Source organism: Nonomuraea sp. NPDC050536 (assembly GCF_044457685.1).
Classification (GTDB): Bacteria; Actinomycetota; Actinomycetes; order Streptosporangiales; family Streptosporangiaceae; genus Nonomuraea.
In genome coordinates this window covers 279638-393244 of sequence record NZ_JBITHD010000005.1, presented here as the reverse complement: position 1 = coordinate 393244, position 113607 = coordinate 279638, and the positions used below count along the sequence as shown (strand labels likewise).

General features: G+C 70.4%; 107 protein-coding genes, 4 tRNA genes and 1 pseudogene (2 of these 112 only partly in view). 51 read left to right on the top strand and 61 right to left on the bottom strand.

Going from position 1 to position 113607, the window contains the following annotated elements:
• From ACIBHX_RS17825 to ACIBHX_RS17785, 9 genes are all read left to right on the top strand, one after another.
• On the top strand, nt 1–354 hold the final stretch of the coding sequence (locus ACIBHX_RS17825; RefSeq protein ID WP_397068179.1) for an SPFH domain-containing protein. It extends 600 nt beyond the left edge of the window; the window shows 354 of its 954 coding nt (coding positions 601–954); its start codon lies beyond the left edge, outside the window; the stop codon is at nt 352–354.
• Between the two features lie 65 nt (nt 355–419).
• A complete protein-coding gene (locus ACIBHX_RS17820) occupies nt 420–1709 on the top strand; it encodes a M14 family zinc carboxypeptidase (RefSeq protein ID WP_397068178.1) in 1290 nt (429 codons plus the stop codon).
• A gap of 2 nt (nt 1710–1711) precedes the next feature.
• Complete coding sequence (locus ACIBHX_RS17815; protein ID WP_397068177.1) at nt 1712–2860, top strand: thiolase family protein; 1149 nt, start codon at nt 1712–1714, stop codon at nt 2858–2860.
• Nucleotides 2861–3230: 370 nt separating this feature from the next.
• Nucleotides 3231–3800 carry an RNA polymerase sigma factor gene (locus ACIBHX_RS17810; RefSeq protein ID WP_397068176.1) on the top strand — a complete coding sequence of 190 codons (570 nt, stop codon included), beginning with the start codon at nt 3231–3233 and terminating at the stop codon, nt 3798–3800.
• Nucleotides 3793–4932 carry a CU044_5270 family protein gene (locus ACIBHX_RS17805; RefSeq protein WP_397068175.1) on the top strand — a complete coding sequence of 380 codons (1140 nt, stop codon included), beginning with the start codon at nt 3793–3795 and terminating at the stop codon, nt 4930–4932. Before ACIBHX_RS17810 ends, ACIBHX_RS17805 begins: the two co-directional genes overlap by 8 nt.
• Complete coding sequence (locus ACIBHX_RS17800; protein ID WP_397068174.1) at nt 4929–5759, top strand: CDP-alcohol phosphatidyltransferase family protein; 831 nt, start codon at nt 4929–4931, stop codon at nt 5757–5759. The genes ACIBHX_RS17805 and ACIBHX_RS17800 overlap by 4 nt, the downstream gene beginning before the upstream one ends.
• The gene (locus tag ACIBHX_RS17795; RefSeq protein ID WP_397068173.1) at nt 5744–6391 is read left to right on the top strand and encodes an adenylate kinase family protein; all 648 of its coding nucleotides are present in this window, start codon (nt 5744–5746) and stop codon (nt 6389–6391) included. The genes ACIBHX_RS17800 and ACIBHX_RS17795 overlap by 16 nt, the downstream gene beginning before the upstream one ends.
• 107 nt (nt 6392–6498) lie before the next feature.
• On the top strand, nt 6499–8235 hold the full coding sequence (locus ACIBHX_RS17790; RefSeq protein WP_397068172.1) for an alpha/beta hydrolase: 1737 nt from the start codon (nt 6499–6501) through the stop codon (nt 8233–8235).
• Between the two features lie 54 nt (nt 8236–8289).
• Complete coding sequence (locus tag ACIBHX_RS17785) at nt 8290–8706, top strand: hypothetical protein (RefSeq protein WP_397068171.1); 417 nt, start codon at nt 8290–8292, stop codon at nt 8704–8706.
• A gap of 359 nt (nt 8707–9065) precedes the next feature.
• Here the strand turns inward: ACIBHX_RS17785 and ACIBHX_RS17780 are convergent, their stop codons facing one another.
• From ACIBHX_RS17780 to ACIBHX_RS17765, 4 genes are all read right to left on the bottom strand, one after another.
• Entirely contained in the window at nt 9066–9401 is a 336-nt protein-coding gene (locus tag ACIBHX_RS17780) for a hypothetical protein (RefSeq protein ID WP_397068170.1), read from the bottom strand.
• 443 nt (nt 9402–9844) lie between these two features.
• On the bottom strand, nt 9845–11164 hold the full coding sequence (locus ACIBHX_RS17775; RefSeq protein WP_397068169.1) for an aromatic amino acid ammonia-lyase: 1320 nt from the start codon (nt 11162–11164) through the stop codon (nt 9845–9847).
• 7 nt (nt 11165–11171) lie between these two features.
• Nucleotides 11172–11549: a phage holin family protein gene (locus ACIBHX_RS17770; protein ID WP_397068168.1), complete on the bottom strand. Its 378-nt coding sequence runs from the start codon at nt 11547–11549 to the stop codon at nt 11172–11174.
• A gap of 20 nt (nt 11550–11569) precedes the next feature.
• Nucleotides 11570–12721, bottom strand: coding sequence for a cation:proton antiporter (locus ACIBHX_RS17765; protein WP_397068167.1), 1152 nt, complete (start codon nt 12719–12721; stop codon nt 11570–11572).
• 124 nt (nt 12722–12845) lie between these two features.
• Here ACIBHX_RS17765 and ACIBHX_RS17760 point away from each other — a divergent pair, with 124 nt between their 5' ends.
• Complete coding sequence (locus tag ACIBHX_RS17760; RefSeq protein ID WP_397068166.1) at nt 12846–13121, top strand: hypothetical protein; 276 nt, start codon at nt 12846–12848, stop codon at nt 13119–13121.
• Here ACIBHX_RS17760 and ACIBHX_RS17755 read toward each other — a convergent pair.
• Together ACIBHX_RS17755 and ACIBHX_RS17750 are read right to left on the bottom strand one after the other, a co-directional pair.
• Nucleotides 13118–13894, bottom strand: a complete 777-nt coding sequence (locus tag ACIBHX_RS17755; RefSeq protein WP_397068165.1) for an FAD:protein FMN transferase — start codon at nt 13892–13894, stop codon at nt 13118–13120. The genes ACIBHX_RS17760 and ACIBHX_RS17755 overlap by 4 nt on opposite strands.
• A gap of 51 nt (nt 13895–13945) precedes the next feature.
• Complete coding sequence (locus tag ACIBHX_RS17750; protein WP_397068164.1) at nt 13946–14632, bottom strand: hypothetical protein; 687 nt, start codon at nt 14630–14632, stop codon at nt 13946–13948.
• 94 nt (nt 14633–14726) lie between these two features.
• Here ACIBHX_RS17750 and ACIBHX_RS17745 point away from each other — a divergent pair, with 94 nt between their 5' ends.
• The 5 genes from ACIBHX_RS17745 to ACIBHX_RS17725 all read left to right on the top strand — a co-directional run bounded on the left by ACIBHX_RS17745 (nt 14727) and on the right by ACIBHX_RS17725 (nt 17976).
• Nucleotides 14727–15077, top strand: a complete 351-nt coding sequence (locus tag ACIBHX_RS17745) for an OsmC family protein (protein WP_397068163.1) — start codon at nt 14727–14729, stop codon at nt 15075–15077.
• A gap of 294 nt (nt 15078–15371) precedes the next feature.
• Nucleotides 15372–16283: a nucleoside hydrolase gene (locus tag ACIBHX_RS17740; protein ID WP_397068162.1), complete on the top strand. Its 912-nt coding sequence runs from the start codon at nt 15372–15374 to the stop codon at nt 16281–16283.
• Between the two features lie 34 nt (nt 16284–16317).
• Nucleotides 16318–16391, top strand: a tRNA-Lys gene (locus ACIBHX_RS17735).
• A 93-nt stretch (nt 16392–16484) separates the two neighbouring features.
• The gene (locus ACIBHX_RS17730; RefSeq protein WP_397068161.1) at nt 16485–16973 is read left to right on the top strand and encodes a class I SAM-dependent methyltransferase; all 489 of its coding nucleotides are present in this window, start codon (nt 16485–16487) and stop codon (nt 16971–16973) included.
• Between the two features lie 127 nt (nt 16974–17100).
• Nucleotides 17101–17976, top strand: coding sequence for an NAD(+)/NADH kinase (locus tag ACIBHX_RS17725; RefSeq protein ID WP_397068160.1), 876 nt, complete (start codon nt 17101–17103; stop codon nt 17974–17976).
• 23 nt (nt 17977–17999) lie between these two features.
• Here ACIBHX_RS17725 and ACIBHX_RS17720 read toward each other — a convergent pair whose 3' ends face one another.
• Nucleotides 18000–18992, bottom strand: a complete 993-nt coding sequence (locus tag ACIBHX_RS17720; protein WP_397068159.1) for a LacI family DNA-binding transcriptional regulator — start codon at nt 18990–18992, stop codon at nt 18000–18002.
• Between the two features lie 181 nt (nt 18993–19173).
• Between ACIBHX_RS17720 and ACIBHX_RS17715 the strand changes: the two genes are divergently transcribed.
• A complete protein-coding gene (locus ACIBHX_RS17715) occupies nt 19174–20040 on the top strand; it encodes an amidohydrolase family protein (protein ID WP_397068158.1) in 867 nt (288 codons plus the stop codon).
• A complete protein-coding gene (locus ACIBHX_RS17710; RefSeq protein ID WP_397068157.1) occupies nt 20037–20549 on the top strand; it encodes a cysteine dioxygenase in 513 nt (170 codons plus the stop codon). Before ACIBHX_RS17715 ends, ACIBHX_RS17710 begins: the two co-directional genes overlap by 4 nt.
• On the opposite strand, the gene ACIBHX_RS17705 is transcribed toward ACIBHX_RS17710, so the two are convergent.
• On the bottom strand, nt 20521–21183 hold the full coding sequence (locus ACIBHX_RS17705) for a hypothetical protein (RefSeq protein ID WP_397068156.1): 663 nt from the start codon (nt 21181–21183) through the stop codon (nt 20521–20523). The genes ACIBHX_RS17710 and ACIBHX_RS17705 overlap by 29 nt on opposite strands.
• Complete coding sequence (locus tag ACIBHX_RS17700) at nt 21164–22333, bottom strand: CynX/NimT family MFS transporter (protein ID WP_397068155.1); 1170 nt, start codon at nt 22331–22333, stop codon at nt 21164–21166. Before ACIBHX_RS17700 ends, ACIBHX_RS17705 begins: the two co-directional genes overlap by 20 nt.
• A gap of 69 nt (nt 22334–22402) precedes the next feature.
• Between ACIBHX_RS17700 and ACIBHX_RS17695 the strand changes: the two genes are divergently transcribed.
• A complete protein-coding gene (locus ACIBHX_RS17695) occupies nt 22403–23383 on the top strand; it encodes a LacI family DNA-binding transcriptional regulator (RefSeq protein ID WP_397068154.1) in 981 nt (326 codons plus the stop codon).
• Here the strand turns inward: ACIBHX_RS17695 and ACIBHX_RS17690 are convergent.
• Complete coding sequence (locus ACIBHX_RS17690) at nt 23349–24542, bottom strand: MFS transporter (RefSeq protein WP_397068153.1); 1194 nt, start codon at nt 24540–24542, stop codon at nt 23349–23351. The two genes, ACIBHX_RS17695 and ACIBHX_RS17690, sit on opposite strands and share 35 nt — an antisense overlap.
• Before the next feature lie 59 nt (nt 24543–24601).
• On the opposite strand from ACIBHX_RS17690, the gene ACIBHX_RS17685 reads away from it, so the two are divergent.
• Together ACIBHX_RS17685 and ACIBHX_RS17680 are read left to right on the top strand one after the other, a co-directional pair.
• On the top strand, nt 24602–25579 hold the full coding sequence (locus ACIBHX_RS17685) for an ArsR family transcriptional regulator (RefSeq protein WP_397068152.1): 978 nt from the start codon (nt 24602–24604) through the stop codon (nt 25577–25579).
• 399 nt (nt 25580–25978) lie between these two features.
• Nucleotides 25979–26929, top strand: coding sequence for a sugar-binding transcriptional regulator (locus ACIBHX_RS17680; RefSeq protein WP_397068151.1), 951 nt, complete (start codon nt 25979–25981; stop codon nt 26927–26929).
• A 126-nt stretch (nt 26930–27055) separates the two neighbouring features.
• Here the strand turns inward: ACIBHX_RS17680 and sigJ are convergent, their stop codons facing one another.
• The gene (gene sigJ / locus ACIBHX_RS17675) at nt 27056–27904 is read right to left on the bottom strand and encodes an RNA polymerase sigma factor SigJ (protein WP_397068150.1); all 849 of its coding nucleotides are present in this window, start codon (nt 27902–27904) and stop codon (nt 27056–27058) included.
• A gap of 194 nt (nt 27905–28098) precedes the next feature.
• Between sigJ and ACIBHX_RS17670 the strand changes: the two genes are divergently transcribed.
• The 7 genes from ACIBHX_RS17670 to ACIBHX_RS17640 all read left to right on the top strand — a co-directional run bounded on the left by ACIBHX_RS17670 (nt 28099) and on the right by ACIBHX_RS17640 (nt 35708).
• Nucleotides 28099–29166, top strand: a complete 1068-nt coding sequence (locus ACIBHX_RS17670) for a sugar ABC transporter substrate-binding protein (protein WP_397068149.1) — start codon at nt 28099–28101, stop codon at nt 29164–29166.
• Nucleotides 29166–29939, top strand: coding sequence for an ATP-binding cassette domain-containing protein (locus ACIBHX_RS17665; protein ID WP_397068148.1), 774 nt, complete (start codon nt 29166–29168; stop codon nt 29937–29939). The genes ACIBHX_RS17670 and ACIBHX_RS17665 overlap by 1 nt, the downstream gene beginning before the upstream one ends.
• Entirely contained in the window at nt 29936–31159 is a 1224-nt protein-coding gene (locus ACIBHX_RS17660) for a sugar ABC transporter permease (RefSeq protein ID WP_397068147.1), read from the top strand. The genes ACIBHX_RS17665 and ACIBHX_RS17660 overlap by 4 nt, the downstream gene beginning before the upstream one ends.
• Nucleotides 31159–32604 carry an FGGY family carbohydrate kinase gene (locus ACIBHX_RS17655; RefSeq protein ID WP_397068146.1) on the top strand — a complete coding sequence of 482 codons (1446 nt, stop codon included), beginning with the start codon at nt 31159–31161 and terminating at the stop codon, nt 32602–32604. The genes ACIBHX_RS17660 and ACIBHX_RS17655 overlap by 1 nt, the downstream gene beginning before the upstream one ends.
• Nucleotides 32605–32671: 67 nt before the next feature.
• Complete coding sequence (locus ACIBHX_RS17650) at nt 32672–34096, top strand: FGGY-family carbohydrate kinase (protein WP_397068145.1); 1425 nt, start codon at nt 32672–32674, stop codon at nt 34094–34096.
• A complete protein-coding gene (locus tag ACIBHX_RS17645; protein ID WP_397068144.1) occupies nt 34093–34701 on the top strand; it encodes a histidine phosphatase family protein in 609 nt (202 codons plus the stop codon). The genes ACIBHX_RS17650 and ACIBHX_RS17645 overlap by 4 nt, the downstream gene beginning before the upstream one ends.
• Nucleotides 34698–35708, top strand: coding sequence for a 2-hydroxyacid dehydrogenase (locus tag ACIBHX_RS17640; RefSeq protein WP_397068143.1), 1011 nt, complete (start codon nt 34698–34700; stop codon nt 35706–35708). The genes ACIBHX_RS17645 and ACIBHX_RS17640 overlap by 4 nt, the downstream gene beginning before the upstream one ends.
• Here the strand turns inward: ACIBHX_RS17640 and ACIBHX_RS17635 are convergent.
• From ACIBHX_RS17635 to ACIBHX_RS17615, 5 genes are all read right to left on the bottom strand, one after another.
• A complete protein-coding gene (locus ACIBHX_RS17635) occupies nt 35698–36552 on the bottom strand; it encodes a carbohydrate ABC transporter permease (protein ID WP_397068142.1) in 855 nt (284 codons plus the stop codon). The genes ACIBHX_RS17640 and ACIBHX_RS17635 overlap by 11 nt on opposite strands.
• Nucleotides 36553–36616: 64 nt before the next feature.
• Entirely contained in the window at nt 36617–37498 is an 882-nt protein-coding gene (locus ACIBHX_RS17630) for a carbohydrate ABC transporter permease (RefSeq protein ID WP_397068141.1), read from the bottom strand.
• Between the two features lie 65 nt (nt 37499–37563).
• Nucleotides 37564–38862: an ABC transporter substrate-binding protein gene (locus ACIBHX_RS17625; protein ID WP_397068140.1), complete on the bottom strand. Its 1299-nt coding sequence runs from the start codon at nt 38860–38862 to the stop codon at nt 37564–37566.
• Between the two features lie 115 nt (nt 38863–38977).
• Entirely contained in the window at nt 38978–39760 is a 783-nt protein-coding gene (locus ACIBHX_RS17620; RefSeq protein WP_397068139.1) for an AMP-binding protein, read from the bottom strand.
• A 438-nt stretch (nt 39761–40198) separates the two neighbouring features.
• Nucleotides 40199–41485, bottom strand: a complete 1287-nt coding sequence (locus tag ACIBHX_RS17615) for a LuxR C-terminal-related transcriptional regulator (RefSeq protein ID WP_397068138.1) — start codon at nt 41483–41485, stop codon at nt 40199–40201.
• A 150-nt stretch (nt 41486–41635) separates the two neighbouring features.
• On the opposite strand from ACIBHX_RS17615, the gene ACIBHX_RS17610 reads away from it, so the two are divergent.
• On the top strand, nt 41636–43498 hold the full coding sequence (locus ACIBHX_RS17610) for an ABC transporter ATP-binding protein (protein ID WP_397068137.1): 1863 nt from the start codon (nt 41636–41638) through the stop codon (nt 43496–43498).
• Nucleotides 43499–43777: 279 nt separating this feature from the next.
• On the opposite strand, the gene ACIBHX_RS17605 is transcribed toward ACIBHX_RS17610, so the two are convergent.
• The 4 genes from ACIBHX_RS17605 to ACIBHX_RS17590 all read right to left on the bottom strand — a co-directional run bounded on the left by ACIBHX_RS17605 (nt 43778) and on the right by ACIBHX_RS17590 (nt 47295).
• Nucleotides 43778–45205 carry a peptidoglycan D,D-transpeptidase FtsI family protein gene (locus tag ACIBHX_RS17605; RefSeq protein WP_397068136.1) on the bottom strand — a complete coding sequence of 476 codons (1428 nt, stop codon included), beginning with the start codon at nt 45203–45205 and terminating at the stop codon, nt 43778–43780.
• Between the two features lie 35 nt (nt 45206–45240).
• On the bottom strand, nt 45241–45600 hold the full coding sequence (locus ACIBHX_RS17600; RefSeq protein ID WP_397068135.1) for a MerR family transcriptional regulator: 360 nt from the start codon (nt 45598–45600) through the stop codon (nt 45241–45243).
• Between the two features lie 150 nt (nt 45601–45750).
• Nucleotides 45751–46389, bottom strand: coding sequence for a TetR/AcrR family transcriptional regulator (locus tag ACIBHX_RS17595; protein ID WP_397068134.1), 639 nt, complete (start codon nt 46387–46389; stop codon nt 45751–45753).
• Between the two features lie 9 nt (nt 46390–46398).
• Nucleotides 46399–47295, bottom strand: coding sequence for a coiled-coil domain-containing protein (locus ACIBHX_RS17590; RefSeq protein WP_397068133.1), 897 nt, complete (start codon nt 47293–47295; stop codon nt 46399–46401).
• A gap of 199 nt (nt 47296–47494) precedes the next feature.
• Here ACIBHX_RS17590 and ACIBHX_RS17585 point away from each other — a divergent pair, with 199 nt between their 5' ends.
• Entirely contained in the window at nt 47495–50509 is a 3015-nt protein-coding gene (locus ACIBHX_RS17585; RefSeq protein ID WP_397068132.1) for a M14 family zinc carboxypeptidase, read from the top strand.
• Between the two features lie 123 nt (nt 50510–50632).
• Nucleotides 50633–52066 carry an aldehyde dehydrogenase gene (locus ACIBHX_RS17580; RefSeq protein WP_397068131.1) on the top strand — a complete coding sequence of 478 codons (1434 nt, stop codon included), beginning with the start codon at nt 50633–50635 and terminating at the stop codon, nt 52064–52066.
• Nucleotides 52067–52261: 195 nt separating this feature from the next.
• Here the strand turns inward: ACIBHX_RS17580 and ACIBHX_RS17575 are convergent, their stop codons facing one another.
• The 4 genes from ACIBHX_RS17575 to ACIBHX_RS17560 all read right to left on the bottom strand — a co-directional run bounded on the left by ACIBHX_RS17575 (nt 52262) and on the right by ACIBHX_RS17560 (nt 56664).
• Nucleotides 52262–53020 (bottom strand): alpha/beta hydrolase, encoded by a 759-nt coding sequence (locus tag ACIBHX_RS17575; RefSeq protein ID WP_397068130.1) that lies wholly within the window; start codon nt 53018–53020, stop codon nt 52262–52264.
• An 11-nt stretch (nt 53021–53031) separates the two neighbouring features.
• Nucleotides 53032–53388 carry an AMP-binding protein gene (locus ACIBHX_RS17570; RefSeq protein WP_397068129.1) on the bottom strand — a complete coding sequence of 119 codons (357 nt, stop codon included), beginning with the start codon at nt 53386–53388 and terminating at the stop codon, nt 53032–53034.
• A gap of 56 nt (nt 53389–53444) precedes the next feature.
• Nucleotides 53445–55850 (bottom strand): LuxR C-terminal-related transcriptional regulator, encoded by a 2406-nt coding sequence (locus ACIBHX_RS17565; protein WP_397068128.1) that lies wholly within the window; start codon nt 55848–55850, stop codon nt 53445–53447.
• A 79-nt stretch (nt 55851–55929) separates the two neighbouring features.
• Nucleotides 55930–56664, bottom strand: coding sequence for an AMP-binding protein (locus tag ACIBHX_RS17560; protein WP_397068127.1), 735 nt, complete (start codon nt 56662–56664; stop codon nt 55930–55932).
• A 121-nt stretch (nt 56665–56785) separates the two neighbouring features.
• Between ACIBHX_RS17560 and ACIBHX_RS17555 the strand changes: the two genes are divergently transcribed.
• From ACIBHX_RS17555 to ACIBHX_RS17540, 4 genes are all read left to right on the top strand, one after another.
• Entirely contained in the window at nt 56786–57328 is a 543-nt protein-coding gene (locus tag ACIBHX_RS17555; protein ID WP_397068126.1) for a TetR/AcrR family transcriptional regulator, read from the top strand.
• A gap of 58 nt (nt 57329–57386) precedes the next feature.
• Nucleotides 57387–59237 (top strand): translational GTPase TypA, encoded by a 1851-nt coding sequence (gene typA / locus ACIBHX_RS17550; protein ID WP_397068125.1) that lies wholly within the window; start codon nt 57387–57389, stop codon nt 59235–59237.
• Between the two features lie 65 nt (nt 59238–59302).
• Nucleotides 59303–61813 carry a hypothetical protein gene (locus ACIBHX_RS17545; protein WP_397068124.1) on the top strand — a complete coding sequence of 837 codons (2511 nt, stop codon included), beginning with the start codon at nt 59303–59305 and terminating at the stop codon, nt 61811–61813.
• Nucleotides 61814–61987: 174 nt separating this feature from the next.
• The gene (locus tag ACIBHX_RS17540) at nt 61988–63622 is read left to right on the top strand and encodes a DUF2079 domain-containing protein (protein WP_397068123.1); all 1635 of its coding nucleotides are present in this window, start codon (nt 61988–61990) and stop codon (nt 63620–63622) included.
• Nucleotides 63623–63914: 292 nt separating this feature from the next.
• On the opposite strand, the gene ACIBHX_RS17535 is transcribed toward ACIBHX_RS17540, so the two are convergent.
• From ACIBHX_RS17535 to ACIBHX_RS17515, 5 genes are all read right to left on the bottom strand, one after another.
• Nucleotides 63915–64565, bottom strand: coding sequence for a DUF2461 domain-containing protein (locus tag ACIBHX_RS17535; protein WP_397068122.1), 651 nt, complete (start codon nt 64563–64565; stop codon nt 63915–63917).
• A 30-nt stretch (nt 64566–64595) separates the two neighbouring features.
• Nucleotides 64596–66098 (bottom strand): helicase HerA-like domain-containing protein, encoded by a 1503-nt coding sequence (locus ACIBHX_RS17530; RefSeq protein WP_397068121.1) that lies wholly within the window; start codon nt 66096–66098, stop codon nt 64596–64598.
• Nucleotides 66085–66858 carry a polysaccharide deacetylase family protein gene (locus ACIBHX_RS17525; RefSeq protein ID WP_397068120.1) on the bottom strand — a complete coding sequence of 258 codons (774 nt, stop codon included), beginning with the start codon at nt 66856–66858 and terminating at the stop codon, nt 66085–66087. Before ACIBHX_RS17525 ends, ACIBHX_RS17530 begins: the two co-directional genes overlap by 14 nt.
• A 27-nt stretch (nt 66859–66885) precedes the next feature.
• Nucleotides 66886–67191: a hypothetical protein gene (locus ACIBHX_RS17520; RefSeq protein ID WP_397068119.1), complete on the bottom strand. Its 306-nt coding sequence runs from the start codon at nt 67189–67191 to the stop codon at nt 66886–66888.
• 120 nt (nt 67192–67311) lie between these two features.
• Nucleotides 67312–67887 (bottom strand): helix-turn-helix domain-containing protein, encoded by a 576-nt coding sequence (locus ACIBHX_RS17515; protein ID WP_397068118.1) that lies wholly within the window; start codon nt 67885–67887, stop codon nt 67312–67314.
• Between the two features lie 51 nt (nt 67888–67938).
• On the opposite strand from ACIBHX_RS17515, the gene ACIBHX_RS17510 reads away from it, so the two are divergent.
• Entirely contained in the window at nt 67939–68775 is an 837-nt protein-coding gene (locus tag ACIBHX_RS17510) for an EamA family transporter (protein WP_397068117.1), read from the top strand.
• A gap of 28 nt (nt 68776–68803) precedes the next feature.
• Nucleotides 68804–69763 (top strand): anti-sigma factor RsbA family regulatory protein, encoded by a 960-nt coding sequence (locus ACIBHX_RS17505; protein WP_397068116.1) that lies wholly within the window; start codon nt 68804–68806, stop codon nt 69761–69763.
• On the opposite strand, the gene ACIBHX_RS17500 is transcribed toward ACIBHX_RS17505, so the two are convergent.
• Nucleotides 69737–70324, bottom strand: coding sequence for a sigma-70 family RNA polymerase sigma factor (locus ACIBHX_RS17500; protein WP_397068115.1), 588 nt, complete (start codon nt 70322–70324; stop codon nt 69737–69739). The two genes, ACIBHX_RS17505 and ACIBHX_RS17500, sit on opposite strands and share 27 nt — an antisense overlap.
• A 246-nt stretch (nt 70325–70570) precedes the next feature.
• Between ACIBHX_RS17500 and ACIBHX_RS17495 the strand changes: the two genes are divergently transcribed.
• Nucleotides 70571–71644: a PLP-dependent cysteine synthase family protein gene (locus ACIBHX_RS17495; protein ID WP_397068114.1), complete on the top strand. Its 1074-nt coding sequence runs from the start codon at nt 70571–70573 to the stop codon at nt 71642–71644.
• A 554-nt stretch (nt 71645–72198) separates the two neighbouring features.
• Here the strand turns inward: ACIBHX_RS17495 and ACIBHX_RS17490 are convergent.
• A complete protein-coding gene (locus ACIBHX_RS17490; protein WP_397068113.1) occupies nt 72199–73161 on the bottom strand; it encodes an ABC transporter substrate-binding protein in 963 nt (320 codons plus the stop codon).
• Nucleotides 73162–73258: 97 nt separating this feature from the next.
• Here ACIBHX_RS17490 and ACIBHX_RS17485 point away from each other — a divergent pair, with 97 nt between their 5' ends.
• The 3 genes from ACIBHX_RS17485 to ACIBHX_RS17475 are packed head-to-tail and all read left to right on the top strand — an operon-like array spanning nt 73259 to nt 76145.
• The gene (locus ACIBHX_RS17485) at nt 73259–74287 is read left to right on the top strand and encodes a FecCD family ABC transporter permease (protein ID WP_397068112.1); all 1029 of its coding nucleotides are present in this window, start codon (nt 73259–73261) and stop codon (nt 74285–74287) included.
• Complete coding sequence (locus ACIBHX_RS17480) at nt 74284–75360, top strand: FecCD family ABC transporter permease (RefSeq protein WP_397068111.1); 1077 nt, start codon at nt 74284–74286, stop codon at nt 75358–75360. The genes ACIBHX_RS17485 and ACIBHX_RS17480 overlap by 4 nt, the downstream gene beginning before the upstream one ends.
• The gene (locus tag ACIBHX_RS17475) at nt 75357–76145 is read left to right on the top strand and encodes an ABC transporter ATP-binding protein (RefSeq protein ID WP_397068110.1); all 789 of its coding nucleotides are present in this window, start codon (nt 75357–75359) and stop codon (nt 76143–76145) included. Before ACIBHX_RS17480 ends, ACIBHX_RS17475 begins: the two co-directional genes overlap by 4 nt.
• Here ACIBHX_RS17475 and ACIBHX_RS17470 read toward each other — a convergent pair.
• From ACIBHX_RS17470 to ACIBHX_RS17445, 6 genes are all read right to left on the bottom strand, one after another.
• Nucleotides 76142–77797 (bottom strand): tetratricopeptide repeat protein, encoded by a 1656-nt coding sequence (locus tag ACIBHX_RS17470; protein WP_397068109.1) that lies wholly within the window; start codon nt 77795–77797, stop codon nt 76142–76144. The genes ACIBHX_RS17475 and ACIBHX_RS17470 overlap by 4 nt on opposite strands.
• A gap of 316 nt (nt 77798–78113) precedes the next feature.
• A complete protein-coding gene (gene ftsY, locus ACIBHX_RS17465) occupies nt 78114–79274 on the bottom strand; it encodes a signal recognition particle-docking protein FtsY (protein ID WP_397068108.1) in 1161 nt (386 codons plus the stop codon).
• Nucleotides 79275–79345: 71 nt separating this feature from the next.
• Complete coding sequence (locus ACIBHX_RS17460) at nt 79346–83101, bottom strand: AAA family ATPase (protein ID WP_397068107.1); 3756 nt, start codon at nt 83099–83101, stop codon at nt 79346–79348.
• Nucleotides 83102–83307: 206 nt separating this feature from the next.
• Complete coding sequence (locus ACIBHX_RS17455; RefSeq protein ID WP_049556952.1) at nt 83308–83502, bottom strand: hypothetical protein; 195 nt, start codon at nt 83500–83502, stop codon at nt 83308–83310.
• Nucleotides 83503–83691: 189 nt separating this feature from the next.
• Nucleotides 83692–83979 carry an acylphosphatase gene (locus ACIBHX_RS17450; protein WP_397068106.1) on the bottom strand — a complete coding sequence of 96 codons (288 nt, stop codon included), beginning with the start codon at nt 83977–83979 and terminating at the stop codon, nt 83692–83694.
• Nucleotides 83980–84006: 27 nt separating this feature from the next.
• The gene (locus ACIBHX_RS17445; RefSeq protein WP_397068105.1) at nt 84007–84915 is read right to left on the bottom strand and encodes a LysR family transcriptional regulator; all 909 of its coding nucleotides are present in this window, start codon (nt 84913–84915) and stop codon (nt 84007–84009) included.
• Nucleotides 84916–85006: 91 nt separating this feature from the next.
• Here ACIBHX_RS17445 and ACIBHX_RS17440 point away from each other — a divergent pair, with 91 nt between their 5' ends.
• The gene (locus ACIBHX_RS17440) at nt 85007–86155 is read left to right on the top strand and encodes an MFS transporter (RefSeq protein WP_397068104.1); all 1149 of its coding nucleotides are present in this window, start codon (nt 85007–85009) and stop codon (nt 86153–86155) included.
• Here the strand turns inward: ACIBHX_RS17440 and mutM are convergent.
• The 8 genes from mutM to ACIBHX_RS17400 form a co-directional block, all read right to left on the bottom strand.
• Nucleotides 86103–86945 carry a bifunctional DNA-formamidopyrimidine glycosylase/DNA-(apurinic or apyrimidinic site) lyase gene (gene mutM / locus ACIBHX_RS17435; protein WP_397068103.1) on the bottom strand — a complete coding sequence of 281 codons (843 nt, stop codon included), beginning with the start codon at nt 86943–86945 and terminating at the stop codon, nt 86103–86105. The two genes, ACIBHX_RS17440 and mutM, sit on opposite strands and share 53 nt — an antisense overlap.
• 1 nt (nt 86946) lies before the next feature.
• On the bottom strand, nt 86947–87660 hold the full coding sequence (gene rnc, locus ACIBHX_RS17430) for a ribonuclease III (RefSeq protein ID WP_397068335.1): 714 nt from the start codon (nt 87658–87660) through the stop codon (nt 86947–86949).
• Nucleotides 87661–87926: 266 nt separating this feature from the next.
• Nucleotides 87927–88106, bottom strand: coding sequence for a 50S ribosomal protein L32 (gene rpmF / locus ACIBHX_RS17425; protein ID WP_033409409.1), 180 nt, complete (start codon nt 88104–88106; stop codon nt 87927–87929).
• A gap of 1 nt (nt 88107) precedes the next feature.
• On the bottom strand, nt 88108–88659 hold the full coding sequence (locus ACIBHX_RS17420) for a YceD family protein (RefSeq protein ID WP_397068102.1): 552 nt from the start codon (nt 88657–88659) through the stop codon (nt 88108–88110).
• 70 nt (nt 88660–88729) lie between these two features.
• Nucleotides 88730–89206: a pantetheine-phosphate adenylyltransferase gene (gene coaD / locus ACIBHX_RS17415; RefSeq protein WP_397068101.1), complete on the bottom strand. Its 477-nt coding sequence runs from the start codon at nt 89204–89206 to the stop codon at nt 88730–88732.
• A 15-nt stretch (nt 89207–89221) separates the two neighbouring features.
• A complete protein-coding gene (rsmD, locus tag ACIBHX_RS17410) occupies nt 89222–89788 on the bottom strand; it encodes a 16S rRNA (guanine(966)-N(2))-methyltransferase RsmD (RefSeq protein WP_397068100.1) in 567 nt (188 codons plus the stop codon).
• 498 nt (nt 89789–90286) lie between these two features.
• The gene (gene recG / locus ACIBHX_RS17405) at nt 90287–92506 is read right to left on the bottom strand and encodes an ATP-dependent DNA helicase RecG (RefSeq protein WP_397068099.1); all 2220 of its coding nucleotides are present in this window, start codon (nt 92504–92506) and stop codon (nt 90287–90289) included.
• 34 nt (nt 92507–92540) lie between these two features.
• Complete coding sequence (locus tag ACIBHX_RS17400; protein ID WP_397068098.1) at nt 92541–94085, bottom strand: DAK2 domain-containing protein; 1545 nt, start codon at nt 94083–94085, stop codon at nt 92541–92543.
• Between the two features lie 179 nt (nt 94086–94264).
• On the opposite strand from ACIBHX_RS17400, the gene rpmB reads away from it, so the two are divergent.
• On the top strand, nt 94265–94450 hold the full coding sequence (rpmB, locus tag ACIBHX_RS17395) for a 50S ribosomal protein L28 (protein WP_049556934.1): 186 nt from the start codon (nt 94265–94267) through the stop codon (nt 94448–94450).
• Between the two features lie 73 nt (nt 94451–94523).
• Here rpmB and thiD read toward each other — a convergent pair whose 3' ends face one another.
• From thiD to ACIBHX_RS17380, 3 genes are all read right to left on the bottom strand, one after another.
• Complete coding sequence (thiD, locus tag ACIBHX_RS17390; RefSeq protein ID WP_397068097.1) at nt 94524–95321, bottom strand: bifunctional hydroxymethylpyrimidine kinase/phosphomethylpyrimidine kinase; 798 nt, start codon at nt 95319–95321, stop codon at nt 94524–94526.
• Between the two features lie 12 nt (nt 95322–95333).
• Nucleotides 95334–96878 (bottom strand): hypothetical protein, encoded by a 1545-nt coding sequence (locus ACIBHX_RS17385; RefSeq protein WP_397068096.1) that lies wholly within the window; start codon nt 96876–96878, stop codon nt 95334–95336.
• A gap of 159 nt (nt 96879–97037) precedes the next feature.
• Nucleotides 97038–98009: a thiamine-phosphate kinase gene (locus ACIBHX_RS17380; protein ID WP_397068334.1), complete on the bottom strand. Its 972-nt coding sequence runs from the start codon at nt 98007–98009 to the stop codon at nt 97038–97040.
• 139 nt (nt 98010–98148) lie between these two features.
• Between ACIBHX_RS17380 and ACIBHX_RS17375 the strand changes: the two genes are divergently transcribed.
• On the top strand, nt 98149–98382 hold the full coding sequence (locus tag ACIBHX_RS17375) for an Lrp/AsnC family transcriptional regulator (RefSeq protein WP_214323317.1): 234 nt from the start codon (nt 98149–98151) through the stop codon (nt 98380–98382).
• An 8-nt stretch (nt 98383–98390) separates the two neighbouring features.
• A complete protein-coding gene (locus tag ACIBHX_RS17370) occupies nt 98391–98822 on the top strand; it encodes a DUF3515 domain-containing protein (RefSeq protein WP_397068095.1) in 432 nt (143 codons plus the stop codon).
• Here the strand turns inward: ACIBHX_RS17370 and ACIBHX_RS17365 are convergent.
• The 4 genes from ACIBHX_RS17365 to ACIBHX_RS17350 form a co-directional block, all read right to left on the bottom strand.
• Entirely contained in the window at nt 98805–99899 is a 1095-nt protein-coding gene (locus ACIBHX_RS17365; protein ID WP_397068094.1) for a D-alanine--D-alanine ligase family protein, read from the bottom strand. The genes ACIBHX_RS17370 and ACIBHX_RS17365 overlap by 18 nt on opposite strands.
• On the bottom strand, nt 99896–100885 hold the full coding sequence (locus ACIBHX_RS17360) for a trans-sulfuration enzyme family protein (protein ID WP_397068093.1): 990 nt from the start codon (nt 100883–100885) through the stop codon (nt 99896–99898). Before ACIBHX_RS17360 ends, ACIBHX_RS17365 begins: the two co-directional genes overlap by 4 nt.
• Nucleotides 100882–101892, bottom strand: coding sequence for an NAD(P)H-dependent glycerol-3-phosphate dehydrogenase (locus tag ACIBHX_RS17355; protein ID WP_397068092.1), 1011 nt, complete (start codon nt 101890–101892; stop codon nt 100882–100884). The genes ACIBHX_RS17360 and ACIBHX_RS17355 overlap by 4 nt, the downstream gene beginning before the upstream one ends.
• 87 nt (nt 101893–101979) lie before the next feature.
• Nucleotides 101980–102690 (bottom strand): lysophospholipid acyltransferase family protein, encoded by a 711-nt coding sequence (locus tag ACIBHX_RS17350; protein WP_397068091.1) that lies wholly within the window; start codon nt 102688–102690, stop codon nt 101980–101982.
• A 79-nt stretch (nt 102691–102769) separates the two neighbouring features.
• On the opposite strand from ACIBHX_RS17350, the gene cofC reads away from it, so the two are divergent.
• Nucleotides 102770–103393: a 2-phospho-L-lactate guanylyltransferase gene (cofC, locus tag ACIBHX_RS17345; RefSeq protein WP_397068090.1), complete on the top strand. Its 624-nt coding sequence runs from the start codon at nt 102770–102772 to the stop codon at nt 103391–103393.
• Between the two features lie 27 nt (nt 103394–103420).
• Complete coding sequence (locus tag ACIBHX_RS17340; RefSeq protein ID WP_397068089.1) at nt 103421–103624, top strand: hypothetical protein; 204 nt, start codon at nt 103421–103423, stop codon at nt 103622–103624.
• Between the two features lie 78 nt (nt 103625–103702).
• Here ACIBHX_RS17340 and ACIBHX_RS17335 read toward each other — a convergent pair whose 3' ends face one another.
• The 4 genes from ACIBHX_RS17335 to leuC form a co-directional block, all read right to left on the bottom strand.
• On the bottom strand, nt 103703–104002 hold the full coding sequence (locus ACIBHX_RS17335; RefSeq protein WP_214323325.1) for an HU family DNA-binding protein: 300 nt from the start codon (nt 104000–104002) through the stop codon (nt 103703–103705).
• Nucleotides 104003–104100: 98 nt separating this feature from the next.
• Entirely contained in the window at nt 104101–104331 is a 231-nt protein-coding gene (locus tag ACIBHX_RS17330) for a hypothetical protein (protein WP_397068088.1), read from the bottom strand.
• Nucleotides 104310–104897 carry a 3-isopropylmalate dehydratase small subunit gene (leuD, locus tag ACIBHX_RS17325; RefSeq protein ID WP_397068087.1) on the bottom strand — a complete coding sequence of 196 codons (588 nt, stop codon included), beginning with the start codon at nt 104895–104897 and terminating at the stop codon, nt 104310–104312. The genes ACIBHX_RS17330 and leuD overlap by 22 nt, the downstream gene beginning before the upstream one ends.
• Before the next feature lie 12 nt (nt 104898–104909).
• On the bottom strand, nt 104910–106298 hold the full coding sequence (gene leuC, locus ACIBHX_RS17320; RefSeq protein WP_397068086.1) for a 3-isopropylmalate dehydratase large subunit: 1389 nt from the start codon (nt 106296–106298) through the stop codon (nt 104910–104912).
• A gap of 156 nt (nt 106299–106454) precedes the next feature.
• Here leuC and ACIBHX_RS17315 point away from each other — a divergent pair, with 156 nt between their 5' ends.
• From ACIBHX_RS17315 to ACIBHX_RS17305, 3 genes are all read left to right on the top strand, one after another.
• Complete coding sequence (locus tag ACIBHX_RS17315; RefSeq protein WP_397068085.1) at nt 106455–107171, top strand: IclR family transcriptional regulator; 717 nt, start codon at nt 106455–106457, stop codon at nt 107169–107171.
• 566 nt (nt 107172–107737) lie between these two features.
• The gene (locus ACIBHX_RS17310) at nt 107738–109459 is read left to right on the top strand and encodes a hypothetical protein (RefSeq protein ID WP_397068084.1); all 1722 of its coding nucleotides are present in this window, start codon (nt 107738–107740) and stop codon (nt 109457–109459) included.
• Between the two features lie 755 nt (nt 109460–110214).
• Entirely contained in the window at nt 110215–111042 is an 828-nt protein-coding gene (locus tag ACIBHX_RS17305; protein ID WP_397068083.1) for a TIGR03560 family F420-dependent LLM class oxidoreductase, read from the top strand.
• 220 nt (nt 111043–111262) lie between these two features.
• Here ACIBHX_RS17305 and ACIBHX_RS17300 read toward each other — a convergent pair.
• The 4 genes and pseudogenes from ACIBHX_RS17300 to ACIBHX_RS17285 all read right to left on the bottom strand — a co-directional run bounded on the left by ACIBHX_RS17300 (nt 111263) and on the right by ACIBHX_RS17285 (nt 112296).
• Nucleotides 111263–111335: transfer RNA gene (locus ACIBHX_RS17300), tRNA-Glu, on the bottom strand.
• Between the two features lie 18 nt (nt 111336–111353).
• A tRNA-Glu gene (locus ACIBHX_RS17295) sits at nt 111354–111429 on the bottom strand.
• A gap of 87 nt (nt 111430–111516) precedes the next feature.
• A pseudogene (locus ACIBHX_RS17290) lies at nt 111517–111672 on the bottom strand (LuxR C-terminal-related transcriptional regulator); the annotation flags it as partial.
• A 111-nt stretch (nt 111673–111783) separates the two neighbouring features.
• Nucleotides 111784–112296 (bottom strand): sensor histidine kinase, encoded by a 513-nt coding sequence (locus tag ACIBHX_RS17285; protein WP_397068082.1) that lies wholly within the window; start codon nt 112294–112296, stop codon nt 111784–111786.
• 39 nt (nt 112297–112335) lie between these two features.
• Between ACIBHX_RS17285 and ACIBHX_RS17280 the strand changes: the two genes are divergently transcribed.
• Nucleotides 112336–112962 (top strand): alpha/beta fold hydrolase, encoded by a 627-nt coding sequence (locus ACIBHX_RS17280; protein WP_397068081.1) that lies wholly within the window; start codon nt 112336–112338, stop codon nt 112960–112962.
• A 7-nt stretch (nt 112963–112969) separates the two neighbouring features.
• Here ACIBHX_RS17280 and ACIBHX_RS17275 read toward each other — a convergent pair.
• Nucleotides 112970–113041: transfer RNA gene (locus ACIBHX_RS17275), tRNA-Gln, on the bottom strand.
• Nucleotides 113042–113195: 154 nt separating this feature from the next.
• Here ACIBHX_RS17275 and ACIBHX_RS17270 point away from each other — a divergent pair.
• A protein-coding gene (locus tag ACIBHX_RS17270) for a M3 family metallopeptidase (RefSeq protein ID WP_397068080.1) crosses the window boundary here: on the top strand, nt 113196–113607 show its 5' portion. 1628 nt of this gene lie beyond the right edge of the window; only the first 412 of its 2040 coding nucleotides appear in the window; the start codon lies at nt 113196–113198; its stop codon lies off the right edge, out of view.

Below are 113607 nucleotides of genomic sequence, written 5' to 3'. Positions count from 1 at the left end.
CTGGCCGACGCCTCGGCCATCATGTCCGAGACCCCGGGCGCGCTCCAGCTGCGGTTGCTGCAGACCGTGGTCGAGGTGGCCGCCGAGAAGACCTCCACGCTCGTCATGCCGCTGCCCGTCGAGCTGCTTCGCTTCTTCGAGAGGGCCACCGGGCCCGCCGAAGCGCGCTCGGGGACGGCGTCGGCCGAGCGGGCCGAGCGGCCCGCCGAGACTCCTGCGGAGCTGCCCGCCGAGCAGCCTGCGGAGCAGCCCGCCGTACCCAGGCAACCCTCGCCCGAGGGCCTCGCCGATCGGCCGGCCGTACCCGAAATCTCAGCACCCGAGGAGAGTGGTCTGGACAGCAGGCTTTCCTGAATTTAGCTTCGTGGCATCGGGCGCCATTGGCCGCTGGCGCCCCGGCCGCGAGGGAGCTCTCGGACGTGATTCCGACCGTCGATGTCGTGGCCGCGAAGCTGCGCGAGATCTGCGTTCTCTATCCGGATCTGTGCAGGACGAGCCGCGTCGGTTACTCCCGGCTCGGCGAGCCGCTCGACATGCTCTCGATCGGCGACGGCCGCGAGCACGCGCTGGTCATCGGCGGACCGCACGCCAACGAGCCGGTCGGTTTCCTGACCGTGCTGCGCCTGGCCAGGCTGCTGTGCGAGGGCGAGAGGCACGGCTTCACCTGGCACCTGATCGGCTGCGTCGACCCTGACGGCGCCCGGCTCAACGAGGGCTGGTACGCCGGGCCGTTCACGGTCGCGCACCACCACCGCCACTTCTACCGGCCCGCGCTGGCCGACCAGCCGGAGTGGACGTTCCCTGTCAGCACCGGGGCCAAGCACTTCGACAGGCCGCTGCCGGAGACCAGGGCGCTCATGCGCGTCATCGACGACCTGCGGCCCGCGTTCCTGTTCTCGCTGCACAACGCCGACTTCGGCGGCGCCTACTTCCAGATCAGCCGCCGCCTGCCCGGCCTGGCCGACGAGCTGGCCACGCTCGCGGTGAGCCACGGGGTGCCGCTCGACCTGGCCCCCATCGACACGATCGGCTACGAGGTCGCCGGGCCGGGCGTCACGCTGTTGCCGTCCGCCGACTGGACCGACTTCGCCGACTCCTGCGACGGCAAGCCGACCTACGGCGCCTCCAGCTGGCAGTACGCCGACCGGCACGGCACGTTCACGCTGATCGCCGAGGTGCCGCTGTGGACCTCGCCCGGCTGCGACGACCGCGCCCCCGCCGGGGTGTCCGAGCGGCGGCTGCTGGAGGAGGCCACGGTACGGCTGCGCCACGAGATCGCCCCGATCGCCCGGCTGCGCGAGGCGACGGGGCCCGCGTTCACCTCGCCGTTCCACGCCGCGGTCGACGACACGCTGGACGTGTGCGACCGGCTGATCGCCGCCATGAAGCGCGCCGCCCGCCAGGCCACCGCCACCCGCTCCGTCTCCCGTGCCGAGGCGGGCGGCATCCGCGACACGGTCCGCCGCCTGTCCCTGCGTACGGCCGGCATGTTCGTCCGCCTGCTGGACGAGGAACCCTCGGCCGAACCGGCGCTGCACATGGAGGCCAGGGCCGTACTCCACCGGCTGTCGGCCGCCGCGCAGACCGAGGTGGTCACCCCCGACGACCCGCTGACCAGGATCGTGGAGATCCAGACCAGGGCCGCCCTCATCACCGCCACCCACCTGCGGAGGGCTGTACGGCGGGCCGCGCGACCCATACGGTCGTGACCGTGAACACCGTGTATGTCGTCGACGCCGTCCGCACCCCCTTCGGCCGCTACGGCGGGATCCTGGCCGGGGTCCGCCCCGACGACCTGGCCGCCCACGTCGTCAAGGAGCTGCTGACCAGGACCCCCGCCGCCGTGGACGAGGTGGTCCTCGGCAACGCCAACGGCGCCGGCGAGGACAACCGCAACGTCGCCCGGATGGCGGCGCTGCTGGCGGGCCTGCCCGTGTCCGTGCCCGGCGTGACGGTCAACCGGCTGTGCGGCTCCGGCATGGAGGCCGTCATCCAGGCCTACCGGGCGATCGCGCTCGGCGACGCCTCGGTGGTCGTGGCGGGCGGCGTGGAGTCCATGAGCCGGGCGCCCTGGGTGCTGCCCAAGCCGGAGCGCGCCTTCCCCGCGGGCAACCAGGAGCTGGTGTCCACCACGCTCGGCTGGCGGCTGGTGAACCCGCACATGCCCGCCGAGTGGACGGTCGCGCTGGGCGAGGGCGCCGAGCTGATCGCCGACCGGCACGGCGTGACCCGGGAGGAGCAGGACGCCTTCGCGCTGGCCAGCCACGAGAAGGCGGCCAAGGCCGACTTCGGCGCCGAGATCGTGCCGATCGGCGAGGCCGTCAGGGACGAGGGCATCCGCACCGACTCCTCGCTGGAGGCGCTGGCCAGGCTCAAGCCGGTCTTCCGTAAGGAGGGCACGGTCACCGCGGGCAACTCCTCGCCGCTCAACGACGGCGCGGCGGCGCTGCTGCTGGCCGACGAGGCCGGCCTGGCGGCGATCGGACGCGAGCCGCTGGCCCGCATCACCGCCTCCGGCGTGAGCGCGCTCGAGCCGCAGTACTTCGGGCTCGGCCCGGTCGAGGCGATCAGGAAGGCGCTGGCCCGCGCCGACAAGGACTTCGGCGAGCTGTCCGTCGTGGAGCTGAACGAGGCCTTCGCCGCCCAGGTGCTCGGCTGCCTGGCCGAGCTGCCCGAGCTGGATCCCGCGCTGGTCAACCCGCGCGGCGGCGCGATCGCGATCGGCCACCCGCTCGGCGCCTCCGGCGCCCGCGTCACCGGAGCCGTCGCCCACCAGCTGGCCGCCGCCGGATCGGGCACCGGCGTGGCCGCCCTGTGCATCGGCGTCGGCCAGGGCCTGGCGGTCGTACTGGAGCGCTAGGTGTACTGACCGTGGACCGAACGCCTCCCTCGCCACCGCGGCCGCCGGATTGATCCGGCCCATCACCGTCAGCGCCGCCAGCGGCACGATCACGGCGGCCGCGAGGTAGAAGGCGGCGTCGTGCACGAAGTTGAGCGTCCTGATGGCCTCCTGCAGGCCGCGAAACTCACCGACCGCAGTGGCCAAGCGCTGGTGGCCGGCCGTCATGAAGTCGCGCACCGCGGCTTCGGCCGCGACCGCCGACAGGCGCGAGGCGGTCGTCAGAAGAAAAGTGTGAAAAAGCGTGAAGAGGATCGGCGGGATCGGCGGAATAGAGGTGTAACCCCGACGAAGGGACCGCATGCGTATGGTCGCGCCCCCAGAGGTGCCCGTGGCAACCGATGACGCCACGATCATCGTGCGGTCGGCGCACCATCCGGAATCGTTCGCCGTCCTCTACGACCGGTACTTCGGCGAGATCCACCGCTATATAGCCGCCCGTCTCGGCACGCAGATCGCCGACGACCTGGCCGCCGAGACGTTCCTGGTGGCGTTCAGGAAGCGGCATGCCTTCGACCCGGAGCGCGGCGCCGTGCGGCCCTGGCTGTACGGCATCGCCACCAACCTGCTCGCCCAGCATCGCAGGAGCGAGACCCGCAGGCTGGAGGCGTTACAGCGAGCCCCGGGAGAGGCGGCGCAGGACGGGCACGAGGAGCGGGTCACCACCAAGGTGGCCGCCGCGAACGTACAGGGGCCGCTCGCGGCCGCGCTCAAACGCCTGTCCGACGGTGACCGCGACGTGCTGCTGCTCGTGGCGCTGGCCGACCTCAGCTACGAGGAGGTGGCCCAGACGCTCGGCATCCCGTTCGGGACGGTCGGCTCGCGGCTCAACCGGGTGCGCAAGAAGCTGCGCAGGGCCCTGGGCAGCGTCAACCCGATGATCGGAGGGCTCGATGGATGAGCTGGAGGCCGTGCGCGAGCTCCTCTCCGAACCCGCGCCCACCGCCGAGACCGTCGCGTCGGGCCGTGCCCGGCTCCAGGCACTGCTCGCCGTACCAGCCATGCCCGCCGTACAGCCTGAGCGCAGGCGTTATCGGGCCTCGCGCGTTGTATGGCCCGGGCGGTGGTGGAGGCCGGTGCGGAACGGGCTGATCGGGGCGGCCGCGGCGATCGCGGTGGCGCTGGCGGTGGCCGTGCCGTCGAACTCGCTGCGCATCTCGCCCGATGCAGGCGAGGAGCTGCCGAGCGCCCGGCAGGTGCTGCTGACCGCGGCGAGCGCGATGGCCAAAGCGCCGTCCGACGGGGCGTACTGGCGGACAGGCGTGGTGACCGGCCAGCTGTTCCTGTCTCCCGACCGCCGCTACGTGATCGAGCGCAGGTCGGAGCGGGAGATCTGGCTCAGAAGGTACGGCGGGCGGGATCGCTGGACCGGCCGCTACCTGGGCGCCCACCCGGCCTCGGCCAGGGACGAGCAGGCCTGGCGGGAGGCGGGCGCGCCCGGCAGGTGGCGTTACCCGGCGGACGTGGCGGGGCTCGGCCGCATCTCGCCGCAGGCGCTGGTGCAGGCGGCGCCGGGCGTCCAGCAGGGCGGGATCCACCGGGTCGGCTGGCGCAACGCCGACGGGATCCTGACCAAGCGGCTGGCCACCTGGAAGGCGCTCGGCTCGATCCCCGCGGACCCGGCCAGGCTGCGCGCCTTCCTGGTGGGCGCCATCGCCCGCGAGAACGGCGCCTACGTCGGGCGTGAGATGGAGGCGGAGCTGCGCGAGACCTGCCTGGAGCTGATCACGGCGCTGCCCGTTCCGCCCGAGGTGCGGGCCGCCGCCTACGAGATCCTCGCCTCGATCCCCGGTATGCGGGCCGAGGGGCGGGTGACCGATCCGCTCGGCCGTACCGGGCAGGCGCTCGGCTACCAGGTCGTCAAGGAGGGGCGGCTCACCGACGAGCGGCTCGTCATCGACCCGGGCAGCGGGCTGCCGCTGGCCCAGCAGACCAGCGACACCAGCCGGACCGCCGACGGCCGCGACGTCGAGGTCGGCTACTTCACCGCCTACCAGCAGATCGGCTGGACCGACGAGGAGCCCACGCCATGAGAGTCACCCTTGACCAGGTTCGCGCGCAGACCTACAAGGCGCGGGACGCCTGGTGGACCGTGTTCCTCGTCGACCCGCTGGCGGGGCGGCTGGTGCGGCTCCTGGCCAGGACGCCGGTGACGCCCAACCAGATCACCTGGGTCGCCTTCCTGTTGGGTCTGGGTTCCGCCGGATGCTTCCTGGGCGCCGACCGGCCGTGGCTGGTGGCGGGGGCGGTGCTCTACCACCTGAGCTTCGTGCTGGACTGCGTGGACGGCAAGATCGCCCGGCTCAAGGGCACGGGGACCGTGCTGGGCGGCTGGCTCGACTACGTCTTCGACCGGGTCCGGGTGCTGGCCTGCGCGCTGGCGCTCACCTGGGGGCAGTTCAGCAGGACCGGGCAGGAGTTCTACCTGGTGCTCGGCGTGCTGGTCGTCTTCCTCGACATGCTGCGGTACGTCGACGCGCTGCAGGTGGCGAAGGTAAGGCGGGAGATGCGGCGGCGGCTGGACGAGGCGGCGGGCGAGCCGCAGGAGCCGGCCGATCTCCAGCAGCACTTCCGCGCCCACTTCGGCTGGTACATCCTGGTCCGCGACTGGCTGCGCGACCACCGGGTGCGGGCGCACCTGGTCAGCGGGATCGAGTTCCAGATGGCGGTGTTCATCGTGGGGCCGCTGACCGGATGGATCGTTTCTGTGACCTTGGCCGCCGGGCTGCTCCTGCTGGTGTTCGAGCTGGCCATCATGGTCAAGCTGTGGATGTCGACACGCGATCTCGCGCGGGAGCTGGCCAAGTTCCCCGGCCTGCCGTACAACTCAGAACGGGGGGAGCGATGCGCAAATACGTGATCATGGGCGTTCAGGGCAGCGGGAAGGGCACGCAGTGCGGGCTGCTGGCGGCCGACCTCGACCTGGTGCAGATCAGCGTCGGCGACATCTTCCGCTGGCACGTCAAGAACCACACCAAGCTGGGCGCGCAGGTCAAGCGGATCGTGGCGGCGGGCGAGCTCGTCGGGGACGACCTGGTGGAGAACGTCGTGCGTGACCGGTTGCAGCAGCACGACTGGAACTACGGCTTCGTCATCGACGGGTTCCCGCGTAACAGGAAGCAGGCGGAGTTCTTCCTGGAGAGCTACGACATCGACGGCGTCATCCACCTGGACCTGCCGGACGAGGAGGTGTGGCGGCGCGTCCTGGCCCGGCGTTTGTGCTCGCGTTGCGGGATGGACTACAACCTCATCGCCCATCGGCCCTCCGTGGAGGGGCGGTGCGACGTGTGCGGGGGCGAGCTGGTCAGCCGCGCGGACGACACTCCGGACGCGCTGGCCACCCGGCTGCGCGAATACCACGGCAAGATCGACCCGGTCCTGGAGCTGTTCCGCGGCAAGGAATTCGTCACCTCGGTGGACGCCCGCGCCGACAAGATCACCGTCCAGCAGACCATCCGGACCCGGCTCGGCCTGCCTGCCTACGTCCCCTAGTCTTTCGTACTTCCGTAGTCGGCCTGCCGTACCTACTCACGACATTTCCGGGCAAGCCGACGATCACCGGGCCGCGTCTGCCGAGGCCTGCCATCCTTGGCCGGGTCATGGCGGAGTACACAGCGGCCCAAGCCGCGTTCGGGCAGGTCACGGCGCTCGCCGCCGGCCATCACACCGACCTCGACCAGGCGGTACGCCTCATGCAGGCGCACACCTGGGTCGGCGGCGGCGCCCCCGCCTTCGCCGCCGATCTCGCCGCCCACCGCACGGCCCTGCAGTCCGCCCTCACCGACGCCCTGCGCTCCCTCGCCGACCTGGTCGTACGGCACGGCGGCCCACCACCCGCGTTCCCCATCCTGACCACGTCGGTCGCCACCCTGGCCCCCACCCCCGGCAGTTACCAGGGCATCGACCCGCACGCCATGACGGCCCTGATCTCCACCCTCGACCACGCCGCCCACACCCTGCCCGCCGCCGGCGCCCGCCTGTCGGCCGACCTGTCCGCGCAGGGCCTGTCACCCCAACCTGGCCAGACGCTCGGCCGCATCGCCCACTGGACCTCGACCGCCGGCACGGACCTCCGCCGCCGCCTGACCCGCATCCAGCGAACGGTCCCCTGGTCCACTCTGCCCGCCTCCCTGGCGGCCTACGACCTCTTCGCCTCGAGCGCCCCCGCCTCGACCCTGCTCACGGGCGTGGCAGCAGGCGACCCCACCGCGGTCCAAGCCCTCCTGGCCGTCCAGGAACAGGGCAAGGACCCCACCCTCGCGTCCCGCATCAACGCCTGGTGGCACTCCCTCTCCCCCGCCCTCCAGCGATCCCTCGAAGCCGTGGCCGCCTTCGGCCTCCTCAACGGCCTCCCCGCCACGGTCCGCGACCAGGCCAACCGCCGCTGGCTGTCCACCGAGAAAACCCGCCTGACCCAGGAACTCTCCTCCACCGACGTCCGCGACAACCCCGCACTCCTAGGCGCCTGGGAACGCACCTCCAACCAACTCCGCCGCCTGACCCTCATCGAACAAGCCCTCCACCCCATCCCCGGTTACCCGCCTTCGATGCTCCTGTCCTTCAACCCAACAGGCCAGGGCCGCCTAATCCTCTCCTGGGGCAACCCCGACACCGCCGACACAACCATCACCTCGGTATCCGGCCTGACGTCCCAGCTGGACTCGGTCCACGGCGACCTGGAACGCTCCCGATCCCTGTGGCAGCAGGCCACCAAGACCAGCGGCGACCACACGGTCGCCTCGATCACCTGGTACGGCTACGACGCCCCCCAACTGGACCCCGGCTTCCTGGACCCCGGCAGATCCGTGGCCTCCTCATCGGCCGCCACCAAAGGCGGCGCGGCCCTGGCCGCCTTCCAGGACGGCCTCCACGCAGCCCACGCGCCCTCGAGTACGGCTCGCGCCGTCATCGTCGGCCACAGCTACGGCTCCCTCACCACCGGCCACGCGGCCACCCTCCGCCCAGGCAAACTGGCGGACGACCTCATCCTCATCGGCAGCCCCGGCGTGGACGTCCACCACGCCTCAGACCTTGGCCTGAATCCCAAACACGTCTGGGTAGGCGAAGCCGGCGGCGACCCGGTAGCCGCCCTCGGCCGCTTCGCCGCCGACCCCGGCCACAATTCCTTCGGCGCCACCCACTTCCCCGTAGGCCGAGAATTCTGGACCTCCGCCCACAGCAGCTACTGGGACCCGGATTCGGTTTCGCTTCGGAACATGGGCCGAATCATTAATGGCCAGTACAACAAGCTCACCCGACCCGATCCTCTCAATACCCGACCGCAGTTGCTCTTGCCTGAGCTAGATCCTCATCTGGCTCAGAAATCAGAGAGGTGACGCTGCATGATTCGTGCTGCCCTAGCTATCCTCTTCGTCCTATCAGGATGTGCTATGACCGATCGCACTATGACAGAATCTCAAGCTCTGGCCCGAGTGGAGAAGCTCATCCATGAAACCGCCGCGGTTATTGTCCCCAAGCCGCGCCTCGAACTCATGCCACACACAGTTGCCCCCCATCCGTGTCTCCACGACGACAAGTCGCAGGACCAGATTGTGGTCAACCGAGCATACTGGCTGCGAGACATCCCGAAGAGCGACATCATGAACGTCTCCCGCCAGGTGCGCGCTTATTGGGAGTCTCAGGGCCATCGCATTACTGCATCCGGGCGGGAGGGAAATCCGGACCTTAGCGGCGTTTCCCAAGCTGACGGCTTTACCTTGGCCCTCACCTGGTCTGCAGGCGACACCCTCTACCTCGCCGCCACTTCCGCGTGCGTCTGGCCCAAGGGAACACCAGAAGCCAAATAGAGGAACCACATCAGGAAGGATGTTAAGTCTTTTCTTGGATGCCGAGTTTTGGCTGGCATCTGATTCGCAAGTGTTTGCTGGAATTAATTACGTCCAAAATACAGAAGATCGGCACCGACTTTCTGGGCCATCGGGATGCACAGTAGGCCTTGGCTGGTCGAGGACTGACGAGTAGTTTCCGTCGATTGTCCAGGAGTCGGACTTGTGGGTGAAGTGGTCGGCCTCCTTGAGGAACTCCTCTGGGGGTGACCGGTTGGGCGTGTGGAAGATGGAGTTGAGTTCCAGGCAGGGCGCGCGGGCGGCCGGGGTTGACTTTTCTGGACCTGATACTCCGAGTACGGGCACTTGCCTCATGTTGATCAGGGTAGGGGGGCGGCGAGGTGTCCGATTGCGCGGAGGAAGGCGGGGATGTCGGTCAGGGAGGGGGCGATGGCTTCGTAGGTTTGGACTCGGGTGTTGAAGGTGGTGCTCAGGGTTTCCAGGCGAGCTTGCTGGTCGGTCAGGGAGGAGACTGTGATGGAGCTCCAGTAGCCCAGGTCCATGCCAACCGTCAGGTCGATCAGGAGTTCGTCTTGTTCAAGCAGTTCGTCCAGCTGCGGCGGGTGTTGTGACCGTAACGACGCGAGCAGGCGTTCCTTGCGGAGGGGGCCGGGGGCGATGGCGAACAGGTTGATCGAGGAGGAGGCGTTCGACAAGGCCCGTTGGAGGCGGACGAGGTCGGCGAAGGAGTCGACGTCGAAGAGGCCGGCCTGACGGGCGTGCTCGCGAGCCCACGGCGTCGGCGGTGTGGGGACGCCAACGCGGGCGGGAGTGAATCCCTTGACGCTGTCGGCCGGGGCGAGCTGCTCGGCGTCGATGGAGTACTCCCAGTCGACGAACGAGAATGGCGTGCCGAGAGCACGGGCGGCGGCGTCGCGATGCCAGATGGGGATGGCATAGCGGGCGAAACCACGGCTCAGCTCCCAGACGAGCCCCTGGTAGACGGCGAGTTCCTCGCGTTCGCAGTTGTTGATTGCGAACTCGGTAGAGGGGGTCCGCTGCTCCGACGGCCAGTCGCGGGGGGAGTCCTGCCCACTGCCCCGCGGGCGGAATCACGCCCCAGACGCGAAGGCATCGAGGCGCTCGAAGTGGATGGGGTTCACTTGGTCTCTGCCAGAGTACGGCGGGCCTGGTCGAGGGCCTCGTCGAGGGGGTGGTCGGGGTCGGGGGCGCGGCTGAGGGCTCGGGTGGCGGCCACGCGTTCGCAGGCGAGGACGATTTCGAGGGGTTCGAGGGCCCGCAGGCAGTAGCGGGCGGCCTGGGTGGCGAAGGAGGCGTGGTCCTCCGTACCGCGGGAGATGACCGCCGTGCCCGTCGTGACCGGTGTCGCCAGGTGGCGTAGCTCGGCGAGGGCGTCCTGGGCGACGTACTCGAGGATCATGGCGCCCGACTCGCCGGGATGGGCGGCCAGGAAGGGGAGCTGTCCGGTGATGTGCGGATCCATGAGGGTGGCCAGCCGGGCGGTACTGAGCTGGGCGGCGTGGGCGACGGCCGCCCGGAGGGCGTCGAGGGCGAGCGCCACGGGCGCGCCGTGGAAGTTGCCGTTGTGCCAGGCCAGGTTCTCGGCGATGAGCGGGTTCTCCAGCGCCCCGTTCATGTCGATCTCGACGGACCGCTCCGCCCGCTCGAGCACGTCTAATGCGGCGCCGTGCACCTGGGCGAAGGCGCGGTAGCCGTACGGATCCTGCACGCGCGCCGCCGGCTCGCCGTTCAGCAGCTCGCGCAGCCGCGCGGCGACCAGGGCCTGCCCCGGGTGCGGGCGGGCTTCCTGTACGGCTGCCGCCACCGGCTCCGCGGACGCGTCGACCGCCGCGAAGGACTGGGCGGCGACGTCGACAGCGGCCGTGAGCAGGCGGCGGATGCGGTGGCAAGCGAGTGCGGCGTCGGAAAGCGTTAGCGCCCCAGAGCTCATGAACGGCAGGGCGTCACGGGAGTCCAGCGCGTAGCGCGGCGGATCTCCAGAAGGGCCCCGCCAGGAGACCTCACCAAGAAGGCACAAAGCAGTCGTAGCCAGGGCAGTAAGGTCACCCGTGCCGATAGCCCCATAAGTCCGGATCGGGGGTGTGAAACCGTTGTTGATCGCGGACTCCAGGGCCGGCAGCACCCCAGGAGAGACCCCGGACCCGCCGACCAGAAGCTGGTTGAGCCGCACGACCAGCATCCCGCGGGCCCGGAACGGCTCCACCAGATCCCCGGCCCCACCGGCATGGCTGCGCAGAAGTCCGAACCCGCCGTCCGAGACGGACACGTCCTTGTTGGCCCCCACCCCGGTGCTCTGTCCGTACACAGGCCCGGTCAGCTCCCGCGCCGCCCGCCAAGCGGCCCGGGCCCGATCCAGAGAGGCGATCGTGACCCGGGCCTTGCCGTACGCGACCTCATGGACCTGCGCGCAGGTCAGGCCGGCACCGTCGAGCTTCATCTGAAGGTCAGTCGTTGTCGGGGATGAACAGGCCCAGCAGCCAGCTGACCACACTGATGATGATCGAGCCGAGGACGGCCGAGGGCCAGAAGTTGGCGACATGGAAGGGGATGTCCAGCTGGCCGGCGATCCAGCTGGTCAGCAGCAGCATCGCCGCATTGATCACGAGGAGGAACAGGCCGAGGGTCAGCACGATGATCGCGCACCCCAGGGCCTTGACGATCGGCTTCACGATCGCGTTGACCACGCCGAAGATCAGGGCCACGAGCAGCAGCACGCCCCAGTACTTGGACGTCGAACCGGTGCTCACGGTGATGCCGGGTACCAACTGGATGGCCGCCCAGAGGGCGACCGCGGCCGCCAGGGTTCTGATGATGAATCTCACGCTGGTTGATCCTCCCATTACTAATCGGCACTTCGGTAGAGGCGGAGCGCGACAAGCGGATAGATCATCACGGAGAAGACGCCGGCGGTGACCATCGCGGCGGCTTCTGCAGGGGCGAGCACGCCCTTCTGCACGCCCACGGAGGTGATGACCACCACCAGCGGCAGCGCGGCCGAGGCGAACAGCGCCAGCGCGCTGGGCTCGCCGCGGCGCAGGTCCGGGTCGCGGCGGTGCAGCAACAGCGTGGGCGCGCCGCGGACGACCAGGAACAGCACGAGGAAGACGGGGATCAGCAGCAGGCTGCGCGGGCTGGAGAGCATCGCGGTGATGTCCAGCTTGACGCCGCTGACCACGAAGAAGAACGGGACGAACAGCCCGAACGCGATCGCGTCCAGCTTGATCCCGACGATCCGCTCCTCCACCCGCGGGCCCGACTTCAGCGCCAGCCGTACCACGATCCCCGCGGAGAAGGCGCCGAGCAGCACGTCCAGGCGGAACACGTCGGCGATCCAGACCATCGCGATCAGGATGAGCATCACGATCCTGATGGCCAGCTGCCCGCTGGTGTCCATGGTGGCGGTGACGAGGTGGGCCAGGATCGGGTGGCGCGGCCGCGCGGCCATCACCGCCGCCCCCACCGCGATCAGCGCGAAGACCACCATCAGCACGAGCGTGTGCCATTTGGCGCCCTCGGTGGTGATCAGCGCCAGCATGACGATCGGCCCGAACTCGCCCAGCGACCCGATCGCCAGCACCCGCCCGCCGAACGGCCGCTCCAGCGCCCCCGCGTCGCGCACCATCGGCAGGATCGTGCCCAGCGCGGTGGTCGTCACCACGAGCCCGACCAGCTGCGCCGCCAGGGTGAACCCGGCGAGGGCCAGCCCGAACAGCATCCCGGCCGCCAGCGAGACCAGCCAGCCGATCGTCGCGAGCCTGATCGGCCTGCCCTTGATCCGGTCGAACTCGATCTCGTAACCGGCCATGAACAACAGCATCGACAGGCCGAAGTTCGACACCAGGCTCACCGAGGCGTCGACCACGACCCAGCCCAGGACGACCGGCCCGACCACCACGCCGAGCAGGATCTCCAGCACCACGCTCGGCATCCTGATCAGGCGCCGTATCAGGTGCGCCAGGATGGGCGCCGCGACCGAGACCAACGCGATGATCATGATGCTGAACATGAACGCTATGTGCCCGGCGATCACCATCCGTAGTCGAGCGTGATCGCTCGACTAGTGTTGGCGTTATCGATGCCGCATTGGGGGGAAGGTCTCCGCAGGGGGAGGGAGCGAGATGGACGCCAATGGTCTGGAGTCGTTGCCGGCCAACGAGCTGCACGATCGCGCCGTACGCTACGCCGTGCGCCACGGCGACTTCGGGTTCCTGTGGAACCTGCTGAAGGTGATCCCCGCCGCGGAGGCCGTCAGCGGAAACGATGACGAAACCGCCAACGACCTCAGCCGGGTATCCGCGCTCCTCAGTGACGCGATCGCGGCAGGCGAGGGCGAGCTCGGCGAGGCGCTCAAACCCGTCTATATCGACTATCTGACCAAGCACCCGGACGCCTAGCCCGCCAGCCTGGCCTCCGTCCCGCTGTACTCCGCCAGCCCCGGCGTGCTGAACTCCTGCCCGTCCCTGCCGACGATCAAGGTCTGGTACGGCTCGGCCACGGCGAGCTCGGTGGCGAAGCGCCTGGCCAGGATGGGCCCCATGGCGTACATGGCGGTGGCGTAGGCGTCGGCCACGCCGAGGTCGGGCCCGAGCACCGTGACCTGGCCCTGCCAGGTCTGCGGCGCACCGGTCCGCGGGTCGACGATCCTGGCGCCGCCCGAGGTGGCGACACCCAGGCAGTTGGCGTAGACGATCTTTCGTACGACGTCGGTGCGCGGGTCGCGGATGCCGACGCGCCAGCGCTTGCCGGGCGCCGCCGATCCGCGGACGCGGATGTCTCCCGCGGCGTTGACCTGGTGGTCGACCGCCCCGGCGTTGGTCAGCGCGCGCGAGAGCCGCTCCAGCGCCCAGCCCTTGATGTAACCGGACGGGTCGAGCACGCCGTTGATGCGCGCGTCGAACCAGCCGTCCGTGGCCTCGCTGAGGGTCTCGCAGCGGTGCAGCACCTCGATCAGCTCGGGGATCTGGCGAATGGTCTGACCGCGGTTGAGCCGCCAGATCTGGCTTTCCTCCTTGACCGGGCTGAAGGTGTCATCGACCCACCGCAACCAGGCGAAGGCGTCGTCGAGCAGGGGCGCCAGCTCCCTGCTCGGCAGGGCCGTGCGAATGTCCACGCTGACCGGCATGCCCATGACCATCTCCACACGGGCGCTTCCGGGGAATGTCGTCACCTTGCCTCCTTACTCCGCAGCCAACCGTCCCACGGAAGGCGTAATGCCGGGCTAAACGCTTTTCTTACGTTTGACCCGCTGTACGGCGAGCCGCCTCAGCGACCCGCGCACGTACCTGGTGAACGAGCGGGGACCCGCGATCATCACCTCGCGCTGCGCGATGTCGGGTATCTCACGTTCCAGCCCAGAGGCGCTGACGAGCTCCTTTGCCCGCGGGTCGTGCTCGTCGCCGAGGACGAGCCGCACGCCGTACCTCTCCTCGAGCTCCCGGAGCTCAGGGGTGGCGCGTTCGGCGCGGTAGATGGCCCTGGTGTCGCCGTCGCGCAGCAGGCGGCGGACGCGCTCGGGAGCGATGCCCGCGGCGATCAGCACCGTGCCCCTGGCCGGTTGGGGGGCCTTGTGGCTCCAGACGGCCATCACGGCGGCCGTGCCGTACAGGAGCAGGGAGCCGGTGCGGCTCAGGCTCGTCACGTACGCCGTGGAGGCGAACTGGTGGGCGAGTACCAGGCCGCCCGCCAGATAGCCGGCCAGCCGCAGCCGCTGCCGGTTGTGCTCTGACAGATAGTGGTCGACCGTCCAGACGGTCACGACGCCGAGCGCGACGAGCAGCGCGGTGACCGCATACGCGGACGGCTTCCACGGGTCTCCGAAGCCCGGCCTGACCGCCCCGAACTCGGCTACCACGACTCCCGCCCAGAAGATGACGGGCCATTGCTTGGGTGTTGCCTCGCCAGCCATGTCTTCGACGATGCGGGCAGAAGATGAGATCTGTCTGAGTAAGGTCTAAGACATGGCTAACGTGCGAGTTGAGCGTACTGATGACGGTGGTTTCGTGGCGACGAACGCCAGGGGCGCCGAGGTGCGGATGGGCGGCGGCGACGAGGACGGGGTGTTCACCCCGGTCGAGCTGCTGCTGGCCGCGATCGGGGGCTGCAACATCGTGACCGTGGAGCCGCTGACGGCCAAGCGCGGACAGCAGCTGATCCGGCTCGCGATGACCGTCGAGGCGGAGAAGGTCGAGCCCAACAAGCTCGGGCCGGTCACGGTGACCTACGATGTCGAGGTGCCCTCGGAGAAGGCCGACGAGGTCTACCGGGCGGTCGCCACGCGCGTCCACGAGAAGTACTGCACTGTCTCGCGCTCGCTCCAGGAGGGAACTGACGTCCGCTTGGAGCTTCCCTAGCCCGATTAGGCGGACATTCGACCTGGTTATGACGCGTCCGTTACATTCGCCTCGCTAGTGTCGAAGCAGGTCAAGAGTCCTGCGACTGACTAGCAGACTTTTACCGATGCGGACGCGGAGGGGGACCGTCGTCTGCAGCGCGGGACCGCCGATGTTTTTGGGGGAAAGCATCGGCCTGGACCGCCATAGATCGGGGCCGGACAGGTTTGGGGGAACTGTCCGGCCCCGATTTCATGCCCGGGATCCCTCCGCCCCGGCTTGTGGGCCGGACATGTCCCGATATCCTCTGAAACCGTGACAAAGGTCCTTATCGACTGCGATCCGGGCATCGACGATGCCCTGGCGCTCGCCCTGGCCGCCTCCCGCCTGGAGATCGTCGGCATCACCACCGTCGGCGGCAACGTCGACCTCTCCCTGACGACCGCCAACGCGCTCGCCCTCCGGGAGTTCCTTGACCTCGGTGACGTGCCCATCACGCCCGGCGCCGCCGGCGCCCTGCTGCGCAAGACGGTCAGGGCTCCGCACGTCCACGGCGACACCGGGCTCGGCGACGTCGTCCTGCCGCCCGCCGTACGGCCGGCCGCGCAGGGGCACGCGGCGGACTTCATCATCGAGACGCTGGCCGCCTCCCCCGGCGAGATCACGCTGATCGCCATCGGACCGCTGACGAACGTGGCGCTGGCCGTACTCCGTGAGCCTCGCATCGTGGAGTGGGCACGGAAGCTGATCATCATGGGTGGCTCCTACACGCGTGGCAACCACAACCCCGCGGCGGAGTTCAACATGCTCGCCGACCCGGAGGCGGCCTCGATCGTCTTCGAGGCGGGCTGGCAGGTCCACATGATGGGCCTGGACGTCACGCTCACTGCCCTGGTGACGAGTGACGTGCTTGACCGCATGCGCGGCCTTGGCCGCCTGTCCGACCTCGTGGTGCCGGCCGCCCAGTACTACGGCGTCATCAGTGCCGACGGCGGCCCCGCGATCCACGACGCCGTCGCCGTGGCCTACGCCCTCGACCCCACGCTCGTGACCTGCGTCCCCGCCCAGGTCAACGTGGAGACGATGGGCAGGTACACCGCCGGCATGACGGTCACGGACTTCAAGGTGTCGCAGGGGAACGCCCAGGTGGCAACCGTTCTGGACGTCAAGCGCTTCTGGGACCTCGTCACCGGGGCCTACGAGGAGCTGGCGCGACGGCTTGGGTGATGTGCCGGAGGTGCTACAGTTACTGCTGTCGCAAGCGCCGCTAGCTCAGTTGGTTAGAGCAGCTGACTCTTAATCAGCGGGTCCGGGGTTCGAGTCCCTGGCGGCGCACAGCATAGAAACCCCAGCTCGGATATATCCGGGCTGGGGTTTTCTATTTGACATCCGACCTTATCCGCCCTGCCTTGCGGCCATGATCGCATTGTGGTGCTCGCCCTCGGAAAGATCGACGCCATCCCGAGCGAGGCGGAGATCATCGGGGTGGACCTGGTGGATTTCTTCGCTGGACCGCCGTGCCCGCCGCGACTGCGGTTGATCACGGCGTCGGTGACCGCGTGGGTGCCCGAGGGCGCGTTTGACCTGATCACGAGCGTGCATGGCCTGCACTATGTGGGTGACAAGCTGGGCGTAATCGCCGGCGCGGCCGGGCGGTTGACCGAGGACGGGCTGTTCGTGGCCAACTTCGACGCGCGCAGTGTCCGTCGAGAGGACGGCGCCCCGGCAGGAGCGTCGTTGACGCGGGCGTTGCGAGTTGCCGGGCTCGACTATGACGCACGCGCCAAACGGATCAGGTCGTACGGCAGGCGAGAGGTTCGCCTGCCGTACAGCTATGTGGGAGCCGATGACGGGTCGGGTCCGAACTACACCGGACAGCCCGCCGTCGACTCCCACTACGAGCGTTGCTCGTGCTGAATCCTCCGGGGACGGGGCCTCAGCGGAGGCGGATGGGCGGCAGGTCGGCCTCGTAGGTCATGGCGTGGACCTTTTCTTCGTCTGGTGGCGAGCTGCGGGTGCCGCCGGGTCACCATAGGCTGGGAGCATGGGCATGGTGGCGACGGTGGGGCTGGTTTTGCATCCTCAACGCGATTCGAAGAAGGCCATCGACGCCGTCGTGGGCTGGGCCGCCGGCAAGGGGGCCGCGGTGCTCGGGCTGCCCGACGAGGTGGGCCGCATCGACTGCAGCGCCGTGGCCGTTGATGCGCACACCCTGGTCGAGCGGGCCGACCTGCTGGTGAGCCTGGGCGGCGACGGCACGATGCTGCGCACCATGCGGCTCATCGCCCGGCGCCCGACCCCGGTGCTCGGGGTCAACCTGGGGCGGCTGGGGTTCCTCGCCGAGATCGACGTGGCGGAACTGCCCGGCACGCTGTCGGCCATCGACGAGCACCGCTACACCATCGAGCCGCGCATGGCCGTCGAGACCGATCTGGAGGGCGCCGCCGGTGTGCTGGCGTTCAATGACATCGCGCTGGTGCGCATTCCCGGCGAGGGCATGGCCGACATCACCGTCACCGCAGCCGGCCAGCCGTTCGTCCGTTACTCGGCGGACGCGGTGATCGTGGCCACCTCGACCGGCTCCACCGCCTACAGCTTCTCGGCCGGCGGGCCGGTGGTCTCGCCGCGGGTCGAGGCCGTGCTGGTGGTGCCGGCCGCGGCGCACTCGGTGTTCAACCGGGCGCTGGTCCTGCCGGCCGACGAGGAGGTCGCCCTGGAGCTGCTGCCGACGAGCGGCCGGCTGGCGGTCGAGGTCGACGGCGCGGTCATGGGACATCTGTGCCCGGGCGATCGGGTCACGGTCAGGGCGATCGCAGGCGCCGCCAAGGTGGTACGGCTGGGCACCACGTTCTACGAGCGCGCCAGGCGCAAGCTCCGCATCGACGGCAGCCTCGAAATCAGCACCCCGTGGGACGAATAGCCGGACGGGCATCGCGAGACCGCTCAGGCCGGGCGGGGGGCTACTGACGCGCGGAGCCGCAGGGTGGGTTGCTGAACGACGCGGCGGCGGCGGGTGGCGCCGTCGGCGGCGGCCGAGACGAGGCGCACCGCCGCCCGGACGATGCCGTCGATGTCCCAGTCGACCGTCGTGAGGCCGGGCGTGAGGAGCCCTGACATGGGGTGGTCGTCGTAGCCCATGACCGAGACGTCACCGGGGATCGACAGGTCGAGGTCGTGGGCCGCGGCGTAGACGCCGTACGCGATCGAGTCGGCGAAGCAGAAGATGGCGCTGGCCCGCCGCTCGGACAGCACGTCGCGGGCCACCGCCGTGGCGCCGGCCAGGTCGTGGGGGGCCGTGGCGACCTCGATGTCCAGGCCGAGCCGCTCGCCCTCCGCTATGACGTAGACGTCTGCGGGCCTGTCGGGCGTGCTGGCCCTGGTGGGCGTGAGCAGGGCGACGTGGCGGTGGCCGTGCGCCTGCAGGTGCTCGAGTGCGAGCGTGACCCCGCGGCGGTTGTCGAAGACGACCTCGCCGGCCGTGCCCGTGATCGAGTCGCCGATGGACACGACGGGGACCGACTCGCACAGGCCTGGCCAGAACTCGGCGGCCGGGTCGATGGGCTGCACGATCATGCCGTCGACCCGCTGGTCGCGCAGTTGCTGGGCGAGGGAGCGCTCGCGGGCGGGGTCGCCGACGGCGTCCAGGATCAGCGCGTAGCGGTCCTTGTCGAAAAGGCCCCTGCTGATGCCCACGGCCAGTGACTGCTGCCACAGGTCTTCCAGCGAGCCGCAGAGGAGACCGATCATGCCTGTGCGGCCGGAGGCCAGGGCACGGGCGATGGGATCGGCCTCGTAGCCCAGCTCGGCGGCCGCGGCACGCACCCGCTCCTTGGTCTCCTCGGAAACCTGCAGGCCGCGCAGCGCGTATGAGACAGCAGCCGGGGACAGGCCGGTGGCCTGGGCGACTTCCCGGATCGTCGCTCTCTTGCGAGGCATCCTGCCAGCTTATTGTGTACGACCGACAGAAGCCCGCAAGCGATTGACAAACCTCAAGTGAAGCGGTTCACTGAACCGTATCACTGAATCGCTTCACTTGAGTTGGACTGAAACGATTCAGGCGAGTCGCTTCGCAGGATAGGCTGTTTACCTATAAAGTCAGTAGGAAATAGAGGGAGGTGTGGCCTTGATTATCGACGTGCACCAGCACCTGTGGACGCCCGAGTTCGTCGACGCGCTGCGCCGCCGCACGTCCCCGCCCTACCTCGACGACTGGACGCTCCACCTCGACGGCGAGCCCCCCTACGAGGTGAATCCCGCCGACCACGCGGACAGGGACACCACGGGCCTGGAGCTGGCGCTGGTCTCGCTGTCCAGCCCGCTCGGCATCGAGTTCTTGCCTCCCGAACAGGCCTGGCCGCTCATCGACGCCTACCACGAGGGCGCGCTGAAGCTCCCTGAGCCGTACGGCGCCTGGGCGGCCACCTGCCACAGCCTGCCGGACCCCGGCCGCCTCGCCGAGGACCTGGACCGCGGTTTCGCCGGCCTCCAGATCCCCGCCACCGCCATCCACCAGAGCGAACTCTTCGAGGTCCTGGTAAATCGGGACAAGCCGTTGTTCGTGCATCCGGGGGCCGCGGACCACGAGCGGTCCAGGCCCGGCTGGTGGCCCGCCGTGGTCCCCTACGTCCAGCAGATGCACCAGGCGTGGTACCACTTCCAGGCCGAGATCAGGCCCAGGTTCCCCGAGCTGAGGGTCTGCTTCGCCCTGCTGGCTGGCCTGGCCCCGCTGCACTCCGAGCGCCTGATCACCCGCGGCGGCGACTCCCGCGGCCTGGTCGACCCCGGCTGCTTCGTGGAGACCTCCTCCTACGGCCCGCGCGCGATCGACGCGATCGTCCGCGAGCTCGGCATCGACGTCGTCGTCAACGGCTCCGATGCCCCCTACGCCACGGCCCCCGATCCCGGACTCGGCGAGGCGGCGGGCCACGCCGTCCGGGTGACCAACCCCCGTCGTCTACTCGGCAGAAAGGAGATCCGTCCGTGAGCCAACAGATCCAGGCCAGGCTCCCCGAACGCACCCTCGACAGGCGTGAGCTGTGTCGGCTGGTCGACGAGCTGGCGGCCAACCCCGCCGAGTGGCAGGAGAAGGTCGACTTTCCCGAGGACGGGGGAAGGCACTACGCCTCGCTCTACCGTGACGCCTACGTCGACATCTGGCTGCTGTGCTGGCGGCCGGAGGACGACACAGGCTGGCACGACCACGACATCTCCTCCGGCGCGGTGCACGTGGTCCAGGGCGCGCTGCTGGAGTGCAACCCCCGCATCGGCGGCCAGCACCTGGAGACGGTGGTGACCGAGGGGCAGTCGTTCCACTTCGGCCCCGACCACATCCACCGGCTGAACGGCGCCGTGGACAACAGCGTGTCGATCCACGCCTACTCGCCGCCGCTGTGGCGGCTGGGCCAGTACTCCATCGAGGACACCGGCGTGATGCGCCGCGTCTCGGTGAGCTACGCCGACGAGCTCAGGCCGATGGACGAGGCCGTGGCCTGAGCACGCAGCAGCTTCCGCAGGGCTCGACGTCTGGCAGCGCGATCCACAGGCAGCAGGTCCTGCGGAAGTACTCCTCACCGAAGGGCTCGACCAGCCCGTCCACCGGCTCGCCGATCTCCCGCAGCAGCGCCATGTAGTCGCCGCGGACGATCTGCGTGAGCGGGTGCGCGAACGCCTCGGCGGTCGAGCCCCACAGGGTCCGCTCCCCCACCCTGTACTGGCTGCTGATGACCTTCACCAGCGGCTCTTCGGACTCGAGCAGCGCCTCCCCGATGTCCCGGGAGGTCCCCCACGCCAGCGAGGTGGCCGCCACCGTCACCCCGGCTCCCGACACCTTGAAGTACGTGTCCCGAAATTTCGGGATCGGGACGCGGCCGTCCAGAGCCCACCCCAGCGCCATGGGCAGGACGTGCCAGTAGGTGTAGGTCTTCCAGAACAGCGCCGCGCCCACGTGCGCCGGCGCGCCCCACCGCGCCGCGGTCTCGTCCACCAACTCCCCCAGCAGCGTGTACGGCTCCCGCACCAGCGAGCCCGCCGGGGTCCACCCGTCCGTGGACGTGATCACGAGCTCCGGTTCGACCCCGATGACCCCGCCCCGCGAGGCGGCCAGCCGTTCAAGCACTTCCGTCAGCACGCTGTCCCCTCCCCGCGAGCCATCCGACGGCCAGCTGCACCATCAGGATGCCGAGCCCGGTGAGCAGCGGCACGGTCCACCCCCCGGACACCTGCCGTAGCGCGCCGAAGAGCACGGGACCGAGCGCGGCCAGCACGTACCCGACGGACTGTGCCACCGCCGACAGCGCGGTCACCGCCGCAGGATCCGGCGCCCGCAGCGTGATCAGCAGCAGCGCCAGGCCGAACGCCGCCCCCTGCCCCGCGCCCAGCACGATCATCCATAGCCAGGGCACGGACGCGGGCGCGAGCAGCAGACCGAGGTATCCGGCCACGGTGAGCCCGACCGCCGCCGCGACGTAGCCGGACTGCGAGCGCCGCCGCCCGGCCAGCACCGGCACCACGAACGTGGCCACCACCTGCACCAGGGTCGTCAGGCTCAGCAGGTAACCCGCCTGGTCGGCAGGCAGCCCCGCCTCCAGGAAGATCGTCGGCAGCCAGGCCAGGATGACGTAGAACGTCAGCGACTGCAGGCCCATGAGCCCGGTCACGTACCAGGTGACACGGTTGCGCAGCACCATGCCGAACGGCCGGGGACCGTTCTGCCCGCCCGCCTGCTTGCCCAGGGTCTGCGGGAGCCAGACCAGCGCGGCCACCACCGCCGGCAACGCCATCAGGGCGGTGACGCCACGCCAGCCGTACCCGGTGACACGCTCAAGCGGGATCATCAGGGCGGAGGCCGCCGCCGCTCCGGTCGCGGCGCAGGCGCTGTAGAGGCCGGTGTACAGGCTGACCTGGCTGGGGAAGTGCTGCTTGACCAGGCCGGGCATGGAAACGTTCATCACCGCGATGGCCGTGGCGGCCACGGCGGACCCGCCGTACAGCGCGAAGGCGCCGTCCAGAGCGCGCAGCAGGATGCCGAGCGCGAGCACCAGCAGGCCCGCCAGGAGCGTGCGGTCCAGGCCGATCCGGCGGGCCAGGAGAGGGGCGAGCGGGCCGAACACGCCCAGGCATACGATCATCACCGTGGTGATCGCACCGCCGCCGGCCGGGGTCAGGCCGACGTCCCGCATGATCTCGTCGAGCAGCGGGGAGACGCCCGCGATGGCCGGGCGGAGGTTCAGCGCGGCGAGCACGAACCCGGCGACGAGCAGTACGGATCTCAGTGACATAGCCGTCCCACTCTCCCATATGGCGCTGACAACGTTGTCTACGAGCCCAGCTTGGGAAATGATCCAGGCGTGAGACCCACGATGAAGGATGTCGCCTCGGCCGCCGGGGTGGCGCTCAAGACCGTCTCGCGCGTCGTAAACGGCGAGCCGGGCGTCAATCCCACCACCGCCGAACGCGTGCGCGAGGCCATCGAGCAGCTCGGCTACAGCCGCAACGAGAGCGCCAGGGTGCTGCGCAAGGGCAGGACTGCGACGATCGGCCTGGTCATCGAGGACGTGGCCGACCCGTTCTACGCCGGGCTGAGCAGGGCCGTGGAGGACGTCGCGATCGAGCACGGCTGCCTGCTGCTCAGCGGCTCCTCCGGCGAGGAGCCCTCGCGGGAGCGGGAGCTGGTGCGCACGTTCTGCGCGCGCCGGGTGGACGGCCTCATCGTGGTGCCCGCCGGCGACGACCACTCCTACCTGCGGCCCGAGCTGGAGGCGGGGACGCCGGCGGTGTTCGTGGACCGGCCCCCGGGACCCGGGATCGAGGTCGACACGGTGCTGAGCGACAACGCGGGCGGCGCCGGGCAGGCGGTCGCCCACCTGAGGAACAGCGGCCACCGGCGCATCGCGTTCCTGGGCGACCACCCCGCCATCTTCACCGCGGCCGAGCGGCTGCGCGGCTACCGGGCGGCGCTCGGCGAGCTGTTCGACGAGCGGCTGGTGGCGATGCGGGCTCCGGATCTGGACACCGTACGGGCCGATCTGGAGGGCATGTTCGCGCTGGAGGATCCGCCGACGGCGCTGTTCACCGGCAACGGGCGGCTCACGGTGACCGTGCTGCGCGCGATCAGAGGGCGGCCGACGGCGCTGGTCGGATTCGACGACTTCGAGCTGGCCGACCTGCTCGACCCCGGTATCACCGTGGTGGCGCAGGATCCGGCCGGGCTGGGCAGGGTGGCGGCGGAGCTGCTGTTCCGCAGGCTGTCGGGCGACAGCGGGCCCGCCGAGCACGTCCAGCTGCCCGTCGAGCTCATCGCGCGAGGCTCTGGCGAGCTTCCGGCCTGAGGACCGGTCCCAGGGCCAGCGCCACCAGGATCCCGGCGACACCGGCCGCCACGATCGCCGGGCCGGGCCCGATCGTCTGGCCGAGCACGCCGATCAGCACGGCGCCGACGGCCTGGCCGCTCATCAGCCCGGCCGACAGCAGCCCGAACGCCTGGCCACGCACCTCCTCCGGCACGGCGTCCACGAAGCGGCGCTGGATCCCGAGCTGGTAGGACAGCCCGGCGGCGGCCGCCGCGGCCAGCACCGCGGCCCATGCGATACCCGGCGCGGCCGCGAAGCCGAGCAGCGGTATCCCGATCAGCGCCGCCAGCGGCCAGGACAGCCGTTCCCGCCACGGCGGCGTGGCGAAGCGGCCCACGGAGAACTCCCCCACGGCCATCCCGCCCGCCGCCGCCGCGAGCACCACGCCCGCCTGCCCCTGCCCGTCCAGGTACGGCACGACCATCGACTCGGCCCCCGCCAGGCACATCGACGGCAGCCACCCGGCCAGCAGCAGCCCGCGCACCCGCCGGTCGGTCAGCAGCCTGCCGTTCACCCGCAGCGTCGTCCGCACTGCTCCCCGCTCCCCTGAACCTCGGGCCTCCTTGTACGGCAGACCGAAGCGGAGCACGAGCGCGGCCACGGCCGAAAGCGCGGCGGTGATCACCAGCGCCCCGCGCGGCCCGGTGATGGCCAGGAACGTGCCGCCCACGGCCAGCCCGGCGACCTGAGAGCCGGCCGAGGCGACCCCGAGCAGCGACCGCCCGAGCACGAACGCGTCGCCGGGCAGCACGTCCGGCAGCATCGCGCTGCGCACCGCGCCGAACACCGGCGAGAACAACCCGGAGACCAGGACGAGACCGAGCATGGCCAGGACCGGCGTCCCCTTGTAGGCCAGCAGCAGGCACACCACCACGCGCACCAGCTCGCCCGCCACCATCACACCCCGCGGCGGCAGCCGGTCGGCTAGCGACAGCAGGAACATGCCGCCGACGATGTAGGGCAGCCAACCTGCCATGTAGGCGGCCGCCGACAGGCCTGGCGAGCCTGTCTGGGCGTACACCAGCACCGACAGGGCCAGCATCTTGATCGAGTCGCCCACGACCAGCAGCGCGAAACTGCCGAACAGCACCCTGAACTCCCGGACGGCGAAGACCTCGCCGAAGCTTGTGCGTGTCACGCCGACGATGGTCGGCCCCGCTCTTCTTGGGCGGCTAATTCTTCGGATATAACCGAAACGTGCTGAGGATCGAGGTGACCCCACAGGACGTCGTCGCCAGCCGGTTCGCCATCTCGCCGCTGATCGAGACCATGCACGCCCAGTGGGTGCTCGACGGGCGGGTCGGTCCCGGGGTCCACCGTGCCTGGGTGGAGCGCTGGCGGGAGCCGTACGGCAGGCTTCTCGAGCAGCATCCGGCGCTGCGGGCGGTGCTGACGATCACCGGGAACCAGGGTCCCGCCAACGTCGACTTCATCGCGCCGCCGCCTGCCGGGCTGAGCGTGCCGTTCGAGCGGGAGCTGGCCGCGATGCGGGCCACGCCGCCCGCGCAGGCCTACGGCGAGATCGCCAAGGTGCTGGCCGAGCTGCGGCCGGTGCCGGGCTGGATCAGGGACCTGCTGCTCGGGCCCGACGCGGTGCGGCTGCTCGCCGACGCCTACGAGGCGCTCTGGACGGAGATCGTCGCCGCCGAGTGGCCGCGCTTCAACGCGATCCTGGAGCGGGAGGTCGTCCACAGGGCCGGGCAGCTGGCCACCTACGGCTGGGGGGTCGCGCTCGACGACCTGCATCCGCGGGTGCGGTGGGATCCCGAGGGGTTCGTCGAGTGCCAGATGCGGAGCCTGGCCGACCGCACCCACCGGCTGGGCGGGCGCGGGCTGCTCTTCCTGCCTTCGGCGTTCTGCCACAGCATCGGCACCTACCTGGAGGACGCCTGGCCATACGCACTGGTCTATCCCGCGCGCGGCGTCGCGGCCGAGATCCCCGCAGCCGCCGCGGGGCTGGCCACGCTGATCGGGCGCACGCGGGCGCGCATCCTCACCGAGCTGGCGGCGCCCGCCACGACGACGCACCTGGCGGGGCTGCTCGGCCTCAGCCTCGGCACCACCGGCGGTCACCTGGCCGCGCTGCGCAACGCCGGCCTGATCACCGGCTCCCGCTCGTCCCGCCACGTGCTCTACACCCGCACGCCGCTGGGGGATGCTCTTGTTGATTCTTGATTCTCTGGTACGGCGGGCCGCCCTCCGTACTTCGCTTGTTGGTTCTTGATTCTCTGGTACGGCGGGCCGCCGCCACCGGCCGCCCACCGTGCTTCGGCTGAGGACCCGTGACCGGCGCCTCTGGCGAGTCGGGGATCCTTGCTCGCCGTCACGGCGCTTCGTTGTGCGGGCACCACGGTCTCGGGTTGCCCGCCGTACAGCGACCTCCGCCGACCCGGCGCCCGGAAGCCCTCCGGCACCCGGATGTCCGGAAGGAGCTGAACGTGGGGATGGGTTGGGGTTCCGGATGGGTCGCGTTGGAAGCGTGGAGTGCCTAGCCTTTCCCTCGGAGCCACGAGGGTATAGTCGTTGCGCATCCGTTCTGCACAAGTGTTCACGGGACCCAGGGGGGCGCGCGCCATGACCGACGCCATGCAGGAGGCCCGGTTCCCGCAGGAGCTGATGTACGCGGCCGCCTCCCAGTACTACCTGGAGGACGCCACCCAGGCCGACATCGCCCAGCGCCTGGGCGTCAGCCGCGCGACCGTGAGCCGCCTGCTGACCGAGGCGCGCAGGCAGGGCATCGTCGAGATCCGGGTGCACCGCCCGGCCACCCTGGAGGAGGGCCCGCTGGCCGCCCAGGTGGCCGACGCCCTCCGGATCCAGCGCGTCTACCTGGTGCCGAAGGTCAGCGGCCCGGCACTCGGACCGTGGCTGGCCCCCGGGCTGGCCAGGGCGCTGGCCGCGGTGGGCCTGGAGGCGGGCGACGTGGTGCTGGTCTCCTCCGGCAGCACCGTCTACGAGTGCGCCCGCGAGGGCCTCGGCCGCTTCCCCGGCGTCACGATCGCGCCGGCCGTGGGCGGGCAGGAGGAGCCGCAGCCCTGGTTCCAGACGAACGAGACCACCCGCATCCTTGCCGAGCGCCTCGGCGGCGTCCCCAGCTACCTCTACGCGCCCGCCCTGCCGGGACCTGAGCTGTTCAACTCGCTGCAGCACGAGCCCTCGGTCCGCCGCGTCATGGACCTGTGGGCGCACGCCAAGTGCGCCATCGTCGGCGTCGGCTCGGCCCCGCTGATGCGCCAGGTGGTGCCCGCCTTCGTGCCCCGCGAGGCGACCAGCCTGAGGCAGGCGGTCGGCGACGTCTGCTCCCGCTTCTACGACCGCAACGGCGACCCGGTCGAGTACCCGGGCAGCGAACGCCTGGTGGCCACAGGCCTGGAGGAACTGCGCCGCATCCCCGCCTCCATCGCCATAGCGGTGGGCGGCGAGAAGATCACCTCCATCATCGCCGCCGCCAAGGGCGGCTACTTCAACCAACTGGTGACCGACACCCCCACCGCCGAATCCCTCCTGGCCACCGCCCGCACCTGATCTTCGTCGGTGGAGGCGGCCCAGGAGATACACGTGACCACCCCCCGCCGGTGGGGCCGCTCCGGGAGGGGTGGTGTGGCGTATTCGTCGGGCGCGCCGGGGTGGATGGCTTGCCGTAGGGAAGGGTCAGCTCAGGGCGGCGAGGCGGGACGGGTCGGCGAGGATGTTGATTTCGGCGATCTTCCCGTTGACGACCGTGAGGTCCATGACGGCGACCAGCAGGCCGTCCACGAGGGTGGCCATGCCGGGGTTGCCGTTGATGAGGGCCGGCTGGGCGAGGTGCGCGATGCGCTGGAAGGAGAGCGCCTGACCGGCGACCGCGGCGGCGCCGCTGATGAGCTTGGACAGCGGCGAGGCGCCGGCGTCCGCGCGGAGCACGACGTCCGGGTCCAGCAGTGCGACCAGCGCCTCGAAGTCCCCGCCCTGTGAGGCGGCGACGAAGGCCGACACGATCTCGCGCTTACGGTTGGCGTCCGGGTCCGCGACCGGGCCCGAGCCCTGCACGCGGCGGCGGGCGCGGCTGGCCAGCTGCCTGGTCGCGGCGGCCGACTTGCCGAGGATGGCGGCGATGTCCTCGAACGGCACCGCGAACATGTCGTGCAGCACGAAGGCGAGCCGCTCGGCGGGCGCCAGCGTCTCCAGCACGACCATGAGCGCGAGCCCGACCGAGTCGGCCATGACGACCTCCTGCTCGGGGTCGACCGTCACGATCGGGTCGGGCACGTGCGTGTCCACCGGTTCCTCGCGGCGCGACTCGCGCGAGCGGAGCATGTCGAGGCCGATGCGGGCCACGACCGTGGTGAGCCAGCCGGCTAGGTTCTGCACGTCGCTGGTGTCCGAGCGGCTCAGCCGGATCCACGCCTCCTGGACGGCGTCCTCCGCCTCGCTGACCGAGCCGAGCATCCGGTAGGCCACGGACCGCAGGTGGGCCCGGTGTTCCTCGAAGCGTTCGGCCAGGAGCTCGCTGTCGTCCATCACTCGCACTCTCACATCTCTCTTGACGCCCCGAACCGGGCGGATGTGACACTACCAAGCATCCGCGCAGGTAAACGGCCTGTGAACATTCGTGCTGGACAAATATTCCGACCCCGCGCTAGCGTGAGGCGGACCACAGGGGTCAGGCCCTTGTGAACTCGGGGGAGCAAGACGCCGAGCGAGAGGGAAGACCCGTGAACAAAGCTCAGATCGCCGCAGTGGCAGTACTCACAGCTTCAGCGCTGGCCGCGTGCGGCTCGGGGTCCTCCGGAGGCACCGGCGGCACCGGAGGCGGCGCCGAGAACGCCAAGGTGGCCTTCCTGATGCCGGACCTCGCCTCGACCAGGTACGAGCTGGCCGACAAGCCGCTTTTCGAGGCCAAGATGAAGCAGCTCTGCCCGAGCTGCTCGGTGATCTACCAGAACGCCGACTCCGATGCCGCCAAGCAGCAGCAGCAGGCCAACTCGGCGCTCGCGCAGGGCGTCAAGGCGATCGTGATCGACCCGGTCGACTCCGCGGCGGCGGCCACCATCGTCAAGTCGGCCCAGTCGCAGAAGGTCCCGGTCATCGCCTACGACCGGCCGATCCCGGCCACGCCCGCCGACTACTACATCTCCTTCGACAACGAGAAGATCGGCTCGATGATCGCCCAGTCGCTCGTCGACCACCTCAAGCAGGAGAACACCAAGGGCGGCATCCTCCAGGTCAACGGCTCGCCCACGGACGCCGCCGCCGGCCTGATCAAGAAGGGCATCCACAGCGCGGTCGACCCGAGCGGCTTCAAGCTGCTCGCCGAATACGACACCCCCGACTGGAAGCCGGAGAAGGCCCAGGAGTGGGTCAGCGGCCAGATCACCCAGTTCAAGGACCAGATCGTGGGCGTGGTCGCGGCCAACGACGGCACCGGCGGCGGCTCGATCTCCGCGTTCAAGGCGGCCGGGGTCAAGGTCCCGCCGATCACGGGCAACGACGCCGAGCTGGCCGCCGCCCAGCGGATCATCGCCGGCGACCAGTACAACACGATCTCCAAGCCGCTCAAGATCGTGGCCGAGGCCTCGGCCGACGTGGCCTACCAGTTCATGCAGGGCAAGAAGCCCGAGGGCAAGACCACGCTGTACAACACCCCCTCGCAGTTGTTCGTGCCGACCGTGGTGACCAAGGAGAACATCAAGCAGGTGCTCTTCGACAGCGGCATCATGAAGGCCTCGGACGCCTGCACCGGCGCGTACGCCAAGGGGTGCGAGGAGCTGGGTATCAAGTAATGTCCCCCACCCTGTCCCTGCGCGGGATCAGCAAGACCTTCGGCGCGGTGGCCGCGCTGACCGACATCGACCTCGACGTCGAGGCCGGGCAGGTCGTGGCCGTCGTGGGCGACAACGGCGCCGGCAAGTCGACGCTGGTGAAGATCCTGTCGGGGGTGCATCCGGCCGACGCGGGCACGATCACCTTCGAGTCGCGCGAGGTCGACATCCCGGCGCCCGCGGCCGCGCACAAGCTCGGCATCGCCACCGTCTTCCAGGACTTGGCGCTGTGCGAGAACCTCAACGTCATCCAGAACCTGTTCCTCGGCCAGGAGGTCCGGCCGCTGCGGCTGAACGACGTGGCCATGGAGACCCGCTCGTGGGAGCTGCTCCGCCAGCTCTCGGCGAAGATCCCCAGCGTGCGGGTGCCGGTGGCCTCGCTCTCCGGCGGCCAGCGGCAGACCGTGGCGATCGCCAGGTCGCTGCTGGGCGACCCGAAGGTCATCATCCTCGACGAACCCACGGCTGCGCTGGGCGTCGCCCAGACGGCCGAGGTGCTCAACCTGGTCGAGCGGCTGCGGGAGAACGGCCTGGGCGTCATCATGATCAGCCACAACATGGCCGACGTGCAGGCGGTGGCCGACAAGGTCGCGGTGCTCAGGCTCGGCCGCAACAACGGGCTGTTCGACGTCGGGGACGTCTCCACCGAGGACATCATCGCCGCCATCACGGGCGCGACGGACAACGTCGTCGCCCAGCGCGCGGCCCGCCGTACAGAAGGACTGCCCTCGTGACTCTGACAACGGACAGGCAGGACGAGCGCCTGCAGGGAGGGATCGGCGGCGCGGTCGCCGACGTGCTGGAGCGGGCCAGGGGCGGCGACCTCGGGGTGATCCCGGTGGTGGTCGGGCTGGTGGTCATCTGGACCGTGCTGCAGATACTGAACCCGATCTTCCTGTCCAGCGCGAACCTGGTGAACCTGCTGCTGGACTCGGCCGCGATCGGCATCGTGGCGCTGGGCATCGTGTGCGTGCTGCTGGTGGGCCAGATCGACCTGTCGGTCGGGTCGGTCAGCGGGCTTTCCGGCGCGGTGCTGGCCGTGCTGTTCGTCGGCAAGGGCCTGCCGGTGTGGGTGGCGATCCTGGCCTCGGTCGTGATGGGCGCGGTGATCGGATGGATCTACGCGCAGCTGTTCAACCGGTTCGGGGTGCCGAGCTTCGTCATCACGCTGGCCGGGCTGCTGGCCTTCCTGGGGCTGCAGATCTACGTGCTCGGCACCAAGGGCGCGATCAACCTGCCGTTCGACTCGGGGCTGGTGAACTTCGCGCAGCTCGACTTCGTGCCGCCGTGGCTGTCGTACGCGCTGGTGGTGATCGCCTCGGTCTGGCTGTTCGTGACCGGCTACCTGCACGCCAGGGAGCGACGGCGGGCGGACCTGTCGGCGCGCAGCGTGTCGACGCTGGTCATCAGGAGCGTGGCGCTGCTGGTCGTGCTCGGGTTCGTGGTCTGGTATCTGAACCAGACGCGCGGCGTGGGCTGGCTGTTCGTGCTGTTCCTGGCGATGGTGCTGGCCATGCACTACTTCCTGTCGCGCACCAAGTGGGGCAGGGCCGTCTACGCCATCGGCGGCAACGTCGAGGCCGCCAGGCGCGCGGGCATCAACGTCAAGGGCGTCTTCACCTCGGTCTTCGTGCTGTGCTCCACGTTCGCCGCCGTGGGCGGCATCCTGGTGGCGGCCCGGCTGGCGGCGGCCAACCAGAGCAACGGCACCGGCGACTTCAACCTCAACGCGATCGCGGCGGCCGTCATCGGCGGCACTTCGCTGTTCGGCGGGCGGGGCACGGCCTTCGGCGCGCTGCTCGGCATGATCGTGATCCAGTCGATCTCCAGCGGGCTGACGCTCCTGAGCCTGGACTCCTCCATCCGCTACGTGGTCACCGGCATCGTGCTGCTGCTCGCGGTGGTCGTCGACTCGGTCGCGCGCAAGTCGCGGACCTCGCACGGACGGGCCTGATGGGCTTCATCTGCGTCGACGCCGGCACCACGGTGATCAAGGCGGTCGGCTACGACGACTCGGGGGCGGAGCTCGCCGTCGCCCGGCGCGAGACCGGGGTGTCCAGGCCCGCACCCGGGCACGCGGAGCAGGACATGCACGCCGTCTGGGACGCGGTCGTGCGGACCGTCCGCGAGGTCGCGCCCGCGTCGGTGGACTTCGTCGCGGTCACGGCCCAGGGCGACGGGGTCTGGCTGGTGGACGCGTACGGCGAGCCGACCGGACCCGCGATCCTGTGGAACGACGGCCGGGCAGCCGCGCTCATCGATCCCGACAAATCTGACCTGGCCTTCCGGATCAGCGGATCGGCCAGCGCGTCGGGGCTCCCGCACGCGATCCTGGCCTGGCTGAAGCAGCACGACCCCGACCGGCTCGACCGTTCCGCCACCGCCCTGACCTGCGGCGGGTGGATCTTCTCCCGGCTCACCGGCGTCGTCGCGAGCGACGAGTCCGACGGCTCCGCCCCGTTCATGGATCTGCTCGCCCGCCGCTACTCCCCCGACCTGCTCGCCCTGTTCGGCCTGGAGTGGGCGGAACGCCTGCTGCCGCCCCTGCGCGACGACTCCCGGCGGGTGGCGGAACTCACCAGCGACGCGCTCGGCCTGCCTCTGGGCACGCCGGTGGTGATGGCGCCCTACGACATCGTCTCCACCGCCATCGGCGCCGGCGCGGTGAGCGCCGGGCAGGCCTGCTCGATCCTGGGCACCACGATCTGCACCGAGACGGTCGTCGACACGCCTTCCCTGGACGGCGACCCGATCGGCATCACGATCGCCATGCCCGGCCGGTACCTGCGCGCCTTCCCCAGCTTCGCCGGGACCGAGGTGCTGCAGTGGGCCTGCCGCCTGCTGGGCGTGCCGGATCCCGCCGCGCTGACCGAGCTGGCCGCCGGGTCCGAGCCTGGTGCTGGCGGGCTGGCGTTCCTGCCGTACTTCTCCCCCGCCGGCGAGCGTGCCCCCTTCTCCGACCCGCTGGCGCGCGGCGCGTTCCTGGGCATGTCGTTCGAGCACGGCCGCGAGCACGTCGCCAGGGCGGTCCTCGAGGGTCTGACCATGGTCGTCCAGGACAGCCTGGCCGCCTCCGGCGCCCGCCCGCACGAGCTGCGCGTCTGCGGCGGCGGCGCGGCCAGCGCCGTGTGGGTGCGGCTCATCGCGGACCTGACCGGCCTGCCCGTGCTCCGCTCTGCCGACGCCGAGGTCGGCGCCAGGGGCGCCTTCCTCGTCGGCCTGCTCGCCACCGGCGCCTCCCCGTCGCTCGAGGCCGCCGCCGCGTCGTTCGTACGGCTGCGCGAGCCCGTCCAGCCGGTCCCCGGCAGGTACGGCGAGGCCTACGCGGACTTCCTGGCCCTGCGAGCCGACAACGCCCGATCCTGGCCGCGCCTGGCAGAGATGCGGAGCCGACCATGAGCGAGCGCAGCGAGCGACCAATCAGACACAGCTGTCTCACACTCATGCGACCTCCGAAGGAGGACGCATGAGTGTCTACGTGGGCATCGACCTGGGGACGCAGTCGGTGCGGGCCATGGCCGTCACGCGGACGGGCGAGGTGCTGGGATCGGCGGCCCGCCCGCTGACCAGCCACCGCGACGGGCCGAGGCACGAGCAGGACCCCGAGCAGTGGTGGTCCCAGCTGTGCGCGGCGACCGGCGAGGCACTGCGTGACGTGCCAGGGGACCGGATCGCGGGCGTGGCCGTGGACGCCACCTCTGGAACGATCCTGCTGTCCGACGACGCGGGACGGGCGCTGACGCCCGCGCTCATGTACGACGACCGGCGGGCCTCGGCCGAGCGGGTCAACGAGGTGGGCGCCGAGGTGTGGGCGCGGCTCGGATACCGGCGCATGCAGCCGAACTGGGCCTTGCCCAAGCTGCTGTGGCTGCTGCCCGATGCCCCGGCGGGAGCCCGGCCGGCCCACCAGAACGACTTCGTCAACCGGCGGCTCGTCGGCCACGCGGTGGCCACCGATCTGAGCAACGCGCTGAAGACCGGCGTCGACCTGATCGAGGAACGCTGGCCGCTGGAGGTCTTCGACGCGCTCGGCGTGCCCGCCGCGATGCTGCCGGACGTGGTCAGGCCCGGCTCGATGCTGGGGACCGTCTGCGCGCAGGCCGCCGCGGAGACCGGCATCCCCGCGGGCACGCCGGTGATCGCCGGGACCACCGACGGGTGCGCAGCCCAGCTCGGCGCCGGAGCCAACCGGGTGGGCAGCTGGAACTCGGTGCTGGGGACCACGCTGGTGCTCAAGGGCGTGACCAGGGACCTCATCCACGACCCGCTCGGCGTGGTGTACTCGCACCGGGCGCCCGACGGCGGATGGCTGCCGGGCGGCGCGTCGAGCACCGGGGCCGGGGTGCTGACCCGCGAGTTCCCCGGGAGCGACCTGGACGCGCTGAGCGCGCTCGCCGCCGCCCGCGCGGATCTCGGCGACGTGACCGTCTATCCGCTCGTGTCGCGTGGTGAGCGGTTTCCGTTCAACGCGCCGGAGGCCGAACCGTTCGCGCTCGGCACCCCCAACGACGATGTCCAGAAATATGCCGCCATCATGCGGGGCGCGGCGTTTGTCGAGCGGCTCTGCTTCGACTACCTCGACCTGCTAGGCGCCCCTGTGGACGGCGAGCTGATCCTGACCGGCGGTGGCTCGAAAAGCGCCTACGGAAACCAGCTCAGGGCCGACGTCCTGCGCCGCCCGGTGACGCTGCGGGAGAACGCCGAGCCCGCGCTCGGCATGGCCGTGCTCGCCGCGGGGAACTCCGACGGCATGGTCCGCACCCGCCGGGTCGTCGATCCGGCCGGTGCCGACCTGCGCGAGCCGTACCTGGAGTTCGTCGAAGCGCTGGAGAGGCGAGGCTGGCTGCCCGGGGCGGCGGCCGCGCACGCGAGGAAAAGGGCCGCGCGATGACCGACCTGGTCCTGGTACGCCACGGCGAGACCGTCTGGCACGCCGAGAACCGCTATGCCGGGCTCAGCGACATCGAGCTCACCCCGCGCGGCCACGCCCAGGCCGCGACGCTGGCGGAGTGGGCCGCGACCGCGGGGCTGGCCGGGGTGTGGGCCTCCACGCTCAGCCGCGCCCGCATCACCGCCGAGGCCGGCGCCAAGGCGGCCGGCGTCGAACTGCGGATCGACGCCCGGCTGTGCGAGCTGGACTTCGGCCAGGCCGACGGGCTGACCGCCGCCGAGATGAACGAGCGCTTCCCCGAGGCCCGCGCGGCCTTCGAGGCCGACCCCGCGGCGAACCCGCTGCCGGGAGGTGAGGACCCGCGCGCGGCGGCCGAGCGGTTCGTCGGCTGCCTGGAGGACATCGCCGAGAACCAGGGACGCGTGCTGGTCGTGGCGCACACCACGGTGATCCGGCTGGCGCTGTGCAGGCTCATCGGCGTGCCGCTGAGCGAGTACCGGCGGGTGTTCCCCCGGCTGGACAACGGCGCGATCACCGAGATCAGGCTGTCCGGCGAGCAGGCGGCGATCCTGCGGTTCAACTCCCCGATTGGAGTCATTCGTTGAAGATCCTCGCAGCAGGCGACCACTTCGTGCAGAACCGGTTGCTCATCGACGCGGTCCGCCGGGCGGTCCCTGGCGAGGTGGAGTTCCGCGAGCTCACGCTGCCCTGGCCGGTCGAGCCGTTCGGCCGGGTCGGCGAGGTCGACGAGGCCTCCGACGTGGAGGACGAGCTGATCGAGGCTCTGGACGGCGTGGAGGTGTGCGTCACCCAGATGGCGCCGCTGACCCAGCGGGTGCTGGACGCCAGCCCGGCGCTGCGGCTGTTCTGCGTCAGCAGGGGCGGCCCCGTGAACGCCAACCTGGAGGCCGCGGCCAAGGCGGGGGTCGCGGTCACGTTCGCGCCAGGACGCAACGCGGTGGCCACGGCCGAGCACACCCTGGCCATGCTGCTGGCCGCCACGCGCAGGATCCCGCAGACCCACGCCGACCTGGCCGGCGGCGTGTGGCGCGGCGACTACTACAGGTACGACCGGGTGGGCCCCGAGCTGGAGGGCAGCACGGTCGGCCTGGTCGGCTACGGCGCGATCGGCCGCCGGGTGGCAACCATGCTCGCGGGGTTCGGCGCCGAGGTCCTGGTCTTCGATCCCTACGTTGACGATATTTCGGGACAAGTCGGACTCGATGAGCTCCTGGCGCGCTCGCGGTTCCTCTCGCTGCACGCCCGGGCTACCCCCGAGACCACGGGAATGATCGGCGCGGCGCAGATCGCGGCCATGCCGGCCGGCTCGGTCATCGTCAACTGCGCCAGGGGCGCGCTGCTCGACTACGACGCGCTGTGCGACGCGCTGGAGTCGGGCCACCTGTTCGGCGCCGCCGTGGACGTCTTCCCCGAGGAACCCATCCCCGCCGGCTCGCGCCTGCTGTCGACGCCGAACCTGGTCATGACCCCGCACCTGGCCGGCGCCAGCAAGGAGACGGCCGTCAAGGCGGCCCGCATCGTGGCCGCCGACGTGGCCCGCTACGTCCGCGGCGAGCCGCTCGAGCACCCGGCCAACGACCTCACCCCTTGAGCGCTCCGGCCATCAGGCCGCGCATGAAGAAGCGGCCGAGCAGCAGGTAGATCAGCATCGTCGGGATCGAGGCCAGGATCGCCGCCGCCATCTGCTGGCTGTACGGCGTGGCCTGCGCGCCCGCGATGTTGTTCAACCCGACCGTCGCGGGCCAGCTCGTCGGCCCGGTGAGGAAGACGGCGAACAGGAAGTCGTTCCACATCGAGGTGAACTGCCAGATGATCACCACCGCGATCGCCGGGCCCGACACGGGCAGCACGATCGAGCGGTAGGTGCGCAGCATGCCCGCCCCGTCCACCCGGGAGGCCTCGATCAGCTCGTTGGGGATCGTCACGTAGTAGTTGCGGAAGATCAGCGTGCAGATCGGGATGCCGTACACCACGTGCGCCAGCACCAGCCCGGGGATCGCCCCGTAGATCTGCAGCCCGGTCAGGTCGCTCAGGTTCACCAGCAGCTGCACCAGCGGGATCATCACGCCCTGGTACGGGATGAACATCCCGAACAGGAACAGCGTGAACAGCACGTCCGCGCCGGGGAAGCGCCACTTCGACAGCACGTACCCGTTCATCGAACCGAGCAGGCAGGAGATCAGCGCTCCCGGCACCGCCATCAGCACGCTGTTGAGCAGGTACGGCGACAGCTTCTCCCACGCGGTCTGCCAGGCCTCCAGCGTCCACACGTGCGGCAGGTTCCACGCCTGCGACGGGTCCGCCTCGGAGAGCGGCTTGAAGCTCGTCACCAGCAGCACGTAGATCGGGATCAGGAAGATGACCACGAACACGATCAGTACGGCGAGCCGTACCCCCGTGGCCGTCCGCCTGCGCCCCGTGACAGCAGCGCTCATGCGCCCTCCTCCGTCGGGCGCACGAGCGACGACACGTGTCTCATGGTGTCCTCACTACGTTCGGTCACGGGCGCCTCTCCTTGCGCACGGACCAGATCAGGTACGGGATGACGAAGACCGCCACGCTCAGCACGATGTAGGAGGCGATCGTCGCGCCCTTGGCCGGATCGTGGGAGTCGAAGACCGCCACCCACATGAACACGGCGGGCACGTCGGTGATGATCTGCTTGCCCGACACCGCCATGATCAGGTCGAACACCTTCAGCGAGATGTGCCCCAGGATGATCAGCGCCGACAGCGTGACCGGCCGCAGCAGCGGCAGCACAACGTGCCGGTAGACGCCCCACTCGGTGCACCCGTCGACCCGGGCCGCCTCCCGCAGTTCCTCGGGCACGCCACGGAACCCGGCCAGGAACAGTGCCATGACATATCCGGACATCTGCCAGACGGCGGGGATCGCCATGGCCGCCATGCCCCAGTCGTTGTCCCTGAACCACTCCCACTGTGGCAGCCCGATCGCCGCGAACAGCCGGTTCAGGCCGACGGCCTGCTCCCCGGTGCCGGAGTTCATCAGCCACCGCCACACGATGCCGGTCGCGATGAACGAGACCGCCATCGGGAACAGGTAGATCGACCGGAACGTCGCCTCGCCCCTGACCCCCTTCTCCATCAGGAAGGCCAGGAACCAGCCGAGGACCAGCGCCCCGCCCACGAACACGATGGTGAACATGAGCGCGTGGTTGACCGACAGATGCCACCTGGGCAGGTCCCAGATGTCGACGAAGTTCTTCAGCCCGACGAACTTCCCCTCCGCCACTTCGCTGTGCTTGTCGGTCATCGCCAGCCGGAAGTTCCAGCCCAGCATGCCGTACACGAACACGGCGATCGCGATGATCGACGGCGTGACGAGGAGCAGCCCGGGCAGCCAGGTGCGTGCCCGCCTCACAAAGGTTCCCCTTCCAGGCGGGTACGGCAGGCCTGCCGTACCCGCCTCAGTACTGCGGCGCTATCTCATTGGGCGTTCGCAGTAGCGGCGTCGACGAGGCCCTTCTGCAGCGCGGCCACGTCCTTGTCCTTGATGAACAGGCCGACGGACTCGGTGATCGCGGCCAGCCACGGCTGGTTCACCGAGACGCCGTGCTGGATGGACCCGGCCAGCTTGTTGCTGCTCCAGTCCTTCAGCGCGTCGGCCAGGTAGTCCTTGTACAGGGACTGGTCGGCGTCCTTGCGGGCGGGGATCGAGCCCTTCAGGGGGTTGAAGGCGTCCTGCCCCTCCTTGCTCGCGGCGACCTTGAGCCAGGCGATGGCGCCGTCACGGTTCTTGGCGCCCTTGGGCAGGGTGAAGCTGTCGGACAACCACAGGTAGGTGCCCTCGGTGCCGGGGGCGGGCGCCCAGTCGAAGTCCGTCTTCGACGTCAGGCCCAGGCCGCCCTCCGGCGGGTTGTGGAAGTAGCCGTAGGCCCAGTCGCCCATGATGTTGAAGGCGGCCTCGCCCTTGGCCACCTGCTGCGCGGCCGGCTGCCAGTCGTCCTGCGGCGGGCCGGTGAACGACATGATCGTCTTGTAGTTGTCCAGCGCCTTGGTCACCTCGGGAGCGCCCCAGTTGGCGCCCGGCTTGAACAGCGCGTTGTAGGCGTCGGTGCCGAGCGAGCCGAGCAGCACGTTCTCCAGCAGGTGCGTGGCGGTCCACTCCGAGCCGATGGACAGCGGGATCTTGCCCTTGGCCTTGACCTTCGGCAGGTCGGCGATGAACTCCTCGATCGACTTCGGCGCCGCCGCGATTCCCGCGTCCTTCAGCACCTTCGGGTTGAACCACAGCACGTTGGAGCGGTGGATGTTCACCGGCACCGAGTAGACCTTGCCCTCGACGCTGATCTGGTCGACGAGCTGGCTGGGGAAGACGTCCCTGAGCTTGAGCTCGTCGTAGAGGAAGTTCAGATCCTCCAGGTCGCCGTTCTTGATGTAGCCCTGCAGCTCGGCGCCCGCGTGACCCTGGAAGGTGTCGGGCGGGGTCTTGGCCTGCAGCTTGGACTGCAGCAGGGCCTTGGCCTTGTCGCCAGAACCGCCCGCGACGGCGGCGTCGAAGAACGTGTACTGCGGGTTGTTGGTCTCGAAGATCTTCCGCATGGCCTTGAGGCCGTCGGCCTCACCCGGTCCCGTCCACCAGGAGAAGACCTCGACCTGCTTCTTGGACTCGCCGCCACCCGTGGACGTCGGGCCGGCCTTGTCGCCACCGCTGCCTCCGCAGGCGGCCAGGCCGAGCACGCTCGCCATAGTGATCGCGACGGCCGCCAACCACCGTCGTCGCATCGCACACCATCCCTTCCGAACCCCGAGTGGTGAGTTGACAACGTTGTCAGTAGGGCAATCAACCCACTTCGCACTCGGACACGTCAAGGCATGTGCTGGTAACAGGTCCGCATACTCAGCCGAGCCGCTCCAGAACCCCGGCAGGGCCTGTGACGACGGTCACCCCGAAGTCGTGACCCGTGCCCGCCAGGTCGGCAGGTGACAGCCCGTTGGCCGCCACGACCAGCGCTCCCCTGGCGATCGCCACCGCGATCAGGGCCACCAGATCGCAGCCCCCGTCGGGTGGCCAGGTGGCCAGCACCACGTCGGAGTCGGCGAGCCGGACCGAGCGCTCCAGCTCCGCCATCCGAAGCAGCAGGTCGGCGTGGCCCACCCGGTGCCCGCCGGCCAGCGCCAGGGCGTCCTGCGTCTTGGCGTCGAGCGCGGGCAGCGCGGTGGGCTCCAGAGTGAGCAGGTCGCGGAAGTCGATCGCGTCGAGCGCGTCGCCGAAGGCGATCACCTGGCGCACCCGCGACTCGTCGGCCGCGCGCACCGCGACGCCTGCCAGGTCCCTGGTGGTGATCAGGGTACGCGCGTCGCACGCGTTCAGCGCCGCGACGACCTCGTGCTCGGGCAGCGCGGGGTCGAGGGGCGCGGCCACGCCGCCGGCGGCCAGCACGGTGTGCACGGCCAGCGTCTGGGCGCAGGCGGTGCCGACGTAGACGCCCACCACCTGGTCGCGGCGGGCGCCGCGGCGCACCAGGCCGGAGGCGGCCCTGGTGACCTCGGTGACGAGCTTGCGGTAGCCGTACACCAGTCCCGCGTGCAGGTCGATGAGTGCCGGCCGGTCGCCTCGCTCGTAGGCCCGGCCGAACACCTCGTTGATCACGGTGCCGGTGGCCGAGGCGATGGGCTTCATGGCTTCGACGCTACGGGCGGCGTGGGGGCCGCAGCATCCGCCGATGTATGTATACGGATGTGCATTCCGTTGATCGCCTTGGGGGGCGGGCCCGAGCCCTGCGTGGCTCGAGCCCGCTGTCGCGTGCCCGGGGTCGAACCTCCACCCCTCCGAGGAGGTCCAGCCCCTTGCCGGGCGCGCGACGTCCCGGACAGACCGGTCGTGGGCGTACTGGTCGGGCGCCCCGAGAGCTGGGGGCGAGGTACGCGGGTCGCGGCCGATCACACCGAGAACGCTAGGCGTGCGGGCGCCGCGGCGCATGCGCCGAGATGGCCATTCGAGGATGTAACCGGGCACGCGCCAGGATGTGTAGAGACCCTCGCGATCAGCGGTCCGGGAAGGTTCGTCATCTGGCCTCAGGAGTCGGCGGAACGCCCGTCCCCCTGACTGTGCCGTCGACTACTCGTTCATTCCATGCTCGACCGCCCACGCGGCCACCTGGGTGCGGGAGGCGAAGCCGAGCTTGCCCAGGATGTTGGAGACGTGCCTGGCCACCGTGGCGGGGCTGATGACCAGTTCCTCGGCCAGCGCCCGGTTGGACAGTCCCCTGGCGATCAGCGCCACGATCTCGCGTTCCCTGTCGGTGAGCGTGCTGTCGGGGGCGACGGGGACGTGGACGGCCGTCGGGGCGGAGACGGCCAGGCCGCCCGACACGGCGTACTCGATCGTCCGGTTCCACGGCAGCTCGAGTCCCTCGCGCCAGAGCCTGGCCACGACCACCTCGCCGAACTCGCGCCTGGCCGGGGCCAGGACGTCCTCGATGCGGGCTCCCGCTCCGCCGGCCAGCGCGCCGCCCATGCGGTCGCGCAACGCGGTCGACGCCGCGGCCAGCCGTACCGCGCGCTGCTGGTCGCCCTGGCGATGGGCCAGGTCCGTGAAGGCCTCGACCAGGTCGACGGCGTTGCTGCGCCGGCCGAGTCCGGTGCTGAGCGACAGGCTCTCGGCGAGCCTGGCGCCGGCGGTGTCGAAGTCGCCCAGCTCGATGGCGATCTTGCCGAGCCCGGTCAGGCAGCGGATGCGGTCGCCGCGGTAGTCCAGGGCGTGCAGCAGGCGCTGGGCGTGCTCGTAGTGGGCGACCGCGCCCGCCAGGTCACCCCTGGCGTGGGCGAGCTGGGCCAGGCCGATGACGGCCTGCGCGACGCCCCACTCGCTGGCGTCCTCCATGACGGCCAGCATGTTCTCGTAGTGGCGCTGCGCCTCGCGCAGCTGGCCTGCCAGCTGCGCGAGCATCGCCCTGGTGTACAGGACGAACGCGCGGAGGTTGCGGTCACCGTACTGCTCGGCCAGCTCGGCCGCCCGGTCGACCGAGACGTCCTCACCCGTCAGGCTGAGCACCAGATCCGCGCTCGCGTCGACCAGGTGCTCGCAGTTGTCCAGGACGAGCAGCTGGCGGCCGCCCGCCAGCGCCTGCGCCACGGCCTCGATCCTGTCGACGCCCAGCGCGAAGGCCACCTTCTCCTCCAGCAGGTCGCCTGCGTCCAGGTCGGCCAGCTCCACCAGCCAGACGCCGTCGCTGAAGGTCTCCAACGCCTCGCGCGCCACCCTCAGCGCCAGCCGGGTCTTGCCGATGCCGCCCGTGCCGCACAGGGTCACCAGTCGTGCGGCGGTGAGCAGGCGGAGCAGCTCTTCCACGTCCGACTCGCGGCCCACGAACGCGTTCGGCGCGGTGGGCAGGTTCGTAGGCACCGTCAAAGACTCCTCGCCGCTGGGGGATGCGTCACCGACAGTGTTACACCCGTCACGCGATTGCCAACCGTCAATTTGGGCCAGCCGGTCTGGGCATATGCGGCTCCGCTCTTCCCCGGACTGTCGGTGGCGCCGCGCACACTGGCCTACATGGCCGACGAACCTCTGGAGCTCGGGGAGATCGCCTTCTCCGACTGGCACGCCCACACGGACAAGCTGGCCGGCGTCGGCTTCCTGGCGATCGCCCGGCGGCTGCCCTTCCTGGTGAGCCAGGCGATGCGGATGGCGTGGCGGGCCAGCCCGCGCGACACCGTCGCCACGGTCGGGCTCAACCTGCTCGGCGGGGTGTTCACCGCGTTCGGCCTGCTGGCCACGACCGGGGTGCTCAACGCGCTGTTCCGCGAGGGGCCCACGCCGGATCGGGTGGTCGCGGCGCTGCCCAGCCTGATCCTGGTGGCCGCGGCCGCCGCGCTGCGCACGGCGGTGCAGGCGGGCGCCGGCTGGGCGCAGTCGCGCCTGGATCCGCAGGTCGCGCGGCTGACCGAGGAGCGGCTCTACGCGCTGACCAGCCAGGTCCCGCTGTCCGCCTTCGACGACCCCGAGTTCCACGACACGCTGCAGCGTGCCAGGTTACGCGGGGTGGCCATGGCCGACTCGGTGGTGACCACGGCGCTCAACGCGGGGACCGCCCTGGTCGGGCTGGCCGCGGTGGCCGGGGTGCTCGGGGTTCTGCATCCCGTGCTGCTGCCGTTGCTGCTGCTTGCCGTGGTGCCCGACGCCTGGGCGGCCGTGCGGGCGGCGCGGATGCGCTACGCCACGATGATCGCTCTCATTCCCGCCAACCGGCGCAAGTGGATCATCGGCCAGCTGCTCGCCGACCGGGAGCCCGCCGCCGAGGTGCGCTCCTTCACCATGCGCGGCTTCCTGCTGCGCATGTACGACGCGGTGGCGCGGGCCGAGCAGGACGTCATGCTCGGCCTGGCCAGGCGCCAGACCGTGGCCAAGCTCGTCGGCGAGGGGCTCGGCGGGCTCGGCAGCGGGCTGGTGTACGTGGCGCTCGGCGTGCTGCTGGCCGTCGGCGCGATCCCGCTGGCCGTGGCGGGCACCGCGGTGCTGGCGATCCGGTCGGGGCAGTCGTCGCTGAGCAACCTGATGTACGCCATCAACCGGCTGTACGAGGAGGGGCTGTACTTCACCGACTTCCTGGACTTCTGCCACGACGCCTCGGAGCGCCTGCCCGGGCCCCGGCCTGTCGAGGCGCCGACCGACTTCTCGCTGATCACGGCCGAGGACGTCACCTTCACCTACCCGGGTTCCGACTCGCCGGCGCTGCGCGGGGTGTCGCTGGAGATCAAGCGGGGCGAGGTGATCGCCTTCGTGGGCGAGAACGGGTCCGGTAAGACCACCCTGGCCAAGGTCCTGTCGGGGCTGTACGAGCCTGACCAGGGCACGGTGCGGTGGGACTCGACGGACCTGCGCGACGTCGACCCCGAGGCGTTCCGCCGGGGCATCGCCGTCATCGCGCAGGACCACACGCGCTGGCCGCTCACGGCCCGCTACAACATCACGATGGGCACCGACCGGGGCGAGCCCGCGCTGCACGGGGCCGCCGCCGTCGCGGGGGCCGACGAGGTGATCGCCGAGCTTCCACACGGATACCGGACGCTGCTCGACCGGCGGTTCAAGGACGGGCACGAGCTTTCCGGCGGCCAGTGGCAGCGCATCGCGGTCGCACGCGGCTTCCACCGCGACGCCGCCCTGCTCATCTGCGACGAGCCCACGGCGGCCCTGGACGCCCGGGCGGAGCACGCCCTCTTCGAACGCATCAGACGGCATTCCGACGGGCGGACGGTGCTGCTGATCACGCACCGGCTGGCCAGCGTGCGGTATGCCGACCGGATCTACGTGCTCGATCACGGCAAGGTCGCCGAGCAGGGGACGCACGAGGCCCTCATGTCCCTCAACGGCCTCTACGCCGACCTCTACACCCTCCAAGCCTCCGCATACCGCTGACGACCTTCTACATCTCTCGCTTGTACGGCGAGCCGCCCCCACCGCCACCCGCCGTCCGTGGCCGGCCCCTGTCCAGGGAGACGCTCCTCCGGCGATGCGGGGCGGGCCGCCGTTACGCCGTCACGTAGCCGTGGCCCCCGGGCCCCCCTTGCCCGCCGTCCACGTCGCGCCGGGCTCCGCCGTACACCTCCTCACCGACCCGGCGCTGAGCCGCGCACCCCGGGTCCCGTCCCTTGTTGCCCGCCGTCCACGTTGCGCCGAGGCGCGCCGTACGCCTTGCTAGTCGAGGAGGGATTCGAGGAGGTGGCGGGCCAGGGGGGCGACCGTGTCGGGGGTGGCGTTCTCGAGGGCTATGCCGATGGCCGCCTCGGGGGCCTCGGCGGGGGCGAAGGCGGTGAAGAGCGTGGGGGCGTACGGGGTGTCTGCGGAGGTGCCGGTCTTGGCGGCCACGTCGATGCCCGGGATGGCGGCGGCCGTGCCTGTGCCGCCGGGGTGGGTGACGGCGACCATCATGGCCGTGAGCTGGTCGGCGATGTCGGCCGTGGTGGCCGTGCGGTACTCGGAAGGCTGGGCGCGGCTGACGACCGAGCCGTCCGGCAGGCGGACCTCCTCCACCAGGTAGGGCCGCATGAGCACGCCCCCGTTGGCGACGGCGGCCGAGAGCATGGCGATCATGAGCGGCGTGGCCCGGTCGTCGTACTGGCCGATGGCCGACAGGGCGGTCTGCGCCCGGTCCATCCCGGCGGGGAAGTCGCTGCGCGAGACCGGCAGCGGCACCGTCAGGTCGTCGGCGTTGAAGCCGAACGCCTCGGCCTGGTCGCGCAGCGTGTCCTGGCCGAGCTGCAGGCCGATCCCGGCGAAGGCGGTATTGCACGACACCTGCAGCGCGTAGGCCAGCGGCCGCCCGCCGCACCCGCCCTGGATGGTGGCCGACGACCCGGGCAGCGGCAGCCGTCCTGGCCCGTCGACGCGGTCGCCGGGCGTGTACTCACCGGTCGTGAGCGCCGCCGCCGCAGTGACGATCTTGAAGGTCGATCCGGGGGCGTAGGTCCGGTTGACGGCCCTGTTGAGCAGCGGCTGGGCGGGATCGGAGCGCAGCCGGGCGTCGTCGCGGAGTAGTTGGTGGGCGTCCAGCGTGGCGTAGAGGTTCGGGTCGTAGGAGGGGTAGCTGGCCATGGCCAGGATCGCGCCCGTCAGCGGGTTGATCGCGACCGCCGCCCCGGGCTTCCCTGTCGCCGCCAGGCCCTCGTAGGCGGCCTGCTGGGCCCGGGCGTCGATGGTCAGCCGCACGGTCCCGCCCTGCACGGTGCCCTTGCGGACCAGGGAGTGCATCCGGACCCTGGGTTCGTCGCCCGACAGCACGCTGTCCTCGGCCTGCTCGATGCCGGTGGTGGTGTAGAGCGAGGCGTACCCGGTCACGGGGGCGTACAGCACACCTTCGGGATACTCGCGGCGATATTCGTACGGCCCGCCGCCCGTACGGCGGCTCGTGGCGATCACGGTGCCGTCGCGGGTCGTGATGTCGCCCCGGGGGTGGTCGAACCGGGCGATCAGGGTGCGCTGGTTGCGGGCGTCGGCGTTGAGGTCCTGCGAGCCGAACGCCTGAATGTAGCTGATGTCGCCCAGCGCCGCGAACAGCATCACCGAGCACAGCAGGGCAACTCTGCGCAGCGGGATGTTGATCCGTTTTGCCCGGGGTCCAGCCATGGACCCGGTCTAGCAACCGGACGTCAAAGCGCAGGCTAGAGGACGCTGCGGTAGTAGGAAATCTTGTGGTGGATGTACTTCTGCCGCTCGGTCAGGTTGGCGATCTGGCCCTGGACCTGCTGGTCGTGCTCCTCCAGCAGGCGGATCCTGTCGGGGATGGTGTGGTCACCTGCCCGCACCAGCTCGGCGAAGCGCAGCATCGCGGCGATCGGCATGCCCGTGTCGCGCAGGCATCGGATCATGCCCAGCCATCCGACGTCCTGCTCGCTGAACCTGCGCTGCCCTGCCGCGTTGCGGCCCACGGGCTCCAGCAGCCCGATCTTCTCGTAGTACCGCAGCGTGTCCAGCGTGAAACCGGTCTCCTCCACCACTTCGGCGGGTGTGTAGACGCTCACGCCACCCAGGATCCCACCTGGAGTGCCCTCCAGGTCAAGGCGGCCAGGATCTCGTCGGTGACCGACGTGACGCTGTCCCGCCTCGACGAGCCTCGCCGGTACGGTCACCTCCACCGGACCCGGGCCGAGGCATGCCGTACCGGGAAGAGGTCAGGGCAGGTAGTCGGCGAGGTAGCGGCGCAGGAGGTGCTTGGACTCGGCGATCAGGGCGGGATCGCCGGCCGGATCGACGCGGAAGGCGAGCTTGAGTATCGCGTCCGTGGCCTCGACCGACACCAGCAGCGCCCGCTCGAGCCCGTCGACGGGCGGCGCGTCGAGCAGATGAAGCATGATCGCGCGCAGCCGGTCGGCGACCACGGCGTTGTTCTCCAGCGCGGCGTCGAGCATCCGGTTCGTGCCCGCAAGCGCGGGGCCGCCGGGCGCCGCCAGCACTTCGCCGAAGTCGACGACGGCGAACCCGGGCGTGGTCCGCTTCATCGCGACGAACTCGTCGACGGTCAGGTCGACCAGATCGGTCCAGTGCGTCAGGGAGGCGGCCTCGATGCGCTCGGTGACCCGGCTGAGGAACGCCTCCAGGTTGCGCACCGCGAGCGCCCTGACCAGCGCCTGCTTGTCGCGGAAGAACTGGTAGAAGGTGCCGATCGGGACCTCGGCCCTGCGCGCGACCTCTTTGGTGGTGAGCGCGTCGTAGCCGATCTCGTCGAGCAGCAGCGCGCACTCGTCGAGCATCCGCTCGACCCGCTCGACGCTGCGGCGCTGGGCGGGGCGGCGGCGCAGGGTACTGGTCATGTACCGAGGCTAGAACACGGAGACGTGCACGTGGTCCCAGTGGTTGGCGGTGACTCCACCTCTGTCGGCCATGGGCCTCCATCCGGCGCCCGAGCGGATGTCGTAGTAGCGCTGCTTCCAGATGATGTACATGACGCCTATCCGCGGCCCGTTCTTGATCAGCCAGGCGGCCAGCGCGTCGCCGCGGTCGGCGTCGGCGCCGCTGGCGGGCTTGCCGCCGCTGGACATCATGAAGTCGCAGGCGCGGCCCTTGCCGTGCTCGCCGGGGTCGCCGGGGCGCAGGCAGCCGACGCCGTAGGGCATCGGGAAGTTCTGCATGATCACCGCCCTGACCGCGATCATGCGCGGGGTGAGCCCCTCGGAGCCGCCGGGCTGCTGGAAGCCGAACTTGGCGAGCAGGCGCTCGATCTCGCGGCGCTTGCTCTTCATCTTGGCGATCTCCTGCTCGAGACCCTTGATCTTGGCGGCGGCGTCCTTCTTGGCCTGGCCGGCCTCCTGGATCAGGTCCTGGATGTGCAGGACCCGGCCGGCGCGCTCGTCGGCCATGTAGGTCATGTTGGCGGCCTGGCCGAGCGCCTTGTAGGGGTCGAGGTCGAGGCCGAACAGCTGGACGTTGTCGAGCGAGCCGGTGATGTAGGCGAGCTGCGCGATGTTGCTGACGTCGTCGCGGGCGTCGTCGAGCTGCCCCTGGAGATCGCCGGCGGAATCGCTGGCCTTCTTGGCCTGCAACCGGGTCTCTTCCAGGCTCTGGATCTGGCCCCGGTACAGATTGTTGAGCCGGGCCGCCTCCTTGGTCAGCCGGCTCAGCTTGGCCTGGTCGGGATCGGCCGCGGCGGGCGGCGGGACAGGCAGGGCGAGCAGGCCGAACACGGTTGCCGCGCATATGGCGAAGCGACCGAATCGCACGCTCGTCCTCCCCTCCTGGCCAACTGGAAACTATAGAAGTTGATCTTGAGGGCTGCCACCCGAACGGATGAACTCATGCCCCATTGGCGAACTATCGCCTGATTTAAGGGTGATAAGGGCCGCATAAAAGTTGGGCCTTGCCGAGATCGCGACATCAGGCGAGATTTCGAACAACTCGACTCTGCGAAGGGGCAGAACCGTGTCTCGACCTTTAGTCCTCGCCGCGGCCGTCATCCTCGGCCTAGGCACGTCCCTGGTCGCCGTGGAAGCCCAGGCGTCCGTGGATCCCTCCTTACCTCCTAGCGACCGCATCGAGCTCTACCAGCTCGACAGCCCACCCGGCACCGCCCAGACGTTGAAGGAAAAGGGCTTCGACGTCGTCCAGGACCAGACCAAGGATGGCAAGGAGCACGTCGAGCTGACCGCGGCCCAGAACGAACTGGACGCCCTCGGCAAGCTCGGATACAAGCCGCAGCCCGTGCGCAACCCGCAGGGCCAGACCCAGCTCGAGGCCGCCAAGGCCCAGGCGACGGCCGGGTACACGGTGTGGAAGTCGTACTCCGAGCCCGGCGGCATCGCCGACCAGCTGAAGGCCATCGCCGCGGCCAACAAGGACCTGGTGAAGCTGGAGTCGATCGGCAAGTCCCTGCGCGGCCAGGACATCCTGGCGGTCAAGGTCACCACGCTGGCCAGGGTGCTGCCCGACGGGCTCAAACCCGCCACGCTGTTCTCCGCCACCCAGCACGCCCGCGAGTGGATCTCCACCGAGGTCGACATGCGGACCCTCAAGTACGTGCTGGCCAACAGGACCCAGCTGAAGGATCTGCTCGACAGGACGGAGCTGTGGTTCGTCCCGGTGGCCAACCCCGACGGCTACGACTTCACCTTCACCGAGGGCAACCGCCTGTGGCGCAAGAACCTGCGTGACGTGAACGGCGACGGGCAGATCACCAACGGCGACGGCGTCGACCCGAACCGGAACTTCCCCACCAACTTCCACTACGACGAGGAGGGCTCCTCCTCGATCCCGAGCAGCGAGACCTACCGCGGCACCGCTCCGAAGAGCGAGCCGGAGACCGTGGCGATGGACGGCCTGCTCAAGCGGCTGCGCTTCAAGGCCCAGATCAACTACCACTCCTTCGGCCCGCTGATCCTCTACCCGATCGGCTGGCAGCTCGCGACGAAGACGGCCGACAACCCGGTGTACCTCGCGCTGAGCGGCACCAAGACGAACCCGGCCATCCCCGGCTTCAGCCCTGAGCTGTCGGCCGAGCTGTACACCACCAACGGCGAGACCACCGACCACGCGCACGCCACGTACGGCACGCTGGCCTGGACCACCGAGCTCGACGAGGGCTGCGACGGCTGCGGCTTCGTCTTCCCCGACGACGAGGCCAAGGTGCAGGCGGAGTTCGAGAAGAACCTGCCCTTCGCGCTCGACGTGGCCAAGTCGGCGCGGAACCCGGTCGAGCCGGTCAGCCACCTGGGCAACACCACGCCCGACTTCGTGCTCGACTCCTTCGACGTCAGCTACGGCACCGAGCAGGTCGTCCAGGTCGACGCCAAGCGCAAGCTCGGCCCGGTCTTCCTGCACTACCAGATCAACGGCGGCCGCGAGCGGGTGGCGCTCACCGGCGAGTGGCACGGCGGCCAGCGCTACGGCAAGGGCTACGACACCTACTACCACTGGATGCGCGGCAAGATCACCGGCACGAAACCCGGCGACAAGGTGAAGGTCTGGTTCAGCGCCATCGGCAAGACCAGTGGCGACTTCACCTACCAGGTGTCAGACGACATCGGCGGCAAGGTGCTGGTGCTGGCCACCGAGGACGTCACCGGCCTCAGCCCGGTGCAGAACGCCACCGAGGCCAAGTACAAGGGCGACTACGTCAAGGCGCTCAACGACGCCGGATACAGCACCGACGTCTACGACATGGACAAGAACGGCCGCACGGCGCCGTCGGCGCTGGGCGTGCTCAGCCACTACAAGGCCGTCGTCTGGGAGACCGGCGACGACGTCATCCCGCGCAGCGTCGGCCAGGTGCCCGGCACCACCTCGCGCGGCGGGGTGGAGACCGAACTGGCCGTGCGCGACTACCTCAACGAGGGCGGCAAGCTGATCCACGCCGGCAAGTACCCGTCGTACGCGGACAACATCAACGGCTCGTACGTCTACCAGCCCGATCCCGCGCAGGGCGAGTGCACCGACGCCACGAACCCGCTGTGCATCGCGGTGTTCAACGACTTCGAGCAGTACTGGCTGGGCGCCTACGTCTTCTTCGACAACGCGGGCACCGACCCGAACACGGGCCAGCCGTACCCGCTGAAGGGGGCGAGCGGACCGTTCGCCGGATTCAACGGCACGCTGACGCAGAGCCACACGCAGTCGTTCGTGGCGACCTCCGCCATCCTGCCTCCTCAGCAGTTCCCGCAGTTCGGCAGCTCCGCGCCGGTGAAGTGGGACCGACCTGGGGCGCCGTTCGACCCGCACACCGGTTCCTACGACGTCTACAGCGGCATCGCCGACGTGTCGTGGAAGCGGCTGACCAAGACCATCGACCTGACCGGCAAGACCGGCGGTGACCTGTCGTTCTGGGTGTCGCACGACACCGAGCAGGACTGGGACTTCTTCACCGTCGAGGCCCACACGGTCGGCCAGGACGACTGGACCACGCTGCCGGACGCCAACGGGCACACCACCCAGTCCGTCGGCAGCAGCTGCGCCACGCCCAACGGCGACCACTGGCGCAACATCCACCCGTTCACCACCCACTACCAGGGCCCGAACTGCGAGCCCACCGGCAGCACGGGTGCGTGGAACGCCGCCACCGGCAACTCCAGCGGCTGGCAGCAGTGGAAGGTCGACCTGACCCCGTACGCGGGCAAGAAGGTCGAGCTCTCGCTGTCCTACATCAGCGACTGGGGCACGCAGGGCGCGGGCGTCTTCCTCGACGACGCCAAGGTCACGCTGGACGGCGCGACGGCCGATGAGACCTCGTTCGAGTCGGACCTCGGCGGCTGGACCGTCGCCGGACCGCCTGAGGGCTCGACCACGTCGGTCAACAACTGGTTCCGCACCAACCAGGTGTTCGAGGAGGGCGCGGGAATCGTCACCAAGAACACCGTCTACCTGGGATTCGGCGCCGAAGCGCTCAGCACGCCTGAGCAGCGGGCCGATCTGATGAAGAAGTCGCTGAAGCATCTGCTCGGCTGACACGACCAGGAGGGGTACGGCAGGCCTGCCGTACCCCTCTTGCGTGCACCGACAGAACATGGTTCGGTCAGCTTGGAAGGCGCGGAGGCAAGCAAGCATTCGGTCAAGCAGGAGGCTCACGACATGCGCCAGCACGACAAGCTGTTCATCGGGGGCGAATGGGTGGCCCCGGCGGGCACCGCGACCATCGACGTCATCTCGCCGCACACCGAGGAGGTCGTCGGCCGCGTCCCGGACGGCACCGCCGAGGACATGGACCGCGCGGTCGCCGCCGCGCGCGAGGCGTTCGACCACGGGCCGTGGCCGCGCATGACCTTCGCCGAGCGGGCCGAGGTCATCGGCAGGCTGGCCGAGGTCTATGCGGCCAGGCAGGGCGAGATGGCCGCGCTGATCACCGAGGAGATGGGCTCCCCCATCACCTTCTCCCAGCTCGCGCAGGCTCCGCAGCCGCTGGGCATGCTGCAGTACTACGCCGAGTACGGCAAGCAGTTCGCGCAGGAGGAGCAGCGGCCGGGGCTGTTCGGACCGACCACGGTACGGCGCGAGCCGGTGGGCGTGGTGGCGGCCGTGGTGCCGTGGAACGTCCCGCAGTTCGTCACGATGACCAAGCTCGCACCCGCGCTGCTGGCGGGCTGCGCGATCGTGCTCAAGCCGGCGCCCGAGACCCCGCTGGACGCCTACCTGCTGGCCGAGATGGTGCAGGAGGTCGGGATCCCGGCGGGCGTGCTCAACATCGTGGCCGCGGGCCGCGAGGTGGGCGAGCACCTGATCTCGCACCCGGGCGTGGACAAGGTGGCCTTCACCGGCTCGACCGCCGCGGGCCGCCGCATCGCGGCCATCTGCGGCGAGCAGCTCAAGCGGGTCAGCCTGGAGCTGGGCGGCAAGTCGGCGGCGATCATGCTCGACGACGCCGATTTGGGCGCCAGCATGGGCATGCTGGCCATCGCCTCGCTGATGAACAACGGGCAGGCGTGCGTGGCCCAGACCCGCATCCTGGCCTCCCGCAACCGCTACGACGAGGTCGTCGAGGCGGTGGCGAACATGGTCACCTCCCAGCCCATCGGCGACCCGGCCGACCCGGGCACCGGCATCGGCCCCCTGGTGGCCAAGCGCCAGCAGGAGCGCGTCGAGGGCTACATCAAGATCGGCATGGACGAGGGCGCCAAGGTCGTCGTGGGCGGCCTGGACCGGCCCGCGGACCGCGGCTGGTACGTGGCGCCGACCGTCTTCTCCGGCGTCTCCAACGACATGCGCATCGCCAGGGAGGAGATCTTCGGCCCGGTGCTGGCGGTGATCCCCTACGAGGACGAGGCGGACGCCATCCGCATCGCCAACGACAGCGACTACGGCCTGGCCGGCACGGTCTGGACGGCCGACGCCGAGCACGGCATGGACGTGGCCCGCCAGGTCCGCGCCGGAACCTACGGCGTGAACTGCTTCATGCTGGAGGCCAACGCGCCCTTCGGCGGCTACAAGGCCAGCGGCGTGGGACGGGAGCTCGGGCCCGAGGGGCTCAGCAGCTACCTGGAGTACAAGACGATCTCCAGGCTGGGCTGATGTATCACCCCAAGGGCGGAAATATCCGCCCTTGGGGTGATGTCGAGCCCGGATGGCCCAGCGCGCCCCCGCGACGCTGGGCAACCGTCCGACTACATGAAGTATGTCCTACGGTCACCACCTGCGGTGGTTTCCTTCCCCAAGGACTTTCTCCCGGCGGTTTTCTTCCATCCGCCATAGGTAGACGCGTTTTACTCAGGAAAGGTTCGAGGAGATCCACTTTCCGATGCGACGGATGAGTTCGGGGGTCGCTGCGGACTCTGCGTGGCCGTATCCCGGTTCGATCCACAGCTGCTTGGGCTCGCGGGCGCCGTCGTAGAGCTGGTGCGCGTGCTCCAGCGGGAAGAAGGAGTCGGCGTCGCCGTGCACGACCAGCAGCGGGGTCGGCGTGATCAGCCCGGCCGCCTCGTGGGGCGGCATCGGGACCGGGTCCCACTGGGCGCGCGCGATCCTGGTGCGCTTGGCCACCCGCGCCGCCCACCGCCCGATCGGGCGCTCGATGGCCCAGTGGACCTGCCGCATCGGCTTGGTGCCCCGGTAGTACCAGCGTGCGGGCCCGCTGACCGCGACCACTGCGTCCACGCCACGCTTCAGCGCGGCATGCCGTACGGAGACCGCGGCGCCCATCGAGAAGCCCACCACCGCGATCTTGTCGTAGCCGATCACGCGCGCGTGCCGGACGGCGGCGTCCGCGTCGAGGATCTCCAGGTCGCCCACCGTGCTCTCGCCCCCGGAGTGACCGTGGCCGCGGAAGTCGAAGGCCACGACGCCGCCGTAACCGCTCAGGACGTGCGCGATGCGGCGCGCCGTACGCTCACGCCATGAGCCCGTGAACCCGTGGGCCACCACGATGCCCACGCCGGTCGCGCCGGCGCGGGACGGGGTGTGCACGGCGTCGATGCGGACCCCGTCCTCGGTCCTGAGCATGACGGGGAAGCTGGGCGCGATGGGCATGGAAGCAGAGCTTATGCACCCAGCTCGGCCACGCTGACGATGACCCTGACCCGCGATTCCTCGGCCGCCTCGACCGCGTGCGGCAGGTCCGAGATCATCACGCGCGCGCCGCTGGCCAGGATGCGCTCGTGGATCGTCGCCGAGTCCAGCTCGGCGGGCACGGGCCAGGCGGTGCCCCCCGCGGCGATCACCGAGTCGACGGCGACCAGCAGATCAGGCCCCACCGGAAGGCAGATGAGCACCATGTCGCCCTCGCGCACGCCACGGCGCCGCAGCTGGGCGCTGGCCGCGGCCAGCCTCGCGTCCAGCTGGTCCTCGGTGAGGCGCTCCCCGCCCACCGGGTCGACCATGACGATGCGCACATCCATGAGGCCCACCGTAGGCAGGGGTCGCCGCGGGTGCATGGGGCGGATTATGCAGAATCCTATGCAGACTTGTGCTCATGTTCCGCGGCCCAGACGGCGATCTGGGCGCGGGCCGTGAAGCCGAGTTTCTCCATGATGTTGGCGATATGCCGGGCGACCGTGGCGGGGCTGATGACCAGCTCCTCGGCGATGGCCCGATTGGACAGCCCGCGCGTCAGCAGGCCTGCGATCTCCAGCTCGCGCGAGGTCAGCACCGAACGCGGGATGCGCTCCACCCGCTCGGCCGCCGGGGCGATCGAGCGCCCCTGCCCCAGCGCGAACTCGGCGGCCTCCTCGGGGCTCATCTGCCGGCCCCGGGCCCACAGCAGGTTCGTGTGACCCTCGCCGACCTTGGCGCGGGCGGTCGCCAGCAGCTCGTCGACCTTGACTGCCTTGGAGGAGTACTGCCCCATGGTCTCGCGCAGCGCGGTCGCCGCCGCGGCCGTCAGCACCGCGCCCTCCAGGTCGCCGCCCGCCTCGGCCACCAGCGACAGGGCCGCCAGGCACCGCGCCATGCCCAGCCGGTGGCTGGTCTCCAGGCTGAGCGCCATGCTCGCGCGCAACCGCTCCCTGGCCAGCGGCAGATCGTGCAGGAGCGCGGCCACCCGGCCCAGGCGCGCCAGGCAGGCGGCCAGCTCGACCCGGTTGTCCAGTTCCTCCAGCATCGGGATGGTCGCGGAGAAGTGCTCCTGGGCGCTCTGCAGGTCGCCGCGCTGCTCGGCGATGCCACCCAGGTGCTGGTAGATGCGGGCGATGGCCCAGTAGTGGCCGTGCCGCTCCGCCACGGCCAGCGCCGTCTCCGCCTGCCGCTGGGCCTCGCGCAGCCGGCCGCGCTTCATCGCCACGCTCGACAGGGCGAGCATGGCCAGCGCCACGGTGAAGATGTCGCCGTGCTCGTCGGCCCTGGCGTGCAGCTCCTCGATGTAGTGCACGGCCTCGTCGACCTTGCCGGTCCTGAGCAGCGCGTTGGCGGCGACCAGGTAGGCGATGCCGACCTCGAAGGCGTACGGCTCGCCGCGCAGCTCGGCCACGCTGTCGAGCACCAGCTCGCGGGCACGGCCCAGCTCGTCGCGATTCTCCAGCCCGAAGGCCAGGTGGGCCCTGGCCAGCGCCACGTCGTGCGGTGGGACCTGGGACAGGTCGAGGGCGAGCAGCCGCTCGTACCACTCGACGCTCTCGCCCATGTCGCCGCGCAGCTCCAGCACGCTGGAGCCGATGAGGCACAGCCGGATCCCCAGCGGCGCGTTGCCCGACTCCACCGCCCAGCCCAGCGCCGCCCGATGGTCGTCGAGCAGCGCGCGCCCCCGGGTGTAGCAGGCCAGCCGCTCAGGCCAGGGCGTGTCGGCGGCCACCAGCCCGGTGTCGTAGAGCCGCACCTGCAGATCGCGGACGACCAGCAGGTGGCGGTCGCGGAAGCGCTCGTCCTCCGCCTCCTCGCGCAGCCGCCGCCCCGCGTACTGCCTGATGGTCTCCAGCAGGCGGAACCGCCCGCCCGCGCTGAGCACGAGGGACTTGTCGACCAGGCTGCCGAGCAGGTCGAGGACCTCCTCGGCCTCGATGAGGTGGCCGTCGGCGCAGATCTCCTCGGCCGGCTCCAGGTCGAACGGCCCGGCGAACACCGACAGCCTGCGCAGCAGCACCCGCTCCTTGGGCTCGAGCAGGTCATGGCTCCAGTCGACCGCCGCGAGCAGGGTCCGCTGGCGGGCGGGCGCGGTGCGGTCGCCGCCGGTCAGCAGGCGGAAACGGTCGCCGATCCGGTCGGCGATCTGGGCCGGGGTCAGCATCCTGGTCCTGGCCGCGGCCAGCTCGATCGCCAGCGGCAGCCCGTCGAGCGCGGTGCACAGCCTGGCGACGTCCTGGCCGGAGCCGGGCGGCAGCACCGAGGCCCTGTCCTCGAAGAGCCGCACCGACTCCGCCTCGGGGTTGCCGGGCACGGGCAGGTCGAGCGGCGCCACCCGCCAGATCAGCTCGCCCGGCACCCGGAGCGGCTCGCGGCTGGTCAGCAGGAGCCTCAGGTCCGGGCAGCGGGCGATCAGATCGGAGGCCAGCTCGGCACAGCGCTCGACCAGGTGCTCGCAGTTGTCCAGCACGAGCAGCATCCGGGCCCTGCCCAGCCGCACCAGCAGGGTGTCGAACAGCGGGTGCCCGCTCTCCTCCCGTACGCCGAGCACCGCGGCGAGCGCCTGGACCACCAGCTCGGGGCGGGTGATCCTGGCCAGCTCGACGAGCCAGACGCCATCGGCGAAATCGGACACGAGCCTGGACGCCAGCCGCCTGGCCAGCCTGGTCTTGCCGATCCCGCCGACGCCGCAGAGCGTCACCAGACGCGTCTCGTCGAACAGCCCGGCCAGGTCGTCCAGGTCACGTTCGCGACCGACGAACCTGTTGGGCTCAGCGGGAAGATTGTGCCGGGGGGCATCCGCCATATGTTCACCCAGGGTTGCGGAAGGATCACGCTCCTCCCCCAACACTGTCGCACTTGACGCGCCCTGTCATCGGTTTGCCTCAAAGTCCCAGGGAACTGATGATCGCGCGCTCGTCCACCACCCGAAGCCCCGATGCTCCCAGCAGCCTCCTGGCGATGTCGTTGGGCGCCACCACCAGCGTGGCGTGGTGTTCCTGGGCGAGCACTCTGCAGCCGATCAGGGTCGGCTCGTGCGCGATGATCACATGGGCTCCGGCCATCAGCGCCAGGTCGACGGTCCGCAGGCCGCGCATCCTGTCGGTCACCGCCGCGAGGACCACGTCGTCCTTGCCGACCGGCAGCCGCCTGGCCAGCCTGCGCAGGTCGGCGGCGAGCTCGTCGTTGTCGAACACGCGCTCGCCGTCGGGGCTCAGCGCGGGGCCCGCGAGCGGGCCGAACTCCACCGCCTGGTCGTTGAGGAGCTTGGCGTACGGCGTCGCGCCCGGGACCGGCTCGACGGTGAAGACCTGTTTGGGGCCCGGGGAGAAGTCCCGGAGGGTCACCAGCATGCTCGCCGTACCGGATGGTCTGAGGACGGCGATGCCGCCCGCCCACGCGACCGCGTGCGCCAGCACCGGGAGCATCGCACCGAAGGGGATGTCGAGGTGCACCCGGTCGCCGTAACGCAGCCCGTGCCGGCGGAAGCCGGCGGCGGTGTGCGTGACCCGTCTATTGAAAGCGGCGTAGGACAGCATCTCGCCTGTCCTGACGTCGCTCACGGCCGGCTGGTCGCCCCGCCTGGGTACGGCGGCCAGCACGAGCTCTGTCCACGTCATGCCGCCAATGTAGGAACTCCAGGAGCGGCTGCCATGCGCACAAATGTGCATCACGATATGTAGCTCTCGTTGAGCGACACGTGAACGGTTCTTGACCGTGGGGTGGACCTATTCTTGATCCGTGCCCGACGACCCCGCCGAGCGGATCCTGGACGCCGCCTACCGGCGGATGCTGGCGCACGGGCTGCGCCGCACCACGGTGGACGACGTGGCCAGGGAGGCGGGCCTGTCGCGCGTCACCGTCTACCGGCGCTTCGCCCGTAGGAGCGACCTGGTCCAGGGCGTGATGCTGCGCGAGCTGCGGCGGTTCCTGGCCGAGTTCGAGCGGGCGGTGTCACCGCTGCCGACGCTCGCCGACCAGGTCGAGGAGGGGTTCGTCGTCACGCTGCGGCTGGTGCGCGGCCATCCGCTGCTCAGCAGGCTGCTGGAGAGCGAGCCCGAGACGATCCTGCCGCAGCTGACCCTGCAGGCCGGGCCCTACCTGCGGGTGGCGCGCGAGTATCTGGCCGCGCACCTGGACTTCCCCGACGCCGAGGCTGTTTCCGAGATGTTCATCCGGCTCGCCCTGTCGTTCCTGCTGACCCCGGAGACCGCGATTCCGCTGGGAACAGAACGGGAGGCCAGGATGTTCGCCAAGAGGCACCTGGTGCCACTCCTCCCGTAGAATTGATATGTCGCGACTTCGCGCGGCCGCCCCCACGATCACAGAGCGAGACGTCACTATGCCTTTGAACAGCCGCGACGACCTGCGGAACATCGCGATCATCGCGCATGTCGACCATGGCAAGACCACGCTGGTCGACGCCATGCTCTGGCAGTCCGGGGCGTTCCGCGCCAACCAGGACGTCGACGACCGGGTCATGGACTCCAACGATCTGGAGCGCGAGAAGGGCATCACCATTCTCGCGAAGAACACCGCTGTCAAGCACAGCGGCATGACCCTCAACATCATCGACACCCCCGGCCACGCCGACTTCGGCGGCGAGGTCGAGCGTGGGCTGTCCATGGTCGACGGGGTCGTGCTGCTGGTCGACGCCTCCGAGGGCCCGCTGCCGCAGACGCGGTTCGTGCTGCGCAAGGCGTTCGCCGCGAAGATGCCGGTGATCCTGTGCATCAACAAGGTCGACCGGCCCGACGCGCGCATCAAGGAAGTCGTCGACGAGGTCTACGAGCTGTTCATGGACCTCGACGCGACCGAGGAGCAGATCGACTTCCCGATCGTCTACGCCTCGGCCAAGGCCGGGCGCGCCTCGATGAATCGGCCCGACGACGGCGGCATGCCCGACTCCGAGGACCTCGAGCCGCTGTTCGACATCATCAAGTCGACGATCCCCGCTCCGGTATACGACCCGGCGGCGCCGCTGCAGGCCCACGTCACCAACCTCGACGCCTCCTCCTACCTGGGCCGGATCGCGCTGTGCCGCATCCACCAGGGCACGCTGAAGAAGGGCCAGCAGGTGGCCTGGTGCCGCATCGACGGCACGATCCAGCGGGTCAAGCTCACCGAGCTGCTGATGACCGAGGCGCTCGAGCGCAAGCCCGCCGACGAGGCGGGTCCCGGCGACATCGTGGCGATCGCCGGCATCCCGGACATCATGATCGGCGAGACGCTGGCCGACCCCGACGACCCGCGCCCGCTGCCGCTGATCACCGTCGACGAGCCCGCCATCTCGATGACCATCGGCACCAACACCTCGCCGCTCGTGGGCAAGGTCAAGGGGTCCAAGGTCACCGCCCGGATGGTCAAGGACCGTCTCGAGAAGGAGCTCGTCGGCAACGTCTCGCTGCGCGTGCTGCCCACCGACCGGCCCGACGCCTGGGAGGTGCAGGGCCGCGGCGAGCTGGCGCTGGCCATCCTGGTCGAGCAGATGCGCCGCGAGGGCTACGAGCTGACCGTGGGCAAGCCGCAGGTCGTCACCAAGACCATCGACGGCAAGCTGCACGAGCCGGTGGAGCGGCTGACGGTCGACTGCCCCGAGGAGTACCTCGGCGCGGTCACGCAGCTGCTGGCCGTACGCAAGGGCCGCATGGAGCACATGACCAACCACGGCACCGGGTGGATCCGGATGGAGTTCGTGGTCCCGGCGCGTGGGCTGATCGGCTTCCGGACCGAGTTCCTCACCGAGACGCGCGGCACCGGGCTGGTTCACCACGTGTTCGACTCCTACGAGCCGTGGTTCGGCGAGCTGCGCACCCGTAACAACGGCTCGCTGGTGGCCGACCGCTCCGGCCCCGTCACCGCCTTCGCCATGCTCAACCTGCAGGAGCGCGGCGTCCTGTTCGTCTCCCCCACCACCGAGGTGTACGAGGGGATGATCGTCGGCGAGAACTCGCGGTCGGACGACATGGATGTGAACATCACCAAGGAGAAGAAGCTCACGAACATGCGCTCGTCCACCTCCGAGGAGACCGAGAAGGTCATCCCGCCCCGGCAGCTGTCGCTGGAGCAGGCCCTGGAGTTCATCCGTGAGGACGAGTGCGTGGAGATCACTCCTGACGCGGTGCGCATCCGCAAGGTCGTGCTCGACGCCGCCATCCGCGGCCGGGCCGCCGCCCGGGCGAAGCGCTCGTAGGGTCGTAATCACACCGTTACGGCTTGTCGTAGAACATTGTCACGACCGCGTGGATCATCCTCACTGTGGGGGTGCTCCGGATGGTCGTGGCCTACGGGCTGGCCGTGGTGTCAGCGGGGGCCATCGTCTGGTGTGCCGCTGTCGCCCGGCCGGTGCGGGGCGCGCAGCCGTCGGTGACCTCCGCCCAGGTGTATCCGTGGCAGGTGTCTGCCGTGCAGCGCCGGCCAGGGGTGGAGCGGGAGCGCGTGGCCACCACCGACATCCAGGTCGGCCCGGCCACCCGCGCCGACCTGGCCGGCGCGCTGCAGGGGCGGCTGGACGGGCGGCAGAGCCAGGTCAAGGTGACGATCACGCACCGCCTGCGCATGGCCGAGGCCGACTACCTGGTCCCCATCCTGCGGCAGGGGCTCGACCCGCCGGACAGCGTCCAGCACTTCACCGACGACGGGTTCGGCGCCGTCAAGATCAACGGCTTCGCGCTGGCGCCCACCACGCGGCTGGCGCCCCGCCTGTCCTCCTTCGCGGGCCTGACGACCGCCGAGTTCACCGTCACGCTGCTGCGCCAGCTGCCGCGCGGAGAAGTGCTCAAGCTGGACTTCAACGCGCCGCTGGCCAAGCCGCTGCTGGTGGTGACCCGCACGGTCACGCTGACGCCCGTGGGCTGGACCGTGACCGGGCTGCAGGGCGTCCAGCCGGATGACGAGGGCCAGCGGCGCCTGCAGTTCACCGTCGGGGCCAACCGGGTCACGCTGGCGCTCGCGCCCTCCTTCTTCGCGTATCCCGAGGCCGAGGCGCACGACGACGTCTCCTGGGGTACCGCGCTCGGCATCCTGACCGCGATCGTGCTGATCGTGCTGCTGCTCCGGTCGCTCGGCACGGCCTGGTGGCAGCGCCTGGCCAACCGCGAGCTGGTCGTCGGGCTGGTGCTGGCGGCGCCCACGCTGCTGATCCCGCTGTTCGACCCCGCTCTGGCGCCCATCTCCTATGTGATCCTCTTCCTCGCTCTACCCGCGCTCGCCGTACGGCACGCCGCCCGGGTGGTGCCGACCAGCCCGCCGTGGACGACCACGGACGTGCTCGGCGTGACCGCGCTCGGGGTCGTCGTCGGCTTCGGCATGCTGACCTGGTCGTGGCTGCACCAGCAGCTGCCCGGTCCCGTCCTGGTGGCCACGGCGCTCGCGGCCGCGGTCGCCGCCGCGGGCTCGGCGATCGCCTTCAGCGCCGACCTCGGCGTGCCCATCGTCGTCGTACGGCTGGCCCTGCTGTGGGCCGGGGCGGCGGTCGGGCTGCTCGCGCTGGCCCTGTGGACACGGGCGCTGCTGACCGGGGTGTACCCGCCCGACAGCGTCCGGCTGGTCCTGGGGCTCTTCTGGTCGATCATCCCGATCGCCACCGTGGCGGTGGCGACCCGGGGCTGGTCGCGGGTGACCGTACTGGGCATCGTCGTGGTCAGCCTGCTCGTGCAGGGGTGGCCGACCGAGTGGCTGGACGCCGGGTCGTGGAGCCTGCCGCTGCCCGAGAAGCTGCCGTCCATCGGGCCGTTCGAGCTCACGCCGCTGATGCGCGGGGTCTTCGGGCTGTTGCTGCTCGGGTTCGTGCTGCTGGTGCTGCGGCTGCGCCGGCTCGGCGACTCGGTGGCGGAGGGCGACCGGCCCGCGGCGGGGGCCACGATGATCATCGTGCTGATGGTGCTCTACCTGACGCCGCGGGGCACCGTCACGGTCGCCGACAGCCAGGTGCCGCTGCCGGTGCTGTCGATCACCTCGATCGTGGCCTGGGTGACGGCCCGGTGGCTGCTCGCGCGCACGCATCCGCCGTTCGCCGAGCCCGCCACGCCCGCCGAGCATCGGGAGCTGGTCAGGAACGCGTTGCACCGGCGGCTCCTGCAGATCTCCGAGCAGGAGCTGTACCGGCTGGGGCGGGGGCGGCTCGGATCTGGGGAGATGACGCTGGGGGACTTCGACCGGCGGCGGCGCGATCTGGAGCGGGCGCTGCACGCCGATGGCAGGGAGAGCGCCTTCGGGACGGCGGCGGGCTGCTCGCCCTGGCACAACGGGGTGAACGCTTTCGTCATCAGTCTGCTTTTGAGCTTGCCGTTCCTGCTCGTGTACGGCTGGCCGGCGGGTCCCGATCTTTCCAGTTTCCTCTTCGATTCCCGATATTTGCTGACTCTTCCGGCTTTTGGGTTTTTGTACGGATATTTCTATCCGCGGTTGCGGGGGACGCAGCCGATGACCAAGGCGCTTCACCTGATGGTGGCGGCGCTGCTCACCGAGCTGTCCGGATATTTGCCGACACTCTTCCAGCCGGATCTCGGGGCGCTGGACAAGGTCCAGGTCGTCGCCATCGTGGTGGGTAAGGTGGCGCTGGTGTCGCTCGGGCTCGGGCTCTACTGGGAGTGGCGGATCATGCACCTCGCCGGGGAGCCCTGGGGGCGGGTGCGCAACATCCGCAGCATCCGCAGCCTCGCCACGCCCCTCATCGCCGTCATCATCGCCTTCGGCACCGCCGCCGCCACCACAGCCGCCGGCCAAACCGTAGAACACATCCTCCAAGGCGCCACCCAATCCCCCTAACCCCTCACTGGCTGCGGCCTTGGGGCTCACGGGTTACGGCAGGCCGCGTGAGCGTCACGGGTGTGCTTCGGCGGAGGCGGTTCTCTGGGGTGGGCCGGCCGTACTTGGGATGGCTTGGGCGTGGATAGGGTGCGGGGATCGGCCCGTGTGGGGCGGGCGTGCGGGGAGGTGGCGGTGCGGCGGGGGGATCGGGTCGGGGTGGCGGTCCTCGCCGGGGCGGCGGCCGTCGTCTACGTGGTGTTGTCCCTCGTCAGGGTGGCCAACTTCAAGGCGGGGGCCTACGACCTGGTGATCTTCGACCAGGCCGTGCGGTCGTACTCGAGGTTCCAGCTGCCGATCGCGATCGTCAAGGGCGTGCACAACGACTTCGGCGCCGGGTTCAGCGTGCTGGGGGATCACTGGTCGCCGATCCTGGCCGTGCTGGCGCCGCTGTACTGGGTGTTCGACGGGCCGGTGACGCTGCTCGTGGCGCAGGCCGTACTGCTCGCCGCGGCGGTGGTCCCGCTGTGGGTGTTCACGTGGCGCGCGCTCGGCAGGTGGCCGGCGTACGCGGTGTCCGCGGCCTACGCGATCTCCTGGCCGGTGGCCGAGACCGTGGCGTTCGACTTCCACGAGGTGGCCTTCGTGCCGCTGCTGACCGGGCTGATGCTGGAACGCTGGCAGGCCGGACGGCGACTGCCCGTCATCCTGGCGGCCGTGGCGCTGCTGTGCGTCAAGGAGGACATGGGGCTGCTGGTCGCCGGGTTCGGGCTCTTTCTGCTCACCCGGGCGGGGTGGCGGGTCATGGGCGTCTCGTTCGTGGTCGGGGGGCTCGTCTACACCTGGCTCGCCACGCAGGTGCTCGTCCCCGCCTTCGGTGGGCGGCCTGACTACTACTGGGCGTACGGCGCGCTCGGGCCGAACGTCTCGGGCGTCGTCAGGACCGCGGTGACGGACCCGCTCGCGGTCGTCGCCCAACTCTGGACGCCCCCGGTCAAACTCGCCACGCTCGGCCTCCTGCTCGCCGTCACCTTGGGCGCGGCGCTGCTGTCACCGCTGGTCCTGGCCACGGTGCCGCTGCTGGCGGAGCGCCTGCTGGCCAGTTCCTTCCCCAACTGGTGGGTGCCCGCGTACCACTACAACGCCTTCCTCATCGTGACCGTCTTCGCCGCCGCGGTCGACGGCCTGTCCCGCCTCCGCCCACACGAACGCCCAGCGACCCCCCATGCCCTGCCGACTCAGTCCTCTGTACGGCCGGCACAGTCGCCCGCGTGGCTAGGGCGCCTGTCATGGCCCACTGGACGGTTGGGCCGGGCGCGCGAACGGCTGGTACGGTCGCTCGCGTGGCTGGGGCGGATGGGCGAACGGCTGGCATGGCCGCCCGCGTGGCTCGGGCGGGCGCGCGAGAGGGTCGGGCGGTCGTGGGATTGGGTGGTGCGGGGGTGGGCCGCCGGCGTGCTGGCGTTCGCCGTCGGGGCGGTGCCGTTCTTCTCGTTGGCGCAGGTGGCGGATCCTGAGTCGTACCGGATCGATCAGCGGGAGCGGGCTGCCGCGGCGGCGGTCGCCAAGGTGCCGGACGGGGTGCTGGTCGAGGCTGCCAACAACCTGGCACCCGCACTCACGGCCCGCGACCGGGTCCTCCTGTGGGACCGTACCCCCCGCTGGGCGCCGTGGGTGGTAGCCGACCAGAGCCGCAAGACGTTCCCCTTCAAGGACCTCACCGAACAGCAGGCCCGCATCCACCTCCTCCTGGCCAACGGCTACCAGCAGATCTACGCCTCAACCGACTACATAGTCCTCCACCGCCCCGGCCCCGACCCCACCCTCTAACCACCGCGACACGGCGCCGAGCACCACCGCACAACGTCCCGCCGACGCGGCACCAGCGGGTGGCCGCGTCGGCGGGACGGGTCACCGCGTGCCGTATGCCGCGGGGCCACCGCCTTCCACGCCCGCGGATCGCCTGCCCGACGTCGCGTGATCACCAGCCACTACGCGCTCGAGATCGGCTGCCCCGCGTCACGGAATCACCAGGGCGCTTGCCGAACCAGGGCGCTGGGTTCCGCGTGACGTGGGTCCGGGCCCGTGGCGTGCGTGGCGGGATGCCGGGGGCTGCGGAGGGTTAGCGGCGGGGGAGTTCGGAGGCGCGGACGTGGGTGGAGAGCCAGTCGAGCAAGGGGGCGTAGGCGCGCCAGGTTTGGCGGACGCGGTCGATGACCTCGGGGGTGTGGATCCAGGGTTCCGGGTCGAAGCGGCGGCCGGCGTAGAGGGAGCGGTGGCGGAGGAGGTCGAGGCGGGGGTGGCCCTCCGGGACGCCGCGGGGGCGGGTTTTGAGGCGGTCTCCGTCGATGGAGTAGCCTGCGGCGCGGAGCGCGTCCACGATGGATTCGAGGGGTTTGCCGGAGATGTCCTCGTCCACGGCGGCACGGAAGCGGGCCACCTGGTCGGAGGCCTGCGTGTAGACGCCGCCCGCCGTGTAGAGGCCGGAGGCGTCCAGCTGGACGTAGAGCCCGATCCCGGGCACGAAGTCGACGAAGGCGCCCTGGTGCGTCTTGTACGGCGACTTGTCCTTGGAGAAACGGACGTCGCGGTAGGGACGGAAGAGCTGCGCCTCACCGAACTCGCCGGCCAGCGCGTCGGTGAGCGCGACCATGGGCGCCCGCACGGCATCGTCGTAGAAGTGCTTGTGCCGCGTGAAGTACGTCTTGCTGTTGTCAGCCTCGAGCCCCTCGTAGAACACGAAGGCCTCGTCGGGAAAGCCGGTGAACCCCATGCGGACAAGGGTGCCACGCCGCGCCGACAGTTACCGCCGCCGCCGTGCCGTACCGAAGATCGACCTGCTGATCTCGCGCCCGAGCGAGCTGGCAGCCGACCGGGCGAAGGACTTGAAGACGGACGAACCCAGCACGGACTCGAGCACCGACGACTGCTCCTCCCGCCGAGGCGCCGGCTCCTCAGAAACCTCGTGAGCAGGAGGCGCGAGCCGAGCGGCCAGGATCTCGTAGGCCGACTGGCGGTCGATGGGCTCGGCGTACTTGGGCCGCAACGGCGACCCGGCGATCACCGACTGCACGAACGCTGGATCTGAAGGCCCCATCCGCGTCTGCGGAGCCAGGATCCGCGTCCAGACCACCGGCGTCGGGATGCCCTCCTCCCCCAGCACGGTCACGATCGCCTCGCCGATCCCGAGCTGGGTCAGCACCTCCTCCAGGTCGTAGGAGGAGTGGGGGAACGTCGAGACCGTGGCGCGCAGCGCCTTGGCGTCCTGCGGCGTGAAGGCCCGCAGCGCGTGCTGCACCCGGGCGCCGAGCTGCGCCAGCACGTCGGAGGGCACGTCCTTGGGCGTCTGCGTGACGAAGAACACGCCGACCCCCTTGGACCTGATCAGCCGCACGGTCTGCGTGATCGAGCGCAGGAACTCCTTGGAGGCGTCGGTGAACAGCAGGTGCGCCTCGTCGAAGAAGAACACCAGCTTGGGCTTGTCCACGTCCCCCACCTCGGGCAGCCCGCTGAACAGGTCGGCGAGCAGCCACATCAGGAAGGTGGAGAACAGAGCAGGCCGATCCTGTACGGCAGGCAGCTCCAGAACCGAGACGACGCCCCGCCCGTCGGGAGCCACCCGCATCAGGTCGGCCGTGTCGAACTCGGGCTCGCCGAAGAACTGGTCGGCCCCCTCCGCGGACAGGTTAGTCAGGGACCGCAGGATCACCCCGGCGGTCTGCTTGGACAGCCCGCCCACGCCCTTGAGCGCGTCGGGGTTGTCGATGAGGTATTGGATGACCGACTGCAGGTCCTTCATGTCGAGCAGCGGCAGCCCCTGCTGGTCGGCGAAGTGGAAGATCAGCCCGAGCGAGGACTCCTGGGTCTCGTTGAGCCCCATCACCTTCGACAGCAACGTGGGTCCGAACGAGCTCATCGTGGCCCGCAGCGGGATCCCCTCGCCGATCCCGCCCAGCGCGTAGAACTCGGTGGGGCAGGCCTGCGGCTTCCAGTCCTGCCCGAGCCCGGCGGTGCGCTTGAGCAGCTTGTCCGAGGACTCCCCCGGTGAGGCGATCCCGGACAGGTCGCCCTTGACGTCGGCCAGGAAGACCGGGACGCCCTGCGCCGACAGCTGTTCGGCCATCACCTGCAGCGTGATGGTCTTGCCTGAACCGGTGGCGCCGGCGACCAGGCCGTGGCGGTTGAGCATCCGCAGCGGCAGCCGGACCTGCGCCTCGGGAACTCCTTCGCCGTCGACGGCCAGCGCGCCGAGATCCACGGTCGGCCCGTCGAAGCTGTAACCCTTGATCACTTCATCTTTCAACATATTTCCTGCCTGGTACCAGCGGCTTGCCGAACAGATCGGGGACGGTCACGAACGTGTAGCCCTTGTGCTTGAGCTTGTCGATCAGCCGGGGCACGGCTGCGACGGTGGTGCGGTGGATGTCGTGCATGAGGATGATCGAGCCGGGTTTGGCGGCTCCGGCGCGCCTGGCCACGATCGAGGAGACGCGGTCGCGCCAGTCGTTCGTGTCGACGGTCCACAGGATCTGCGCCAGCCCCTCGCGCCGGCACTCGGCCGCGACGCGGCGATCGGTCGCCCCGTACGGCGGGCGCATCATGCGCATGTGGACACCTGTCAGCCGCTTGACCAGCCGCTCGGTGCGCGTGAGCTGGTACCTGATCCCGGGCCTGGAGAGCATCGACAGTTGCGGGTGATTCCAGGTGTGGTTGCCGATCTCATGGCCCTCGGCCAGGATCCTGCGCACGGTCCGGCCCCTGTCGGCGGCGACGCTCTGCCCGATCAGGAAGAACGTGGCCTTGACGCCGCGCCGGTGCAGGATGTCGAGCAGGTGGTTGGTGTACGGGCCCGGCCCGTCGTCGAAGGTGAGCGCGACGCACTTGACCCGCCGGCAGTTGGGTTTGGCGGGCCAGCCGGGCTGCATGGCGATGAGCCGTTTGGCCAGGGTGCTGCGATCGACGACCATCGGCGGGAGCGCCGGGACCGCAGGCACGTCCATCAGCGGATGGATCGCCCCGCATCCCGCCACCGCCAGCAACGCCAGCGGTGCCACCCAGGCGCGCATGCTTCCCCCCGAAAGCACATGCGGGGGTTACGGATATTCCTGGGCCGGGTCCCCCCGCAGTTCCTTGGCCAGGTCGTCCCACCAAGGTGGGATATCCGCCTGCAGTTCGGTATAGCGACGCGCCACTCTTATGGCACATCCAACCGGATCCGTACCCAAATGCCGACGTTGCACCGTCCCTTCCTGCCAGCGGTAAAGGCCGTCCCTGTAGCGCACGACCAGACCGATCCAGACCGACAGGGTCGCCTCGTCACCCACGTCGTAAGCGGTGGTCACACCGAGTGTCTGCAGCTCCGCACGGAGCTTCTCCGTCGCCGCGCCGGACTCGGTCACAGGCTTCCCCCTGCTGACGATTCGCCGCACACCAAGGGATGTACCCAGCATTGGCCACCAGGCGTCAAGGACATGGAGTAATCATGGAACTCCGTCAAGTGATCTGGAGCCGTTCCGCCGTTATTGGTCGGTAACCTCGCGCGGCTCCGCCACGACCATGATCAACCGAAGATCCTCCGTACCCAGATTCGCGTAACGATGCGGGCGATCGGCGGTGAACAGGACGGCGTCGTCGGTCCGGACGACGTGGCTCTTGCCGTACACCGTCAGGGTCAGCTCCCCCGCGAGCACGGTCAGCATCTCGCGGGTGCCGGGTGGGTGGGCGTCGCCGTCGTGGTGCTCTCCCGGCGCCAGGTGCCAGTCCCACAGCTCCAGGATCATCGGCGAGTCGGCGCCGACGAGCAGCCTGGCCTGCACGGCGCCCTGGTCGAAGGTGACCACGTCGGACTTGTCGACGATGCGGACCACGGGCACGTCGGAGACCTCCACGAGCCGTGCCACGGTGACGCCGAGCGCGGAGGCGATCCGGGTGAGCGTCGACACGCTGGGGTTGGTCCTGCCCTGCTCGACCTGGACGAGCATCCCCCTGCTCACGCCCGATCTGGCGGCCAGCGCGTCCAGCGTGAGCCCCCGATGAGAACGCTGGGCGCGCACGTTGTTCGCGATGGCCTGCGTGATCGTTTCTGGATCCTCCACAAAGGACACTATATTGTCCTAGTAGTGTATTTGACTGAACTGAGGTGAAATGTGACCGCGGTGATCCTGGCGACCGCCTGCGCGGTGGTGTACGGCACGGCCGACTTCTTCGGCGGACTGGCCACCAAGCGATCCCGCGTGCTCTCGGTCGTGGCGCTGTCGCAGTCGGCCGGGTTGATCCTGATCCTGGCGCTGCTGCCGATCCTGCCCGGCCACTTCGACGAGCGGGCGTTGCTGTGGGGGCTTGCCTCGGGCGTCGCCGGCGCGGCCGGGCTGGTGCTGTTCTACCGGGCGCTGGCCAGGGGCGTGATGTCCGTGGTCGCGCCCACCACGGCGGTGACCTCGGCCGCGCTGCCGGTCCTGTTCGGCCTGGTGACCGGGGAGCGTCCGCACCCCGTGGCACTGGCGGGGATCGTGCTCGCGCTGGCCTCGGTGCTGCTGGTCAGTCAGGACCGCGGCGGCGCGCGGAAGACCTCGCTGAGCTCGGTGCTCATCGCCCTGGCGGCGGGTGCGGGCTTCGGCGGCTTCTTCATCCTGCTCGCCCTGGCACCCGACGACACCGGCATGTGGCCGCTGGTCGGGGCCAGGATGTCCTCGCTGGCCATGGTGGTGCTGCTGGCCGTGGTGACACGGCGCACGCTCAAGCCGTCCGGCGGCTCGCTGCACATCATCCTCGCGGCCGGTGTGCTCGACATGGCCGCCAACGTGCTCTACCTGCTGGCCAAGCAGCACGGGCTGCTCAGCCTGGTCGCCGTGCTCGTCTCCCTCTACCCGGCCAGCACGCTGCTGCTGGCCCGCCAGGTGCTCGGTGAACGGCTGCGCGGAATCCAGATCGCGGGGGTCGCCTGCGCGCTGGGAGCGGTGGCGCTCATCGCCTCCGTTGCATAGCTAGACAAACGCTTGCTACGGTTCGGCCGTGCACCCGGAGCGGGCACGTTCAACTACCGAGTCGTTGAAGCACATTACGGTGCCTTACGGCTCTGATGAGGCATTTCTCCGACTCATCGTCCCTCGGGTGCGCGCCGCCCTGGCCGACGGCAGGCGGGTGCTGGCGATCACCGACCGGGCCAAGCTCGATCTGCTGACCGACGCGCTCGGCAGCGACGCCGCCGGGGTCGACCGGCGCGAGGCCGCCTCCTGGTACGCCCATCCGCCCAGGGCGCTGGCCGCCGGCCACGAGTACGTCCGTGGCCGCCGCACGCTCGTGATCGGCGAACCGGTCTGGGCGGGCAGGAGTGAGCGCGAGGTACGCGAGTGGATCCGCTACGAGTCCGTGGTCAACGCCGCGTTCGGCGACGTCCCGGCGACCATGCTGTGCCTGTATGACGTGCGGGTGGTGCCGCCCGCCGTACTCGAGTACGGCCCGCTCACCCACCCCTTCGAGCTGGGCGAGGGCGGCGAGAACCCGAGCGAGGGCTTCGTGCCGCCGCACGAGCTGGTGCTCAACGGCGACAGGGCGCCGCTGCCGGGACCGAGCGGCACGACCCGTTCCGCCGACTTCACCGCCCGGGAGCTCAAACGGCTGCGCCAGACCGTCGGCGACTACGCCAGGGCGGCGGGCATGGACCGCAATCTGATCGCCTCGCTGGTGCTGAGCGTGTCGGAGATCGCGGCCAACAGCGTCGAGCACGGCGCCGGCCACGGCACGATCACGATGTGGGTCAACGGCAGGGAGCTGGTCTGCGAGATAACCGAGCCCGGCGGCGCACTCGACGACCCGCTGCCGGGCTACATACCACCAGAGCCCGAATCCCCTCGGGGATACGGGCTCTGGATAAGTCGTCAGCTGTGCGATCTGGTGGAACTGCGCGCCGGGAACGGGATGCTCAGGGTGCGCCTGCACATGGGCTTAGGCGGCGGCGCGCTGGGCGGGTAGCCGGATGGCACCCTCCTCGCGGGCGTACCCCTCGAGCATGCCGCGCAGCTGGCGGCGGCCTCGGTGCAGACGGGACATGACCGTGCCGATCGGCGTGCCCATCCTCTCCGCGATCTCCTTGTAGGCGAAGCCCTCGACGTCGGCCAGGTAGACGGCGACGCGGAAGTCATCGGGCAGGGAGCGCAGCGCGTTCATCACGACGTTGTCCGGGAGCCGGTCGAGCGCCTCGGCCTCGGCGGACTTCAGCCCGGTCGAGGTGTGCGACTCGGCGGCGTGCAGCTGCCAGTCCTCGATGTCCTCGGCGGCCGAGAGCTTCGGAGAGCGCTGCTTCTTCCGGTAGTCGTTGATGAAGTTGTTGGTGAGGATGCGATGCAGCCAGGCCTTGAGGTTGGTGCCCTCGCGGAACTGGTGGTAGGACGTGTACGCCTTGGCGACCGTCTCCTGGACCAGGTCCTCGGCGTCGGCGGTGTTGCGGGTCAGGCGCATCGCGGAGGCGAACAGCTGCGAGGTCACGGGCACGACGTCGCGCTCGAACCAGTCCTGACGCTGCTCTTCGGTCATAGTGATCAATTCATTCCCCCTTGCGCTATCCCCCATTTTCGGCACATGCCGCCGACAGCTTCGCCATCTTCGCAAACCACACGTAAGGGCTGCGTTAACAGTTCTGCCTGGTCAGAGAGGTAAACGTCCATTCTGCTCGCGGCGTGCGTGGTCACGTCCACGGCCGGACAAGTCTCATTATCGTAACACTCTTCATCCAATTTCGCGGAAAAAGTGGCCAGAGTCACATGGGATAAGTTAAGGGCTATGGAGTTTGCCGACCGTCACGACGCGGTGACACGCCGGTGGGTCTCGGAGGCCATCCGCCTGGTGGAGGCCGACGCCAACCGAAGCTGTGATACGCATCTGCACGTCTTCCCGCTGCCCTCCCGTTGGGGGGTAAACCTCTACTTGAAAGACGAGTCGGTGCACCCCACCGGTTCACTGAAGCACCGGCTGGCCAGGTCACTGTTCCTCTACGGGCTGGCCAACGGATGGATCGGACCCACCACCACGATCGTCGAGGCGTCCAGCGGGTCCACCGCCGTCAGCGAGGCGTACTTCGCCCGCCTGCTCGGCCTGCCGTTCATCGCCGTGATGCCGGCGAGCACCTCGCCGGAGAAGATCCACCTGATCGAGTTCTACGGCGGCAAGTCCCACCTGGTCGACGACCCGGCCTCGATCTATGACGAATCTCACCGGCTGGCCGCCGAGACAGGCGGCCACTTCATGGACCAGTTCACCTACGCGGAGCGGGCCACCGACTGGCGCGGGAACAACAACATCGCCGAGTCGATCTATTCCCAGATGTCGATGGAGCCCCATCCCGAGCCCGCCTGGATCGTGGTCGGCGCCGGCACCGGCGGCACGTCCGCCACGATCGGCCGCTACATCCGCTACCGCTGTCACGCCACCCGCCTGGCGGTCGTCGACCCGGAGGGCTCGGCCTTCTACCCGGCGTGGGTGTCGGAGGACCTGTCGTTGAAGGGCAGGGGCTCGCGCATCGAGGGCATCGGCCGGCCGCGCGTCGAGCCGTCCTTCCAGCCCAGCGTGATCGACCGCATGATCCAGGTGCCGGACGACCGCTCGATCGCGGCCATGCACTGGGTACGCGAGGTCACCGGCCGCGACGTCGGCGGCTCCACCGGCACCAACGTCGCGGCCTGCGTCGACCTCATCCGCGAGATGCGCGCCGCGGGCGAGCACGGCAGCGTGGTCACCCTGATCTGCGACTCCGGCACCCGCTACAAGGACACCTACGCCAGCACCACCTGGATCACCGCCCAGGGCATGGACATCGCCCCCCACCTCGCCACCTTCCACGACTTCCTGTTGAGCTAGCAGCTCCTGTCCGGCGAGTTGCTTTTGAGCCAGCTCCTGTACGGCGAGCTCTTTTAGCTAGCTCCTGTACGGCGAGCCGCCGCCACCGGCCGCCCTTCACATTTCGGCTGAGGACCCGTGACCGGCGCTTCTGGCGAGTCGGGGATCCTTGCTCGCCATCACGACGCTTCGTTTCGCGGGCACCACGGTCTCGGGTAGCCCACCGCACAGGGCGCCGACTTTCACCGACCCACACCCCGCCGACCCGGCGCTTGGAAACCCCCGGAACCGGGGACGCAGGAACCGGGCTTGCCTGGGCGGTCTCCACGGCGGGCTTCCCGCGCCGGGGTCGGCGAGGAGACGCGCGGCGGTCGTCCGGCGCCCTGTACGGCGGGCCAGGGGGACCGTGGTGCGCGGATGACGAAGCGCCGTGGCGGCGGGCAACCATCATCGACTCGCCGGACGCGCAGGGCACGGGCCGTCAGCCGGAGTGCGGCGGGCGGCCGGTGGCGGCGGCCTGCCGTACAAGAGCCTTGTCACGAACCTTCAAGAAGCAAGAGCCTTGTCACGAAGCCTCAAGAAGAACGAGCGCGGTCGACGGAGAAGAAAGCCGCCACGTTGTCGAGGATGGCGTGGGCGCCCTGGAGGCCGACGGCGCTCATCCAGGTGAGGTCGCTGACCTCGTGCTGCTTGCCCCGTAGCTTGGCCCACAGCGGGTTGGTGACGAACTTCTGCTTCGGCCCGTCGGTCGAGGCGTCCGGGAAGGTGGAGACGAAGATGTGGTCGGCGTCGAGCTGGGCGATGTTCTCCGCACTGACGTCGACGGCGATCTTGGCGGGGTCCTTGGGCTGCGAGGCGGGCCGGGTGAAGCCGATGTCCTTCATGACGATGCCCGAGTAGGAGTTCTCCACGTACAGGCGGGTCGTGGGCTCACCGGCGAAGCGGACGATCGAGATCGCGGGCAGCTTGCCGTCCTTGGCCTGGATCTCCTGCCCGATCTTGTGCGCCCTGTCCTCGTACTCCTTGATGCGCGTCTCGGCCAGCTGCTCCTTGCCGAGCGCCCGCCCCACCAGGCGGACGTTGTCCTTCCAGATGGCGCCGGTGGTCTCGCTGAAGACGGTCGGCGCGATCTTGGACAGCTTGTCGTAGAGGGCCTCGTGGCGGACCTTGGCCGACAGGATCAGGTCGGGCTTGAGCGCCATGATCTTCTCAAGGCTGGGCTGCTCGAGCGTGCCGACCGCGGTGGCCTCCTTGCCGTACTGCTGGGCGAGCGGGCCGAGGTAGTCGGGCAGCTTGGTCTCGATGGAGCGGTAGGTCGTGTAGCCGACCACGGGCGTCTCCAGCGTGAGCGTGGCGTCGACGAAGCTCTGGTCGAGCGCGACGATCCGCTTGGGCTGCGCCGGGATCCTGGTCTCGCCCATCGCGTGCTTCACGGTCCTGAACGGCTTGTCCGACGACGTGCTGCTTGGCGACGTGCTCCCGCAGGCAGCGAGCCCGGCGATCACGACCGCGCCGACCAGGACGCGCAACGCTCTCATGTAGATCCCCTTCTAAGGTTAGGTAAACCTAATTTAGGTTAGGACTGCCTAACCTGGCATACTTCACCAGGATCGGGCAAATGCTGAGGAGGAACGGGTGACCGCGACCGCTGTGCGCCTTCACGGCATCCGCCGCAGTCGCCTGCTCGTCCTGGTCGTCCTGCTCGCCGCAGTGGCGCTTGCGGTGGTCCTGAGCATCACGATCGGCTCGAAGTCCGTGCCGCTGGCCGACGCCTGGCACGCGCTCGCCAACCCGGACGGCACCGAGAACGACATCGTCATCCGGTCCCTGCGCCTGCCGCGTACCGCGCTCGGCGTCATGGCCGGGATCGCGCTGGGCGTCGCGGGCGCGCTCATGCAGGGCCACACCCGCAACCCGCTGGCCGACCCCGGGCTGCTCGGCGTCACCCAGGGCGCCGCGTTCGCCATGGTGGCCTCGATCATCCTGCTGGGCACGTCCAGCCTGCTCGGCTACATCTGGTTCGGCCTGGCGGGCGCGCTGATCGCCAGCGTGGGCGTGTTCGCGCTGGGCATGGTCGGCGGCAGGGGCGGCCCGACCCCGGTCACGCTGGCGCTGGCAGGCACCGCCGTCAGCGCCTTCCTTTACGCGCTGACCTCGGCCATCGTGCTGCTGGACGAGCAGGCCATGGACGTGTTCAGGTTCTGGCAGGCCGGCTCGATCGCGGGCCGCGGCTCCGAGGTGGCCTGGCAGGTGCTGCCGTTCATCCTGGCCGGGCTGGTGCTGGCGATGATCAACGCACCCGGGCTGAACGCGCTGGCGCTCGGCGAGGACGTCGCCCGCAGCCTCGGCCAGAACATCGCGCTCACCCGCGGCATCGGCGTGGCCGCCGTGACACTGCTGTCGGGCGCCGCGGTGGCGGCGTGCGGCTCGCTGGCCTTCGTCGGGCTGATCGTGCCGCACCTGGCGCGCCCGCTGTCGGGCACCGACCACCGCTGGCTGCTGCCGTACTCCGGCCTGATCGGCGCCGCGCTGCTGCTGTTCGCCGACGTGATCGGCCGCGTCGTGGCCCCGCCGGGGGAACTGGAGGTGGGCGTGGTGCTCGCGCTGATCGGCGCGCCGTTCTTCGTCTTCCTGGTCCGCCGCAGGAAGCCGGTGCGCCTATGACCGAGCTTGTCGAGGTCATCAATGAACACAGCACCACCTATGCCCTGCGGATCGCCGGTCTGTCCTGGCAGGTACGGCTGCGCGGCGTCGTGATCGTGGTCGCCGGGCTGGCCGCGCTGGCCCTGCTGATGGCGCTGAACACGCGCATCGGCGACCTGCCGATGTCCCTGGGGACCGTCTTCCGCGCCACGGTCGACGCCGCCATGCCGGAACACTTCGTGATCATGGAGCTGCGGCTCCCCCGCGCGCTCACCGGAGCGCTGGTCGGCGCCGCGCTCGCGCTGTCGGGCGCGATCATCCAGTCCATCGCGCGCAACCCGCTGGCCAGCCCCGAGATCCTCGGCGTCACCACCGGCGCCTCCGTCACGGTCGTGGCGGGGGTGGTGCTCACCGGCACCACGGCCGGCGGCGTCAGCGGCCTGCTGTCGACGCTCGGCATCCCGGCGCTCGCGCTGCTCGGCGGCCTGCTCGGCGCCACGGTCGTGTACGCGCTGGCCTGGCGGCGCGGCCTGGACGGCTACCGGCTCGTGCTGGTGGGCATCGGCGTGGCCGCGGTGTTCACCAACGTCAAGTACTGGCTGCTGACCGTCGGCGACGTCAACGACACCGGCCGGGCCATGGTCTGGATCAGCGGATCCCTCAACGGCCGCGGCTGGGAGCACGTCGTGCCCGTGGCGATCGCGCTGGCCGTGCTCGTCCCGCTCACCCTGCTGGGCACCCGGTCGCTGGACGCGCTGCGCTTCTGCGACGACACCGTCACCGCGCTGGGCGTGCGGATGAACCCGGCCAGGGCGCTGATGATCCTGGCCGCCGTACTGCTGGCCGCGGTCGCGACGGCCTCCGCCGGGCCGATCGCGTTCGTGGCGCTCGCCTCGCCGCAGATCGCGCTCCGGCTCGCGCGCTGCGCGCGGCCGCCGCTGCTGTGCTCGGCCGTGGTCGGCGCCGTCCTGACCGCGGGCGCCGACCTGATCGCGCGCACCGCGTTCTCGCCGCTGGAGCTGCCCGTCGGCGTCGTGACGGCGGTGCTCGGCGCGCCGTACCTGATCCACCTCATCTGGAGGGCCCACAAGTGAGGTTGCACGCCAAATCGGTGAAGCTCGGTTACGGCGAGCGGGTCATCGTCGACGGCCTCGACCTCGGCATCGAGGCGGGCACCGTGACCACGATCATCGGCCCGAACGGCTGCGGCAAGTCCACGCTGCTGCGCGCCCTGGGCAGGCTGCTCAAGCCGCAGGGCGGCGAGGTGCTGCTCGACGGCAGGCTCATCACCGCCATCCCGACCAAGGAGGTGGCCAGGACCCTCACGGTGCTCCCCCAGGCGCCCACCGCACCCGAGGGACTGACCGTGGCCGACCTGGTGGCCAGGGGCCGTCACCCGCACCAGACCTGGTACCGCCAGTGGTCCTCCGACGACGAGGCCGCCGTGGGCCAGGCGCTGGAGCTGACCGGCCTGGCCGACCTGGCGGAACGGCCGCTGGACGAGCTGTCGGGCGGGCAGCGCCAGCGGGCCTGGATCTCCATGGCCCTGGCCCAGGGCACCGACCTGCTGCTGCTCGACGAGCCGACCACGTTCCTGGACCTGGCCCACCAGGTGGAGGTGCTGGAGCTGGTGCGCCACCTGCACCGGGCGGCCGGCCGTACGATCGTCATGGTCCTGCACGACCTCAACCTGGCCGCCCGCTACACCGACCGGCTGGTCGCCATGCGCGACGGCAAGGTGATCGCGGCCGGCCCGCCGCACGAGGTGCTGACCGAGGACCTGCTGCGCGAGGTCTTCGAGCTGGACGCCAAGGTCATCGAGGACCCCGTCGCCGGCACCCCGCTGGTCGTCCCCATCGGCCCGCTCAACCGCCCCTAGCCGAGCGCGCGCCTGACGTCCTCGTCGGCCGGATCCAGCCCGGCCGCCCTGAGCAGGTCCTGCCGCGCTTCCTCGGTACGGCCGGCCGCCCGCAGCACCAGAGCCCGGTTGAACAGCAGCGCGGCGGTCTCCTCCAGCTTGATCGCCGAGCCGAGATCCGCCAGCGCCCCCGCGTGGTCACCCTCCTGGAACGACAGCTCCGCCCGGCCCGCCCAGGCGGGCGCCAGCTCGTGATCCACCGCCAGCGCCGCGTCGTAGGCCGCCCTGGCCTCGCGCGTCCTGCCCGCCGCCGCCTCGATCTGCCCGCGCACGCACAGCAGGTACGGGTTGCCGGGATCCAGCTCAAGCCCGCGTGCCACGTCGTCGGCGGCCTTGCCGTACTCGCCGGTGGCGGCGTGCAGCCCGGCCCGGTTGACGTAGGTGGGCGCGAAGTCGGGATCCAGCTCGGCAGCGTAGTCCAGGTCCGCCAGCGCCCCCTCCAGGTCGCCGGCGGCGTAGCGCACCTCGGCCCGGTTGTAGTGCGCCTCGGGGAAGGGCGGGCTGAGCCTGATCACCTGCTCGAAGTCGGCCAGCGCCTCGCCCATGCGGCCCAGCTTGTGCAGCAGATTGCCACGTTCCAGGTAGTAGTCCGAGTAGCCGGGGTCGGCCTCGATCGCGGTGGCGTAGTCGGCCAGCGCCTCACGGACCCGGCCCGCCATGGCCAGCAGCTGGGCCCGGTTGGCGTACAGCACCAGGCGGTGGATCGGGTGCACGCCGCGCAGGTCCTGCTCGGCCAGCGCGATGGCCTCCTCCACCAGCGCCAGCGCCTCGGCGAAGCGTGCCCTGCGGACCTCGACCAGGGCCTTGCCGTTCAGGTCGAAGCCCAGGTGGAAGGCGCGCTCGGCGGGGTCGGGCAGCAGCGCGGTGATCGTGACGGCCTCGTTGATCCAGGCCAGCGCCTGCTCGGGGTCACGCCTGACCCGGTCGTGGTGGCGCACCAGCAGCATGGCCGTGCCGTAGGCGATCGTGGCGCGGTGTTTGGGATCGGTGCTCAGCCGCCGGGACCTGTCGTAGAGCTCGCGGGCCTCCTCCTCTCGGTCGAGGGCCTCGAGCGCGCCGGCGACCCGCTGCACGAGGACCTGCCAGGCCTCGGGATCGGCGTCGTACTCCATACCGCGCAGCGCCCCCAGGCCGGACTCGGCCATCGCGTGGTGGAAGCCCTCGTCGCGGTAGCGGTCGAAGTCGGCCACCAGCGGCCGGTCGCCAGGCGCGGACGGCCCGCGGACGATCTCCAGCAGCTCCGCCGGGATCCGCCGCCGGAAGACCGCCACCAGCTCGGTGTCGGTGGGATCGGCCTCGTCCAGGTTGGCCACGGTCAGCCTGACCGGTCCCGCCCTGCGCAGGTGGTCGCGGACGAACTCGGCGAGCCCGTTGGCGATGCGCAACGTGCGGCGGGCGCCGGGGATGAGGATGCGCTGCGGCCTGGGCAGCGAAGCCGCCAGGGAGCGCCTGGTCAGCAGCACGCCCAGATGGGGCGCCGCCACGTTGATCTCGAGGTCGTGGGCCGCGACCAGCTCCGGAGGCGCGTCGGGGACGAGCGCCTCCAGGAGGGCGGCGGCGAGCGTGTAAGGGCCGCGCAGGCGGCGATCAGCATCGAGAAAGATCGCGTTCACAGGGTCCTTCTTCCGTGCTCCCGCAGTCGGCGCCCCCGCTCAGAACGCCGACCAAGCGGAGGCCTACTGGGCGTGCCTAGGCGATGCGGCGCCCGCGGGCCTCACGGTTCCGGACTTGTGGACGACGACCTTCTTCATTCGCACCCTTCCATCTTCGTGCAGAAAGGAATCGCCGCATGAGAATGTTTGCTCGGAGCGATCCCGACGAACTACTCATGTGAACACGAGTCAAAGTCTTCGATCAAGACTTGCCCCGGTAAGGGATATTTCCACATATAAAAGGACACGCGCCGCAGAGATCGCGGAGGATCCGGAATCAGTCGCCCAGGATCGCGTCGACGAAGACCTCGGGGTCGAACGGCGCCAGGTCGTCGGGGCCCTCGCCCAGGCCGACCAGCTTCACCGGCACGCCCAGCTCACGCTGCACCGAGATGACGATGCCGCCCTTGGCGGTGCCGTCGAGCTTGGTCAGCGCGATGCCCGTGATGTTCACCACCTCGGCGAACACCTGGGCCTGGCGCATGCCGTTCTGACCCGTGGTGGCGTCGAGCACGAGCAGCACCTCGTCGACGGTGGCCTTCTTCTCGATGACGCGCTTGACCTTGCCCAGCTCGTCCATCAGGCCGGTCTTGGTGTGCAGGCGGCCGGCGGTGTCGACGATGACGACGTCGGCCTTCTCCTCGATGCCCTTGGCCGTGGCGTCGAAGGCGACCGAGGCGGGGTCGCCGCCCTCGGGCCCGCGCACGATGTCGGCGCCGACCCGCTCGCCCCAGGTCTGCAGCTGGTCGGCCGCCGCGGCGCGGAAGGTGTCGGCCGCGCCGAGCACGACCTTCTTGCCGTCGCCGACCAGCGCGCGGGCCAGCTTGCCCGTGGTGGTGGTCTTGCCGGTGCCGTTCACGCCGACCACGAGCACGACCGCGGGGCGCTCACCGTGCTTCTTGATGTGCAGCGTGCGGTCGAGCTCGGGGTCGATCTGGACGAGCAGTTGCTCGCGCAGCAGACCGCGCACCTCCTCGGGGGTGCGGCTGCCGAGCACCTTGACCTTGGTCTTCAGTTCCTCGACCATCACCCGCGTGGGCGCCACGCCCACGTCCGCGGTGATCAGGCTCTCCTCGATCTCGTCCCACACCTCGTCGTCGAGGCGGTCGCGGGACAGCAGCTCGAGCAGCCCGCGGCCGAGCGCGCTCTGCGAGCGGGCCAGCCGGGACCGCAGCCGGACCATCCGCCCAGCCGAGGGTGGCGGAACCTCGACCTCGGGCGCCTTGACCATGGGTTCGGCCGGTTTGACCGCCGTGGCGGTCGCGGCGCCCTCGCCCTCCTCCTCGCCGCCGGCGGCCGCTGGCCGCTCCTCGGGCAGCTCGGGGGCCTGCGGCGGCGGCGAGACCTTGCGTCCGGGCCTGAACAGGTAGAACAGGCCGCCCGCCGCCGCTAGGGCGACGAGCACGACGATCACGATGATGCCCAGATAGTCAGTCACGAGGATTCCCTGTCGGCGGTGGCTGGCTCACCATGTCAGTTTCCCAGATGGCGGCCTCTGCTCCATCCTGCCTAAACCCGCTCGCGCAGGCGCTGGCTCACCACCTGGGTGACGCCGTCTCCCCGCATGGACACGCCGTAGAGGGCGTCGGCGATCTCCATCGTGCGCTTGTTGTGGGTGATCACGATGAGCTGTGAGCTCTGTCTCAGCTCCTCGAACAGCGTCAGCAGCCGCTGCGTGTTGGTGTCGTCGAGGGCGGCCTCGACCTCGTCCATCACGTAGAAGGGCGAGGGCCGCGCCTTGAAGATGGACACCAGGAACGCCACCGCCGTCAGCGACCGCTCGCCGCCCGACAGCAGTGACAGCCGCTTGACCTTCTTGCCCGGTGGGCGCGCCTCCACCTCGATGCCGGTGGTCAGCATGTCCTCGGGCTGGGTGAGCACCAGCCTGCCGTCGCCGCCGGGGAAGACCCTGCCGAAGATCTGCTCGAACTCCCGGGCCACGTCCTCGTAGGCGGAGGCGAACATCTGCTCCACCCGGTCGTCGACCTCCTTGACCACGGTCATCAGGTCGCGCCTGGTCTTCTTCAGGTCCTCCAGCTGGCTGTTGAGGAAGGCGTGCCGCTCCTCAAGCGCCGCGAACTCCTCCAGGGCCAGCGGGTTGACCTTGCCGAGCTGGTTCATCTGCCGCTCGGCGGCCCTGGCCCGCTTCTCCTGTTCCTCTCTGACGTACGGCACGGGCGGCTCGCCCGGCACGGGCACGTCGGGACCGTACTCGCTCAGCAGCGCCTCGGCCTCGACGCCGAACTCGTCCATGGCGCGCTGCTCCAGCTGCTCCAGCCGCAGGCGCTGCTCGGTGCGCGCCACTTCGCTGCCGTGCACCCGGTTGACCAGCTTGTCCAGCTCCTGGCTCAGCTCGCGCACGTGCACGCGGACCTGCTTGAGCTCGGCGTCGACCGCCACCCTGGCCAGGTCGGCCTCGTCACGCTCCCTGGCGGCCAGCTTGATCGACTCGGCCAGCCTGGCCAGGACCTGCCTGGCCCCCTTGGCGACCGCTTCGGCCAGGGTGGCCTGCTGCCTGCGCCTGGCCCGCTGGACGGCCGCCTGAGCGCGCTCCTGGCGCTCCCGCTCCGCGGCCCGCATCAGCCCGTCGGCGCGGCCCTCGATGCCCTTGACCCGCTCCTCCGCCGTGCGGACGGACAGGCGGGTCTCCATCTCGCGCCGGCGTTCCGTCTCGGCCTGCGCCGCCAGCTCGTCGCGGGTCTCGGTGGTGGGCTCGGACTCCAGCTCTCCCGCGTACTCCGCCTCGGCCAGCCGTATCTCCAGCTCGGCCAGCTCCGCCAGGCCCTCCTCGCGGCCCGCCTCGGCGGTCTGGACGCTCCTGGCCAGGCGCTCCGCCTCGGCCTTGGCGGCGCCGGCAGCGGCCTCCAGCTGGGCCAGGCGCTTGGCGGCGGCGGCGTTGCGCTGGTCTGCCTCGCGCTGCTTGGCCCTGACCTGGTCGAGAACGCCCTGCGCGGCGCTGACGCCGTGCTGCGCGGTGCTGACAGCCGTCTGGACCTCGTTGACGTGCGCCTGGGCCGCCTCCACGGCCGCCTGCGCTTCCTGCTCCGCCTGTACGGCCTGCTCCAGACCCTCGGTGGTCTCGGCCACCCGCTCCTCGGCGGCCTCGAGATCGGCGATCGCCTCGTCCAGGGCGGCGCGCATCTGGAGGACCGACGTACCGCCCGCGGAGCCGCCGCTGGCCAGGTGGGCGCCGATGACGTCGCCGCTCTTGGTGACGGCCTTCAGCTCGGGATCGTGCTCGACGACCTGCCGCGCGCTCTCCAGGTCGTCCACCACGACGACTTCGTCGAGGACGTGCTCGATCGCGGGGCGGAGGTGGTCGGGCACGGTGACCAGATCGGACGCCCATGCGGTCCCGCTGGGCGCCGTACGAGGGCGCCGACCTCCGCCGTACCCCTCCTCGCCGACCCGGCGCCCGGAGGCGCCCGCGCCGGGGAAGCTCGCTGCCGCATCGCCCCCGGCGCCGCCCGCATCGTTCCCCGTGCCGCCCGCGACCAGTAGCGTCGCTTGGCCCGCGTCTCCGGCGCGCAGTAGTTCCAGTGCCTCCACGGCGGCGTCGAGGGACTTGACGGCGATCGCGTCGGCGATGGGGCCCAGGACCGCGGCGATGGCGATCTCGGCGCCGGGAGAGACCTGGAGGGAGGCCGCCAGCGGGCCGAGTACCCCGGCCAGGTCGGCTTCCAGGAGGGTGGCGTCGCCCTTGGCCAGGCTCAGCTCCAGGGCATCGCGGCGGGCCTGCAGCGCGGCCACGGCGCGCTGTGCCTCCTGGTCGGCGGCGCGAGCCGTACCGACGGAGGACCTGGCCGCCTGGAGAGCCGCGCGGGGGCCGTCAAGCGCGGACTTGGCGTCCTCGACGGCGGCGCGGGCCTCGTCGGCGATGGCGCGGGCCTCCTCCACCGCCGCCTGGGCGGTCGCCAGCTCCTCGGCGAGGGCGGGATCGACGGCGGGCTCCTCGCGCTCCTGGGTCTCCAGGTCCTCGCGGGCCTGCCGTTCGCGCTGCTCGGCGTCCTGCATGGCCTGGGTGAGGCGGCCGATCTCCTCCTCGGCCGCGCGGGACCTGCTGCGCACCGAGTCGACCTGGCCGCGGAGCTTGGCCAGCCCCTCGCGGCGGTCGGCCGCAGCGCGCGCGGCCAGCGCCAGGCGCTGTTCCTCCGTGCTCAGCTCGGCCTCTGCCTCCGCGCGCCGCTGCACGGCCTCCTCCAGGAGCTCCTCGGCACGCTCCAGCTCGGCGCGCAGGACCGCTTCCCGCTCGCGGGCCTCCTCGGCCTCGCGCTCCAGCTCCTCCGGTTCGCGGCCGCGCCGCTCGATCGCGGCGGCGTCCAGCGCGTGCCGGTGTCGCTCTGCGGCCAGCTGCTCCAGGCCGGTGATGCGCTCGCGCAGCGACGACAGCCGGAAGAAGGTCTCCTGGGCCGCGCTCAGCCTCGGCTGCGCCTCGGCCTCGGCCTGCTCGAGCACCGCCTCGCGCTGCTGGCCCTCGGCCAGCTCGGTCTCGACCCGGGTACGGCGGGCCAGCACGGCGGCCTCGTCGGCGGCCTCCCGCTCCAGCGTGGCCCGCAGGATGCACACGTCGTCGGCGAGCAGGCGCAGCCGCGCGTCACGCAGGTCGGCCTGGATGACGGCGGCCTTGCGGGCGATCTCCGCCTGCCGGCCCAGCGGCTTGAGCTGGCGGCGCAGCTCGGTGGCCAGGTCCTGGACGCGGGTCAGGTTGGCCTGCATGGCGTCCAGCTTCCGCAGCGCCTTCTCCTTGCGCTTGCGGTGCTTGAGAACGCCGGCGGCCTCCTCGATGAAGGCCCGCCGGTCCTCCGGGCCCGCGTGGAGGACGGCGTCGAGCTGGCCCTGGCCGACGATGACGTGCATCTCGCGGCCGATGCCCGAGTCGGACAGCAGCTCCTGGATGTCGAGCAGGCGGCAGGTGTCGCCGTTGATGGCGTACTCGCTCTGGCCGCTCCTGAACATCAGGCGGCTGATCGTGACCTCGGTGTAGTCGATCGGCAGCGCGCCGTCGGAGTTGTCGATGGTCAGCGTGACCTCGGCGCGGCCCAGCGGCGGCCTGCTGGAGGTGCCGGCGAAGATGACGTCCTCCATCTTGCCGCCGCGCAGCGACTTGGCGCTGTGCTCGCCCATGACCCAGGCCAGGGCGTCGACGACGTTGGACTTCCCCGAGCCGTTGGGGCCGACGACGCAGGTGATGCCCGGTTCGAACCGCAGGGCGGTGGCGGAGGCGAAGGACTTGAAGCCGCGCAGGGTGAGGGTCTTCAAATACAAGCGCGGACCCCCTTCTCCCTGAAATCAGCCTCGGGAAAGACTACTGGTCCTGGCTGCCCCGTGTGCGGCGCGACAGTCGATGCGCAGGCAAATGGCGAGGTCGGGGTGCGGGAGTCTGCTCGGATCGCCTCATGTCGGCATATGTCTGGACAAATGACAAGGGACGTCTCGCTGAGACGTCCCTGGGTGGTGCGCTCCGATCACTCTCAAGTGAGTGCCGGCTCGCGCTCCTGCATGCGGCTGATTGCCTCGTCGCGGGTCTGCGCTGCAAGAGCGTCATTCTGGGCCTGGAGCCGGATGAGTTCTGCCTCCAGGTCCCGAATACGCTGCTGCAGACGGCGCATCTCCGAGACCATTCGAGGGTCAGGACCGCCGACGTGGCCTAGTAGAGCCTTCGCCATGGTAAAGGGTCCTCCACGCTGAGTGACCAGACTGGTTCGCGCACTTCTGTTCCGCGGGAGGGGTGCGCGTGGTACCTAACAAGAGTCGCACCGGCAGTGTGGGCGGTCAAGTCGAACGCACCGCATAGACCTACTGCTGGGCACTCCCGACATACAAATATACCCTATTTGGTGGGTTTAGTGGAAGGGTTATCTCTCCACAAACCCGACCAAACTACCTCGTGGTTCACTCCATCGTTCTACTACTCCATCGACCTGCCCGGGCGTGTCGCAACCCCTGAGCTGCTCGAGTAGCTTGACGCAGGCCCCGCGGGGCCCCTCGGCCACAACCTCGACCCTGCCGTCGTCGGTGTTGCGCGCCCAGCCGGTCAGGCCGAGCTCCAGCGCCCGCGCGCGGGTCCACCAGCGGAAGCCCACCCCCTGCACGCGGCCTCTCACCCAGGCCGTCACTCTTGCTTTTTCCGCGTTCTCCAGCATTTCATTTTCCGTTACCGTGCGTAATATTTACGCGGCCAGATGGGGTCCCGCGACCTGCACCGAATGGCGTTCTGCCGCGTCATTGAAGGCTCGGATGGCGGCCGTTTCCGAAGATTTACGCCAAGCCAGACCGAGCACCGAATCCGGCAGCCCGGTGACCGGCACGAAGGCCACGTCGGGACGGACGTGGGCGACGGCCGTGGGCGTGCAGATCAGCATCGCGCCCCGGTTGAGCGCGACCTGGGTCAGGCCCTCCTGGCTGGTGGCCACCGTACCCGCCAGAGCGATCGGCCGGCCCGACGGGGTCGCGGAGGGGGCGATGTGCTCGCGCCAGCGGCGCGGAGCGGGCTCGTCCAGCCCGATCAGCGCCACCGAGGCCAGCTCCTCGGCGTCGATGCCGCGCCGGGCGGCCAGCGGGTGGCGGACCGAGACGCCCAGCCGCATCGGCACGCGGTTCAGCCCCGCCCCGGTCACCAGGTCGGCTTCTTCCACGGGGAGCAACGTGAACACCACGTCCACCTGGCGTGCCCGCAGCTTGCTGAAGGGGTCCGACAGCGGGATCTCCACCAGTTCCACCGCACTGCCCGGATACAGTCCCTCGAAGCGCTGCACGCTGCCCGTGACCAGGTCCGTGGGCGTGGCCAGGAACCCGACCCGCAGCAGCCCCGTCACTTCACGGGCCGCCGACTTCGCCCTGACCACGGCCTTGGTCAGGCCGTCATAGGAGGGGCGCAGGTCGGCCAGGAAGCTCTCGCCGAGCTTCGTCAGCCGCACCCGCCTGCTGGTCCGCTCCAGGAGCCGGCCGCCGATCCGGGTCTCGAGCGCGGCGATGAGCTGGCTGACCCGTCCAGGCGACAGGTAGAGCCGCTCGGCCGCCCGCGCGAAGTGCAGTTCCTCGCTGAGGACGACGAAGCACTCCAGTTCCCTGAACTCCATGCCACCTCCGTGCCGATCGCTTAGCCCACCTAAACCAAGCCTTCGGATCTCGTCATTGTTCCCCCAGGGGCCCGGGAGCAGGCTGAGCCGCATGACGACTTTGACTGTTTCCCCTGTACGGGAACGCTGGCTAGCGGTGAGCTCGGTGGCGGTGGGCACCTTCGCCGTCGTGACCAGCGAGATGCTTCCTGTCGGCTTGCTGACCTCGATCGCCGCGGATCTCGGGGTGTCGGACGGTACGGCGGGCCTCATGGTGTCGGTCCCCGGGCTGGTGGCGGCCGTGTCCGCGCCCGTGCTGGCGATCGCCACGCGGCGGCTGGACCGGCGGATCCCGCTGCTGGGCATGATGGCGTTGCTGGTGTTGTCCAACCTCTTGTCCGCGATCGCACCCAACTTGCCGGTGATGCTGGCGGCCCGGCTGCTGACCGGGGTGAGCATCGGCGGTTTCTGGGCCTTCGCCTCCGGGCTGGCGCCGCGGCTGGTCCCGGGGCAGGTCGTGGGGCGGGCCACCTCGGTGATTATGAGCGGGGTGTCCGTGGCGCTGGTGCTCGGCGTGCCCGCGAGCACCTTCCTGGCCACGTATCTGGGCTGGCGGGCGGCGTTCCTGATCGTGGCGGGATTGGCTCTGGTGGTGTTCGCCGTGCTGTCGGGGGCACTGCCTGCCATGCCGGGCGACGAGGCGGGAGCCGCCCGGGAGCCGCTGACGGGACGCATCAAGGTACTGCTGGCCATCACCGTGCTGGTCATCACCGGGCACTTCTCCGCCTACACCTACCTGCGGCCGTTCCTCGAGCAGGTCTCGCACGCCGGTCCCGCGCTGGTCAGCACCGCGCTGCTGCTGTTCGGCGCCGCCGGCGTGGTGGGCAACTTCGCAGGCAGCGGGGCGACCGCCAGGCGTCCAGGGGCCGCGCTGGTCGTGCGGGCGCTGCTGATCGGGCTGGCCGCCGCGGCGCTGGCGCTGCCGGCGACGCCGCTGGTGCCGCTGGCGGTCTGGGGGCTGGCCTACGGCGGGGTGGGCGTGGCCCTGCAGCTGTGGATCATGCAGGCGGGCGGGCGCGAGCTGGCGACGGCGGCGTTCGTCAGCGCGTTCAACGTGTCGGTCTCGCTCGGCTCGTTCGTGGGCGGCCGGGTGCTCGACGGGGTCTCCGCCTCGGCGGTGATGTGGGTGGGCGCGGTCCTGGCCCTGCTCACCGCGGCTTTCGCTGGCATCGCGGGCAGAAGTAGGACGAGCGGTTCATGAACGCCTCCCGCTTGATCGGGGTACCGCAGCGCGAGCACGGCAGGTCGCGCCTGCCGTACGCCTCGAGGGAGCGTTCGAAGTAGCCGCTTTCGCCGTTGACGTTGACGTAGAGGCTGTCGAAGGACGTGCCGCCCTGCTGCAGGGCGGCACCCATGACGTGGCGGACGGCGGCCAGCAGCTCGGCGATCTTCGGCTTGGTCAGCGTGTGGGTGGGGCGGGCCCAGTGCAGCTTGGCCAGCCACAGCGCCTCGTCGGCATAGATGTTGCCGACGCCGCTGATCAGCGACTGGTCCAGCAGGGCCCGCTTGATCTCGGTGTGCTTGGCCCGCAGCTTCGCCGCGAAGACGGCGTCGTCGAAGGCCTCCTCGAACGGGTCGGGGGCGATGTGCGCGATCGGCTCGGGCACCCCGCCGACCAGCCGGGTCAGCATCACGTGGCCGAACGTGCGCTGGTCGACGAAGCGCAGGTCGGGACCGCCGTCGGCGAAGGCCAGCCGTACCCGCAGGTGCTTCTCCAGCGGCGAGTCGGGCGGGACGACCAGCAACTGGCCGCTCATGCCCAGGTGGGCCAGGAGCGCGTCGTCGGGGCCCAGCGGCAGCCACAGGTACTTGCCGCGCCGCCTGGCCTCCTGGATGACGCGGCCCTTCAGCCGCGCGGCGAATTCGTCCGCGCCTGGCTCGTGGCGCCTGATCGCGCGCGGGTGGAACACCTCGGCGGCGGCGATCTCCCGGCCGGCGACCCACTCGGCCAGGCCCCGGCGGACGACCTCGACCTCTGGCAGCTCGGGCACGCTAGCCCGCCGGCTGGCTCTCGCGCTGCTCGCGGCGGCCCCGGATACGGGTCCAGGCCGCCTCGGCCGCCTGCTGCTCGGCTTCCTTCTTGCTGCGGCCCGTGCCCGAACCGTACGACTCGCCGCCCACCCGCACCTCGGCGGTGAACGACTTGGCGTGGTCGGGGCCGCTCTCCTCGACGTGGTATTCAGGCACGCCGAGCGCCTCGGAGGCGGTGAGCTCCTGCAGCGAGGTCTTCCAGTCAAGCCCGGCGCCCAGCGAGGCCGACCGCTCGATCAGCGGGTCGAACAGCACGTGGACGACGCGGAACGCCTCGTCCAGGCCCTTGTCCACGTAGATCGCGCCGATCAGCGCCTCCAGCGTGTCGGCCAGGATCGAGGACTTGTCGCGCCCGCCCGTGCCTTCCTCGCCCCTGCCGAGCCGCATGAACCGGCCCAGGCCGAGGCCCCTGGCCACGTCGGCCAGCGCGCGCATGTTGACCACCGCGGCCCGCAGCTTGGCCAGCTGGCCCTCGGGCAGGTCGGGGTGGTTGCGGTAGAGCGTGTCGGTGACCACCAGGCCCAGCACCGAGTCGCCGAGGAATTCCAGGCGCTCGTTGGTGGGCAGGCCACCGTTCTCGTACGCGTAGGAGCGGTGCGTCAGGGCTCGCTCGAGAATGTCGGAGTCGAGCTGGACGTCCAGCACCTTGTCGAGTTCTTGTTTGGCGACCTCCACGGCCACCGGCTTGGGACCTGCGCCCACGTGTTCCTCCTCGGACATCTTCACAAGGCGCGATGGCTGCGGAAGGTGCCCGAAAACGTGGTGGGCGTCGGGGAATGCCTTGCTCCGGCGTCCACCACGGCCGCGGGCGAACCGCCACCGCACGCATCTGAGACGGTAACGCCGACCGGGGCACATTGGCACCCGGTCGGCATCACGTCAATTCAGATCGGTATCCCCCACGCGTCCCTTATTCAGAGCGCGTGGCTGGACCTCTCGGATCAGGCAGACGGCTCGATGACCTGGCGGCGGTTGTAGGTGCCGCAGGTCGGGCACGCGATGTGCGGCTGCTTGGGCGAACGGCACTGGGGGCAGCTCACCAGGGCGACAGCAGTCGTCTTCCACTGGGAGCGACGGGCGCGGGTGTTGCTCCGCGACATCTTTCGCTTCGGGACGGCCACGTCACTTCTCCTGATCGTTATCGTTCTCGGTAATCAGACCTTGCAACGACGCCCAGCGAGCGTCGATCTTCTCGTGCCGGTGATCGGGGCCGGCCTCGGCCAGCTTGATCCCACATTCCGTGCAGAGCCCAGGGCAGTCGTCTCGGCAGACCGGGCTCAACGGCAGTGCGAGCACCACCGCGTCGCGGAACGTCGGCTCGAGGTCGAGCAGCTCTCCGTCGAGCAGCGAATCCTCCTCCGAGGCGTCCTCGTCGGAGTAGAAGAACAGCTCCTGCAGGTCGACCTCGATGTCCGAGGTGACCTGGTCCAGGCACCGCGCGCACTCCCCGGCCAGCGGGGCCTGCGCCGTGCCCGAGACGAGCACGCCTTCCATCACTGCTTCGAGCCGGAGCTCCAGCTCGACTTCGGCGTCCTTGGGGACACCGATCATGTCGACGCCGAGATTCACCGGTGCCGGGAGGGACAGCGACATCCGCCGCATCGAGCCCGGCCGCCTCCCCAGGTCATGAGTGGAGATCACCCACGGGGAACGGGGGTCGAGGTGCTGAATCATCTGCTCTCGCTAGGCATGGCGAAACGATCGCCGTCGTACAAGGCCGAAATGAAAGGATACCAGGCTCGCGTCAACCTCTGAGCCGCTCGATCAGAAGCTTGTGGACCAGGTCGGGGACCAGGCCGGACACATCGCCACCATACCGGGCGATCTCCTTGACCCGGCTGGAGGACAGGAAGGAGTACTCGGGGTTCGTCGGCATGAAGAGCGTCTCCACGCCTGACAACCGGTAGTTGAGCTGCGCCATCTGCAGCTCGTAGTCGAAGTCGCTGACGACCCTGATCCCCTTGACGATGGCGGGGATGTCGTTCTGACGGCAGAAGTCCACCAGCAGTCCTTGGAACTTCTCCACCTTGACGTTGTCGTAGTCCTTGGTCACGGTCTGCAGGATGTCGACGCGCTCGTCGACGGTGAACAGGCTGCTCTTCTCAACGTTGATCAGTACCGCGACGGTCACCTCGTCGTAGAGCCGGGCAGCCCGGCCGATGATGTCGAGATGGCCGTTGGTGATGGGGTCGAACGACCCCGGACAGACAACGCGGCGCACTACGCCTCCCCAGGTTTACGGGTTCCCGGCGGCGCGACCGTACCAAACGGACGCTTCACCATATCTACGGACCCTCTCCTCGATGTACCCTTCGGGCCATTCCAGGGCTTTCCCCCTGGTCTCGCGTTCAAAGGCGACGAGCGCGTCTTCCGCCAGCCAGCCGTTGTCCCTGAGCGCCTCCAGCACCGCGACCACCTGCTCGCTGGAGACCACATAGGGCGGGTCTGCGAACACGATGTCGTACGGTTCGTCCGGTTCCCTCGCGAGCACGCGCTCCACGCGATCGGCCACCACGTCCGCGCCCGGGAGCCCCAGGGCCTGGACGTTCGCCTTGATCGTCCGCACCGCCTTGGAATCGGACTCGACCAGCAGCGCATGGGCGGCCCCACGCGACAGCGCCTCCAGCCCCACGGCCCCCGAACCCGCGTACAGATCCATCACCCGGGCACCCCGCAGGCCGTGCAGCGAATCCAGGGTCAAGAAGAGCCCTTCCCGCGCCCTGTCGCTGGTCGGCCTCGTGCCGCGCCCCGTCGGCACAGCCAGCCGACGCCCACCCGCGATGCCCGCGATGATCCGAGTCATAGGGACCATTGTTCCGCATGTTGCCGCAGGTCAAGAGTGGACAAGTGTCGGCCTCGACTACGCAAGGGTCGTTCCCATCGGGTGGGCGCATCAGCATGATGATGACTGCGGCCTTCGAGGTGACCCAGAAGGAGGCCGACCGGCGTGATCGTGAGCCCTTCCGCACGCCGGTTCCCTCGGCACCTGACCCGAGGGTGGGCCCAGCCGGGGGCGGCATTCGGGGGGAGGCCGCCCCCGCGGCTGGGCCCTGAACTTTCTCTCCCGGCCGTCTTCTCAGACCCTCCTGTACGGCTTCTTCAGGTCTCTCCTGCACGAGCTCTTCAGGACTCTCCTGTACGGCAAGCCGCCCCACCGGCCGCCCGCCAAACTCCGGCTGAGGACCCGCGACCGGCGCTTCCGGCGAGTCGATGACGCTCCCCGCCGCCACGACGCCCTAGACCGTGGCACCCCGACCCCGCTCTCCCACCGCACAAGGCGCCGGGTTGGTGGGGAGGGGAGTCAGGTTTTTTCGAGGTAGTTGGCTTTTTCGTCGGCCAGGAGGCGGTCGATCTCGGCGCGTAGGGCGGGGTGGGTCTCCAGGGCGGGATCGGTGGCCAGGAGGGCGGCGGCCTCGTCGCGGGCCGTCTCGATGACGTCCTCGTCCCGCAGCAGCTGCAGGAGCTTCAGCGACGACCGCTTGCCCGACTGCGCCGCCCCCAGCACGTCGCCCTCCCGCCGCTGCTCCAGGTCCACCCGCGAGAGCTCGAACCCGTCGAGCGTGGCCGCCACCGCGTCCAGCCGAGCCCGGGCCGGCGTGCCCTCGGCGAACTCCGACACCAGCAGGCACAGCCCCGGCAGCCCACCCCGCCCGACGCGCCCGCGCAGCTGGTGCAACTGCGACACCCCGAACCGGTCGGCATCCATGATGATCATGACGGACGCGTTGCGGACGTCCACGCCGACCTCGATGACCGTGGTGGCCACCAGCACGTCGAGCTCACCCTTGGTGAAGGCCCGCATGATGGCGTCCTTCTCCTCCGGCGGCAGCTTGCCGTGCAGCACCGCCAGCCGCAGCCCGTGCAGCGGCCCGTCGGCCAGCATCTCGGCCACGTCCAGCACGGCGAGCGGCGGACGCCGATCATCATCGGTGGGCGAAAGGTCTCCCTCGTCCCCCTCGGTGTCGCCGATGCGGGGGCAGACGATGTAGGCCTGGCGGCCGAGCCCGACCTCCTCGCGGACGCGTTCCCAGGTGCGCTCCAGGTAGTGCGGCTTCTCGGCGGCCGGCACGACGTGGCTGGTGATCGGGGCCCGCCCGGACGGCAGCTGCGCCAGCGTGGAGACCTCCAGGTCGCCGAAGACCGTCATGGCGACCGTGCGCGGGATCGGGGTCGCGGTCATCACCAGCACGTGCGGGCGCCCGCCGGTCACCTTCTCGCGCAGCGCGTCACGCTGCTCCACGCCGAAGCGGTGCTGCTCGTCCACGACCACGAGCCCCAGGTCGGCGAACTGGACGTGCTCCTGAAGCAGTGCGTGGGTGCCGACGACGATGCCGGCCGTACCGGAGGCGGCGTCGAGCAGGGCCGCGCGGCGAGCGGCCGCGCCCATCGAGCCGGTCAGCAGCGTGACCGCGGTGCCGCCGAACATGCCGCCCTGGGCCAGATCGCCGAGCATGGCCGTGATCGAGCGGTGGTGCTGCTGGGCGAGCACCTCGGTCGGGGCGAGCAGCGCAGCCTGGCCGCCGGCATCGGCCACCTGCAGCATCGCGCGCAGCGCCACCACGGTCTTGCCGGCGCCGACCTCGCCCTGCAGCAGCCGGTGCATCGGGTGCGCCAGCGCCAGGTCGGCCGCGATCTCCTCCCCCACCTGGGCCTGGCCCTCGGTCAGCGAGAACGGCAGGCGGGCGTCGAAGTCGGCGAGCATGCCACCGTCTCCGCGTGGGAAGGGCTTGGCCGGCCAGGCCGTGGCCGCCGCCCTGCGCTGCAGCAGTACAGCCTGCAGCACGAACGCCTCGTCGAACTTCAGCCGCTGGCGAGCCCTGTTGACCTCGCCGAAGTCCTTGGGCCGGTGGATGGCCACCAGCGACTCGGCCAGCCCGTCGAGCTGGTGGCGGTCCCGCACCTCGGCGGACAGCGGATCCTCCAGCGGGCCGAGCGTGTCGAGCACGATGCCGATCGCGCGCCGGATCGCCCACGGCGTCAGGTCCTTGCCCGCGGGATAGATCGGCACGGGCGCGGTCGCGAACTCCTGCGCGCTGGACTCGCTCTCCTCGAACAGCTCGAACTCGGGGTGCGCCATCTGCCAGCGCGGTTGCGTCCGCGAGCCGAACATGCCGACCTTGCCGGCGAACATGCCGCGCCTGCCGGGCTTGAGCCGCGACTCGGCCACGTGGGAGCCCTTGCCGAAGAAGGACAGGTAGATCTTGTTGCGGTTGCCGTCGACGACCTCGACCTCGAGCCAGGTGCCGCCGCGGTTGCGCATGGGCTTGCGCATCAGCCGGGAGACCTCGCCCACCACCGTGACGTGCTCGTCGACCTCCAGCGCGTCGAGCGAGGTCAGCTCGCCGCGCTCGGCGTAGCGGCGCGGGTAGTGACGCAGCAGGTCGCCGACCGTCTCCAGGCCGAGCACGCTGTGCAGCAGCTTGGCGGTCTTCGGATCGAGCGCCTTCGCCAGAGGCTCGTCGAATCGGCTCTGGCGGCCTGCTTCGTCGGCCGCCCGAGCCGAGACGCTGTGTTCGCTCACGGTCCTATGTTCTACCGCCTACTACTGACAGGAATCATTCGACACCGATGAGCAGCGGGTAGCCGCCCTGCTCGCCCTGGTAGACCACGAGGTCGACGTCGGGTCTGACGCGCGCCAGGTGCTCCTCGACGTGCGGCGCCAGCCGTACCGGAGCGTCGATCCCCGTGACCAGGGTGACCAGCTCGCCGCCGCCCGCCACCATCCTGTCCACGATCATCGTGGCGACGTCCTCCAGCGCCGAGCCGATGACGGCGACGTCGCCGTCGATCAGCCCGAGCACGTCCCCGGGCCGGCACAGGCCCGCGCTGGTGACGGCCTCGCGGTCGGCGACGGTGAGATGGCCGTACCGGGTATGTCCGGCGGCGTCCGTCATCGCCACCACGTCGTCGTCGAAACGCCGCAACGGATCGTGTACGGCGAGCGCCGCCAAACCCTGCACGGTGGCCTTCGTGGGCAGCACGCTGACCACGACGCCGTCCCCGCGGGCGATCTCCGCCGCGGCGGCGGCCACCGAGCCCGCGCCCTCGTCGTTGGGCAGCACGGCGACCTCGCTGCCCGCCTCCCTGATCGCGGCCAGCATCGTCGGCAGCGACGGGCGCGAACCGGGCGCCCTGCGCACGACCACCGCCCCGCTCTCCTCGAACAGCGCCGCGATCCCGTGCCCGGCCGCGACCGCGACCACGCCACGGCCCGCGTTGCCGCGATGGGTGCGTTCAGCCAGGTACGTGACCCTGATCCGGTGCGGCCGCCCTGCCCGCATACCCGCCTCGATCGCAGGCCCGGCCTCCCCCACGTGCACGTGCACGTTCCACAGGCCGCCGCCGCCCACCACGACCAGCGACTCGCCCATCCCGTCGAGCTCCTCGCGCAGCCTGGGCACCGCGCGGTCGTCGGCGTCGAGCAGGTACATCACCTCGTACCCGGCGCCCACCTCGGTCATCGGCGACACCCGCGCGGTCGGCGCGGGCACGTCGTAGCGGTCGCTGTAGGAATCGGTGATCACCTCGGCCAGCGACTCGAGCACGATCGTCAGCCCCGCGCCGCCCGCGTCGACGACGCCGCTACGGGCCAGCACGTCGAGCTGGTCGGGCGTGCGCCGCAGCGCCGCCCGCGCCTCACCGGCCGCCCGCCGCGCGACCTCCTCCAGGTCGCCGTCCAGATCCTGTACGGCTCCCGCCGCGGCGGTCAGCACGCTCAGCACGGTGCCCTCCACCGGCCGCGCCACCGCCTCCCTGGCCAACGCGGCGGCCCGCCGTAGGCCCGCCCGCAGGTCGGGACCGTCCTTGAGCACCTCGGCCAGCCCGCGCAGCGCCTGGCTGACGATGACACCGGAGTTGCCGCGCGCCCCGACCAGCGCGCCGTAGGAGAGCGTCTGCCACGTCACGGCCGCGTCGACGTCCTCGGGCAGCGCCTCGACGGCCTCGGCCGCCGACAGCAGGGTCAGGTGCAGGTTGGTTCCGGTGTCGCCGTCGGCGACGGGGAAGACGTTCAGAGCGTCGATCTCGGATCTGGCCCTGCCGAGCGCGTCGGCGGCCAGCCGTGCCCAGCGGCGTACCGAGAGCGGGTCGAGTACCTGCATCTGCGTGCTCCGACCTCCCGACTTTATGGAGGAGAATATCCCCGTTCGTGCTGCTCGAGTTCGCACGTAGTGCTGAGGATCAGATACCCTCGTATGGCTGGCCGGTTGTCCCGGCATGCCCTCCGCCAGGAAAACCATCAGCGGACAGGGCTACATCGACTGTTTTAAGGAGCGATACCGTGGCTTCCGTCTGCGATGTCTGCCGCAAGGGCCCGACCTTCGGCAACAACGTGTCCCACTCGCACCGCCGCACCCGTCGTCGTTGGAACCCCAACATCCAGACGGTCCGCGCGGTCATCGGCGGCACGCCGAAGAAGCTGAACGTGTGCACCTCCTGCATCAAGGCAGGCAAGGTCACCCGCTAGCCCGCACCACTTTCGCCACGAAGCCCGCCGCTCCCCGAGCGCCGGGCTTTCGTCATTCCCACCCCCGCCCTACTCAGGGGCGCCAGCGCCAGGCGTGGTCGACGGGGCCGATGCCGCCGCCGAGGGGGAAGCCGCGGGCGATCGCCCCGGTGACGTAGTCCTTGGCCTTGCCGACCGCCTCAGGGACGGAGGACCCGAGGGCGAGGTGCGAGGCGATGGCCGAGGCCAGGGTGCAGCCCGTGCCGTGGGTGTGGCGGTTGTCGAGACGTTCGGCGCGGAAGAAGTACTCCGACTCCCCGTCCGTGAGCAGGTCCACCGGATCTCCCGGCAGGTGACCGCCCTTGATGAGGGCCCAGCGGGGCCCCAGGGCCAGGACGGCCTCCGCGGCGCGCCGTAGGTCGGATTCGTCCTCGACCTTGACCGAGGTGAGCTGTTCGACTTCCCAGAGGTTGGGCGTCACGACCGTCGCGACGGGCAGCAGGTCGGTCTTGATCGTTTCCACCGCCGAAGGGGCCAGCAGGGAGTCGCCGTGCTTGGAGACCCCGACGGGGTCGATCACCGTGGGGGCCCCGTACGCGCCGATGACCTCGGCCACGATCTCGACGAGAGCCGAGGAGGCGAGCATGCCGGTCTTGATGGCCTGCGCGCCGATGTCGCCCAGCACGGAGTCGAGCTGCGCGCGCACCGCCTCAGGCGGCAGTTCCCAGTAGCCCTGCACGCCGAGCGAGTTCTGCGCCGTGACCGCGGCGATGACACTCATGCCGTGCACGCCGTTGGCGAGCATGGTCTTGAGGTCCGCCTGGATGCCCGCCCCGCCGCCGGAGTCGGATCCGGCGACGGTCAGCACAAGGGGTGGGGTGGAAACCGTCATGTCTCCATCAAATCAGGTGATGGAGCAGTCACCGCCCACCAGCCCGCAGGTCTGCGGCGCCGTGGAAGACCCCGTGGCGTCGATGGTGACGTTGATCGAGTCGCCGGCCGCCAGCGTGCTGGAGACGTCCAGGATGAGCAGGTCGCCATCCTGGCTCCAGCCGGCGCCCCTGACGTCCAGCACCTTGCCCGCCACCGGGATCGACACCGTGGCCGCCGACAGCGCGTTCGAGGCGGAGTTGGTGACGTTCAGCTTGGCCGTGAACCCGACCAGCCCGCGCCGCACGACGTCGTAGGTGAGGTTCACCGAGCCCGCGTTGGACCCCGGCTGCACGGTCGCGGTCGGATTGGGATTGCCGGTCGGGAAGCCGCCCGTGTCGCTCGAGGTGGTCGCCGTCGGCGCGTCGGTGGCGGTCGGGCTGTCATCCGACGGGGTGTCCGTCGGGACGGGCGCGTCCTGCTGCGTCGGCTTGCGTGTCGGCGTCGCCGACGTCTTCACCTTGACCTTCTTGGTGGGCGTGGGGACGGGCTGAGGCACCTGGGTACGGCGCGGCACTTGGGTCCCCGTGGTCGCCGTGGGAGCCGGCGAGTCGGACTCCGTCGTGGTCGGCTCCTCGGTGGGCGTGTCGGAGTCCTCGACGGGCGCGGACGTGGAGACCTGCGGCCCCGGCTGGTTGGAGGCCTGTACGGCGGCGCACTTGCCACCCGGGCACTTCGCCAGGTCAGCGGAGGCGCCCATCATCTTCACCCCGACCACGGTGCCGCCGAGCACGACCACCACGGCGGCGACCGACAGCAGGGCCACCTTGCCCCGCCCGCTCGGCGGGGCGTCCACGGAGTCGCGGTTGGGCGGCTTGCGGCGCCCGCGACGCCGTCCTGACGGCTCCTCGGGCGGGAGCTCCTCGTCGGCCCACCCGGAGCCGAGGAAACCGGTCTCGCCGGAGTCGAGGAGCGCGGTGTCGGCGGCGCCGGCCCATGCCGGGGTTGGCGCGTTGACCATCGTGGGGTTCCCGGCCACCCTGACGTCCCCTGGAGCGGGCGCGCCGTACACAGCCGTGGCGTCGGGTGGCCCGGTGCCGTAGACGGAGGCGGGGCCTGAGGGCTCGTCGAAGGAGCCGATGCCCTGGGTGTCGTCGAGCGGTGGCCGCGCGAAGGCGCCCGTGGTCTCGAACGGCTCGGCCCCGGGCACGCCAAAGGCATCCGCGGCGGGCGTCGACGACCTCGCACCGGGCTCGAAGACTCCAGGGGGCGCGTTGAAGGCGCCGGTGGGTTCGAAGGCTCCGGGGGGCGGTGTGAAGGCGCCCGTGGTCTCGAACGGCCCGGGCGGCGAAGGCGGCCTGAAGGCGCCAGTCCGCTCGAACGGCTCCGACGGCTCCGACGGCTCCGACGCGAAAGAGCCCGCAGCCTCGGCGGGGGTTCGCTCCGGCGCGGGCCTCCACTGCCCGGTCACCTCGACCTGATCAGGTGGCGCCGGCCAGCCGGGCGGCTCGTCCGATCCCCAGAAGCCGTTGCTGTCTATACGATCCTGGGACCAGGTCGCGTCGTCGGCGCTGCCCATCCCCCGTTCATCTTCGTTCTCGGATCCACCTGTGCCGTGGCGGCCCATGGCTGCCCTTTCTGCCGGTTACAGTGGCCGCCACTCTTCATAACACCTTTACTACGCCTTTGTCACAGCATTCACCGGAGTCACACAGAATTTTACCTAAATCCGGACAAATCAACGGAAGTGATCCCAGCCGCCGGGGCCCATTTCCCTGCCGAGCACGCTCACGCCGTCACCCTCCGTGACCGACCCCACGATCGTCCACTCCGGCGGCAGCCGTACCTCCGCGGGGAACACCGCGGCCAGCGCATGATCGTCCCCGCCCGAGAGCACCCACTCCAGTGGATCGGCCCCCAGTTCCGCGGCCGCCGCCGCGACGGGCGCGGCCACCTCGAAGGCCGCCGGGTCCAGCATGATCCGCACCCCGCTCTCCTCGGCCACGTGCCCGAGGTCCTGCACCAGCCCGTCGCTCACGTCGAGCATCGCGCCGGCCCCCAGCAGCGCCGCCTCCGGCCCGCGGGCGTACGGCGGGCGGGGCCGCCGGTGCCCGTCCACCGCCTCCCTCAGCAGCCGTGGCCCGGCCAGCCCGCCCGGCCTGGAATCCGGCGTCCAGCCCGCCTCGAGCAGCGCCAGCCCGGCCGCCGCGTATCCGAGCCTGCCCGTCACGGCCACGACCTGCCCGGGCCTGGCACCGGAGCGGGTCACGGGGTCGCGCCCGTCGAGCGAGCCGAGCGCGGTCACCCCGAGCACCACCAGGTCGCACCTGGTCACATCGCCGCCCGCGACGCCGGCCCGCACCACGGCGCACTCGTCGCGGAACCCGTCGGTCAGCGCGTCCAGCCACTCCACCGGCAGCGAGGGGGGCATGCCGAGCCCCACCACCAGCGACGTCGGAACGGCGCCCATCGCGGCCACGTCGGCCAGGTTCTGCGCGGCCGCCTTGCGCCCCACGTCGTACCCGCCCGACCAGTCGCGGCGGAAGTGCCGCCCCTCGATCAGCAGGTCGGTGGAGACCACCACCCGCCCGTCGGCGGCCCGCACGACGGCCGCGTCGTCCCCGGGGCCGAGCAGCACGGCCTCCCCCTGCGGCAGCCGACTGGCGATCCGCGCGATGGCGCCGAACTCGCCGAGTTCCCCGACCGTGATGGCACACCTCCAGAAGTCACCTCACGCTAGCCACTCCGTATGCTGGATCAAGCACGGGGGTACCAGGTCATCTGGCCGCTCATCAGCCCGAAACGGTACGGTGGCCCTTCGGCGTGATCCAATCGCCCGGGAGGACGTAATGGTGCAGGCCTACATCCTTATTCAGACCGAGGTCGGCAAGGCCGCGAACGTGGCCCACGAGATCTCCGGGATCCCCGGGGTCACGCAGGCCGAGGACGTCACCGGTCCGTACGACGTGATCGTGCGCGCGGAGGCGCGCAACGTGGACGAACTGGGCAAGCTCGTCGTCGCCCAGATCCAGGCGGTGGAGGGGATCACGCGTACGCTGACGTGTCCCATCGTCCACATCTGAGAGTCTCCATGCGCGCCGCTGCCGTCCTGATCGTCCTGCTCACCCTCGCCGGTTGCGGCGGCACCGTCCAGGTGGCGCCGCCGACGCCTCAGGGCGAGGCGGCGGCGGCCTGCCGGCGCCTGTCGGGCCTGCTCCCCAAGGCTCTCGACGGCGCCGCCCGGGGCACCTCCAGCCCCGAGTCGCCCTACGTGGCCGTCTGGGGCGAGGCGGACATCGCGCTGCGCTGCGGCGTGCCCCGCCCGGCCAGGATGCAGCCCACCGACCAGCTCCAGGAGATCGACGGCGTGGGCTGGTTCGCCGATCCGGACAAGCCCACGCTGTACACCGCGGTCGCCGCGCCCCTCTACGTGGAGGTCACGATCGCCGGCACGCACACCGCGCCGAGCGTGCTCGCCGACCTGTCGGGCCCGATCGCCCAGGTCTCACCGAAGTCCGGGTGACCTGCGCAGCGCCAGCTGGACGAGCCTGTCGACGAGCTGCGGGTAGGTCAGGCCGGAGGCGGCCCACAGCTGAGGCGCCACCGACAGCGAGGTGAACCCGGGCATCGTGTTGATCTCGTTGAAGACCAGCTTGCCGTCGGGCGTGTAGAAGAAGTCGACCCGCGACAGCCCCTCGCACTCCAGCGACTCGAAGGCCTGCACCGCCATCGCCCGTAGCTGCTCGGCGACCTCCGCGGGCAGGTCGGCGGGGACCGTGAGCGACATCTGGTCCGGGTAGTACTTGGCCTCGAAGTCGAAGAAGTCCTGCCCGCCCTCGACCTTCACCTCGCCGGGCTGGGAGGCGGCGGCCGGCTCGTCGCCGAGCGACTCCAGCACCGCGCACTCGATCTCCCTGCCGACGATCGCGGCCTCGATCAGCACCTTCGGGTCGTGCTCGCGGGCCAGGTCCACGGCCGCCTCCAGCGAGGCGCGGTCGTGCGCCTTGGAGATGCCCTGCGACGAGCCGGCCCTGGCGGGCTTGACGAACACCGGCCAGCCGAGGTCCTCGGCCTCCTTGACCACCCGGTCGCGGTCGAGCCGCCAGTCACGGTCGCGGACCACCAGGTAGGGGCCGATCGGCAGGCCCGCGGCGGCCATCACGGTCTTCATGTAGGCCTTGTCCATGCCGACGGCGCTGGCCAGCACGCCGGAGCCGACGTAGCGGACGCCGGCCATCTCCAGCAGCCCCTGGATCGTGCCGTCCTCGGCGAACGCCCCGTGCATCACGGGGAACACCACGTCGACGGAACCCAGCTCGACAGGGATGCTGCCGGGGTCGTAGGCCACGAGCGAGCTGTCGCCGCTGGGCAGCGCGAGCGCCGCGCCGCTGGAGTCGACCTCGGGCAGCTCGCCGCCCTCGATCTGGAAGCGCTGGTCGCCGGCGGCCAGCACCCACCTGCCGTCCTGCGCGATCCCGATCGGGATCACTTCGTACTTGTCCCTGTCGATCGCCTCCAGCACGCTGCCCGCCCCCATCAGGGACACGGCGTGCTCAGAATTGCGACCTCCGAAAACGACGGCGACACGTGGCTTGCTCATGTGACCCCAATGTACTCAAGAGCGCGCGTGACGTCCGTGATCAAATCCTCCGCGTCTTCCAAACCGACCGAAAAGCGCACCCGTCCATCCCTGACCTCTGCTGTACTGTACGGCCCGCCAGCGGGGCCGGAGCTCACCAGGTTGAGCGCCTTGACCAGGGAATGCGGGTCGCCGCGCGGCGTGAGGCTCACGCACGTGCCGAACCTGGTCCCCTCGGGCCCCGAGTCGAACAGCCGCCTGGCCAGCAGGTGTCCGGGGTGATCGGTCAGGCCCGGGTAGCCGACCCTGAACACGCCCGGGTGCTTGGCGACGGCGGCGGCGAAGACCATCGCGGTCGAGCACATCCGCCGCACCCGCAGGGGCAGCGTCCGCAGCCCCCTGCGCAGCTCGGCGGCCTCGCCCCCAGGCAGTTCGGCGCCGAGGTCGGCGCAGACCTGGCGCAGCCTGCCCACCAGGTCGGGACGGCCGGTGATCACACCGCCCGAGCAGCCGTCGTGGCCGCCCAGCAACGCGCCGGCCGCATGGACGACCAGGTCGGCGCCGTGTTCCAGCGGGCGGCACACGATCGGGGTGGCCAGCGTGGAGTCGATCACGAGCAGCGCGCCCGCCTGACGGGCGATCCGGTAGAGGCTGCGGATGTCGGCCACCTGGTCGGACAGGGTTTCCGCGTAGAGGATCTTGGTGGTGGGTTTGACGGCCTGCCGTACCCGCTCAAGATCGGACATGTCGACGAAGTCGGCACTCACTCCGAAGCGGGCGAGCACGTTGGCCAGCAGGCCCGTGCCTGGAGCGGGGGCGACGACGTGGGTGCCGCCGCGCAGGAACGTCAGCATGGCGACCGTCAGCGCTGCCTGGCCGGAGGCGAAGGCCTGGCCCGCCACGTCCTCCGGAGCGGCGGCACCCTCCAGCGAGGCGACCGCGGCGGCGAAGCCCTCCGCGGTCCGCTCCTCGCCCGGCAGGTGGACGCAGCGCGTGTTCTCTCTCAAACCCCGTACCGTTCGGGTTTGGGCGAGCGGGACATCAGCAGCATGCCGGCCTCGCTCGGCGTCATGCCGTCGTGCACGACGCCGACCACGACCTCGGTGATCGGCATCTCGACGCCGTGCTTGCCGGCGAGCTCCAGGACCGACTCGCAGGACTTGACCCCTTCGGGCAGCTGCTTGGTGCCGGCCAGCACCTCCGCCAGCGGCATGCCGCGACCCAGCTTGTCGCCGAACGTGCGGTTGCGCGACAGCGGAGAGGTGCAGGTGGCCACCAGGTCGCCCATCCCGGCCAGGCCCGAGAAGGTGTGCGGGTCGGCTCCGAGCGCGGCGCCGAGGCGGGAGATCTCGGCCAGGCCGCGGGTGATCAGCATGGCGCTGACGTTGTCGCCCATGCCCATGCCGGCCGAGACGCCGACGGCCAGCGCGATCACGTTCTTGACCGCGCCGCCCAGCTCCACGCCCACCACGTCCGGGTTGGTGTAGGGGCGGAACCAGGGCGGCAGGTGGCAGGCCTCCTGCAGCCTGGCCGCGACCGTCTCGTCGGTGCAGGCGACGACCGTCGCGGCGGGCTGGCGCTGGGCGATCTCCTTGGCCAGGTTGGGTCCTGAGACGACGGCGACCCGCTCCTGGGAGACGTCCGCCACCTCCATGATGACCTCGCTCATCCGCTTGGTCGTGCCGAGCTCGATGCCCTTCATCAGGCTGACCAGCACGGCCTCGCGCGGGATGTGCTCGCGCCAGGCGGCCAGGTTGTCGCGCAGCGACTGGGCGGGGACGGCGATGACCATGAAGTCGGCGCCGTCGAGCGCCTCCGCCGGGTCGTTGGTGGCGCGCAGCGACGGCGGCAGCGCCACCCCTGGCAGGTAGTCGATGTTGGAGTGGGCCCGGTTGATCGACTCGATCATCTCCGGCCTGCGGCCCCAGATGATCGTGTCGTTGCCCGCCTCGGCGAGGATCATGCCGAACGTGGTCCCCCAGGGACCGGTGCCGAAGACGGCCGCCTTGGTCATGAGACAGCCTCCGGAGTGAGCATCGCAGGGAGCGCCGGCAACCGAGGAGCGGAGCGCAGGAGGCTGTCGGGAAGCAGGGTCATGGGATCACTGCCTCGCTGGGTCGTAGGGGGATTCGGGGGCCTTCTGGCCGCGCAGCTCGGCCAGCTGCACGGTGATCGCCGCCATGATGTCGGCGGTCGCGTCGCGCAGGATGTCGGCGTGCGGCGGCTTGTCCGCGTACCTGGACAGGTCGACCGGCGGGCCCACGCTGACGTGGAAGGTCTTGCGGGGGAACAGCCTGGGCTTCTTCTCGCCGTAGGGCAGCAGCTCCTGGGCGCCCCAGTGGGCGACGGGGATGACCCTGGCGCCGCTCTCCAGCGCCAGCCGGGCCGCGCCGGTCTTGCCGACCATCGGCCACAGCTCGGGATCCCTGGTGCAGGTGCCCTCGGGGTAGAACAGGATCGCGCCGCCGTAGGCGAGCCGCTGCTGCGACTCGCTCAGCGACTTGGCCGCCTCGCTGCTGCCGCGGTAGACGGGGATCGCCAGCAGCCCGCGCACGGCCCTGCCCAGGAACGGCACCTTGAACAGGCCGGCCTTGGCCAGGATGACCGGCCAGCGCCCGTTGTTGTAGAGGAAGTGGGACAGCAGCACGGGATCGGTCCAGGACAGGTGGTTGGCCGCGATGATCACCCCGCCCTCGCGCGGGATCCGCTCGCCGTGCCGCCAGTCCTTCCTGACGAGGAGCCCGGAGAGCGGTTTCACCACCGCTACGGCGAAGTACTCCCAGAAACGCGAGGGTCGCGCGGGGCGGCTCATGCTCTCCTCCAACACGTGCGGTGTGCGCCCAAGTCTCCCGGTTGGCCGCGTGGGATGTCGAGGCGGGATGCTTAAGCCTATGAGCAACCGCTGGTCCGTGGTCATCCCGGTGAAGACGCTGGTCGCGGCGAAGACACGGCTGGCCGCCGCCACTGGGCCCTACCGGACGCGGCTGGCCGTTGCCGTCGCCTCCGACACCGTCTCGGCCGCGCTCTCCTGCCCGCTGGTCGCCCGGGTAATCGTGGTCACCTCGGATCCGGCCGCCGCGGGCCCGCTGGCCGGGCTCGGGGCCGAGGTGGTGCACGACCCCGACCGCGGGCTCAACACCGCCCTGCGCACGGGCGCCGCGCACGCCGTACGGCACGGCGGCCCCATCGGCGCGCTCCAGGCGGACCTGCCTTCGCTGAGGCCCGCTGAGCTGGCGATCGCCCTGGCGGCCGCGGCCGAGTTCGACCAGGCCTTCGTGCCGGACGCGCAGGGGGTCGGCACCACGTTCTACGGCGTGCAGGACGGGATCCGGTTCACGCCCAGATTCGGCGGGGAGTCGCGGGCCAAGCACCTGGCCGGCGGCGCCAAGGAGCTGTGCCCGGAGGGCATCGAGTCGGTCAGGCGCGACGTGGACACGCCCGACGACCTGCGCGCGGCCGTGGCGCTCGGGCTCGGCCCGCACACGGCGGAGGTGGTCAGGCTGCTGTGGCCGTGATCGGGCAAAGCGTTTACGCTGGTCGACGTGCAGGCCACGGTACGCACCTTCGATCCGGCCACCCGCTCGGGCACGGTCTTCCTCGACGACGGGACGGTGCTCGAGTTTCCGGCGAGCGCTTTCGACGCGGGGCCGCTGCGGCTGCTGCGTTCCGGCCAGCGGGTCAATCTGGCCACTTCTGACGGCCAGATCACTTACATCACGCTGTCCACTTTTCCCGTGCCGGACTGATCTCCATTAAGGCGGGCCGCCGCCGAAGAATGCAAGAACGCCCGGACCGAAACGGCCCGGGCGTACTCGTGTATCTATTTACTTCTTCTTGGCTGCTTTCTTGCCGCCGATGTTCACCAGCTCCTTGAAGTCGGAGCCGGGGCGGAACTTGGGTCCCCAGCTCTCGGCGACCTTGATCTCGGCACCGGTCGACGGGTTCCTGGCAGTGCGCGCGGGCTTGTGGACCATCTCGAACGCGCCGAAGCCCGTGATCGAGACCTTGTCTCCGCTTGCGACCGCCTTCTGCACGGCGTCGATGATCGCGTTCACGGCCTCAGTGGCCGTCTTCTTGTCGCCCACCCGATCTGCGATGGCGTCGACGAGTTCCCGCTTGTTCATGAAAGTTCTGCTCCCCCAGTTTGGCTCGGGGTTCCAGCTCACGAGTTCGACGTAGAAACCCCTTACGGGCTCGAAAGTAGGCCGGATCGCTGGGGAACTCAATTACCCAGGGGGTTTTCTTTACCGCGTGGCGTGTCGTCGAGGCTGGTCAGGAAGGCTTCGAGGCGGGCCGCGGCCCGTTCTGGATCACGCTTTGCGAGGTCGCAGATCGCGAGATATCGCCGCGCACAGCGCGCTTTCTCGGCGGGCGGGAGCACGCGGACGCGGCGGTGCGCCTCGCGCAACCGCCGCGCCAGCTCGTCGTCTTCTAGACGGTCGTCGGCAGCCATGGCTGCCGACCATTCTCGTACGTGGCGACGTCCTCGCTGTGACGCAGGGTCAGTCCGATGTCGTCCAGGCCCTCCATGAGCCGCCAGCGCGTGTAGTCGTCCAGCTCGAAGGACCAGGCCTGGTCGCCCAGGCGGACCTCGCGCTCGGCCAGGTCGACGGTGATCCGCGCGGTCGGGTCCGCCTCGACGGCCGACTGCAGCTCCTCCACGATCTTGACGTCGAGCACGACGGGCAGCAGGCCCATCTTGGTGGAGTTGTTCCGGAAGATGTCGCCGAACCTGGGCGCGATCACGACGCGGAAGCCGTACTGCTGGATGGCCCAGACGGCGTGCTCGCGCGAGGACCCGGTGCCGAAGTCGGGACCCGCCAGCAGGATGCTCGCGCCGTGGTATTTGTCCTGGTTCAGCACGAAGTCGGGGTTCTCGCGCCAGGCGGAGAACAGGCCCTTCTCGAAGCCGGTGCGGCTGACCTGCTTGAGCCAGACCGCCGGGATGATCTGGTCGGTGTCGACGTTGCTGCGGCGCAGCGGCACCGCCGTACCGGTGTGGGTGGTGAAAGCTTCCATTTTCGGGTTCTCCTAGGCCAGGTCGGCGGGCGCGGTGAGCTTGCCGGTGACGGCGGTCGCGGCGGCGACCTGGGGCGACACCAGGTGGGTGCGGCCACCCTTGCCCTGGCGGCCCTCGAAGTTGCGGTTGGAGGTGGAGGCGCTGCGCTCGCCCGGCTTGAGCGTGTCCGGGTTCATGCCCAGGCACATCGAGCAGCCGGCCTGGCGCCACTCGGCCCCCGCCGCCTCGAAGACCTTGTCCAGGCCCTCCTTCTCGGCCTCGAGCTTGACCAGCATGGAGCCGGGCACGACCAGCGTGCGGGTCTTGACCTTGCGCCCGCGCAGGATCTCGGCGGCGGCCCGCAGGTCCTCCACGCGCCCGTTGGTGCACGAGCCGACGAAGACGGTGTCGACCTCGATCTCGCGCAGCGGCGTGCCCGCGGTCAGGCCCATGTACTCAAGCGCCCGCTCGGCCGCGGCCCGCTCGTCCGGGTCGGCGAAGGTCTCGGGGTCGGGTACGGCCTCGCCCAGCGGCAGGCCCTGGCCCGGGTTCGTCCCCCAGGTCACGAACGGCGTGAGCGTCGAGGCGTCGATCTCGACGACCTTGTCGAAGGCGGCGTCGTCGTCGGTGCGCAGCGACTTCCAGTACTCCACAGCCTGGTCCCAGGCCGCGCCGGTGGGGGCGTGCTTGCGGCCCTTGAGGTAGGCGAACGTGGTCTCGTCCGGGGCGATCATGCCGGCGCGGGCGCCCGCCTCGATGGACATGTTGCAGACCGTCATCCGGCCCTCCATGGAGAGCTTGCGGATGGCCTCGCCGCGGTACTCGACGATGTAGCCCTGGCCGCCGCCGGTGCCGATCTTGGCGATGATCGCCAGGATCAGGTCCTTGGCCGTCACGCCCCCGGGCAGGTCGCCCTTGACCTCGATGGCCATGGTCTTGGGCCGGTAGGCGGGCAGCGTCTGGGTGGCCAGCACGTGCTCGACCTCGGAGGTGCCGATGCCGAAGGCGATGCCGCCGAACGCGCCGTGCGTGGAGGTGTGCGAGTCGCCGCACACGATCGTCATGCCCGGCTGGGTCAGCCCGAACTGCGGGCCGATGATGTGCACCACGCCCTGCCCGGCGTCGCCCATCGGGTGCAGCCGGATGCCGAACTCGGCAGCGTTCTTGCGCAGGGTCTCGACCTGGGTCTTGGACACCGGGTCCGAGATCGGGCCGAGCACGGTCGGCACGTTGTGGTCCTCGGTGGCGATCGTGAGATCGGGCCTTCGCACGGTACGGCCGGCGAGACGCAGGCCGTCGAACGCCTGCGGGCTGGTCACCTCGTGAATGAGGTGCAGGTCGATGTAGAGCAGGTCCGGCTCACCCTCGGCACGCCGCACGACGTGCTGCTCCCAGACCTTCTCGGCCAGTGTGCGGCCCATTGATCTCTCCTCGTGTTAACCGCGATGCTCCGCATCGCCGCTCGGTCGCTGTGAAGCCGGTCTCTTCCCTCGTCGCTCAGGCCAGAGACCGGCGCTCCCTCGCTTGAGATTGCGTCCGACTTGCTTTCTCATATGTCGAGACGGCAGTATCGGCCTATGGACAACTCTAGCGGAGTCGGCGTACTGGACAAGGCCGTTCTCGTGCTCAACGCTCTGGAAGCGGGTCCCGCCTCGCTTGCGCAGCTCGTTCAGGCCACCGGCCTGGCCCGGCCCACGGCGCACCGGCTGGCGGTCGCCCTGGAGCACCACAGGATCGTCACCCGCGACACACAGGGCCGCTTCGTCCTCGGCCCGCGCCTTTCCGAGTTGTCCACGGCGGCGGGCGAGGACCGGTTGCTAGCCGTCGCCGCGCCCATCTTGATGCAGTTGCGCGACCTGACCGGGGAGAGCGCGCAACTCTACCGGCGCCAGGGTGACGAGCGGGTCTGCGTGGCCGCGGCCGAGCGTGCGTCCGGGCTTCGCGACACCGTGCCCGTGGGGTCGGCCCTGCCGATGACCGCGGGGTCGGCGGCCCAGATCTTGCTGGCTTGGGAGGAGCCTGACCGGCTGCACCGCGGGTTGCGCGGGGCCAAGTTCACCGCGGCCACCCTGGCCTCGGTGCGGCGCCGGGGGTGGGCCCACAGCGTGGGTGAGCGGGAGCAGGGTGTGGCCAGCGTCTCAGCGCCCATCCGGGGCACCGGCGGCAAGGTCATCGCGGCCGTCTCGGTCTCGGGCCCCATCGAACGCCTCACCCGCGCCCCCGGCCGCCTCCACGCGGTCCCCGTCATGGCCGCCGCCGAACGCATCACAGAGTCCATGCGCCGCTCCTCCTAACCCCCCATCCCGTACGGCGAGCCCCCTTGCACGGGCACCTGCTGCACTCCGGACCCTGTAGGGCGGGGACCCTGAAACGGCCGGACCCCGCACGGCCGGACCCTGCACGGCCGGACCCTGCACGGCGGGGCTCTGGAGCGGTGCGCCACTCACAGGCGCCGGGTCGGCGGGACGTTGTACGGCGGAGCCCGGCGCCCATGTGCGGCGCGCAACCCGAGAACGCCCTCACCCGGCTCCCGTGCGCCGTGGCGGCGGGCAACCGTCACCGACTCGCCAGCAGCGCCGGTCGCGGGCCCTCAGCCGAAGTGCGGGGGGCGGCCGGTGGGCGCGGCCCGCCGTACAAGATCACCACAGAGATCGGGAGCCAAGCCGAGGCGCCCGCCGGACGAGAACACGACAGAGATCGGGAGCCGAGCCGAGGCCCCCGCCGGACGAGAACACGACAGCGGTCCGAGGCGGCCGCCGGACGAGATTCAGAGAGAGCTGCTATTGGACGCGATGCCCATGATCAGCAAAACCGCCTAATTGGGGAGCCGAGTGCCTCGCGGGAGCACTAGCCTGATTGGGTGACCGATCGCATCGAGGTAGCCGCCACTGAGCTGCGACCCCTGCTCGAAGAGTTCATCATGTGGGCGCGTACCAACGCGCCCGGAAGCGACCCCGAGCTCGTGGGGCCCGCCGCACTGTGGCACCGTCTCGCCTTCTCCGACGACATCGGCACGTGGAAGCGCACTGACCTGCGCAACGTGCTGCTCGACCGGATGCCGAAGGTCGTCGAGGACCCCGATGCGGCCGCCGACGGGATGCTGCCCGCCGTCGACGCCTACCTGACGTTCCTGTCGCAGACCGGCAAGCTCAGCGAGCACTCCGACTCGCTGGACGACCTGCAGGCCGAGCTCGACGACCTCGAGGACGACTTCGTCGAGCTCATGGAGGACCTGCTCGACGAGCAGGACGGCGAGGACGACGACGAGGAGGAAGGCGGCGACCTGGGCGACTTCGAGCCGTTCGCGGACGAGCTCGGCAACCTGCCCACGATCCGGCTGCGTCCCGACTCCGAGCTGGCCACGGCCGCCCGCCAGGTGCCGCTCATCGCCAAGGCCCGTGACCTGGCCCTGTGGGTGGGGTCCGGCCGCAAGGTGGGCGACGACTCGCTGCTGTCCGACTCCGAGGTCGAGCAGGCCCTGGAGACCATCGGACTGGAGCGTCCCGACGCCGAGGGCCCGCTGGCCGAGTCGGTCCCCCAGCTCTGGAACATCTGGAACCTCGCCGTCGACCTGGAGTTCCTCGAGCCCGGCGAGGGCAACACGGTCGCCGTCCAGGACGACACGGCCGAGTGGCCCTTCGACGACGACGAGGACGTCCTCGACGCGTGGATGCTCGGCCTGCACTCGGTCGACTACGGTGACCCCGAGCTCGCCGACGACGACCTGACCATGGCGCTGGCCGGGCTCTCCCGCGGCCTGCTCGTGCGCCTGCTGCTGGCCGGCGGCTCGCGACCGCGCGAGGAGCTGGCCACCGAGCTGGCCGAGGCCGCCGCCGAGCTCGACGAGCTGGGCGCCGAGGCTTGGGAGGCCGCGGGCGACCCGCTGGCGTCGGTGCTCGAATGGCTCAGCGAGTACGGCATGCTCGAGGTCGCCGGCGCCACGGTCACGCTGACCGCGCTCGGCACCGAGGGCGTCGTCCATCTGGTCGACGACGCCGACATCGAGGTCGACGCCCGCCCGGCGATCGAGTCGATGAGCGCGCACGACCTGCTCGAGCTCAGCGCCGAGCTGCCCGAAGACGAGGCCGACGCGGAGCTGGCCGCCTGGATGGAGCGCCGCGAACCTGCCCGCGCCGCCGAGGAACTGCTCGCGGCCGCGGCGGAGGACGACGGCAACGCCCTCATCCGGGTACAGGCCGCCAGCGTGGTCGGCACGCTCGGCGAGGCCGCGATCCCCGCCTGGCAGGAGGCGCTCAAGGAACCCTCCCTGCGCCCCTACGCGGCCACCCACCTCAGCCAGCTCGAGGTTCCCGACGCGCCCGAGCCCACCCAGGACGATACGCACTGGCTCATCCTCGACATGTGGACGATCTCAGCCGGTCTGGGGCGGGCGGAGTTCGTGGGCAGCCTCAAGGACATCGGGCCGGACCTGCTCAACAACCTGCTCGAGGTGATCTGGAAGATTCCGCACGCGCACGTGGAGGAACTGCTGGACCTCATCTCGCAGGTCCACCCGGACAAGCAGGTCGCCAAGGCCGCCCGCCGAGCCCTCTTCAAGGCCCGCTCCGCCACCCGCCCCTAACCTCCCACCCCGCCCCCGGCACCCCCCACCCGCCCCGGGCCCCCTCACCCACCCCCGGGCCCTCTCACCCACTGCCGGCGCCTCCAACTCCCGCCCCGAGCTGTCCCCTCCCGGGTTTCGCGCTGCCCACCCCACGTGCCCCACGTCGTTTGCCACACGGCTTCCGCATCCGCCCACCTCACGGTCCCACGTTCCGCGCCAGGTGGTTCTGCGTTGTCCGCGTGCGGGCCTCGTGTTGCCCGCCATACACGGGCGCCGACGACGCCCGTTCCACATCCCGCCGACCCGGCGCCGGTGCGGCATCCGCGTGCTCCCGGAGTGCCCGCACGCCCCGGCACGCTTCTGTGCCCACCTCGCGGTCCCGCATCGCCCGGCTGACGGTCCAGCGTTGCCTACCGAGGTCCCGCGTTGCTAGCCGATGCGAGGCCAGGGTTGCGCACCTTGCATCGGCTGTTGTAGCCGCCGACGGCCACCGAGCGCTCGCCGGAGGCGACGGTCTTGCGGCCGGGCCGCCTCGTGGTCCCGCGTTGCGTGCCACGCCGTTGTCCGCGTGAGGGGCCCGTGGTGCCCGCCGTACACGGGCGCCGACAACCGCCGTCCCGCATCCCGCCGACCCGGCGCCATTGAGGGCTCTGTGCGCTCCTGGAGTGCCGCGCATGCCGGTTCTCGGGGCGGTGGGGGGAGGGGTGGTCAGGGGTGGGGTGGGGAGGGATGCTGGCGGGTAGTGGGGGCTGGGTGTGGGTGAGGAGGTTGGGATGCGGTTTGCGATCAAGACGAGGCCGGAGCATCAGACGTGGGCGGAGATTCGTGACGTTTGGGTGGCGGCGGATCAGATCGAGTTGTTCGAGTCTGCCTGGAACTGGGATCACTTCTATCCGCTGACCGGCGACACGCTGAACGGGACGAATCTGGAGGGCTGGACGATGCTGGCCGCGATGGCGCAGGCCACGCGGCGGATTCGGCTGGGCTGCCAGGTGACCGGCATGATCTACCGTCATCCAGCGGTGCTGGCGAACATGGCGGCGACCGTCGACATCATCTCCGAGGGGCGGCTTGAGCTGGGGCTGGGCGCCGGGTGGAACCAGCAGGAGTGTGATGCGTACGGGATCGAGCTGCCGCCGCTGCGGGAGCGGTTCGACCGGTTCGACGAGGGCGTCGAGGCGATCGCGCGGCTGCTGAGCCAGACCTCGACGACGTTCGAGGGCCGCTACGTCCGCCTGACCGACGCCCGGTGCGAGCCGAAGCCGGTGCAGCGGCCGTACCCGCCGATCACGATCGGGGGCCGCGGGCCGAAGCGTACGCTGCGGACGGCGGCGCGCTGGGCCCAGCAGTGGAACGTGATCACCCAGGACGCCGACGACTGGCGCGCCCTCAAGGAGGTCCTGCTGGGCCACTGCGCCGACCTGGGGCGGGACCCGTCGGAGATCACGTGCTCGGTGAACGTCCGGGTCGATCCCGACGACGTGGACGCGGTGACGGGTCCGGTGGACGCCTATCGCGTGGCGGGCGCCGACCTGGTGATCATCAACCTGCCGCACCACGCCAAGCCGGACATCCTGGAAAGGCTCGCCGGCATCCTCTGACAGAGCCCGGACGTCGACGCGCGCTGGATGGGGATGTTCTACGACACGGTCAGCCACGCTGCGGCTGCATGCCGGTGTACGGCGAGCTGCCCCGGCATGGAAGCGGAGTCGTATGCCAGGCGACGCGCAACCCGGACCGGGCTGCGCGGCAGTTGTATGCCAGGGCGACGAGCAGCCCGGACCGGGCTGCTCGAAAGTGGGGAGATGCGGAAGGAGACAGTAGTCCCGACCGGATTCGAACCGGCGCTACCGCCTTGAGAGGGCGGCGTCCTGGGCCACTAGACGACGGGACCTTCGCAAGCTTGTGACAGTGGTAGTCCCGACCGGATTCGAACCGGCGCTACCGCCTTGAGAGGGCGGCGTCCTGGGCCACTAGACGACGGGACCCTGTCCACAAGCGAACGTGCCGGGCCTCCCCGGCAACGCAGGTAACTCTACCGCACCCCGAGGAGTGCCACCAAACCGCTTTGCCGGTCACAGAATCCCTCTGCGATAGGCCTCGCCGACGGCGGCGGCTCTGTCGCGGACGTCGAGCTTGGCGTAGATGTGCAGCAGGTGCGTCTTGACGCTGGCCTCGCTGATGAACAGCCGGGAGGCGGCCTCCCTGTTGGTCGCCCCGCCGGCGACCAGCGCGCTGCCGCATCCCGTCCAGCCCGAACCCTTCTCGCGGGGTCCCTGGATCGAAGCCACGCCCGTCGTCGCGGACGTCGAGCAGGACCGCGGAGTCCTCGTAGGAGAGCGTCACGCCCGCCCTGGCCGCCCCGCGTGTTTGGCCACATTTGCCAGCGCCTCCTGGGCCACTCTGAAGAGGGTGACCTCCAGGTCGGGCGCGAGCGCGACGGGCGTGCCCGTGACCTCGACGGTCAGCGCGACGGCGGCGGTCTCGCCCCACGCGTGGGCCATCCGGGTGATCGCCTCGGGCAGCCGGCCGTCCTCCAGCGGTTCTGGCCGCAGCGCGCGCACGGAGCGGCGGGCCTCGGCCAGGCCCCGCGTTGCCAGGGACGCCGCCTGGTGGAGGTGGCGCCGCCGTACCGTGTCGTCGGCCGCGCGGTCGGCGGCGCGCAGCTGGCCGGTGAGTGCGACCAGGTCCTGCGCGATCGTGTCGTGGATCTCGCCGGCCATCCGCTGCCGCTCGTCGCGGACGCCGGCGTCCCTGGCCTGCTCGAGCAGGCGGGCGTGCAGGTCGGCGTTCTCGGCGAGCGCGGTGCGCAGGTCGGCGATCAGCTCGCGCCGTTTGTCGCTCTCCGCGGCCACGTACCAGCCCGCAACATCAGGGGTACGGCGATGCCGCCGATGACCGTGTACACCCCCACCTGCGCCCCGGCCGCGTCGTTCGGCCCGGTCATCCTGGTCGGCGGGAGCCTGGGCGGCGTCGTGATCACCAAGGTGGCCGACACGGTGCCGGACCTGATCCACCGGCTCGTCTACGACACGGCGTTCTGCTGCACGGGGCTGCGCTCGGCGGCCGACTACCTGAGCACGCCGGAGGGCGAGGCGAGCCTCGTGCCGAACCTGCTGAAGGGCATGGTGGCCGATCCTCGGGTCATCAAGGCGTCACGCACCAACTGGCGCACGAAGGACAGGGAGTTTCTGCGGGCGGCCAAGGAGGCGTTCATGGCCGACGCGGCCGAGGGCGAGTTTCTGGCGATGCTCAACACGTTGCTGCCCGACGAGAGCCTCCAGGTGCCGGTCGCCGACGCCAGGGGCCACAAGGACCGGTGGGGGAGGGTGCCGCGCACCTACATCAGGCACGCCAAGGACAGGACGATCCCGCTCGCGCTACAGGATCGGATGATCAGGGAGGCGGACACGGCGACGCCGGGCAACAGGTTTCAGGTCTTCACCGTGGAGGCGTCACACGCACCAACGGCCGAGGCGACACGAAAGATCATCGATATTCTCGACCAGCTGGGAAAGTGAGGAAAAGCTGGGGTACCAGGACTCGAACCTAGACTAACTGAACCAGAATCAGTCGTGCTGCCAATTACACCATACCCCACCGTATGCGGGCCCTTTGTGGGGCTCGCTCGGCGACCTCCGAAAGAATAGCCCAGCTTGGGGGGTGACACCAAAACGATTCCCCGAAACACGTGTCGCCCGCTCGGTCATGCCAAGCTGAAGGGGACAAAACACCACGTGGAGGAGCCCTAGCGTTGGCCGAGAACCCGTTCTTCGCCCCCAGCAGCCTGCCGTATCAGCTGCCGCCCTTCGAGGAGATCCGCGAGGAGCACTACCTGCCCGCCTTCGAGCGCGGGATGGCCGATCATCTGGCCGAGGTCGACGCCATCGCGAGCAGCACCAAGCCGCCCACGTTCGACAACACTGTGGCCGCGCTCGAACGGTCGGGCCAGATACTGAGCCGCGTGTCGATGGTCTTCTTCAGCGTCGCCGCCTCCGACTCCACCGACACGATCATGGAGATCGAGCAGCAGATCTCGCCCGAACTGGCCAAGCACAGCGACGCCGTACGGCTGAACCGGGCGCTGTGGGCGCGGATCAAGCAGGTGGACACGGCCGACCCCGAGGAGGCGTGGCTGCTGGAGAAGTACCGTGAGGACTTCGTCA

Bases quoted from the DNA above. Each gene is read 5' to 3' on its own strand.
- ACIBHX_RS17805 (WP_397068175.1), top strand. From the start codon at position 3,793: ATGGATGAGCTGGAGGCCGTGCGCGAGCTCCTCTCCGAACCCGCGCCC.
- ACIBHX_RS17800 (WP_397068174.1), top strand. From the start codon at position 4,929: ATGAGAGTCACCCTTGACCAGGTTCGCGCGCAGACCTACAAGGCGCGG.
- ACIBHX_RS17795 (WP_397068173.1), top strand. From the start codon at position 5,744: ATGCGCAAATACGTGATCATGGGCGTTCAGGGCAGCGGGAAGGGCACG.
- ACIBHX_RS17790 (WP_397068172.1), top strand. From the start codon at position 6,499: ATGGCGGAGTACACAGCGGCCCAAGCCGCGTTCGGGCAGGTCACGGCG.
- ACIBHX_RS17785 (WP_397068171.1), top strand. From the start codon at position 8,290: ATGACCGATCGCACTATGACAGAATCTCAAGCTCTGGCCCGAGTGGAG.
- ACIBHX_RS17775 (WP_397068169.1), bottom strand. From the start codon at position 11,164: ATGAAGCTCGACGGTGCCGGCCTGACCTGCGCGCAGGTCCATGAGGTC.
- ACIBHX_RS17765 (WP_397068167.1), bottom strand. From the start codon at position 12,721: ATGATCATCGCGTTGGTCTCGGTCGCGGCGCCCATCCTGGCGCACCTG.
- ACIBHX_RS17760 (WP_397068166.1), top strand. From the start codon at position 12,846: ATGGACGCCAATGGTCTGGAGTCGTTGCCGGCCAACGAGCTGCACGAT.
- ACIBHX_RS17750 (WP_397068164.1), bottom strand. From the start codon at position 14,632: ATGGCTGGCGAGGCAACACCCAAGCAATGGCCCGTCATCTTCTGGGCG.
- ACIBHX_RS17725 (WP_397068160.1), top strand. From the start codon at position 17,101: ATGGGCATGGTGGCGACGGTGGGGCTGGTTTTGCATCCTCAACGCGAT.
- ACIBHX_RS17720 (WP_397068159.1), bottom strand. From the start codon at position 18,992: ATGCCTCGCAAGAGAGCGACGATCCGGGAAGTCGCCCAGGCCACCGGC.
- ACIBHX_RS17700 (WP_397068155.1), bottom strand. From the start codon at position 22,333: ATGTCACTGAGATCCGTACTGCTCGTCGCCGGGTTCGTGCTCGCCGCG.
- ACIBHX_RS17680 (WP_397068151.1), top strand. From the start codon at position 25,979: ATGACCGACGCCATGCAGGAGGCCCGGTTCCCGCAGGAGCTGATGTAC.
- sigJ (WP_397068150.1), bottom strand. From the start codon at position 27,904: ATGGACGACAGCGAGCTCCTGGCCGAACGCTTCGAGGAACACCGGGCC.
- ACIBHX_RS17665 (WP_397068148.1), top strand. From the start codon at position 29,166: ATGTCCCCCACCCTGTCCCTGCGCGGGATCAGCAAGACCTTCGGCGCG.
- ACIBHX_RS17655 (WP_397068146.1), top strand. From the start codon at position 31,159: ATGGGCTTCATCTGCGTCGACGCCGGCACCACGGTGATCAAGGCGGTC.
- ACIBHX_RS17650 (WP_397068145.1), top strand. From the start codon at position 32,672: ATGAGTGTCTACGTGGGCATCGACCTGGGGACGCAGTCGGTGCGGGCC.
- ACIBHX_RS17645 (WP_397068144.1), top strand. From the start codon at position 34,093: ATGACCGACCTGGTCCTGGTACGCCACGGCGAGACCGTCTGGCACGCC.
- ACIBHX_RS17635 (WP_397068142.1), bottom strand. From the start codon at position 36,552: ATGAGCGCTGCTGTCACGGGGCGCAGGCGGACGGCCACGGGGGTACGG.
- ACIBHX_RS17625 (WP_397068140.1), bottom strand. From the start codon at position 38,862: ATGCGACGACGGTGGTTGGCGGCCGTCGCGATCACTATGGCGAGCGTG.
- ACIBHX_RS17620 (WP_397068139.1), bottom strand. From the start codon at position 39,760: ATGAAGCCCATCGCCTCGGCCACCGGCACCGTGATCAACGAGGTGTTC.
- ACIBHX_RS17610 (WP_397068137.1), top strand. From the start codon at position 41,636: ATGGCCGACGAACCTCTGGAGCTCGGGGAGATCGCCTTCTCCGACTGG.
- ACIBHX_RS17605 (WP_397068136.1), bottom strand. From the start codon at position 45,205: ATGGCTGGACCCCGGGCAAAACGGATCAACATCCCGCTGCGCAGAGTT.
- ACIBHX_RS17595 (WP_397068134.1), bottom strand. From the start codon at position 46,389: ATGACCAGTACCCTGCGCCGCCGCCCCGCCCAGCGCCGCAGCGTCGAG.
- ACIBHX_RS17580 (WP_397068131.1), top strand. From the start codon at position 50,633: ATGCGCCAGCACGACAAGCTGTTCATCGGGGGCGAATGGGTGGCCCCG.
- ACIBHX_RS17575 (WP_397068130.1), bottom strand. From the start codon at position 53,020: ATGCCCATCGCGCCCAGCTTCCCCGTCATGCTCAGGACCGAGGACGGG.
- ACIBHX_RS17570 (WP_397068129.1), bottom strand. From the start codon at position 53,388: ATGGATGTGCGCATCGTCATGGTCGACCCGGTGGGCGGGGAGCGCCTC.
- ACIBHX_RS17565 (WP_397068128.1), bottom strand. From the start codon at position 55,850: ATGGCGGATGCCCCCCGGCACAATCTTCCCGCTGAGCCCAACAGGTTC.
- ACIBHX_RS17560 (WP_397068127.1), bottom strand. From the start codon at position 56,664: ATGACGTGGACAGAGCTCGTGCTGGCCGCCGTACCCAGGCGGGGCGAC.
- typA (WP_397068125.1), top strand. From the start codon at position 57,387: ATGCCTTTGAACAGCCGCGACGACCTGCGGAACATCGCGATCATCGCG.
- ACIBHX_RS17535 (WP_397068122.1), bottom strand. From the start codon at position 64,565: ATGGGGTTCACCGGCTTTCCCGACGAGGCCTTCGTGTTCTACGAGGGG.
- ACIBHX_RS17530 (WP_397068121.1), bottom strand. From the start codon at position 66,098: ATGTTGAAAGATGAAGTGATCAAGGGTTACAGCTTCGACGGGCCGACC.
- ACIBHX_RS17525 (WP_397068120.1), bottom strand. From the start codon at position 66,858: ATGCGCGCCTGGGTGGCACCGCTGGCGTTGCTGGCGGTGGCGGGATGC.
- ACIBHX_RS17500 (WP_397068115.1), bottom strand. From the start codon at position 70,324: ATGACCGAAGAGCAGCGTCAGGACTGGTTCGAGCGCGACGTCGTGCCC.
- ACIBHX_RS17495 (WP_397068114.1), top strand. From the start codon at position 70,571: ATGGAGTTTGCCGACCGTCACGACGCGGTGACACGCCGGTGGGTCTCG.
- ACIBHX_RS17490 (WP_397068113.1), bottom strand. From the start codon at position 73,161: ATGAGAGCGTTGCGCGTCCTGGTCGGCGCGGTCGTGATCGCCGGGCTC.
- ACIBHX_RS17480 (WP_397068111.1), top strand. From the start codon at position 74,284: ATGACCGAGCTTGTCGAGGTCATCAATGAACACAGCACCACCTATGCC.
- ACIBHX_RS17455 (WP_049556952.1), bottom strand. From the start codon at position 83,502: ATGGCGAAGGCTCTACTAGGCCACGTCGGCGGTCCTGACCCTCGAATG.
- ACIBHX_RS17450 (WP_397068106.1), bottom strand. From the start codon at position 83,979: ATGCTGGAGAACGCGGAAAAAGCAAGAGTGACGGCCTGGGTGAGAGGC.
- ACIBHX_RS17445 (WP_397068105.1), bottom strand. From the start codon at position 84,915: ATGGAGTTCAGGGAACTGGAGTGCTTCGTCGTCCTCAGCGAGGAACTG.
- ACIBHX_RS17440 (WP_397068104.1), top strand. From the start codon at position 85,007: ATGACGACTTTGACTGTTTCCCCTGTACGGGAACGCTGGCTAGCGGTG.
- ACIBHX_RS17420 (WP_397068102.1), bottom strand. From the start codon at position 88,659: ATGATTCAGCACCTCGACCCCCGTTCCCCGTGGGTGATCTCCACTCAT.
- rsmD (WP_397068100.1), bottom strand. From the start codon at position 89,788: ATGACTCGGATCATCGCGGGCATCGCGGGTGGGCGTCGGCTGGCTGTG.
- ACIBHX_RS17400 (WP_397068098.1), bottom strand. From the start codon at position 94,085: ATGCAGGTACTCGACCCGCTCTCGGTACGCCGCTGGGCACGGCTGGCC.
- thiD (WP_397068097.1), bottom strand. From the start codon at position 95,321: ATGACGGTTTCCACCCCACCCCTTGTGCTGACCGTCGCCGGATCCGAC.
- ACIBHX_RS17385 (WP_397068096.1), bottom strand. From the start codon at position 96,878: ATGGGCAGCGCCGACGACGCGACCTGGTCCCAGGATCGTATAGACAGC.
- ACIBHX_RS17375 (WP_214323317.1), top strand. From the start codon at position 98,149: ATGGTGCAGGCCTACATCCTTATTCAGACCGAGGTCGGCAAGGCCGCG.
- ACIBHX_RS17370 (WP_397068095.1), top strand. From the start codon at position 98,391: ATGCGCGCCGCTGCCGTCCTGATCGTCCTGCTCACCCTCGCCGGTTGC.
- ACIBHX_RS17365 (WP_397068094.1), bottom strand. From the start codon at position 99,899: ATGAGCAAGCCACGTGTCGCCGTCGTTTTCGGAGGTCGCAATTCTGAG.
- ACIBHX_RS17355 (WP_397068092.1), bottom strand. From the start codon at position 101,892: ATGACCAAGGCGGCCGTCTTCGGCACCGGTCCCTGGGGGACCACGTTC.
- ACIBHX_RS17350 (WP_397068091.1), bottom strand. From the start codon at position 102,690: ATGAGCCGCCCCGCGCGACCCTCGCGTTTCTGGGAGTACTTCGCCGTA.
- cofC (WP_397068090.1), top strand. From the start codon at position 102,770: ATGAGCAACCGCTGGTCCGTGGTCATCCCGGTGAAGACGCTGGTCGCG.
- ACIBHX_RS17335 (WP_214323325.1), bottom strand. From the start codon at position 104,002: ATGAACAAGCGGGAACTCGTCGACGCCATCGCAGATCGGGTGGGCGAC.
- ACIBHX_RS17330 (WP_397068088.1), bottom strand. From the start codon at position 104,331: ATGGCTGCCGACGACCGTCTAGAAGACGACGAGCTGGCGCGGCGGTTG.
- leuD (WP_397068087.1), bottom strand. From the start codon at position 104,897: ATGGAAGCTTTCACCACCCACACCGGTACGGCGGTGCCGCTGCGCCGC.
- leuC (WP_397068086.1), bottom strand. From the start codon at position 106,298: ATGGGCCGCACACTGGCCGAGAAGGTCTGGGAGCAGCACGTCGTGCGG.
- ACIBHX_RS17315 (WP_397068085.1), top strand. From the start codon at position 106,455: ATGGACAACTCTAGCGGAGTCGGCGTACTGGACAAGGCCGTTCTCGTG.
- ACIBHX_RS17305 (WP_397068083.1), top strand. From the start codon at position 110,215: ATGCGGTTTGCGATCAAGACGAGGCCGGAGCATCAGACGTGGGCGGAG.
- ACIBHX_RS17280 (WP_397068081.1), top strand. From the start codon at position 112,336: ATGACCGTGTACACCCCCACCTGCGCCCCGGCCGCGTCGTTCGGCCCG.